General features: G+C 73.1%; 104 protein-coding genes, 4 tRNA genes, 2 pseudogenes and 1 riboswitch (1 of these 111 running past the window's edge). Of the genes and pseudogenes, 64 read left to right on the plus strand and 46 right to left on the minus strand.

The window, feature by feature from the left end; genetic code table 11:
* The first annotated feature begins 57 nt into the window (after positions 1-57).
* From dnaN to KBX06_RS13160, 4 genes are read left to right on the plus strand one after another with little or no spacing between them, the layout of a single operon-like run.
* On the plus strand, positions 58-1,191 hold the full coding sequence (gene dnaN / locus KBX06_RS13145) for a DNA polymerase III subunit beta (protein WP_210834787.1): 1,134 nt from the start codon (positions 58-60) through the stop codon (positions 1,189-1,191).
* A gap of 41 nt (positions 1,192-1,232) precedes the next feature.
* Positions 1,233-2,105, plus strand: coding sequence for a phosphogluconate dehydrogenase (NAD(+)-dependent, decarboxylating) (gene gnd / locus KBX06_RS13150; RefSeq protein WP_210834788.1), 873 nt, complete (start codon positions 1,233-1,235; stop codon positions 2,103-2,105).
* 17 nt (positions 2,106-2,122) lie between these two features.
* Complete coding sequence (gene recF, locus KBX06_RS13155; protein WP_210834789.1) at positions 2,123-3,256, plus strand: DNA replication/repair protein RecF; 1,134 nt, start codon at positions 2,123-2,125, stop codon at positions 3,254-3,256.
* Positions 3,246-3,881 carry a DUF721 domain-containing protein gene (locus KBX06_RS13160; protein ID WP_210834790.1) on the plus strand — a complete coding sequence of 212 codons (636 nt, stop codon included), beginning with the start codon at positions 3,246-3,248 and terminating at the stop codon, positions 3,879-3,881. Before recF ends, KBX06_RS13160 begins: the two co-directional genes overlap by 11 nt.
* A 75-nt stretch (positions 3,882-3,956) precedes the next feature.
* Here KBX06_RS13160 and KBX06_RS13165 read toward each other — a convergent pair whose 3' ends face one another.
* Entirely contained in the window at positions 3,957-4,511 is a 555-nt protein-coding gene (locus tag KBX06_RS13165; RefSeq protein ID WP_210834791.1) for a hypothetical protein, read from the minus strand.
* Positions 4,512-5,019: 508 nt separating this feature from the next.
* Here KBX06_RS13165 and gyrB point away from each other — a divergent pair.
* The 6 genes from gyrB (at position 5,020) to KBX06_RS13195 (ending at position 12,365) form a co-directional block, all read left to right on the plus strand.
* Positions 5,020-6,966: a DNA topoisomerase (ATP-hydrolyzing) subunit B gene (gene gyrB, locus KBX06_RS13170; RefSeq protein ID WP_210834792.1), complete on the plus strand. Its 1,947-nt coding sequence runs from the start codon at positions 5,020-5,022 to the stop codon at positions 6,964-6,966.
* 262 nt (positions 6,967-7,228) lie between these two features.
* Positions 7,229-10,876 (plus strand): intein-containing DNA gyrase subunit A, encoded by a 3,648-nt coding sequence (gene gyrA, locus KBX06_RS13175; protein ID WP_374225632.1) that lies wholly within the window; start codon positions 7,229-7,231, stop codon positions 10,874-10,876.
* A gap of 4 nt (positions 10,877-10,880) precedes the next feature.
* Positions 10,881-11,792 carry a DUF3566 domain-containing protein gene (locus KBX06_RS13180; RefSeq protein ID WP_210834794.1) on the plus strand — a complete coding sequence of 304 codons (912 nt, stop codon included), beginning with the start codon at positions 10,881-10,883 and terminating at the stop codon, positions 11,790-11,792.
* A 211-nt stretch (positions 11,793-12,003) separates the two neighbouring features.
* Positions 12,004-12,077: transfer RNA gene (locus KBX06_RS13185), tRNA-Ile, on the plus strand.
* A 42-nt stretch (positions 12,078-12,119) separates the two neighbouring features.
* Positions 12,120-12,248, plus strand: a complete 129-nt coding sequence (locus KBX06_RS13190) for a DLW-39 family protein (RefSeq protein WP_210834795.1) — start codon at positions 12,120-12,122, stop codon at positions 12,246-12,248.
* Between the two features lie 41 nt (positions 12,249-12,289).
* Positions 12,290-12,365, plus strand: a tRNA-Ala gene (locus KBX06_RS13195).
* A gap of 61 nt (positions 12,366-12,426) precedes the next feature.
* Here the strand turns inward: KBX06_RS13195 and KBX06_RS13200 are convergent.
* The 3 genes from KBX06_RS13200 to KBX06_RS13210 form a co-directional block, all read right to left on the minus strand.
* A complete protein-coding gene (locus KBX06_RS13200) occupies positions 12,427-13,089 on the minus strand; it encodes a GrpB family protein (protein ID WP_210834796.1) in 663 nt (220 codons plus the stop codon).
* Positions 13,090-13,160: 71 nt separating this feature from the next.
* Positions 13,161-13,799: a class I SAM-dependent methyltransferase family protein gene (locus KBX06_RS13205; protein ID WP_210834797.1), complete on the minus strand. Its 639-nt coding sequence runs from the start codon at positions 13,797-13,799 to the stop codon at positions 13,161-13,163.
* Positions 13,796-14,551 carry an HAD family hydrolase gene (locus KBX06_RS13210; protein WP_210834798.1) on the minus strand — a complete coding sequence of 252 codons (756 nt, stop codon included), beginning with the start codon at positions 14,549-14,551 and terminating at the stop codon, positions 13,796-13,798. Before KBX06_RS13210 ends, KBX06_RS13205 begins: the two co-directional genes overlap by 4 nt.
* A 91-nt stretch (positions 14,552-14,642) precedes the next feature.
* On the opposite strand from KBX06_RS13210, the gene KBX06_RS13215 reads away from it, so the two are divergent.
* Together KBX06_RS13215 and KBX06_RS13220 are read left to right on the plus strand one after the other, a co-directional pair.
* A complete protein-coding gene (locus KBX06_RS13215) occupies positions 14,643-15,629 on the plus strand; it encodes an L-threonylcarbamoyladenylate synthase (RefSeq protein WP_210834799.1) in 987 nt (328 codons plus the stop codon).
* A 122-nt stretch (positions 15,630-15,751) separates the two neighbouring features.
* Complete coding sequence (locus KBX06_RS13220; RefSeq protein ID WP_210834800.1) at positions 15,752-16,171, plus strand: CBS domain-containing protein; 420 nt, start codon at positions 15,752-15,754, stop codon at positions 16,169-16,171.
* A 101-nt stretch (positions 16,172-16,272) separates the two neighbouring features.
* On the opposite strand, the gene KBX06_RS13225 is transcribed toward KBX06_RS13220, so the two are convergent.
* Entirely contained in the window at positions 16,273-17,076 is an 804-nt protein-coding gene (locus KBX06_RS13225; RefSeq protein WP_210834801.1) for an MBL fold metallo-hydrolase, read from the minus strand.
* Positions 17,077-17,140: 64 nt separating this feature from the next.
* Positions 17,141-21,604, minus strand: coding sequence for an HAD-IC family P-type ATPase (locus KBX06_RS13230; RefSeq protein ID WP_210834802.1), 4,464 nt, complete (start codon positions 21,602-21,604; stop codon positions 17,141-17,143).
* A gap of 364 nt (positions 21,605-21,968) precedes the next feature.
* On the opposite strand from KBX06_RS13230, the gene KBX06_RS13235 reads away from it, so the two are divergent.
* From KBX06_RS13235 to KBX06_RS13245, 3 genes are all read left to right on the plus strand, one after another.
* On the plus strand, positions 21,969-23,363 hold the full coding sequence (locus KBX06_RS13235; RefSeq protein WP_307854612.1) for an MFS transporter: 1,395 nt from the start codon (positions 21,969-21,971) through the stop codon (positions 23,361-23,363).
* A gap of 202 nt (positions 23,364-23,565) precedes the next feature.
* A complete protein-coding gene (locus tag KBX06_RS13240) occupies positions 23,566-24,351 on the plus strand; it encodes an SDR family oxidoreductase (protein WP_210834803.1) in 786 nt (261 codons plus the stop codon).
* Positions 24,352-24,388: 37 nt separating this feature from the next.
* Positions 24,389-24,583 (plus strand): hypothetical protein, encoded by a 195-nt coding sequence (locus tag KBX06_RS13245; RefSeq protein WP_210834804.1) that lies wholly within the window; start codon positions 24,389-24,391, stop codon positions 24,581-24,583.
* Positions 24,584-24,861: 278 nt separating this feature from the next.
* Here the strand turns inward: KBX06_RS13245 and KBX06_RS13250 are convergent, their stop codons facing one another.
* Positions 24,862-25,062 carry a hypothetical protein gene (locus KBX06_RS13250; RefSeq protein WP_210834805.1) on the minus strand — a complete coding sequence of 67 codons (201 nt, stop codon included), beginning with the start codon at positions 25,060-25,062 and terminating at the stop codon, positions 24,862-24,864.
* Positions 25,063-25,212: 150 nt separating this feature from the next.
* Here KBX06_RS13250 and KBX06_RS13255 point away from each other — a divergent pair, with 150 nt between their 5' ends.
* Positions 25,213-25,761, plus strand: a complete 549-nt coding sequence (locus KBX06_RS13255; RefSeq protein ID WP_210834926.1) for a YbaK/EbsC family protein — start codon at positions 25,213-25,215, stop codon at positions 25,759-25,761.
* Positions 25,762-25,957: 196 nt separating this feature from the next.
* Here the strand turns inward: KBX06_RS13255 and KBX06_RS13260 are convergent, their stop codons facing one another.
* The 6 genes from KBX06_RS13260 to KBX06_RS13285 all read right to left on the minus strand — a co-directional run bounded on the left by KBX06_RS13260 (position 25,958) and on the right by KBX06_RS13285 (position 30,364).
* Positions 25,958-26,593, minus strand: coding sequence for a DsbA family protein (locus tag KBX06_RS13260; RefSeq protein WP_210834806.1), 636 nt, complete (start codon positions 26,591-26,593; stop codon positions 25,958-25,960).
* A 20-nt stretch (positions 26,594-26,613) separates the two neighbouring features.
* Positions 26,614-27,042, minus strand: a complete 429-nt coding sequence (locus KBX06_RS13265) for a SufE family protein (RefSeq protein WP_210834807.1) — start codon at positions 27,040-27,042, stop codon at positions 26,614-26,616.
* A 74-nt stretch (positions 27,043-27,116) separates the two neighbouring features.
* The gene (locus KBX06_RS13270; protein WP_210834808.1) at positions 27,117-27,542 is read right to left on the minus strand and encodes a CBS domain-containing protein; all 426 of its coding nucleotides are present in this window, start codon (positions 27,540-27,542) and stop codon (positions 27,117-27,119) included.
* Between the two features lie 56 nt (positions 27,543-27,598).
* Positions 27,599-29,368 carry a proline--tRNA ligase gene (locus tag KBX06_RS13275; protein WP_210834809.1) on the minus strand — a complete coding sequence of 590 codons (1,770 nt, stop codon included), beginning with the start codon at positions 29,366-29,368 and terminating at the stop codon, positions 27,599-27,601.
* Positions 29,369-29,495: 127 nt separating this feature from the next.
* A complete protein-coding gene (locus tag KBX06_RS13280) occupies positions 29,496-29,996 on the minus strand; it encodes a roadblock/LC7 domain-containing protein (RefSeq protein WP_210834810.1) in 501 nt (166 codons plus the stop codon).
* Positions 29,993-30,364, minus strand: a complete 372-nt coding sequence (locus KBX06_RS13285) for a hypothetical protein (protein WP_210834811.1) — start codon at positions 30,362-30,364, stop codon at positions 29,993-29,995. Before KBX06_RS13285 ends, KBX06_RS13280 begins: the two co-directional genes overlap by 4 nt.
* A 418-nt stretch (positions 30,365-30,782) precedes the next feature.
* Between KBX06_RS13285 and KBX06_RS13290 the strand changes: the two genes are divergently transcribed.
* From KBX06_RS13290 to KBX06_RS13300, 3 genes are all read left to right on the plus strand, one after another.
* A complete protein-coding gene (locus KBX06_RS13290) occupies positions 30,783-31,550 on the plus strand; it encodes an SGNH/GDSL hydrolase family protein (protein ID WP_210834812.1) in 768 nt (255 codons plus the stop codon).
* A 3-nt stretch (positions 31,551-31,553) separates the two neighbouring features.
* A complete protein-coding gene (locus KBX06_RS13295; protein ID WP_210834813.1) occupies positions 31,554-32,000 on the plus strand; it encodes a hypothetical protein in 447 nt (148 codons plus the stop codon).
* Positions 32,001-32,065: 65 nt separating this feature from the next.
* Entirely contained in the window at positions 32,066-32,968 is a 903-nt protein-coding gene (locus KBX06_RS13300; RefSeq protein WP_210834814.1) for a sulfurtransferase, read from the plus strand.
* An 81-nt stretch (positions 32,969-33,049) separates the two neighbouring features.
* Here the strand turns inward: KBX06_RS13300 and KBX06_RS13305 are convergent, their stop codons facing one another.
* Positions 33,050-34,231 carry a hypothetical protein gene (locus KBX06_RS13305; RefSeq protein ID WP_210834815.1) on the minus strand — a complete coding sequence of 394 codons (1,182 nt, stop codon included), beginning with the start codon at positions 34,229-34,231 and terminating at the stop codon, positions 33,050-33,052.
* Positions 34,228-34,773 carry a SigE family RNA polymerase sigma factor gene (locus KBX06_RS13310; protein ID WP_210834816.1) on the minus strand — a complete coding sequence of 182 codons (546 nt, stop codon included), beginning with the start codon at positions 34,771-34,773 and terminating at the stop codon, positions 34,228-34,230. Before KBX06_RS13310 ends, KBX06_RS13305 begins: the two co-directional genes overlap by 4 nt.
* Before the next feature lie 147 nt (positions 34,774-34,920).
* Between KBX06_RS13310 and KBX06_RS13315 the strand changes: the two genes are divergently transcribed.
* The 4 genes from KBX06_RS13315 to KBX06_RS13330 all read left to right on the plus strand — a co-directional run bounded on the left by KBX06_RS13315 (position 34,921) and on the right by KBX06_RS13330 (position 37,938).
* Entirely contained in the window at positions 34,921-35,139 is a 219-nt protein-coding gene (locus KBX06_RS13315; protein ID WP_210834817.1) for a hypothetical protein, read from the plus strand.
* Between the two features lie 48 nt (positions 35,140-35,187).
* Positions 35,188-35,826: a VanZ family protein gene (locus tag KBX06_RS13320; protein ID WP_210834818.1), complete on the plus strand. Its 639-nt coding sequence runs from the start codon at positions 35,188-35,190 to the stop codon at positions 35,824-35,826.
* Between the two features lie 42 nt (positions 35,827-35,868).
* Positions 35,869-36,492 (plus strand): TetR/AcrR family transcriptional regulator, encoded by a 624-nt coding sequence (locus KBX06_RS13325; protein WP_210834819.1) that lies wholly within the window; start codon positions 35,869-35,871, stop codon positions 36,490-36,492.
* A 78-nt stretch (positions 36,493-36,570) separates the two neighbouring features.
* Positions 36,571-37,938 (plus strand): acetyl/propionyl/methylcrotonyl-CoA carboxylase subunit alpha, encoded by a 1,368-nt coding sequence (locus KBX06_RS13330; RefSeq protein ID WP_210834820.1) that lies wholly within the window; start codon positions 36,571-36,573, stop codon positions 37,936-37,938.
* A gap of 22 nt (positions 37,939-37,960) precedes the next feature.
* Here the strand turns inward: KBX06_RS13330 and KBX06_RS13335 are convergent, their stop codons facing one another.
* Complete coding sequence (locus KBX06_RS13335; protein ID WP_210834821.1) at positions 37,961-38,812, minus strand: hypothetical protein; 852 nt, start codon at positions 38,810-38,812, stop codon at positions 37,961-37,963.
* Between the two features lie 1,012 nt (positions 38,813-39,824).
* Between KBX06_RS13335 and KBX06_RS13340 the strand changes: the two genes are divergently transcribed.
* From KBX06_RS13340 to KBX06_RS13355, 5 genes and pseudogenes are all read left to right on the plus strand, one after another.
* A complete protein-coding gene (locus tag KBX06_RS13340; protein ID WP_374225626.1) occupies positions 39,825-40,745 on the plus strand; it encodes a hydroxymethylglutaryl-CoA lyase in 921 nt (306 codons plus the stop codon).
* Positions 40,746-40,985: 240 nt separating this feature from the next.
* The gene (locus tag KBX06_RS13345; protein WP_210834822.1) at positions 40,986-42,518 is read left to right on the plus strand and encodes an acyl-CoA carboxylase subunit beta; all 1,533 of its coding nucleotides are present in this window, start codon (positions 40,986-40,988) and stop codon (positions 42,516-42,518) included.
* A gap of 100 nt (positions 42,519-42,618) precedes the next feature.
* Positions 42,619-43,773: an acyl-CoA dehydrogenase family protein gene (locus KBX06_RS13350; protein WP_210834823.1), complete on the plus strand. Its 1,155-nt coding sequence runs from the start codon at positions 42,619-42,621 to the stop codon at positions 43,771-43,773.
* Between the two features lie 159 nt (positions 43,774-43,932).
* A pseudogene (locus KBX06_RS28690) lies at positions 43,933-44,179 on the plus strand (multiprotein-bridging factor 1 family protein); the annotation flags it as partial.
* A gap of 86 nt (positions 44,180-44,265) precedes the next feature.
* A pseudogene (locus KBX06_RS13355) lies at positions 44,266-46,542 on the plus strand (XRE family transcriptional regulator); the annotation flags it as partial.
* A gap of 263 nt (positions 46,543-46,805) precedes the next feature.
* Here KBX06_RS13355 and KBX06_RS13360 read toward each other — a convergent pair.
* Positions 46,806-47,315, minus strand: coding sequence for a MarR family winged helix-turn-helix transcriptional regulator (locus KBX06_RS13360; protein WP_210834825.1), 510 nt, complete (start codon positions 47,313-47,315; stop codon positions 46,806-46,808).
* A gap of 103 nt (positions 47,316-47,418) precedes the next feature.
* Here KBX06_RS13360 and KBX06_RS13365 point away from each other — a divergent pair, with 103 nt between their 5' ends.
* Entirely contained in the window at positions 47,419-48,000 is a 582-nt protein-coding gene (locus KBX06_RS13365) for a YceI family protein (RefSeq protein ID WP_210834826.1), read from the plus strand.
* A 328-nt stretch (positions 48,001-48,328) separates the two neighbouring features.
* Entirely contained in the window at positions 48,329-49,807 is a 1,479-nt protein-coding gene (locus KBX06_RS13370) for a glutamate--cysteine ligase (RefSeq protein ID WP_210834827.1), read from the plus strand.
* Positions 49,808-49,975: 168 nt separating this feature from the next.
* Here the strand turns inward: KBX06_RS13370 and KBX06_RS13375 are convergent, their stop codons facing one another.
* On the minus strand, positions 49,976-51,367 hold the full coding sequence (locus KBX06_RS13375; RefSeq protein ID WP_247685804.1) for a hypothetical protein: 1,392 nt from the start codon (positions 51,365-51,367) through the stop codon (positions 49,976-49,978).
* Between the two features lie 124 nt (positions 51,368-51,491).
* Between KBX06_RS13375 and KBX06_RS13380 the strand changes: the two genes are divergently transcribed.
* Together KBX06_RS13380 and KBX06_RS13385 are read left to right on the plus strand one after the other, a co-directional pair.
* Positions 51,492-52,181: a PASTA domain-containing protein gene (locus KBX06_RS13380; protein WP_210834828.1), complete on the plus strand. Its 690-nt coding sequence runs from the start codon at positions 51,492-51,494 to the stop codon at positions 52,179-52,181.
* A gap of 160 nt (positions 52,182-52,341) precedes the next feature.
* Positions 52,342-53,028, plus strand: coding sequence for a PASTA domain-containing protein (locus tag KBX06_RS13385; RefSeq protein WP_210834829.1), 687 nt, complete (start codon positions 52,342-52,344; stop codon positions 53,026-53,028).
* A 51-nt stretch (positions 53,029-53,079) separates the two neighbouring features.
* Here KBX06_RS13385 and KBX06_RS13390 read toward each other — a convergent pair whose 3' ends face one another.
* A complete protein-coding gene (locus KBX06_RS13390) occupies positions 53,080-53,553 on the minus strand; it encodes a hypothetical protein (RefSeq protein WP_210834830.1) in 474 nt (157 codons plus the stop codon).
* A 99-nt stretch (positions 53,554-53,652) separates the two neighbouring features.
* Positions 53,653-53,940 (minus strand): hypothetical protein, encoded by a 288-nt coding sequence (locus KBX06_RS13395; RefSeq protein WP_089002741.1) that lies wholly within the window; start codon positions 53,938-53,940, stop codon positions 53,653-53,655.
* A 686-nt stretch (positions 53,941-54,626) separates the two neighbouring features.
* Between KBX06_RS13395 and KBX06_RS13400 the strand changes: the two genes are divergently transcribed.
* From KBX06_RS13400 to KBX06_RS13410, 3 genes are all read left to right on the plus strand, one after another.
* On the plus strand, positions 54,627-55,508 hold the full coding sequence (locus KBX06_RS13400; protein WP_210834831.1) for a helix-turn-helix transcriptional regulator: 882 nt from the start codon (positions 54,627-54,629) through the stop codon (positions 55,506-55,508).
* Positions 55,478-55,711 carry a DUF397 domain-containing protein gene (locus tag KBX06_RS13405; protein WP_210834832.1) on the plus strand — a complete coding sequence of 78 codons (234 nt, stop codon included), beginning with the start codon at positions 55,478-55,480 and terminating at the stop codon, positions 55,709-55,711. The genes KBX06_RS13400 and KBX06_RS13405 overlap by 31 nt, the downstream gene beginning before the upstream one ends.
* A gap of 189 nt (positions 55,712-55,900) precedes the next feature.
* Positions 55,901-56,308, plus strand: a complete 408-nt coding sequence (locus KBX06_RS13410) for a hypothetical protein (protein WP_210834833.1) — start codon at positions 55,901-55,903, stop codon at positions 56,306-56,308.
* Here the strand turns inward: KBX06_RS13410 and KBX06_RS13415 are convergent.
* A complete protein-coding gene (locus tag KBX06_RS13415) occupies positions 56,276-56,875 on the minus strand; it encodes a hypothetical protein (protein WP_210834834.1) in 600 nt (199 codons plus the stop codon). The genes KBX06_RS13410 and KBX06_RS13415 overlap by 33 nt on opposite strands.
* Positions 56,876-57,092: 217 nt before the next feature.
* Here KBX06_RS13415 and KBX06_RS13420 point away from each other — a divergent pair, with 217 nt between their 5' ends.
* Complete coding sequence (locus KBX06_RS13420; protein ID WP_210834835.1) at positions 57,093-58,955, plus strand: S8 family serine peptidase; 1,863 nt, start codon at positions 57,093-57,095, stop codon at positions 58,953-58,955.
* A gap of 73 nt (positions 58,956-59,028) precedes the next feature.
* Here the strand turns inward: KBX06_RS13420 and KBX06_RS13425 are convergent, their stop codons facing one another.
* From KBX06_RS13425 to KBX06_RS13435, 3 genes are all read right to left on the minus strand, one after another.
* Complete coding sequence (locus KBX06_RS13425; RefSeq protein ID WP_210834836.1) at positions 59,029-59,835, minus strand: WecB/TagA/CpsF family glycosyltransferase; 807 nt, start codon at positions 59,833-59,835, stop codon at positions 59,029-59,031.
* A complete protein-coding gene (locus KBX06_RS13430; protein ID WP_210834837.1) occupies positions 59,832-60,947 on the minus strand; it encodes an NAD-dependent epimerase/dehydratase family protein in 1,116 nt (371 codons plus the stop codon). The genes KBX06_RS13425 and KBX06_RS13430 overlap by 4 nt, the downstream gene beginning before the upstream one ends.
* Positions 60,948-61,013: 66 nt before the next feature.
* Positions 61,014-61,099, minus strand: a tRNA-Leu gene (locus KBX06_RS13435).
* Positions 61,100-61,325: 226 nt separating this feature from the next.
* On the opposite strand from KBX06_RS13435, the gene KBX06_RS13440 reads away from it, so the two are divergent.
* The 8 genes from KBX06_RS13440 (at position 61,326) to KBX06_RS13475 (ending at position 71,123) form a co-directional block, all read left to right on the plus strand.
* Entirely contained in the window at positions 61,326-62,114 is a 789-nt protein-coding gene (locus KBX06_RS13440) for a DUF3662 and FHA domain-containing protein (protein WP_088996759.1), read from the plus strand.
* Positions 62,115-62,120: 6 nt separating this feature from the next.
* Positions 62,121-62,606, plus strand: coding sequence for an FHA domain-containing protein (locus tag KBX06_RS13445; protein WP_210834838.1), 486 nt, complete (start codon positions 62,121-62,123; stop codon positions 62,604-62,606).
* Positions 62,603-64,045, plus strand: a complete 1,443-nt coding sequence (locus KBX06_RS13450) for a PP2C family serine/threonine-protein phosphatase (RefSeq protein WP_210834839.1) — start codon at positions 62,603-62,605, stop codon at positions 64,043-64,045. Before KBX06_RS13445 ends, KBX06_RS13450 begins: the two co-directional genes overlap by 4 nt.
* A 25-nt stretch (positions 64,046-64,070) precedes the next feature.
* On the plus strand, positions 64,071-65,561 hold the full coding sequence (locus tag KBX06_RS13455) for an FtsW/RodA/SpoVE family cell cycle protein (protein ID WP_210834840.1): 1,491 nt from the start codon (positions 64,071-64,073) through the stop codon (positions 65,559-65,561).
* Positions 65,558-67,063 (plus strand): penicillin-binding protein 2, encoded by a 1,506-nt coding sequence (locus tag KBX06_RS13460; protein ID WP_210834841.1) that lies wholly within the window; start codon positions 65,558-65,560, stop codon positions 67,061-67,063. Before KBX06_RS13455 ends, KBX06_RS13460 begins: the two co-directional genes overlap by 4 nt.
* A 1-nt stretch (position 67,064) precedes the next feature.
* A complete protein-coding gene (locus tag KBX06_RS13465; protein WP_210834842.1) occupies positions 67,065-68,477 on the plus strand; it encodes a serine/threonine-protein kinase in 1,413 nt (470 codons plus the stop codon).
* Complete coding sequence (gene pknB, locus KBX06_RS13470; RefSeq protein ID WP_210834843.1) at positions 68,474-70,291, plus strand: Stk1 family PASTA domain-containing Ser/Thr kinase; 1,818 nt, start codon at positions 68,474-68,476, stop codon at positions 70,289-70,291. The genes KBX06_RS13465 and pknB overlap by 4 nt, the downstream gene beginning before the upstream one ends.
* Before the next feature lie 214 nt (positions 70,292-70,505).
* Positions 70,506-71,123, plus strand: coding sequence for an ElyC/SanA/YdcF family protein (locus KBX06_RS13475; RefSeq protein ID WP_307854613.1), 618 nt, complete (start codon positions 70,506-70,508; stop codon positions 71,121-71,123).
* Positions 71,124-71,308: 185 nt separating this feature from the next.
* Here the strand turns inward: KBX06_RS13475 and KBX06_RS13480 are convergent, their stop codons facing one another.
* The 4 genes from KBX06_RS13480 to KBX06_RS13495 form a co-directional block, all read right to left on the minus strand.
* The gene (locus KBX06_RS13480; protein ID WP_210834845.1) at positions 71,309-71,959 is read right to left on the minus strand and encodes an aminodeoxychorismate/anthranilate synthase component II; all 651 of its coding nucleotides are present in this window, start codon (positions 71,957-71,959) and stop codon (positions 71,309-71,311) included.
* Positions 71,960-71,966: 7 nt separating this feature from the next.
* A complete protein-coding gene (locus tag KBX06_RS13485; RefSeq protein WP_210834846.1) occupies positions 71,967-72,254 on the minus strand; it encodes a hypothetical protein in 288 nt (95 codons plus the stop codon).
* Positions 72,255-72,256: 2 nt separating this feature from the next.
* Positions 72,257-73,252 (minus strand): class E sortase, encoded by a 996-nt coding sequence (locus KBX06_RS13490; RefSeq protein ID WP_307854614.1) that lies wholly within the window; start codon positions 73,250-73,252, stop codon positions 72,257-72,259.
* Positions 73,253-74,322: 1,070 nt separating this feature from the next.
* Positions 74,323-75,129, minus strand: coding sequence for a DUF881 domain-containing protein (locus tag KBX06_RS13495; protein WP_210834847.1), 807 nt, complete (start codon positions 75,127-75,129; stop codon positions 74,323-74,325).
* A 247-nt stretch (positions 75,130-75,376) separates the two neighbouring features.
* On the opposite strand from KBX06_RS13495, the gene KBX06_RS13500 reads away from it, so the two are divergent.
* Together KBX06_RS13500 and KBX06_RS13505 are read left to right on the plus strand one after the other, a co-directional pair.
* The gene (locus KBX06_RS13500; protein ID WP_210834848.1) at positions 75,377-75,643 is read left to right on the plus strand and encodes a cell division protein CrgA; all 267 of its coding nucleotides are present in this window, start codon (positions 75,377-75,379) and stop codon (positions 75,641-75,643) included.
* 355 nt (positions 75,644-75,998) lie between these two features.
* Positions 75,999-78,224: a (Fe-S)-binding protein gene (locus KBX06_RS13505; RefSeq protein ID WP_210834849.1), complete on the plus strand. Its 2,226-nt coding sequence runs from the start codon at positions 75,999-76,001 to the stop codon at positions 78,222-78,224.
* A 61-nt stretch (positions 78,225-78,285) separates the two neighbouring features.
* Here KBX06_RS13505 and KBX06_RS13510 read toward each other — a convergent pair whose 3' ends face one another.
* On the minus strand, positions 78,286-78,849 hold the full coding sequence (locus tag KBX06_RS13510; protein ID WP_247685806.1) for a GPP34 family phosphoprotein: 564 nt from the start codon (positions 78,847-78,849) through the stop codon (positions 78,286-78,288).
* A gap of 147 nt (positions 78,850-78,996) precedes the next feature.
* Between KBX06_RS13510 and KBX06_RS13515 the strand changes: the two genes are divergently transcribed.
* Positions 78,997-80,010, plus strand: coding sequence for an NlpC/P60 family protein (locus KBX06_RS13515; RefSeq protein ID WP_307854615.1), 1,014 nt, complete (start codon positions 78,997-78,999; stop codon positions 80,008-80,010).
* 66 nt (positions 80,011-80,076) lie between these two features.
* Here the strand turns inward: KBX06_RS13515 and KBX06_RS13520 are convergent, their stop codons facing one another.
* A complete protein-coding gene (locus tag KBX06_RS13520) occupies positions 80,077-82,101 on the minus strand; it encodes an N-acetylmuramoyl-L-alanine amidase (RefSeq protein ID WP_210834851.1) in 2,025 nt (674 codons plus the stop codon).
* A gap of 238 nt (positions 82,102-82,339) precedes the next feature.
* Positions 82,340-82,475, plus strand: a riboswitch (cyclic di-AMP (ydaO/yuaA leader).
* A gap of 12 nt (positions 82,476-82,487) precedes the next feature.
* On the opposite strand from KBX06_RS13520, the gene KBX06_RS13525 reads away from it, so the two are divergent.
* A complete protein-coding gene (locus tag KBX06_RS13525; protein ID WP_210834852.1) occupies positions 82,488-83,528 on the plus strand; it encodes a C40 family peptidase in 1,041 nt (346 codons plus the stop codon).
* Between the two features lie 87 nt (positions 83,529-83,615).
* Here the strand turns inward: KBX06_RS13525 and dcd are convergent, their stop codons facing one another.
* Positions 83,616-84,194, minus strand: coding sequence for a dCTP deaminase (gene dcd, locus KBX06_RS13530; protein WP_210834853.1), 579 nt, complete (start codon positions 84,192-84,194; stop codon positions 83,616-83,618).
* Between the two features lie 78 nt (positions 84,195-84,272).
* Between dcd and KBX06_RS13535 the strand changes: the two genes are divergently transcribed.
* The gene (locus KBX06_RS13535; protein WP_210834854.1) at positions 84,273-84,824 is read left to right on the plus strand and encodes a pyridoxamine 5'-phosphate oxidase family protein; all 552 of its coding nucleotides are present in this window, start codon (positions 84,273-84,275) and stop codon (positions 84,822-84,824) included.
* Positions 84,825-84,968: 144 nt separating this feature from the next.
* Here KBX06_RS13535 and KBX06_RS13540 read toward each other — a convergent pair whose 3' ends face one another.
* A complete protein-coding gene (locus KBX06_RS13540) occupies positions 84,969-85,955 on the minus strand; it encodes a zinc metalloprotease (RefSeq protein WP_210834855.1) in 987 nt (328 codons plus the stop codon).
* A 317-nt stretch (positions 85,956-86,272) separates the two neighbouring features.
* Here KBX06_RS13540 and KBX06_RS13545 point away from each other — a divergent pair.
* Together KBX06_RS13545 and KBX06_RS13550 are read left to right on the plus strand one after the other, a co-directional pair.
* A tRNA-Gly gene (locus KBX06_RS13545) sits at positions 86,273-86,346 on the plus strand.
* Positions 86,347-86,636: 290 nt separating this feature from the next.
* Positions 86,637-86,957 carry a hypothetical protein gene (locus KBX06_RS13550; RefSeq protein ID WP_210834856.1) on the plus strand — a complete coding sequence of 107 codons (321 nt, stop codon included), beginning with the start codon at positions 86,637-86,639 and terminating at the stop codon, positions 86,955-86,957.
* Between the two features lie 137 nt (positions 86,958-87,094).
* Here the strand turns inward: KBX06_RS13550 and KBX06_RS13555 are convergent, their stop codons facing one another.
* Positions 87,095-87,832 (minus strand): VOC family protein, encoded by a 738-nt coding sequence (locus tag KBX06_RS13555; RefSeq protein WP_210834857.1) that lies wholly within the window; start codon positions 87,830-87,832, stop codon positions 87,095-87,097.
* Positions 87,833-87,955: 123 nt separating this feature from the next.
* Between KBX06_RS13555 and KBX06_RS13560 the strand changes: the two genes are divergently transcribed.
* Together KBX06_RS13560 and KBX06_RS13565 are read left to right on the plus strand one after the other, a co-directional pair.
* Positions 87,956-88,168, plus strand: coding sequence for a hypothetical protein (locus KBX06_RS13560; protein ID WP_210834858.1), 213 nt, complete (start codon positions 87,956-87,958; stop codon positions 88,166-88,168).
* Positions 88,169-88,388: 220 nt separating this feature from the next.
* On the plus strand, positions 88,389-89,168 hold the full coding sequence (locus tag KBX06_RS13565) for a DUF4253 domain-containing protein (RefSeq protein ID WP_210834859.1): 780 nt from the start codon (positions 88,389-88,391) through the stop codon (positions 89,166-89,168).
* A gap of 92 nt (positions 89,169-89,260) precedes the next feature.
* Here KBX06_RS13565 and KBX06_RS13570 read toward each other — a convergent pair whose 3' ends face one another.
* Entirely contained in the window at positions 89,261-90,358 is a 1,098-nt protein-coding gene (locus tag KBX06_RS13570) for a hypothetical protein (RefSeq protein ID WP_210834860.1), read from the minus strand.
* 127 nt (positions 90,359-90,485) lie between these two features.
* Positions 90,486-90,806: a PadR family transcriptional regulator gene (locus KBX06_RS13575; RefSeq protein ID WP_210834930.1), complete on the minus strand. Its 321-nt coding sequence runs from the start codon at positions 90,804-90,806 to the stop codon at positions 90,486-90,488.
* Between the two features lie 96 nt (positions 90,807-90,902).
* On the opposite strand from KBX06_RS13575, the gene KBX06_RS13580 reads away from it, so the two are divergent.
* Positions 90,903-91,784, plus strand: coding sequence for an LLM class flavin-dependent oxidoreductase (locus KBX06_RS13580; RefSeq protein WP_210834861.1), 882 nt, complete (start codon positions 90,903-90,905; stop codon positions 91,782-91,784).
* 112 nt (positions 91,785-91,896) lie between these two features.
* Here the strand turns inward: KBX06_RS13580 and KBX06_RS13585 are convergent, their stop codons facing one another.
* Positions 91,897-92,328 carry an ASCH domain-containing protein gene (locus KBX06_RS13585; protein ID WP_210834862.1) on the minus strand — a complete coding sequence of 144 codons (432 nt, stop codon included), beginning with the start codon at positions 92,326-92,328 and terminating at the stop codon, positions 91,897-91,899.
* 104 nt (positions 92,329-92,432) lie between these two features.
* Here KBX06_RS13585 and KBX06_RS13590 point away from each other — a divergent pair, with 104 nt between their 5' ends.
* On the plus strand, positions 92,433-92,969 hold the full coding sequence (locus KBX06_RS13590; protein WP_210834863.1) for an alpha/beta hydrolase: 537 nt from the start codon (positions 92,433-92,435) through the stop codon (positions 92,967-92,969).
* On the opposite strand, the gene KBX06_RS13595 is transcribed toward KBX06_RS13590, so the two are convergent.
* Both KBX06_RS13595 and KBX06_RS13600 read right to left on the minus strand, forming a co-directional pair.
* Positions 92,962-93,390: a hypothetical protein gene (locus KBX06_RS13595; protein ID WP_210834864.1), complete on the minus strand. Its 429-nt coding sequence runs from the start codon at positions 93,388-93,390 to the stop codon at positions 92,962-92,964. The two genes, KBX06_RS13590 and KBX06_RS13595, sit on opposite strands and share 8 nt — an antisense overlap.
* Positions 93,391-93,423: 33 nt before the next feature.
* A complete protein-coding gene (locus tag KBX06_RS13600; protein ID WP_210834865.1) occupies positions 93,424-93,975 on the minus strand; it encodes a phosphoribosyltransferase family protein in 552 nt (183 codons plus the stop codon).
* A 237-nt stretch (positions 93,976-94,212) separates the two neighbouring features.
* Between KBX06_RS13600 and KBX06_RS13605 the strand changes: the two genes are divergently transcribed.
* The 4 genes from KBX06_RS13605 (at position 94,213) to KBX06_RS13620 (ending at position 99,138) form a co-directional block, all read left to right on the plus strand.
* Positions 94,213-94,905, plus strand: coding sequence for a septal ring lytic transglycosylase RlpA family protein (locus KBX06_RS13605; RefSeq protein WP_210834866.1), 693 nt, complete (start codon positions 94,213-94,215; stop codon positions 94,903-94,905).
* A gap of 100 nt (positions 94,906-95,005) precedes the next feature.
* Positions 95,006-96,133: a PP2C family protein-serine/threonine phosphatase gene (locus KBX06_RS13610; RefSeq protein ID WP_210834867.1), complete on the plus strand. Its 1,128-nt coding sequence runs from the start codon at positions 95,006-95,008 to the stop codon at positions 96,131-96,133.
* Positions 96,134-96,283: 150 nt separating this feature from the next.
* Positions 96,284-98,140, plus strand: coding sequence for an acyl-CoA dehydrogenase (locus KBX06_RS13615; RefSeq protein ID WP_210834931.1), 1,857 nt, complete (start codon positions 96,284-96,286; stop codon positions 98,138-98,140).
* 728 nt (positions 98,141-98,868) lie between these two features.
* Complete coding sequence (locus KBX06_RS13620) at positions 98,869-99,138, plus strand: DUF6458 family protein (protein WP_013730795.1); 270 nt, start codon at positions 98,869-98,871, stop codon at positions 99,136-99,138.
* A 66-nt stretch (positions 99,139-99,204) separates the two neighbouring features.
* Here the strand turns inward: KBX06_RS13620 and KBX06_RS13625 are convergent, their stop codons facing one another.
* The gene (locus tag KBX06_RS13625) at positions 99,205-99,741 is read right to left on the minus strand and encodes a histidine phosphatase family protein (protein WP_210834868.1); all 537 of its coding nucleotides are present in this window, start codon (positions 99,739-99,741) and stop codon (positions 99,205-99,207) included.
* Between the two features lie 115 nt (positions 99,742-99,856).
* Between KBX06_RS13625 and KBX06_RS13630 the strand changes: the two genes are divergently transcribed.
* Positions 99,857-100,141, plus strand: a complete 285-nt coding sequence (locus KBX06_RS13630) for a DUF6458 family protein (RefSeq protein WP_210834869.1) — start codon at positions 99,857-99,859, stop codon at positions 100,139-100,141.
* Positions 100,142-100,198: 57 nt separating this feature from the next.
* Here KBX06_RS13630 and KBX06_RS13635 read toward each other — a convergent pair whose 3' ends face one another.
* A complete protein-coding gene (locus tag KBX06_RS13635) occupies positions 100,199-100,876 on the minus strand; it encodes a hemolysin III family protein (protein WP_210834870.1) in 678 nt (225 codons plus the stop codon).
* Positions 100,877-100,983: 107 nt separating this feature from the next.
* Between KBX06_RS13635 and KBX06_RS13640 the strand changes: the two genes are divergently transcribed.
* The 3 genes from KBX06_RS13640 to KBX06_RS13650 are packed head-to-tail and all read left to right on the plus strand — an operon-like array spanning position 100,984 to position 103,317.
* Positions 100,984-101,730, plus strand: a complete 747-nt coding sequence (locus KBX06_RS13640; RefSeq protein ID WP_210834871.1) for an allophanate hydrolase subunit 1 — start codon at positions 100,984-100,986, stop codon at positions 101,728-101,730.
* Positions 101,727-102,584 carry a biotin-dependent carboxyltransferase family protein gene (locus KBX06_RS13645; RefSeq protein WP_210834872.1) on the plus strand — a complete coding sequence of 286 codons (858 nt, stop codon included), beginning with the start codon at positions 101,727-101,729 and terminating at the stop codon, positions 102,582-102,584. The genes KBX06_RS13640 and KBX06_RS13645 overlap by 4 nt, the downstream gene beginning before the upstream one ends.
* On the plus strand, positions 102,568-103,317 hold the full coding sequence (locus KBX06_RS13650) for a LamB/YcsF family protein (RefSeq protein WP_210834873.1): 750 nt from the start codon (positions 102,568-102,570) through the stop codon (positions 103,315-103,317). Before KBX06_RS13645 ends, KBX06_RS13650 begins: the two co-directional genes overlap by 17 nt.
* Before the next feature lie 70 nt (positions 103,318-103,387).
* On the opposite strand, the gene KBX06_RS13655 is transcribed toward KBX06_RS13650, so the two are convergent.
* The 3 genes from KBX06_RS13655 to KBX06_RS13665 form a co-directional block, all read right to left on the minus strand.
* Positions 103,388-105,229, minus strand: coding sequence for an NHL domain-containing thioredoxin family protein (locus KBX06_RS13655; protein ID WP_210834874.1), 1,842 nt, complete (start codon positions 105,227-105,229; stop codon positions 103,388-103,390).
* A 72-nt stretch (positions 105,230-105,301) separates the two neighbouring features.
* Positions 105,302-105,547, minus strand: a complete 246-nt coding sequence (locus KBX06_RS13660; protein ID WP_210834875.1) for a flavin reductase — start codon at positions 105,545-105,547, stop codon at positions 105,302-105,304.
* Entirely contained in the window at positions 105,547-105,861 is a 315-nt protein-coding gene (locus tag KBX06_RS13665) for a hypothetical protein (protein WP_210834876.1), read from the minus strand. Before KBX06_RS13665 ends, KBX06_RS13660 begins: the two co-directional genes overlap by 1 nt.
* A 444-nt stretch (positions 105,862-106,305) precedes the next feature.
* On the opposite strand from KBX06_RS13665, the gene KBX06_RS13670 reads away from it, so the two are divergent.
* Positions 106,306-106,968 carry an XRE family transcriptional regulator gene (locus tag KBX06_RS13670; RefSeq protein WP_307854616.1) on the plus strand — a complete coding sequence of 221 codons (663 nt, stop codon included), beginning with the start codon at positions 106,306-106,308 and terminating at the stop codon, positions 106,966-106,968.
* Positions 106,969-107,058: 90 nt separating this feature from the next.
* Here KBX06_RS13670 and KBX06_RS13675 read toward each other — a convergent pair whose 3' ends face one another.
* The 3 genes from KBX06_RS13675 to KBX06_RS13685 all read right to left on the minus strand — a co-directional run.
* Entirely contained in the window at positions 107,059-109,620 is a 2,562-nt protein-coding gene (locus KBX06_RS13675; protein ID WP_210834877.1) for a hypothetical protein, read from the minus strand.
* Between the two features lie 342 nt (positions 109,621-109,962).
* The gene (locus KBX06_RS13680; RefSeq protein WP_165947779.1) at positions 109,963-110,100 is read right to left on the minus strand and encodes a hypothetical protein; all 138 of its coding nucleotides are present in this window, start codon (positions 110,098-110,100) and stop codon (positions 109,963-109,965) included.
* A gap of 304 nt (positions 110,101-110,404) precedes the next feature.
* A protein-coding gene (locus KBX06_RS13685; protein ID WP_210834933.1) for a dihydrolipoamide acetyltransferase family protein crosses the window boundary here: on the minus strand, positions 110,405-111,515 show its 3' portion. 347 nt of this gene lie beyond the right edge of the window; the window shows 1,111 of its 1,458 coding nt (coding positions 348-1,458); its start codon lies beyond the right edge, outside the window; its stop codon occupies positions 110,405-110,407.

Consider the following 111,515-nt stretch of genomic DNA (forward strand, 5'->3'; position numbering starts at 1 on the left):
TCGGTAGGCAGCGGTCGGCATGAGAGAGTTGTCGCTGACGTCGACGCGGAGGCATTGATGAAGTTCCGAGTGGAGCGCGACGCGCTCGCCGAGGCCGTGGCCTGGACCGCGAAGAGCCTGCCCAGCCGGCCGTCCGTACCGGTGCTCGCCGGCGTGATGCTGCGCGTCACCGACGGCAACCTGCAGGTCTCGGGCTTCGACTACGAGGTCTCCAGCCAGGTCACCGTCGAGGTGCAGGGGGACGCCGACGGCGCCGCCCTGGTCTCCGGCCGGCTGCTGGCCGAGATCACCAAGGCGCTGCCCGCCAAGCCGGTGGACATCGCCGCCGTCGGCGCCCACCTCGAACTGGTCTGCGGCAGCGCCCGGTTCACCCTGCCCACCATGCCCGTCGAGGACTACCCGGCCCTGCCGGAGATGCCGGAGAGCGCCGGCACCATCGACGCCGCCGCCTTCGCCTCGGCGGTCGCCCAGGTCGCCGTGGCCGCCGGCCGCGACGAGACGCTGCCGATGATGACCGGCGTACGCATCGAGCTCTCCGGCGGCACGCTGGCCATGCTCGCCACCGACCGCTACCGGCTGGCCCTGCGCGAGATGGAGTGGCACCCGGACGACCCCGAGGTGAGCATCAACGCCCTCGTACCGGCCCGGACCCTGCACGACACCGCCAAGGCACTCGGCCCGATCGGTGGCCAGGTCACCATGGCGCTCTCCCAGGGCGCGGCCGGCGAGGGGATGATCGGCTTCGCCGGCGGCACCCGGCGCACCACCAGCCGGCTGCTCGACGGGGCCAACTACCCGCCGGTGCGCTCGCTCTTCCCGGCCAGCCACAACGCCGACGCGCGGGTGGCTGTCAGCACCCTCATCGAGGTCGTCAAGCGCGTCGCCCTGGTGGCCGAGCGGACCACCCCGGTGCTGCTCAGCTTCAGCGCCGACGGCCTGGTGGTCGAGGCCGGCGGCACCGAGGAGGCGCGGGCCAGCGAGGCCATGGAGGCCACCTTCACGGGCGACGCGCTGACCATCGGCTTCAACCCCCAGTACCTGATCGACGGCCTGACCAACCTGGGGGCCCAGTTCGCCGTGCTCTCGTTCGTCGACGCCTTCAAGCCCGCGGTGATTTCGCCCGCCGGCGAGGATGGCGAGGTCATCCCCGGGTACCGGTACCTCATCATGCCGATCCGCGTCTCCCGCTGATCGCACCCCGAGAAGACCCCGACGCACGGAGGTAGGAACACATGCAGCTCGGCCTGGTAGGGCTCGGCCGGATGGGCGGCAACATGCGCGAGCGGTTGCGCGCCGCCGGGCACGAGGTGGTCGGCTTCGACCACAACGCGGAGCTGAGCGATGTCGCGACCCTGGCGGAGCTGGCGGCGAAGCTGGAGTCCCCGCGGGCGGTCTGGGTCATGGTTCCCGCCGGCGTCACCGACGCGACCATCGACGAGCTTGCCGACGTCCTCGGCGAGGGCGACATCATCATCGACGGCGGCAACTCCCGCTTCAGCGACGACGCCCCCCGCGCGGAGCGGCTGAACGAGCGCGGCATCGGCTACCTCGACGCCGGCGTCTCCGGCGGCGTCTGGGGCCGGCAGAACGGCTACGCGCTGATGGTCGGCGGCGCCCAGGAGCACGTCGACCGGCTGATGCCGATCTTCGAGTCGCTGAAGCCGGAGGGCGAGTTCGGCTTCGTGCACGCCGGGCCGGTCGGCGCCGGGCACTACGCCAAGATGGTGCACAACGGCATCGAGTACGGCCTCATGCACGCCTACGCCGAGGGCTACGAGCTGCTGGCCAAGTCCGAGCTGGTCACCAACGTGCCGGGGGTGTTCAAGTCCTGGCGCGAGGGCACCGTGGTCCGCTCCTGGCTGCTGGACCTGCTGGACCGGGCCCTCGACGAGGACCCGGAGCTGGCCGAGCTGAGCGGCTACACGGAGGACACGGGCGAGGGCCGCTGGACGGTCGACGAGGCCGTCCGGCTGGCCGTGCCGCTGAACGTGATCACCGCCTCGCTCTTCGCCCGCTTCGCCTCCCGTCAGGACGACTCGCCGGCCATGAAGGCCGTCGCCGCGCTGCGCCAGCAGTTCGGCGGGCACGCCGTCCGCAAGCGCTGACCGGAATCCGCGCGCCTGTGTACGTCCGCCGGCTCGAACTGGTCGACTTCCGCTCGTACGAGCGGGTCGGCGTGGACCTGGAGCCGGGGGCGAACGTCCTGACCGGCGCCAACGGCGTCGGCAAGACGAACCTGGTCGAGGCGCTGGGCTACGTGGCGACCCTGGATTCGCACCGGGTCGCCACGGACGCCCCCCTCGTCCGGATGGGCGCCTCCTCGGCGGTGATCCGCTGCGCGGTCGTGCACGAGGGCCGCGAGCTGCTGGTCGAGCTGGAGATCGTTCCGGGCAAGGCCAACCGGGCCCGGCTGGGACGGTCGCCGGCCCGCCGGGCCCGGGACGTACTCGGCGCGCTGCGGCTGGTGCTGTTCGCCCCGGAGGACCTGGAACTCGTCCGGGGCGACCCGGCCGAGCGCCGCCGCTACCTCGACGACCTGCTGGTCAGCCGCCAGCCCCGCTACGCCGGGGTGCGGGCCGACTACGAGCGCGTGGTCAAGCAGCGCAACGCCCTGCTGCGCACCGCGTACCTGGCCCGCAAGACGGGCGGGTCGCGGGGCGGGGACCTGTCGACCCTGGCGGTGTGGGACACCCACCTGGCCCGGCACGGCGCCGAACTGCTCGCCGGCCGGCTGGAGCTGGTCGCCGCGCTGGGCCCGCACGTGACGAAGGCGTACGACGCGGTGGCGGCGGGACGAGGGGCCGCCGGGATCGCGTACCGGCCGTCGGTGGAGCTGGTCGAGCCCACCACCGACCGGGAGGCGTTGGCGGCCGCGCTCACCGCCGCGCTCGTCGAGTCCCGGACCGCCGAGGTGGAGCGGGGCACCACCCTGGTCGGCCCGCACCGCGACGAGCTGGCGCTGACCCTGGGACCGCTGCCCGCCAAGGGCTACGCGAGCCACGGCGAGTCCTGGTCGTACGCCCTGGCCCTGCGGCTGGCCGGCTACGACCTGCTGCGCTCCGACGGTATCGAGCCGGTGCTGGTGCTCGACGACGTCTTCGCCGAGCTGGACGCCGGTCGCCGGGAGCGGCTGGCGGAACTGGTCGGCGGGGCGAGCCAGCTGCTGGTGACGTGCGCGGTGGACGAGGACGTGCCGGCGTCCCTGCGCGGCACCCGCTACACGGTGGGCGAGGGGACGGTGCGGCGTGCCGGATGAGCAGCTTCCGCCGGCCCGGCTCGGCCCGGGCCGGGCCGGCGGAAGAACCGGCGGGGACTCCGGCGACGCGGCCGGCGGTGGCCCGAAGGAAGGCGGCGACGCGGCTGCCGGGGCGAGTGGCCCGGAGCTGGCGCGGGCCGTACTGGATGCCGCGCGGGCCCGCCGTGAGTCGGCGGCCCGCACGCGTCGGCGCACCCCCGGCGGGGGCGGCGGTGACGGCGAGGGCGGCCAGCGGCGCCTGCGCGGCTACTCCGGCCCGGGGCCGGACCCGCGCGATCCGCAGCCGCTCGGCGCGGTGCTCAACCGGCTCGTGAAGGCACGCGGCTGGCAGCAGCCGGCGGCCGAGGCGACGGTGTTCGGCGCCTGGGAGCGGGTGGTCGGCCCGGAGGTGGCCCAGCACAGCCGGCCGGTGAAGCTGGAGGACGGCGAGCTGACCGTGGAGGCCCGCTCGACCGCGTGGGCCACCCAGTTGCGGCTGCTGGCCGGCTCGCTGATCAAGCAGATCGCCAGCGAGGTCGGTCACAACGTGGTGCGCAAGCTGCACATCCACGGCCCCGCCGCGCCGTCCTGGTCGAAGGGCCCGCGCCGGGTCCGTGGCCGCGGCCCCCGGGACACCTACGGCTGACGTCCCCGCGCCTGGCCTCCGGTGACCCGGTCATGGACGCCGCCAACCGCCGGGCGGGCCCGCCGCCGCGAGGGCTCAGGCGTCGGCGTAGACGGCGAAGCCGCGGTCGGCGCAGCGTCGGTAGAAGGCGGCGAGCACGGCCAGCTCGGCGCAGGTGAAGTTCCACTGCGGCGGCTCGCCGCTCTCGTCGCGCAGCGCGTCCAGGCGGCTGTCGAGCCAACGCAGCTGCTGCTCGGCCAGCCGCCCGTCGGCGAGCAGCGAGCGCAGCACCTGGCTCACCGAGTCGAAGGTGACGGCCTCACCGTGCGTGCGGTGGCCCGTCACGAACCGCTCGATGCCGCCCGCCACCCAGGAACAGCCGTCGGGGTCGATCACCGGATCCTCGTCCTCGGCCGCCGCGTCCGTGGCGTAGAGCACACCCTCCAGGCCGAGCAGCAGGTCGACCAGCTCGGTGTAGGCGGTCGCCCGCACCGTGCCGGTCTTGGCGATCAGCTCGGCGAGCGCCGCGGTGGGCGCGGAGATGCGGGGCATGTCGACGATGTCGCCGAAGTCGACGAACTCGGCCGGCGCGACCGGGTCGTAGAAGCGGCCGGTCCGCGGCCAATGCACCGCGACGTTGTCCAGCCCCATCTGGCGTCACCTCTTCGAGAGCACGGGTAGTTCGTATCGGCTCGATCGTCCGGTTCCGGCGGGAAAAGATCAAGGCCGGGCCGGCGGCGTCGTGGCGGCGGCGTTTCCGGCCGTCCGACCGGCACCGATCGTCAGGCGGCGGCGCCCCCGAACGCCCCCTGGCGTGTAGGGGGAGTCGCAGGCGGCGCGGTTCGGGCGGCTACGTCGGTCTCAGCCGCCCCGCAGGGGGTGCCGAGTGGTGGTTCTGTCGTCCGCGCACAGTAAGATTGACCCCGAGACGAAGACCCGGTGCGGAGCGACGAGACACGGGCCCGGAGCGGGGCCCGCGATCATTGTCCATGTCGGGTCGAGCCGATCGCGATCCGCGGGCAACCGCGGCGACCGGCGCGTTCGACCCGTACCCCGGAATTGTCCCCGGTGCCGGTCCGCGCGTCGACGTCGCGTCCTGTCCGCCGAACCCGCGCCCGACGCTCCGCCAGGTGCGGACGGCGCGAGAAAGTGGCCGAGGGTGGCAGCGCAGGACAAGCAGGAGTACGGCGCCGGGTCGATCACCGTTCTCGAAGGGCTGGAGGCGGTCCGGAAGCGCCCCGGTATGTACATCGGGTCGACCGGTGAGCGCGGTCTGCACCACCTGGTGTGGGAGGTCGTCGACAACGCGGTGGACGAGGCGCTGGCCGGCCACTGCGACACCATCGACGTGGTGCTGCTCGCCGACGGCGGGGTCCGGGTCACCGACAACGGCCGGGGCTTCCCGGTCGACCTGCACCCGAAGCTGAAGAAGCCGGGTGTCGAGGTGGCGCTGACCGTGCTGCACGCGGGCGGCAAGTTCGACGGCAAGGCGTACGCGGTCTCCGGCGGTCTGCACGGCGTCGGCGTCTCCGTCGTGAACGCCCTCTCCACGAAGATGGCGGTGGAGATCCACAAGTCCGGGTTCGTCTGGCGGCAGCAGTACCACAACTCCAAGCCGACCCCGCTGGAGAAGGGCGAGTCGACCGACCGGACCGGCTCCGCGGTCGCCTTCTGGCCCGACCCCGACGTGTTCGAGACGGTCGACTTCGACTTCCAGACGATCTACCGGCGGATCCAGGAGATGGCCTTCCTCAACCGGGGCCTCACCATCCACCTGCTCGACGAGCGGGTCCCGGAGGAGGAGGACGGCCGGCAGCGCGAGGTCACCTTCTGCTACAAGGGCGGCATCGCCGACTTCGTCCGGCACCTCAACGCCTCCAAGAACCCGATCCACAAGACCGTGGTCGAGTTCGGCGCCGAGGAGGAGGGCATGTCGGTCGAGATCGCCATGCAGTGGAACGAGTCGTACGGCGAGTCGGTCTACACCTTCGCCAACACGATCAACACGCACGAGGGCGGCACCCACGAGGAGGGCTTCCGGGCCGCGCTGACCAGCGTCGTCAACCGCTACGGCGCCGACAAGAAGCTGCTCAAGGGCGACGAGAAGCTCTCCGGCGAGGACATCCGCGAGGGCCTGGCCGCGATCATCTCGGTCAAGCTGGCCAACCCGCAGTTCGAGGGCCAGACCAAGACCAAGCTGGGCAACACCCCGGTCAAGAGCTTCGTGCAGCGGGTCTGCAACGAGTGGCTGGTCGACTGGTTCGACCGCAACCCGGCCGAAGCGAAGATCATCATCCAGAAGGCGTCCCAGGCCGCCCGGGCCCGGATCGCCGCGCAGCAGGCGCGCAAGCTGGCCCGGCGCAAGTCCCTGCTGGAGTCCGGCTCGATGCCGGGCAAGCTGGCCGACTGCCAGTCCACCGACCCGCGCGAGTCCGAGGTCTTCATCGTCGAGGGCGACTCGGCCGGCGGCTCGGCCAAGCAGGGGCGCGACCCGCGGACCCAGGCGATCCTGCCGATCCGGGGCAAGATCCTCAACGTGGAGAAGGCCCGGATCGACCGGGTGCTGAAGAACAACGAGGTCCAGGCGCTGATCACCGCGCTGGGCACCGGCATCCACGACGACTTCGACATGGAGAAGCTGCGCTACCACAAGGTGGTGCTGATGGCCGACGCCGACGTCGACGGCCAGCACATCCAGACGCTGCTGCTCACGCTGCTCTTCCGCTTCATGCGCCCGCTGGTCGAGATGGGGCACGTCTACCTGGCCGCCCCGCCGCTCTACAAGATCAAGTGGAACAGGAAGGGCGACGACGCGCAGTACGCGTACTCGGACCGCGAGCGTGACGGCCTGATCGCGCTGCGGCAGCAGACGAAGCCGAACGCGAAGCCGGACGACATCCAGCGGTTCAAGGGCCTCGGCGAGATGAACTACCCCGAACTGTGGGAGACCACGATGAACCCGGCGACGCGTACCCTGCGTCAGGTCACGCTCGACGACGCGGCCACGGCCGACGAGTTGTTCAGCGTGCTGATGGGTGAGGACGTCGAGGCACGCCGCTCGTTCATCCAGCGCAACGCCAAGGACGTCCGGTTCCTGGACATCTGACGGGTCCCGGCGGGGTGGCCGGCCATCCACCGGCCGGCCCGCCGATCCACAGAGTTATCCACAGCGCGGCCGGTATCCACAGCCGTTATCCACAGCACGAAAACGACTCTGAGTCTGATAAGGGTTAACAGTGACCGATATCCCCGAGTCCACACCCAACGAGCCCGAGCTCCCCGAGACCATCGCCGCCGTCGTCGCGCACGACCGCATCGAACCGGTCGGGCTCGAGGTGGAGATGCAGCGCTCCTACCTCGACTACGCGATGAGCGTCATCGTCGGGCGGGCGCTGCCGGACGTCCGGGACGGGCTCAAGCCGGTCCACCGCAAGATCCTCTACGCCATGTTCGACTCCGGCTACCGGCCGGACCGGGGCTACGTGAAGTGCTCCCGCGTGGTCGGCGACGTGATGGGTCAGTTCCACCCGCACGGCGACTCGGCGATCTACGACGCGCTGGTCCGGATGGCGCAGCCCTGGTCGCTGCGCTACCCGCTGGTCGACGGTAACGGCAACTTCGGCTCGCCCGGAAACGATCCGGCTGCGGCTATGAGATATTGTCTGACCGGAGATGTCCGGATTCGTGTCGCCAGCGGTACTGTGCGAATCGGCGCCATCGTGCCCGGCGCGGCGCCGAGCAGCGAGACGGACATCGATCTCAAGGTCCGCGACCGCAACGGCGACCTGGTCCGCGCCTCGAAGTTCTTCCACTCCGGTGAGCACCCGACGCTGAAGCTGCGCACCCGCGAGGGGTACGAGCTGACCGGCACCCACAACCACCCGGTGCTCTGCCTGGTGGACGTGGCTGGCGTGCCGACCCTGCTGTGGAAGCTGCTGGCCGAGATCTCCCCGGGCGACCGGGCGGTGCTCCAGCGCACGGTGCCCGACGAGATCGGCTACCCGATGCTGGAGCACGTCGAGGCGGCCGTCCTCGCCGGTGCCTTCGTCAGCGAAGGCTGGGTCTCGGAGGGGCGGGCGGGCTTCAACAACGTCGACCGCGAGTTCTTCGTCCGGGTCCTCGCGGCCTACGACCTGGCCGTGGGGGGCCAGCGGTACGTCAGCCAGCGCACCATCGCCTCCGGCAGCCTGCTGCACGAGCTCGACGTCCAGAACCTCTCCGCCCTTCGGAAGAGCCTCCTTGGCGAGCTGGTCGGCGCGCGCAGCGCCGCCAAGTTCGTGCCCGAGTTCGTCTGGCAGGGGCCGGCGGCGGTCAAGCGGGCCTTCCTCCAGGCGCTCTTCGAGGGCGACGGCTCCTCGTCGCTGCTGCCGCGCAACACCATCCAGATCTCGTACTCGACCCGGAGCGAGCGGCTGGCCCGCGAGGTCCAGCAGCTGCTGCTGGAGTTCGGCGTCGTCAGCCGGCAGTGCCAGTACGACAATGGCGAGATCAAGGTCGTGGTGACCAACCGTCGCGACGCACGCATCTTCGCCGCCCAGGTCGGCTTCCTCGGCCGTAAACAGGCCAAGCTGGAGTCCGAGCTGGCGTCGGTCCCGGCGACCAGCACGGCGCTCTCCGGCGACCACGTGCCGCTGGTGGGTGACTTCATCCGGGAGCACGGCGCGACGCGCTGGACGGAGCAGGACTGGCTGCGCCGGCACAACGTCGACCGGATCGAGCGCTGGGAGCGGGACCGGGACGAGATCGCCGCGCGGATCACCGAGACCGAGGTGCTCGACGTGGTCGAGCCGCTGGTCGACGGCCGCTTCTACTACGCCGAGGTCGCCGACGTCGTCGACGCGGGCGTCCAGCCGGTCTACAGCATCCGGGTGGACACCGACGACCACTCGTTCGTCTCCGACGGATTCGTCAGCCACAACACCGAGTGCAAGCTCGACCCGCTGGCCATGGAGATGCTGCGGGACATCGACGAGGACACCGTCGATCTCCAGGACAACTACGACGGCCGGGCCAAGGAGCCCACTATCCTGCCGTCGCGGATTCCGAACCTGCTGGTCAACGGCTCCGAGGGCATCGCGGTCGGCATGGCCACCAAGATCCCGCCGCACAACCTGCGCGAGATCGGCGCGGCGGTGCAGTGGTGCCTGGAGCACCCGGAGGAGGACGAGGCCACCACCCTCGACGCGCTGCTGCAGATCGTCAAGGGGCCCGACTTCCCCACCCACGGCCTGATCGTGGGCACGCAGGCGATCCAGGACGCGTACCGCACCGGGCGTGGGTCGATCCGGATGCGGGCCGTGGTGGAGGTCGAGGAGGACAAGCGGGGTCGTCCCTGCCTGGTCGTCAGCGAGCTGCCCTACCAGGTCAACCCGGACAACCTGGCCGAGCGGATCGCCGAGCTGATCAAGGAGGGCAAGCTCGCCGGCATCGCCGACATCCGCGACGAGTCCTCCGGGCGTACGGGCATGCGGATCGTGCTCGTGCTCAAGCGCGACGCGGTCGCCAAGGTGGTGCTGAACAACCTCTACAAGCACACCCAGCTCCAGGAGACCTTCGGCGCCAACATGCTGGCGCTGGTCGACGGGGTGCCGCGCACGCTGAACCTGGCCCAGTTCATCCGCTACTACGTCGAGCACCAGATCGACGTGATCCGCCGGCGGACGGCGTTCCGGCTGCGCAAGGCGGAGGAGCGGGCGCACATCCTGCGCGGTCTGTCCAAGGCGCTGGACGCCCTGGACGAGGTGATCGCCCTGATCCGGCGCTCTCCCACGGTCGAGGACGCCCGGCAGGGTCTGATCCGGCTGCTGGAGATCGACGAGATCCAGGCGACCGCCATCCTCGACATGCAGCTGCGCCGGCTCGCCGCGCTGGAGCGGCAGCGGATCCTCGACGACCTGACCAAGCTGGAAGTGGAGATCGCCGACCTCAAGGACATCCTCGCCAAGCCCGAGCGGCAGCGCAGGATCGTGTCGGAGGAACTGGGCGAGATCGTCGCCAAGTGGGGCGACGAACGGCGCACCAAGATCGTGCCGTTCGAGGGCGAGGTCTCCATGGAGGACCTCATCGCCCGCGAGGACGTGGTGGTCACGATCACCCGTACGGGCTACGCGAAGCGGACCAAGGTCGACCTCTACCGGTCCCAGCGGCGCGGCGGCAAGGGAGTGAGCGGGGCGACGCTGCGGCAGGACGACATCGTCAGCCACTTCTTCGTATGCTCGACGCACGACTGGATGCTCTTCTTCACCAACAAGGGGCGCGTCTACCGGGCGAAGGCATACGAGCTGCCCGAGGCCAGTAGGGTGGCCAAGGGCCAGCACGTGGCCAACCTGCTCGCGTTCCAGCCCGACGAGCAGATCGCGCAGATCATCGAGATTCCGAACTACCAGGTGGCCCCCTACCTGGTACTTGCCACGAAGAACGGCCTGGTGAAGAAGACTCGGCTCGAGGAGTTCGACTCCCCCCGGTCCGGCGGCATCATCGCGATCAACCTGCGCGACGAGGACGAGCTGGTCGGGGCGGCGCTGGTTGCGCCGGAGGAGGATCTGCTGCTGGTTTCGAAGAACGCGCAGGCGATCCGGTTCAACGCCAGCGACGAGGCGCTGCGCCCGATGGGGCGGGCCACCTCGGGCGTGATCGGCATGCGCTTCAGCGAGGAGGACGTCCTGCTGGCCATGGAGGTCGTCCGCGAAGGGCTGGACGTCCTGGTGGCCACGAACGGGGGATACGCGAAACGCACCCCGATCGAGGAATACCCCGTGCAGGGCCGGGGAGGTAAGGGCGTGCTGACTGCGAAGATCACCGAGCGGCGCGGTGGTCTGGTCGGTGCGGTGGTGATCGACCCGGACGACGAGCTGTTCGCGATCACCAGCAACGGTGGTGTCATCCGGACTCCGGTGAAGCCTGTACGCCGTACGCGTGACCGGAACACAATGGGGGTCAAGCTGATGGACCTTCCGGATGGCGTGACTATCGTGGCGATTGCTCGCAATGCCGACGAGCCTGACGAACAGGACTAGTTGAATGACGGAGACACAGGCGAAGTCGGGGAACACGGGGACCTCGGCCACCCCGGTCGACGAGGAGGCCGCGAAGAGCGGCACACCAGCGACCGGCCGCGCGGCCGTGGGTCGGGCGACCGTCCCCGCCGACGCGCCTGCCCCGAAATTCACCCGGGCTCCCGGAATGACACCGCCTCCGGACAAGCCCTCGGAGGACGGCGACGCCGGGGACCGGACGGAAGCGGTGGGGGTCGACAAGCCGGCCTCGGCCACCAAGCCGGCCGCCGCCCCCGCACCGACGACGACGCAGCCGCTGAAGGTCGGTGCGGCCCAGTCGAGCGGCAGCACCGGGACATTGCCGCGGATCACGGGCGCCACCGGCACCCAGCCCCGCGTCACGGGCACCGCGAAGCCCCAGTCGGACGGCGGCCCGACCGGTGCCGGCCGCCCCGCCAACGGGGGCGGTCTGCCGCCGGGGATCAGCGGCGCCGCAGCCGTCGGGGCGGCACGCGTGGGTGACGCGGTACGCGCCGCGCGTACGTCGGTCAGCTCGGCCGCGTCGCGCGGGCCGCGCCGGGCCCGGCTGAACCTGAAGCGGATCGACCCCTGGTCCGTCATGAAGTTCGCGTTCGCGGTTTCGGTGGTGCTCTTCATCGTCGTGGTGGTGGCCACCTCGGTGCTCTACCTGGCCCTCGACGCGATGGGCGTGTTCACCAGCGTCAACGACAGCCTGACCGATCTGGTCAGCGCGGGCGGCGGCCAGAGCACCAGCGGCTTCCAGATCACCGCCAAGGGCGTGATCCTCAGCTCGGCGCTGATCGGCCTGGTCAACGTCGTGCTGTTCACGGCGCTCGCCACGCTCGGGGCGTTCGTCTACAACGTCTGCGCGGACCTGGTCGGCGGCATCGAGCTGACCCTCGCCGAGCGCGACTGAACCACCCTTGGAAGCCGGGGCACCGCCGAGCGCGGAGCCCCGGCTTCCGGGCATTCCGAGGCCCGTCATCGAGCGGCACGGACGGCGTAATCGGCTGGGCCGAGCGGGAGGCCTCCGGTAGGTTCGGAGGCGACGGCAACGCCCGAACGACGCGACGGCCCCCGATTTGGGGCCGGACGGACGGATGGGTTAACCTTGCTCGTCGCCACGCGGGGCTATAGCTCAGTCGGTTAGAGCGCAGAGCTGATAACTCTGAGGTCGCTGGTTCGATTCCAGCTAGCCCCACCGCACATCGTCCGACGGCAGTCGAGCGCGAGGGTAGGCATCATGTTCAAGAAGCTTCTGATCCTGGCCGGTGTCGTCGGTGTGGCAGCCGTGGTGGCCAGGAAGGTCAAGGCTTCCAACGACGAGCGCGCCCTGTGGCACGAGGCGACCACCGCGCCCGACCTGCGCTGACCTCGCCGGCACTAGCCGGCACCGGCGGCGTTGTCCGCCCCGGGGCCCTAGCTCAACTGGCAGAGCACTGCCTTTGCAAGGCAGGGGTTAGGGGTTCGAGTCCCCTGGGCTCCACCAACATCGCCTCTGACCAGGCGATTCCTCATCGCAAGATCAACGGGCACAAGCCGGGCGCAGGCTAGTTATGATCTTGCGGCCGGATGGACGCCTTGTCGGCACGTGCCGCTGCTGAGCTCAGGACCGAGCCAATGACGCCGCTGGGCCGGTCTCGCTTCGACAGGACGCCGTGCCAGCCTGTAGCCCAGACCCGGGCCGCCTCGGTCAGCTTGCCGATGAGCTCCGTCTTGCCCTCGGTGTACGCCTCACGGTCGTCTGGGAAGCGGCTGGCCAACTCTCGCTTGAGGGCCTCGTAGTCGGCACGGGCGTCAGGATGGGCTCGTAGGTAGTCCCGGAACGCCAGGACGTTCAGGTAGCGCGGTGAGCCGGTCGGCACCAGGTGCACGTGGTGGGTGCGATGGCCGGGGCGTGGCTTGCAGAACCAGTGCATGACCTCGGCGCGGTAGGGCCTGTAGCAGTAGCTCAGAGGCTTCAGCAGCTCGATGCAGGGACGCGACAGCTCAAGGTCTGCCACGCCGACCATGATGTCGATGACTGGTTTGGCGGCGAGGCCGGGCACTGCGGTGCTGCCCACATGGTGGATGCCGCCAGTGATCCAGGGACCGATGGTCTGACCGATCACGGCGGCCTCGGTGGCGAACCGCTCGGGCCATGCCGTGTCGTAGGGCTCAACGTGAACGGGGGCGTTGACCTCGTGCGATTCACTGCCATAGTTGTCCGGCACACCAGCATCCTGCCGGAGAAGTTGTGGCGTCGCAGCCCTCGGTGGCCTGACGCTGCCAGCAGCGTCTCCGGTCAGCGCAGGAACGTGAAGAGCGTTCCCTTGGCGTCCAGGGGTCGCGGTGTGCCTGCGAACCGGTGGACGCCGACGGAGAACCGTACGTCGTCCGGAGCGTGGAACGCCTCCTCCACGAAGCCGGCGTCGCGAAGCCATCTCCGCACGGCCGGCGTCAGGTCCGGTGTGCGCCGCGCCCGGGTCCAGATCACGGTGGCACCCGCTGCGCAGAACTGAGGCAGGGCGGCGACCGTTCGCTCCACGTCGGCGTCCGAGATGTTGCCGAAGACTCCGACCATGAGCACCAGATCCGCCGGAACCGCACCGGCATAGGAGTAGGACCGGCCCGCGTCCGCCTGCCTGATCACGAGGTGGGAGAGCCCGGACCGGTCGGCGGCGGCCCGCGCGGCGGCCACGTTGCCGGCGTCGTACTCGAGCAGGGTCACGCGCAGGCGTCGGGCGTCGGACCGTGCGGCCAGGACGCCGATGAGGTCGTGGCCCTGCCCCGCGCAGGCGCTGACCACCGTCAGCCGTTCCTCGGCGCGCTCGTCGAGCCACGAGGCGATGTGCTGCTGCACCAGCCGCAGTCGACGTGACAGCGGGGACCTCGCGTCGGCGTAGGGCTCGTGCCACGCCTGCCAGTCGGTCCGGACGGTCACGGGCGGGCGTGCTCCCGCAGCAGCGCGAGGAGCCCGTGGCCGTCCTCGATCCGCGCGTCCGGCTCGACGCCTGCCAGCGCCGGCTCCCGGTCAGTGCGGGGCGACCGCATGAGGATCGCGGCGCCCGCGCCGGCACGACGGGAGCACACGATGTCACGGTGCACGGTGTCGCCGACGAACCAGCAGTCGCCGATCGGTACCGCGACGGCACGGGCCGCCAGCAGCGCCAGTTCCGGGTTCGGCTTCCGGGGCCCGGCCTCGTCGCTGTAGAACTCGGCCCGGAACAGTCCGGAGAGCTCCGCGGCGGCGAGGAAGTCCCGGTGGGCGGCGCCGCAGAGCGTGTTGCTGACGACCGCCATCGGCAGGCCGGCGTCGGCGGCGTGGCGCAGGGCCTCGGGGATGCCGGGACGTACCGCCCATTCCTGGCGCCAGGTCCAGGCGTACGCCAGGGGGGTCGCCTCCCGCTCGACGGCGTCGCGGGCCTCCCGCGGCCAGGACCGGGTCACGAAGTCGGCCCACACCTGGCCGTGTGGCAGCTCGACGGGGTCGCCCGTCCTGCCGATGTCGTCGCGCCACAGGGCGTAGGCCCGGGCGCCCTCGCCGAGGTCCCGGGCGATCTGCTCGTCCGGCACCGCGCCGTCGACGAGCTCGGCGAGTCGTCGCACCAGCCCGGGGGCGGCCGGCGGTTGGGGCGGCGCGTCGACCAGGACGCCGCCGAAGTCCAGCAGGAGAGCCCGAGGGGTACGAAGCATGCCGCCATCCTCGCGCACCGGGGCCCGGATGGGGAGGCGAGCAGTGGCGGTCGGCGGCAGGGCCCCGCCCCCGGCACGTTAGCGTCGGTGCGTGACCACCGGATCCCCACGCGTGCTACCGGCCGACAGCGGCATCGCCGAGGCGGCCTCCGTCCTGCGTACCGGCGGGTTGGTGGCCTTTCCCACCGAGACCGTCTACGGGCTGGGCGCGAACGCGCTGGACGCCCGGGCCGCCGCCCGGATCTTCGAGGCGAAGGCGCGGCCCAGCTTCGACCCGCTGATCACGCACCTCGCCGACGCCGCCGAGCTGGAGAAGCTGGTCGGGGCGGTACCGGCGGCGGTGGCGGCGCTGGCTGAGCGCTTCTGGCCCGGCCCGCTCACGTTGATCGTCGACCGGCCGGCGGCGATCCCGCCGATCGTCACGTCCGGGCTGGCGACGATGGCGGTGCGGGTGCCGGACAACGCGTACGCGCTGGCGCTGGTCGGCGAGGCCGGGGTGCCGGTGGCGGCGCCGAGCGCGAACCGGTTCGGCCAGCTCAGCCCGACGCGGGCCGAGCACGTGGTGCGGGGCCTGGGTGGCGCCGTGGACGTGGTGCTCGACGGCGGGCCGACGCGGTGCGGCATCGAGTCGACCATCGTGGACGCCCGGGGCGGGCGGCCGGTGGTGCTGCGCCTCGGCGCGCTGCCCGTTGAGGCGCTGGAGGAGGTCGCCGGCCCGGTGACCGTACGCCCGGGCAGCTCCGGGCAGCCCGTGGCGCCCGGCACGCTGGCGGCGCACTACGCCCCGCGTACGCCGCTGCGGCTGGCGTCGGGCGGCGAGCCGCCGGCGGCCGACGGGGTCCGGCGCGGCTTCCTGGCCTTCCGGGACCGGCCGGCGGGCGACTGGGCGGCGGTGGAGGTGCTCTCCGCCGCCGGTGACCTGACCGAGGCCGCCGCGCGGCTGTTCGACGCGCTGCACGAGCTGGACGCGACCGGGGTCGGTGAGATCCTGGTCGAGCCGGTTCCGGAGGTGGGCGTCGGCCGCGCGGTCAACGACCGGTTGCGCCGCGCCGCCGCCACCTGGCACCCGGCGGGGTGAGGCGGGCGCTGGACACCGCTCCTGCCGACCACCGTGCGCCGGCGGTTCCTTCCGGGTGCATGGGCCGGGAGGACGGGGGTAGGAGATACGGCAACGATCCCCTGGAAGTGAGGTGTCAGCCAATGCCGACCGCACGTGAGATCATGACGAACGACGTGACCTGCATCCGTGAGCAGGACGACCTCAGGACGGCTGCGAAGCAGATGGCCCAGCTGGGCGTCGGCTCGCTGCCGATCTGCGGGAACGACAACCGGCTCAAGGGCATGCTGACCGACCGCGACATCGTGGTGAAGGTCCTCGCCGAGGGTCGCGACCCGGGCCGGGTCACCGCCGGTGAGCTCGCCCAGGGCGAGGCGGTGACGATCGGTGCCGACGACGACGCGGCGGAGGTCCTGCGGACCATGAGCCAGCACCAGGTGCGCCGGCTGCCGGTGATCGACGGGCACGACCTCGTCGGCATCGTGGCGGTCGCCGACGTGGCCCGTTCCCTGCCGGAGCGCCCGGTGGGCGACCTCATCGAGGCCATCTCCGAGCGCGCCTGACCGAGGATCGCGACCGATCGTCGCCCTCCGGCCCCGGCCGGGAGGCGGCGATCGGCGTACGTGGGTCCGCCCGCCTGCGGCGGACGGGGCGGGCCGGCGGCTCAGCCCGGTGGGGTCAGTGGGACGGTCTCGCCGCGGGCGATGGTGCGGACGCTTCCGGCGAGGCCCCGCCGCCGGACCTCCGCCACGAAGTGGCCCAGCGGTGAGCGGAACACCGGATAGTCGTCGTAGTGGATCGGCACGGTGAGCTTCGGCCGGACCAGCTCGACGAGGTCGGTGCCCTGCCGCGCGTCCATGGTCAGCAGGAGGCCGGCGATCCGGGTGCCGCCGAGGTGGATCAGCATCGCGTCGATGCCCGGGTACCGCTCGGGGATGGCGGCCAGCATCGGCCGGTTCAGCGTGTCGCCGGTGACGTAGAGCCGGAACCGGCGGCTACCGTCGCGTTCCAGGTCGATCATCGTGCCCATCACGTCGGGCAGCAGCAGGTCCAGCGCGCCCGGCCCGTGCCTGCCCGGCATCGAGGTCAGCCGCAGCGTCTCGCCGTCCCGGCGCAGCTCCCGGGAGGTCCAGGTGGGCAGCCCTTCGGCGGCCTGGAAACCCCAGCGGCGCAGCTTCCGCTCGGCAGCGGGGGTGGTGACGACCGGCAGTTCGCGGTCGAGTTCGCGGCGGGCCACGCGGTCGAAGTGGTCGCCGTGCAGGTGGGAGAGGACGACCGCATCCAGCGAGGGCAGTTGGGCGATCCGCAACGCCGGGTCGGTGCGCCGGCGGGACCAGAGCCCCTTGCCCAGGTACGCGCGCTGGCCCCGGTGCAGGAAGTTCGGGTCGGTGAGCAGGGTGAACCCGCCGATCCGTAGCACCGTGGTGGCGGTGCCGACGAACGTGACCTCCGCCTGCGTCGTGGACATGCGCACCTCCACCGGTGGCTCTACCCGTGATCGGCGCGGCCATGCCGGTCCGCGAGGGCCACGGTCACGCCGGCCCGTCGGCCGGCGACCGCCCGGGGGAGTCGGACGGGTCCGCCGGCCCGGACTCGGGCCGGGGCAGGCGCTCCACCAGGCGGGTGAGTGCGCCGTTCGCGAGGGTGGCGCCGAGTGCGGAGCCCGTCGCGATGCTCCAGCCGACCGGACCGAGCGGCGTGCAGCCGAAGAAGTGGCTGACCCCCGGTGTCTGGACCACCACCACCAGCACCCCGAGCGACGCGGCGGTGGAGGCCAGTACGGCCGGACTGGTGCCGCCGGCGAGCACCGTCTGTCCGAGCTGCGTGCCGACCAGCGAGACCAGCGCGACGGTGCCCGCCCGCCGACGTCGCCCCGTGTAGCGGGCCAACGTCCAGCCGGCGGTGGCGCCCAGCGTCGTGGCGGCGGCGCGCAGCCCGATCTCCCGGGTCATCGTCTCGCCCAGCGAGGTGTCGGGGCCCTCCCGGAGCAGGCCGTCGGCGTGGTCCGCCGCGGGTGGGCGTACCGCGATCGCCAACGCCGGTGCCAGGTCGGTGAGCAGGTTCACCAGGAGCAGTTGCCGGCCGGTGAGGGCCGAGTGGCCGGTCGCGGCGGCGGTCAGCACACTGAACGCGATCTCGCCGAGGTTCCCGCCGACGAGGATGCTGAGCGCGTGGCGTACCGAGGACCACATCGCCCGGCCCTCGACGAGGGTGGCGATGATGGTCTCCAGCCGGTCGTCGGTGACCACCAGGTCGGCCGCCGCCCGGGCGGCCGGGGTGCCCCGCTGACCGAGCGCGATGCCCACGTCGGCCAGTCGGATCGCCGCGGCGTCGTTGGCGCCGTCGCCGGTCATCGCCACCGTACGCCCGCACGTCTGCAAAGCCTGGATGATCCGTACCTTGTGCGCCGGGGTGCACCGGGCGACCACGTCCGTGGCGGCGAGTCGCGCGGCGAGGGCCTCGTCGTCGAGCTGGTCGAGTTCCGTCGCGGTGACGACCCGCTGCTCCTCGTGGGCGCTGATGGTCGCCGCGATCGCCGCGGCGGTCGCCGGATGGTCGCCGGTGATCATGATGGTGTGCACGCCGGCCTGGCGGATGCGGCGCACGGCGGGGGCGGCGCTCTCGCGTACCCCGTCGGCGAGGGCCAGTAGGCCGACGAAGGTCAGGTCGTGCACCTGCCCGTCCGTGACGCCGGGCGAGGAGACCCGGCACTCGGCCACGGCGAGGATCCGGTGCCCCGCCGCCGCCCGGTCGGCGAGCATGGCGTGCAGGCCGTCGCGCCCCTCGTCGTCGAGCGGCTCGTCGCCTCCTTCCGGCGTACGCCGGGCCGAGCACCGGGGCAGCACCGACTCCGGGGCCCCCTTCACGCTGAGCAGCAGCCGGTCCCCGGCCCGGCCGACGGTGGCGTGGTAGCCGCGGGACGGCTCGAACGGCAGCCCGTCGACCGGCTCCCAGCCCTGGGCGCCGGTCTGCTCGGTCACCCCGGCGGTTTGGGCGCCGGCGCGGACCGCGCGGTCGGTCTGCTGGGCCAGGTCGTGGGGTTCGTCGGCGCCCGGGGTGGCGCGCAGCGCGGTCGCGAGGGTGAGCCGCAGGGCGTCGTCGAGCCGGTCGACCGGTGCGTACCGGCCGTCGTCGCCGACCCCGGCGAGCATCAGCTGCCCCTCGGTGAGGGTGCCGGTCTTGTCGAAGCAGAGCACGTCCACCCGCCCGAGCGCCTCGATGGTGCGCGGGTTGCGGACCAGCGCGCCGTGCTCCGCCAGCCGTCGCGCGGCGGCCAACTGCGCGGCGCTGACCAGGAAGGGCAGCCCTTCCGGCACGGATGCGACGGCCAGGTTCGCGGCGGTAGCGGCGGTCTGGGCCAGGGGTACGCCCCGCAGCAGCCCCGCGCCGGCGACCGCCACCGCCGAGCCGGCTGCCAGCGGGATCGCCGCCCGGGTCAGCCGGCCCAGCCGCGCCTCCACGCCGCTCGACGGCGGGGCCTGCCGCGCCATCGCCAGGCTCCGTCCCGCCTCGGTGTCCGCGCCGGTCGCGACCACCACCGCCGTCCCGTGGCCGGCCGCGACGCTGGTGCCCTCGTAGAGCATCGACCGCCGGTCGGCGACGGCGGCGGCGACCACCGGCTGTTCGGTCTTGCCGACCGGCAGCGACTCGCCGGTGAGCGAGGACTCGTCCATCTCCAGCCCGGCCGACCCCAGCACCCGGCAGTCGGCCGGGACGGCGTCCCCCGATTCGAGGAGGACGACGTCGCCGGGCACCAGCTCCTCGGCCGGCAGCGTCCGCTCCGCGCCGTCGCGGCGTACCCGGGCGGTCACCGCCGAGCGGGACAGCAGCTCGGCCAGCGAACGCTCGGTGTTGTGCTGGTGCACCGCCCCGAGCAGGGCCGACCCGCCGACCACGCCGCCGACCAGGGCGGCGTCGACGGGTGAGCCGAAGGTGGCCGAGAGCACCGCCCCGGCGGCCAGCACCGGGGTGAGCGGGTTGGTCAGCTCGTCGACGAAGGCGCGGAGCAGCCCCGTCGGCCCGGAGGCCCGCACGGTCCGGTCGCCCCGGCGGCGTTCGGCCTCTGCGGTGGTGAGCCCGTCGGGGTCGGTGTCGAGCTGGTCGAGCACGGTCGAGGACGGCATCAGGTGCCAGGCTTTGACGGCCGGTGCCGGGCCGTCCGGTCGGTCGGGCAGCCGGTGCGCCCGCAGGACGCCGTGCGCGAAGGCCAGCGCCGCCGCGCCGTTCACGGCGGCGAGGGCACGGTTGGGCAGCCGCGCGGGCGCGGCGGTGAACGCCCCCAGTGCACCGAGGCCGGTGCCGGCCACGGCCAGGCCGATGTTCTGCCGGGTCATCCGGTGGGCCACCCCGGTCGCCTCGATCAGCAGCGCCGCCACCCGCAGGTCGGCGCCGGCCAGCAGGTGCGCGCCCCAGGGCGGCGGCTCCTCGGGGCCGGAGAGCCCCAGGCCGCAGTCGGCGACGCCGAGCGCGGCGCGGTCGCCGGAGACCACCATCACCACGGCGCCGTCGCGTTGCAGCGCCCGCACCGACTCGACCAGCCGGTCGCGGCCCGGCAGGTGGGCGTCGGCGAAGCCGTACCGCTGCTCGTCGTCGCCGGCCACGACCAGCCGCAGGCCGGCCTGGCGGGCGGCGGCCGGCAGGGCGTCGACGCCCGGCGCCGGCTCCGGCTCGACCCGCAGCACGGCGGCGAGGGTGTCGCCGTCGGCCAGGCCGAGCAGGGTGCCGCCCGCGTCGCGCAGCCGCCGGCTGTCGGCGGTGTCGCCCGGGTTCTCGACGTCCAGCGTGTCCAACGGCCCGAGCCGCCAGCCGTCGGCGTGCCGCGGCTGCCGGGGGGCGGCGGGGTCGAAGAGGGCGAACGCGCGCCCCGCAACCTGCCCGGTGTCCGCCCCGCCCAGCGGCGCCAGGTCCGCCAGCACGCCCCGGTCGGAGCCGAGCACGGCGGCGTCCAGTACCAGGGTGTCGATGCGGTCCAGTTCGCGCAGCACGCTGCGGTCCATCGCGATGACCCCGCGCCGGGCGAGGATCCGGCCGAGCTGCGCGGCGTACCCCTCGCGTCCGCTGCCAGGAGCCTTGGGCAGCGTGGAGAGGCCCAGCGCGGCGGCCCGCTTCGGGCCCACGACGGGCGTCGCGGCGGCTGCGGCGGCGGCGCCCGCGGCGAGGCTGCGGGACACGTACTTCTCGACGGGGCCGTCCGGCTTCGGCCGGGGGCGCTCCACCTTCGGCGCCCGGGCCACGGCCCGTTCCGGGTCGCCGGTCAGTCGGGGTTCGGCCTGCGTCCACGCGCGGAGCTGGGCCCGCGCCTCGCCCCACTGGACCACCCGCTGCGCGCCGTCGAGCACGAGCCCGGTCCAGCCGCCCGTCAGGCCCTGCACCACCGCTTCGGCGAGCGGGAAGAGCAGTTCGGCCCGGGGGTCGGCGCGCAGCCCCCGGTTCGCCAGCGCGTGCAGCCTCGGGTGCAGGTCGACCGCGCCGAGCAGCCCGGCGACCTCCCCGGGCACCGGTGTGAACGGCAGGATCCGGGTGGCGGCGGAGAGGCTCAGGCCCAGGGCGTCGGAGGCCAACGCGCCGAGGGTGCGCGGCGTGCGCGGTCCCTCCTCGGGCGGGTGCGGCGGTGGGATCTCCGGGTCCGGCTCGTGTGGGCAGGCGCGTTCGGTGCGGGCGACGGTCGCGATGAGGTCCCGCAGGGCCGGCTCCGGCGTACCGACGGCGACGACCACCCGGCCGGACGGGGCGTTGACCCGGGCCCACCGTACGCCGGGCATCCGCTCCAACGCTGCCTCGACCTGACGCGCGAGGACGTCGCCGCCGTCCTGGCAGACCCCGAGCACCTCGATGTGGTGCCGGCCGGGGCGGGACCAGACCCGGCGTCGGCCCAGCCCGGCCACCCGCACCAGGCGGGCCGCCAGGGCACCGACGTTCCGGGACGCCTCGCCGACGATCGACGGCACCGGGACCGGCGGAAGGAGCCGGCCGGCGGCGCGGCCCAGGGAGATCATCGAGGCGTACGACCGGACAGGCGCCGGTCAGGCACCTCGCGACCGCTGCTCCCGCCGTACGCCATCTCGCCTCCCACGCCTGCGCTCCGGCGGCCTGGCTTCCCGGCGGGTCGTGCGTTATGCCCTCGGAGCAGCGGAAGTTCCTTCCGCACGGCGGGCGGGGCCCGGCGGCCGTGCGCGCATCGAGCTTCCGCCGGTCTCGGGGGCCGGAGAGAGAGCCGGATCACCCTTGACCTCAATCCGGGTTGAGGTCAGAGGCTGATCACGTGCTGATCGAACTGCTCCGCTGCGAGGCGGGTACGCCGGACCCGCGGCCCAGCCTCGGCCACCGACCGCCGCGGCTGCCGCACCCGGCGGGCCGGAGGTGACCGACACTGCGGCGCCCGCGGCCCCGGCCGCCGGTGAGGCCGGGCTCTTCGCACCCCGGCTGCGGGCGATGACGGTGGGCAGCGTCGCGCTGATCTCGCTGCTCGCCTTCGAGGCGCTGGCGGTGGGCACCGCCATGCCGACCGTCGCCCGCAGCCTCGACGGGCTGGCCCTCTACGGGATCGCCTTCGGGGGGCCGTTCGCCGCCGGCGTGCTCGCCATGGTGGCCTCCGGCATCTGGTGCGACTCCCGGGGGCCCCGGGCGCCGATGTGGCACGGGCTCGTCTGGTTCGTGCTGGGGCTGCTGCTCGCCGGCGGCGCCACCAGCATGGGCGTCCTGGTGGCCGGCCGGATCGTGCAGGGCTTCGGCTCCGGTCTGCTCTCGGTGGCGCTGTACGTGATCGTCGGGCAGGCGTACCCGGAGGCGTCGCACCGGCGGATCTTCGCGGCGTTCGCCGCCGCGTGGGTCGTACCGTCGCTGGTCGGGCCGGCGCTGGCCGGCCTGATCGTGGAACACCTCGGTTGGCGCTGGGTCTTCCTGGCGGTGCCGGTGGTGGCGGTGCCGGCGGTGCTGCTGATCCACCCCGGCCTGCGGTCGATCGGCGCGACCACGGTGACCGGGCTGCCGTCCGGCGCACTGGCCCGGATCGGCTGGGCCTGCGGGGCGGGGGTGAGCGCCGCACTGTTGCACATCGGGGGGCAGCAGCGCGGCGCCGCCGCCGTCGGGTTGGCGGCCCTGGCGCTGGTCGGGCTGCTGGTCTGCGCGCCCCGGCTGCTGCCGGCCGGGTTCCTGCGCGCCGGCCGGGGCCTGCCCACGGTGATCGGGCTGCGCGGTCTCGCCTCGGCGGCGTTCGTCGGCGCGGAGGTGGTCATCCCGCTGATGCTCTCCCGGGAGCGCGGGCTGTCGCCGACCGCCGCCGGCCTGGTCCTGACCACCGGCGCGCTCGCCTGGTCGGCGGGTTCCTGGTTGCAGGGGCGGATGCCCGCCCCGCGCTCCCGGGCCACCCTGCCCAGGGCGGGTCTGACGTGCATCGCGGCCGGTACGGCCGTGGTCACGCTCGCCGTCGCGCCGGCGGTGCCGGTCTGGGTCGGCGTGCTCGGCTGGGCCGGCGCGGGCCTCGGCATGGGGCTGCTCTACCCCTCGCTGTCGGTGCTCACGCTGGAGCTGTCCGCCCCCGGCGAGCAGGGCCGTAACAGCTCCTCGCTGCAACTGGGCGACTCGCTCTTCGCGGCGACCGTGCTGGCGCTCACCGGCGCCGTGCTCGCCGCCGGGGAGGCCCCGGGTCCGGCCAGCTACGCCGGCACGCTCGCGGTGGCCTCCGGGCTGGCCCTGCTGGGTGTCGTGCTCGCCGGTCGGGTGGTGCCCGGCCCGCCCGGGGTCCGCGTCGGCTGACCGCTCCGGTCGTTGGGACGGCTGGCGGCGATGGGCCGATGCGGGCCCCGGTGGTGGCGGGCGGGGTCACGGCGGGCTTGCTGGTCACCCGGGCCGACCTGCCCCGGTGAGCCGCCGCACAGTCGGTCACACGCGCGGGCCGGGTGCCGTCTGCACCACTGTCGCGTGTCGGGCGCGACGGCAGGAGCGAGGGAGGTGGACCATGCGGGTGCTGGTCACCGGGGCGGGCGGTCGGCTCGGACGGGTGGTGCTGCCCCGGTTGCGCGCCGAGGGCTGGGAGGTCCGGGCGACGAGCCGGCGGGCGCGTACCGATCCGTCGGTGCGGTGGGCGGTGGTCGACCTGGCCACCGGGGAGGGGGTGGTCGAGGCGGTGTCCGGTGTGGACGCCGTCCTGCACCTGGCCTCGTCGCCCAACCGGGGGCGGCAGACCCACCGGGTCGACGTGCTCGGCACGCGCCGGCTGGTCGTGGCCGCCGGCCAGGCGGGCGTACGGCACCTGGTCCACGTCTCGATCGTGGGGGTGGACCGGGTGCCGATCCCCTACTACCGGCACAAGCTCGCCGCGGAGCAGGTCGTGGCGGCCGGGACGGTGCCGTGGACCGTGCTGCGGGCGACCCAGTTCCCGGAGTTCCTCGACGGGATGCTGCGCGGAGCGAGTCGGCTCGGTCCGGTGCTCGGCGACCCGGCGGTGCTCGCCCAGCCGGTCGATCCCGGCGAGGTCGCGGACCGCCTGGTCCGACGGCTCACCGCCGGCCCGCTGCGAGGCGTCGAGGAGTACGGCGGCCCGGAGGTGCTCCGCTTCGACGAGGCGGCCCGCGCGTGGACGGCCGCCCGGCGCTCCCGCCGTCCGCTGCTGCCGGTGCGGATACCCGGCCGGCTCGGCCGTGCCCTGCGCTCGGGTGGCCTGGTCACCGGGGCGGCCCCGACGGGCACCCGGACCTGGGCCGACCATCTCGCCGACACGTACGGGGGAACCGGCGCAAGATGAACGGCTCCCGCGTTCACGTCCGACCTACCGTGACGCCATGTTCGCCATGGTCACCACCGTCGTCCTGTACGTCGCCGGATTCGTCTTCCTCTACGGCGTGATCCGGCTCGCCGTCCGTCACGCCCTGGAGGAGATGGAGGTGCGTCGGGTCAAGGCCGAGCGGGCGGAGGAACTGGCCGCCGTACGGGATCGCGCCCTGTTGCGCGAGAAGGGCTTCCTCACGGGCAACTGACCCGACGCCACCCCGGCCCGGCCCTGGCTGCCTCCCCCCGGCGGTGCTCTTCCTGTCGGTGCCCGGCGGGTCCGTCTCCGGCGGGTCCGTCTCCGGCTGGTCCGTCTCCGGCTGGTCCGTCTCCGGCTGGTCCGTCTCCGGCCGGTCCGTCTCCGGCCGGTCCGTCTCCGGCCGGTCCGTCTCCGGCCGGTCCGTCCCCGGCCGGTCCGTCTCCGGCCGGTCCGTCCCCGGCCGGCCCGTCCCGGGTGGTCCGGGACGGGGGCCGGTGTTCCTGGTGGCTAGAAGTCGGCGGCCACGGCCAGGTTGAACTTGTCGATGGCGGCCTTCTTCTCCGGCGGGAGCGCCTCGACGTCGATCCGGTCGGTCTCGGCCCTCCCGTCGTGGGTGTCGACACCCTTGAGGAGATGGTCGACGATGGAGTTCGCCTCTTCGGTGGTGAAGCCGGCGTCGGTCAGGATGTCCAGCGGAAGATCACTCATGTCGGCGGCGGTACCCGGCAGCCCCGGCTCTCACACCCCGCCGAGCCGCGTCTCGGGATCGATAGGGGTGACCCCCTGCCGGCGACGTTTCCGGCCGTCGGCGGTGTGGTGGAACCCTGGGCGTGGCCGGGTGCGAGGATCGCAGGCGTGATGGGGACGCTGAAGACCGAACCTGCCCGCAGCCGGCTCGACCTGCTGGCGCCGCCGGTCGCCGCCGCCGTCGGGCAGTGGCCCGCCGAGGCGCCGGTGGACGTGGACGACGTGCTGGTGGCGCCGATCGACGCGGAACTCGCCGACACCGCCGCCTTCTGCGCCGCGTACGAGGTGGGGCTGGACGAGTCGGCCAACTGCGTCGTGGTGGCCGGCAAGCGTGAGGGGGCGGTGCGCTACGCCGCCTGTGTCGTGCTCGCCACCACCCGCGTCGACGTCAACGGGGTGGCCCGGCGCGTGCTCGACGTGCGGAAGGCGAGCTTCGCGCCGATGGCCGAGGCGGTGGAGTTGACCGGCATGGAGTACGGCGGCATCACTCCGATCGGGCTGCCGGAGCAGTGGCCGATCCTCGTCGACGCGCGGGTGATCGCCGCCCCGCACGTGATCATCGGGTCGGGCGTACGGCACAGCAAGATTGCGCTGCCCGGGCCGGCGCTCGGCGCCCTGCCCGGCGTGCGTGTCGTGGAAGGGCTGGCCAGATCGGCCTAAGTAGTCACAGACGTCGATATCGTTGCACGTGAAACATCGCGCACGTCGATGTCCCGGGTCGGCGGCCGGTCGCGCCGATCCGCAGGGTGGCTCAGTCGGCTTCGGCCTTGCGACGCTTTGGCTCAGGCAGGGCGGCTTGCGGCGCCTTGGCTGGGGCAGGGCGACTTGCGACGCTATGGCTGGGGCAGGGCGGGTTTCAGTCGGCCGCTGCCTCGCGACGCTCCACCTCGGCCATGGCGGCGAGCAGCGTATCGGGCTCCTGGGCGCCGGTGACCGCGTACCTGCCGGCCAGCACGAAGGTGGGCACGCTGGTCACCCCGATCTGCCGGGCGGTGGCCAGCTCGTCGGAGAGTTCCGCCGTCCGCTCGCCCGAGTCGAGGAAGCGGCGGGCCTCGGCCGCGTCCAGGCCCACCTCGGCGGCGAGCCCGGCGAGCGCGTCGCGGGAGCCCACGTCGACACCGTCGGTGAAGTGGGCGCGGTAGAGCGCGTCGACCATCTCGGCGGCGCGTCCCCGCTCGGTGGCCCAGTCGACCAGGCGGTGCGCGTCGAAGGTGTTCGCCGCGACGGCGCGGTCGAAGTCGAGCTTCAGGCCGACCTGGGTCGCCACCTCCGTCACCTGACCGAACATCTGCCGGACCCGGTCCGGCCCGCCGAACTTCGCGGCCATCGCCTCGACCAGCGGACGGGGCTCCGCCACCGGCGACGGATCGAGCTGGAACGGCCGGTAGCGGACGGTCACCTCGCCGTCGTACGACTCCAGGGCCTGCTCCAGCCGACGCTTGCCGATGTAGCACCAGGGGCACACGACGTCGGCGTAGATCTCGATCTCCATGTCGGGTGACAACCCTCCGTCTAGTGCGTCTGTTCCCGGACCTGCCGCTTGAGCCGGGCCAGGATGGCCGTGCCGCCGCGCACCCGCAGCGGGCTGATCGCCTGGGCCAGCCCCATCCGCTGGTAGAGGTCGTCGGGCACGGCGAGCACCTCGTCCGCGCTCGCCCCGGCCAGCCCCTCGGCGAGGATACCGGCGAACGCGCGCGTGGTCGGCGCCTCCGGCGGGCAGTCGAAGAGGGTCTCCACCGTCTTCTGCGGAGTCACCCGGGCGCGCAGGAAGAACGCCGTCTGACACTCCGGCACCTGCTCCATGCCCTCCCGGTCGGCGGAGCCGGCGGGCAGCGGCGGGATGACGTCGGCGTACTCCAGCAGCATCTCCAGCACCACGTCGCGGGGCGCGGCGGCGAACTCGTCGACGATCTCGGAAAGTCTGGCCGGCATGGATGACATGCCCCGAGGCTACCGCCGTAAGGAAGGGACCCTTCCTATACCGCAGGCGTTAGGAAGGGGCCCTTCCTTACACCTCAGACGGTCGGTGCCTGCTCGCTGATGTCGCTCAGCGCCGAGTGGGGATCGAGCTGCATCGCGAGGTCGCCGAGGGAGACGATGCCGACCAGCTTGCGCTCGCTGTCGCAGACCAGCACGCGCCGGATGCCCCGCTCCCGCATGAGGGCGGCGGCCTCGGCCGCGGTCGAGTGCTGCTCGATCATCACCACCTCGCGCGTGACGATCGAGCCGATCGTGGTGGTGGCCGGGTCGCTGCGTTCGGCCACCGCCCGGACGACGATGTCCCGGTCGGTGAGCATGCCGGCGAGGGTGGCGCCGTCGGTCACCACCACGTCGCCGATGTCCGCCTCCTTCATCACCCTGGCCGCCTCGTCCAGGGTGGTCTCGTCGGGCAGGTAGATGACCTGCTTCGTCATCACGTCGCTGACCCGGTAACCGGTCATGAGAGCCTCCAGAACGCCTTCGGTCGATCGGACTGCGGTACCCCGTGACACATTCGCTACACCACGACCCCGCGCTCCCGGTGTACCCGTTCGACGAGTCGGTCAGCCACCCCGTCGACCGTCAGTTCGACGCGCTCGCCCGACGCCCGGTCGCGCAGTTCCACGTACCCCTCGGCGAGACGCCGGCCGACCACGACGGCGCGCGGGACGCCGATCAGCTCGGCGTCGGTGAACTTCACCCCGGCCGAGACGTGCGTCCGGTCGTCCACGAGCACCCGTAGGCCGGCGGCGGCGAGGCGCCCGCCGAGCTCCAACGCCGCGTCGAGCTGCGGGCCCTTCCCGGCGGCCACCAGGTGTACGTCGCAGGGCGCGACCGCCTCCGGCCAGATGAGCCCCCGCTCGTCGTGGTGCTGTTCGGCGATCGCGGCGACCGCGCGGGACACCCCGATCCCGTAGCAGCCCATGGTGGGCCGGACGGGCTTGCCGGCGGGGCCGAGCACGTCGACGGCGAAGGCGTCGGTGTAGCGACGACCGAGCTGGAAGATGTGCCCGATCTCGATGCCCCGCCGCATGGTCAGCTCGCCGGTGCCGCACGCCGGGCACGGATCACCGGGGCGCACCTGGGCAGCCTCGATCGTGCCGTCCGGGACGAAGTCCCGGCCGCAGACCACCCCCGTCGCGTGCCGGCCCGGCTCGTTCGCGCCGGTCAGCCACGCGCTGCCCGGCACCACCCGCGGGTCGACCAGGTAGCGGATGCCGAGCTTCGCCATGACCTGCGGGCCGATGTAGCCGCGGATCAGCCCGGGGTGGGCGTCCCAGCCGTCGAAGACGTCCACGGTGGCCGGAGCGACCGCCGCGCCGAGCCGCTTCAGGTCGACCTCCCGGTCGCCGGGCAGCCCCACCACCAGCAGTTCGGCCTCCTCCGCGCCGGGGCGGCGCAGGGCGAGCACCACGTTCTTCAGGGTGTCGGCGGCGGTCCAGTCGTCCCGCCCGCCCAGGCGCCGGGCATTGGCCAGCGCGACCAGGCTGGCGATGGTCGGAGTATCGGGGGTGTCGTGCACCTGCGTCGCCGGCTGGGCGTCCGGGTCGCCGGCCGGCGGGGCGGGCGTGGTCACCGCCTCGGTGTTGGCCGCGTGGTCGCAGGCGGTGCAGCCGACGAAGGTGTCCTCGCCGACGGGCGTCGCCGCCAGGAACTCCTCCGACGCCGAACCGCCCATCGCCCCTGACGTCGCGTGCACGATCGTGTGCTCCAGCCCGAGCCGGTCGAAGATCCGCCGGTACGCGCCCCGGTGCCGCTCGTACGCGGCCTGCAGGCCCGCCTCGTCGAGGTCGAACGAGTAGGCGTCCTTCATCAGGAACTCGCGCCCGCGCAGCAGGCCGGCGCGGGGCCGCGCCTCGTCGCGGAACTTCGTCTGCACCTGGAAGAGCGTCACCGGGAAGTCCCGGTACGAGGTGAACAGATCCTTGACCAGCAGCGCGGCCAGTTCCTCGTGGGTGGGTGCGAGCAGGTGCTCCGCGCCGCGCCGGTCGGCGAGGGTGAAGATGTCGTCGCCGTACTCCGCCCACCGGCCGCTGGCCCGGTAGGGCTCGGCGGGCAGCAGCGCGGGGAAGTGCACCTCCTGGTCGCCGATCGCCGCCATCTCCTGCCGGACCACGTCGGTGACCCGGTCCAGCACCAGCTTGCCCAGCGGCAGCCAGGTGTAGCCGCCCGGTGCGGCGCGACGGATGTAGCCGGCGCGCAGCAGTAGCCGGTGGCTCGGCACCTCCGCGTCCGCCGGGTCCTCGCGCAGGGTCCGGAGCAGCAGGGTCGACATGCGCAGCAGCATTGGCGCAGCGTACGGCGGGCACCGGCGGCCGGCGATCCGATTTGTTCCGGCGTGTGGAACTACTCGCCGTCCGCGGTCATCCTCCCGCGGTGGCGGACCCTGCCCACTGCCGGGGCAGGGCCCGTCCTCAGGACCCGTGGCCGGCGGGCGTGACCTGATTCAGCAGTCCGGCGAGCCGCCCCGCCACCGCCGGAGCGTGCAGGTGCAGCCGGGCCACGTTGATGCTGTCCTCGCCGACCACCGCGAGCAGCGCCTGCGAGCTGACCGCGTAGACGCTCAGGTAGCCGCCGGCGTTGCGGACGGTGGACTGCTGGAAGTCGCCCTGCCCGAGCCGGAGCCCGACCTGCCGGCCCAGCCCGAACGTGGTGGCGGCGAGTGCTGCCAGGTCGTTCGGGTCGACGTCGGTCTGCAGGTTGTGCGTGATGAGCAGGCCGTCCACGCCGCCGAGGACGCAGCCGTGCACCCCGGGGATCTGTAGGCGCAGCTCCGACAGTTCCTGCCCGATCGCCGGGTACGGCAGCGAGGTGTTCCCGGCCAGCGACGGGGGCAACGGCCGGGGCGGCGGCAGGGTGCCCGTGCGTGCGGTGCGGCGGGGAAGGGGAGTCTCGGTGTCGTCGATCCCGCTCACAGCTCCAGGCTCTCCTCGATGCTGCGCAGCTGGTGGCGTGCCATCGCCAGGTTGGCACGGCTCTTGCTCACCATCAGATAGAGGAAGAGCCCCTTGCCGGTGCGGCTGGTCACGGGGCGGATCAGGTGGTACTGGGTGCCGAGCGTGATGAGGATGTCCTCGATCTCGTCGTTCAGGTTGAGCATCTCGATGGTGCGCAGCTTGGCGCGGACGACATCGGTGTTGCCGGCGGCGGCGACCGTCAGGTCGATCTCCCCGGTTCCGCCGGCCACGCCCAGCGTCATCCCGCTGTTGTAGTCGACGAGTGCGGCGCCGATCGCGCCGTCGATGCTCATCGCGCTCTTCAGTGCCAGGTCGAGGTTCGGCACGGTGTTTCTCCCAGAACTTACGGGCGGCGTCGCCGTCTGCGGTGCAGCGGGTGATCCGGCGGTTACAAGCGGTGTGACCTTGTAAAAGGGCTTGGACGAGGCTCGCACACCGCAGGCCGCGGCGCACCTGCTGGCGTCGCCATCCACCTGACCGGACCGTGCCGGCCGGCCGGCAGTCCCGTAAATGGAACGCTCCGACGGATGGCCGAAAGCAGCCATCGAGCTCACTCGGCCCGAGGCGGGCGGGGACCAGGCGTCCCGCCGCGCCGCTGTCCACGATGACCTCCGCCACGTTTGCCCGACGACCACCCCGTCGCCGGCCCTGCTGGTGGAGACTGTCCCGCGTCGGGAAGGGACACTCTCCACGGCCAACGACGACGAGGCGTCCCTCCCTGCCGCACGTCGGAGGGATGAACAGGTGCGCTGGCGCAGTTACGTGGCGGTCGGGGACAGCTTCACCGAGGGCATGGACGACGCGTACCCGGACGGCAGCTACCGGGGCTGGGCCGACCTGGTGGCGACCCGGCTGGCCGCCGAGACCGGCCCCGACTTCCGCTACGCGAACCTGGCCATCCGGGGCCGGCTCTTCCCCGGCGTGGTGGCCGAGCAGGTGCCCGCCGCGCTCGCCATGAGGCCCGACCTGATCAGCTTCGCCGCCGGCGGCAACGACGTGCTCCGTCGCGCCTTCGACCCGGAGGCCCTGGTCACCCGCTTCGACGACGTCGTGCGGCGGCTGCGCTCCGGCGGCGCCGACGTGGTTCTCTTCCGGTTCGCCGACGTGATGGCCCGGCTGCCCGGTCAACGGCTCGTCGCGCCCCGGGTGCAACTGCTCAACCGGGCCGTCGGCGAGACCGCGGAGCGGCACGGCGCGATCCTGGTCGACCTGTACGCCGACGACGCGTACCTGAACCCGATGCTCTGGAGCACCGACCGGCTGCACCTGTCGGAGGCCGGGCACCGGCGGGTCGCCGCGCAGGTGCTCAACGCGCTCGGCGTCGGCTGCGACGAGGAGTGGCTGATGGTGCCGCCGCACCCGGCGCCGACGCCCTGGCTGGCCGCCCGCGCCGCCGACCTGCGCTGGGCGGGGCGGCACCTGGCGCCGTGGATCAAGCGCCGCCTCACCGGCCGCTCCTCCGGCGACACGGTCACCGCCAAGCGCCCGTCGCTCGACCCGATCGCCGACTGAGTCGTGCTCACCCTGCACGCCGCGCCGCTGCTGCGGACCGCACCCGACGCCGCACCCGTCGCCGGGGCCGCCGTCGCGGTCCGGGCCGACCGGATCGTCGCGGTCGGACCGCTGGCCGAGCTGACCGAGGCGTACGCCGAAGCCCGGGTCCGCCGCTGGCCGGGCACGCTCGGGCCGGGGCTGCTGCACGACGGTCCGCTGCCGGTCGCCGACACTCCCCGCGAGCGGGTGCACGCGCTGCTGCGCCTCGGGGTGACCGCCGTGCTCGCCGGCCACCTGACCGATCCGGCGCTGCGAGGCGCCGTGGAGCGCAGCGACCTGCTGGTGCTGCCCGCCGCCGCACCGCCGACGCTGGCTCCCGGCGGTCGCGCCGATCTGGCCGTCCTCGACGCCGACGGGGCCTGCCTGGTGACCGTGGTGGCCGGCCGGATCGCCCACCGCCGCGCCTGACCGTCGGGCGACGCCGCTTGCCGATCACCGACCGTGAGCCGGGGATGCGGCGTACCTTGGGGACCATGTCTGTGCCGAGCGATCCCGATCCCCGACTCCAGTCGTACGCGGACCCGCAGCGGTTGGTCACCACCGGATGGTTGGCCGAGCACCTGGGCGACGAGGGCCTCGTCGTGGTCGAGTGCGACGAGGACGTGCTGCTCTACGACACCGGCCACATCCCGGGCGCCGTCAAGGTGGACTGGCACACCGAACTCAACGACCAGGTGACCCGCGACTACCTCGATGCCAAGCGCTTCGCCGAGCTGTGCGCCGCGAAGGGCATCGGCCGGGGCGACACCGTCGTCTTCTACGGCGACAACTTCAACTGGTGGGCCGCGTACGCCCTGTGGGTGTTCAGCCTCTTCGGCCACCCGGACGTGCGGCTGCTGGACGGCGGTCGGCAGAAGTGGATCGCCGAGGGGCGCGAGCTGACCCGCGACAAGCCGGCCCGGCCGCAGGCCGACTACCCGGTGCCGCAGCGCAACGACGCGCCGGTCCGGGCGTACCGGGAGCAGGTCATGGCGCACGTGGCGGCGGGCCGCCCGCTGGTCGACGTCCGGTCGCCGGGCGAGTACACCGGCGAGATGCTGCACATGCCGGACTACCCGCAGGAGGGCGCGCTGCGCGGCGGGCACATCCCGGGGGCGGTCAGCAAGCCGTGGAAGTCCGCCGCCAACGACGACGGCACCTTCAAGCCGGCCGACGAACTGCGCGCGATCTACGCCGACCAGCTCGGGCTCAGCCCGGACGACGACATCGTGGCCTACTGCCGCATCGGCGAGCGGTCGAGCCACACCTGGTTCGTGCTGCGGCACCTGCTCGGCTACCCGCAGGTGCGCAACTACGACGGCTCGTGGACCGAGTGGGGCAACCTGGTCAGGGCTCCCGTCGTCAAGGGCGACCAGCCCGGCGGCCTGGCGGGCTGACGCGTCGGCCGGTCCCCGCGCGACCGCCGCGGTCGCGCGGTGACCGGCCCCTGCGGTGGTACGCCGGCAGGGCCGGCGCGCTCAGCCGGTGGCGAGGGAGATTTCGCCGTACAGGTCCTTGACCACGCCGGTGATCTCGCCGGTATCCGGCCGCCAGCGCAGCAGCCCGCCCGGGTCGTAGCGGAGCAGCACCGTCTTGTCGGGGTCCCAGCCGAGCACCTCGCAGCAGCTCTTCCACCGGCCCCAGCCCACGTCGAGCAGGTGGGTCACCACGCCGGTACGCGCGTCCAGCACCGCGACCCCCTCCATTCCGCTCGAGTTGCCGATGGTGGCCCAGCCGGCCCGCGCGAGCAGGTGGCCGTTGAGCCAGCCGCGTCCGTAGAACTCGTCGACCCGGTGGCCCGGGGGCAGCGCGCGGAAGTCGACGGGTTGGCTGTCCCGGTGCGTCCCGTCGCCGCCCCAGCGGACCCGCGTCAGGCTCGGCGGCGTGCCGCCCGACTCCAGCAGGAGATCCGGCTGACCAGTGGGGTCGGGCGCGGCCACGTTCCAGGGCGACACCGGGATCTTCCGGGCGGCGCCCGTGCCCCGGTCCAGCTCGTACGTGGTGTCGTCGTCGCCGACGAGCAGCCGGTCGCCGGACCAGAGGACGTGCTCCAGGTAGCCCTTGAGTGGATGGCGGCGTACGGCGGCGGTGGTCAGGTCGACCACGATCACCTCGTCGGTCTGGGCGAAGGCGGCGGTCCGCCCGTCCGGGGAGAGGCTCCCGGTCTTCAGCGGCGCCGCCTCGTTGCCTCCGGCGTCGCGGGTCGGGGCGGGGGCGACCACGTCGAGGTCGCGTACGACGCCGTCGTCGCCGAGCACCCGGATCCGCCCCGCGACGCCGGTCTGCGGGTCGACCGGCTGGTGCAGCGCCAGCGCCCGGCGGACCGGTCGGGCCGAGAGCGTCGCGCCGACCGGGTCGCCGAGGCGGCCCAGCGGGTGCCCCGGATAGGCCAGCTCGGCCGGGAGCGTCCGGACGGGCACGGGATACGGCGTCGGGCTCCGGCCCGGTGTCGCGGTGGTGGCCGGCGGCGGCGGGTCGGCGGGGCGCAGGACCAGTGCCGTACCGCCGGTGAGCAGGGCGACCGCGAGCGCGGTGGCGCCGGCGGCGCGGCGGGCGCGACGCACCCGGCGGGCCCGTTCCCAGCCGGTCGTCGCCGGGTGTGCCGGCCGGACGTCCTCGGCGGCGACGGTGAGCAGCCGGTGCAGTTCCTCTTCCCTCACGGGTTCACCTCCATTCCGCTGACCAGACCCCCGTCGGGACGTCCCTCGTCGTGGCGAAGCTCCGGTGCCACCTCGCGGAGCCGGCGCAGCGCCGCGTGGCACTGGCTCTTGACGGTGCCGACGGTGACGCCGAGCGCCTCGGCGGTGGCCGCCTCGGTGAGGTCCTCGAAGTAGCGCAGCACCAGCACGGCGCGCTGCCGGGGCGGCAGTTGACCGAGGGCGTCGCGCAGTGCGAGCCGCAGCGTTCCGTCGCCCTCGGTCGTGGCCTGCTCCGGCGGGTACGCGCTCAGCCACTCGCGGCGGCGCCGTCGCCACCAGGAGACGGCGTCGCGGTAGAGGATGGCCCGCACGTACGCGGCCGGGTCGCCGTGGCGCACGGCGGGCCAGCGCAGGGCGAGCTTGAGCAGGGCCTCCTGGAGCAGGTCCTCGGCCTGGTGCCGGTTGCCGCAGACCAGGTAGGCCGCGCGCAGCAGCCGGTGCTGGTGGCACTCGACGAAGGTGACGTAGCCGTCCCGCCCGTCGTCGGTCGTCGGCGGTCCCATCCGCCCTCCCTCCGGCCGGCCGTCGCGCGTTCCGCGTCAACAGTCAGACGCACGGGGCCCGGAAAAGGTTGGGCGGCCGTTCGCCGCAGTGCCGGACGGCGTCGGCGCGACCGACGACTACCCGCCGGGTGGTCGGGTCCCGCGCTGATGGGCCGCGGCTGTTGCGGCGTCCGGTCAGGCGTCGGGCGTGCCGCGCAGGTAACGCTGGACGGTCGGGGCGACCCAGGCGACCAGTTCGGCCGGGTCCGCGTCGACCACCCGGCCCGCAACCTGATGTTCCGGCTGCTCGACGCCGTGCCGCCGGCCCGGCACCGGGTCGCGATGCGCCTCTCCGGGCTCGACCGGCGCGACGGGACGCGCGCCTAGGCTGCCCGGTGGAACAGGCGCGACGAGGTGCGCGGCTAGGCTGCCCCGGTGGGCCAGGTGTGGCGTGACTGGGGTGGGGTGCTGCTCGCCGCAGCCGCCGGGCTGCCCCTGCTGGTGCTGCTCACCGCCGTGTTGGCGCGTCACCGGCGCGACGCCGCGACGCCCGGGGAGTCGTGGCGGCGCAGCGTCGCCGAGGTGGGCGCGGTGGCGGGCACCCTGCCGTGGGTGTGGATGATCCTCACCCCCCGGCCCGCGCCCCGGCAGGTCGACGCGGTGCCGCTGCGCGACCTGGTGGACCTGCTGACCGGGCCGCCGACGACCGCCGTGGTCCAGGTCGTCGGCAACCTGCTGGTCTTCGCCGCGCTGGGCTTCTTCGCCCCGGTACGCCTGGCCGCACTCGCCGGCGTCGGCCGGCTGTTCCTGCTCGGGGCGGCTGGTTCCGTGCTGGTCGAGTCGCTCCAGTACGCGCTCGACCTCGGCCGGGTCTCCTCGGCCGACGACGTGCTGCTCAACGCTACGGGCGCCGCCCTGGCCGGCCTGCTGTCGCGGCGCTGGTGGGCGCAGCCGGCGCGGCCGGTCGGAGGTGCGGTCACGCCGGCGACCGTCGGGGCTCGGCCGGACCGAGGATCGAGGGGCCAGGCCTCGGTGTCACCGGCAGGCGCCGGGCGTGAGCCAACCGACGGGTAGCGGAGGCTCCACGCCGGGCCGGTCGAGGTCTACGCTTGCCCGGTGACGGTGGAGCAGCAGGCACGGGGCAGGGCGAACGGTGCCGCGGGGGCGGGCCGGCGCCGGTCCCGCAAGGACGAGATCCTGGAGATCGCGGTCGGCCTCTTCGCCTCCCGGGGCTATCACGGCGTCTCGATGGACGACATCGGCGCGGCCGCCGGGGTGACCGGCCCGGCGCTCTACCATCACTTCGCCGGCAAGGAGGCCATGCTGGTCGCCGCGCTGATCCCGGTCAGCGAGGAGCTGCTGGCCGGCGGCCAGCAGCGGTCCGCCGGGCACCCCGACGACCCGCGCGGCGCGCTGGAGTCGCTGATCGACTTCCACGTCGACTTCGCGCTGGCCAACCCGGCGGTGATCGCCCTGCACCTGCACGAGCTGGACCGTCTCCCCGACGAGCCGCGCCGCCGGATCCGGCGGCTCCAGCGGCTCTACGTCGAGCAGTGGGTGACGGTGCTGACCGCGCTGCACCCGGGCATGCCCGACGGCGAGGCGCGGGTGCTGGCCCACGCCGCGTTCGGCCTGATGAACTCGACGCCGTTCCTGGGCGGCGAGGTGGACCGGCGCCGCCGGGCCGAGCTGCTGCGCGCCGCCACCCTGGCCGCCCTCCTGGCCCATCCCGGGTCCTGACCCCGGCCCCAACTCGTCGGTAACCTCCCGGCCGTGGTTCTCTAGCACCGTCCCGACCCCTGGACGCTGGGAGGAAACATGATCGAGTCGCTGCTGGTCGCCAACCGGGGCGAGATCGCCCGCCGGATCATCCGGACCGCCAGGCGGCTCGGCATCCGCGCGATCGCGGTGCACTCGGAGGCCGACGCCGGCCTGCCGTTCGTGACGGAGGCCGACGAGGCGGTGTGCGTGGGACCGGCCAACCCGGCCCAGAGCTACCGCAACGTCGAGGCCATCCTCGCCGCCGCCAAGTCGACCGGTGCGCAGGCCGTCCACCCCGGCTACGGCTTCCTGTCCGAGAACGCGGAGTTCGCCCGTACCGTCGAGGCGAGCGGGCTGATCTGGATCGGGCCCGGCGCGGACGCGATCACCGCGATGGGCGACAAGATCAACGCTCGGAACCTGATGGCGGCGGCCGGCGTGCCGGTCGCGCCCGGCACCACCGACCCGGCGGCCGACCTCGACGCGGCGGTCGCGGCGGCGGCGGAGATCGGCTACCCGGTGATGGTCAAGGCCGCGGCCGGTGGCGGCGGCATGGGCATGGGCGTGGCGACCGACGAGGCCGCGTTGCGCAGCGAGTACGACAAGGTGCGCTCCTTCGCCGAGCGCATGTTCGGCGACGGCTCGGTGCTCATCGAGCGGTACTTCCCCCGGGTGCGCCACGTCGAGGTGCAGATCCTCGGCCTGGCCGACGGCCGGGTGGTCGCCCTCGGCGAGCGGGAGTGCTCGGTGCAGCGGCGCAACCAGAAGCTGGTTGAGGAGTCGCCGTCGCCCGCGGTCTCCCCGGAGCTGCGCGAGCGCATCCTCGCCGCCGCCGTGCGCGCCGGCGAGGCGGTCGGCTACCGCAACGCGGGCACGGTCGAGTGCCTGCTCGTCCCGCGTGAGCGGGACTCCGAGGGCGACGGCCCCGGCTCGGAGGAGTTCTACTTCCTGGAGATGAACACGCGGCTCCAGGTGGAGCACCCGGTGACCGAGCTGGTCTACGGCGTCGACCTGGTCGAGGAGCAGCTGCGGGTGGCCGCCGGCCTGGCGCCGACCTTCGACCCGGACGCGCTCGCCCCGCGCGGGCACGCCATCGAGCTGCGGGTCAACGCCGAGGACCCGAAGCGCTTCCTGCCCGGCCCCGGTGTGATCAAGACCTGGGTGGAGCCGACCGGTGAGGGCGTACGGGTGGACTCGGGCTACGTCGAGGGCAACACCGTCACTCCGTTCTACGACAGCCTGATGGCCAAGCTGATCGTCAACGGCGCGACCCGGGCCGAGGCGATCGAGCGGGCGCGGGCGGCGGTGGCCGCCTTCGAACTCAGCGGCCCGAAGAACAACCTGCCCTTCTTCGCCGAACTCCTGGAGAACCAGGAGTTCCTCTCCGGCGACTACGACACCGGCATCGTCTCCCGCATGCGCTGACCGCCCCGGCGGGCCTGGTGGGTCAGGAGGTGTGTGTCGGGACGCCGACGCCACCTCCTGGTCGACCTTGCAGGAGACCGCCCTGCGCGCGCGGGAGCGGGTCGTGCCGGCACCCCGGGATCCAGTTGGTGGCGGGCGTGAACCACGTCTGATCGAGCCGGGGCGTCGGCGGGTTGGCGGTGAAGCGACCCGGGTTGCGACCCCCGTGCGATGCCGTGGCCGGGGTCGAGGGATCGCGTTGCCTGGGCACGTCCTGCGGGCGGGGCACGGCGGCGGGCGGCCGGTGCGGCGCGCGCCCCGGGCCGGCCAGCCGACCGGCCGCGTGGCGGGCGGCGCGTAGCCGGGCATTCTCGGCCCGGCTGTCGGCGAGCTGCTGCTTCAGCGAGGCAATTTCCTGCTGCTCCCGGCGGGCCGTCCTACCGGCGTCGGCTCCCGGGTCGACGTGCGGGCCGGCCGGCTCGCGGCCCTCCGACGGCGGCTTCTCCTTCCGGGCCTCCTCGTACAGCCGGCCGAGGTGGTCCAGCAGCGCTGGGCGCTCGCCCGGCGCGACCGTGAACTCCACGACCTGGACCACGGTGGGCCAGGGCGGGCCCTTCGTCTCGGCGGTGAAGTGTCGGGAGAGCTTCTTGCGCAGGGTGTTGCGGTGCCGTCCGGGCCGTTCCCGGCAGATCAGCTCGGCCAGCCTGCTCCACGTGTCGACCGGCCCGATCTCGGGGCAGCCCTCGACGACGTCGCGCACGGCCAGCCCGTACGCGGCGACCGCCGCCGAGCCGTACCGGGCCTCGTAGTCGGCGGCCAGTCGCGCCCGAGGGACGAGCCGGTGCCGCTGATGCTGTTTCCCCGTCGGGTGCGACGGAGAGTGGTGTGAGGTCATGTCGGTCCTTCCAAGAGCTACATGACTCGGAACCGTATTTGTACCCCCTCTGATCAACGGGGGGCTCGCTTTTCCTGTCTCCATGGTCAGTTTTGGCCGGGTGGTTGTCCTGGTTGGACGTTGCGAGCCCGGTCGGCTGTCGCCGGCCCTTTTCCTTGCCGACGAACGGGCCGCCGTCGCTGGCGTCAACGGTCCACTTTGGCCGGCCGTCGCCGGTGGCTACCCGGCCAGAAGGGCGCGCGTCCGGCCGTGCCGCGTCGTTGTTCCCTTCGCGCGTCCGGTGCGGCGTCGAACCGGTTGTTCGGCGCTTATCGGGATGCGCATTTCGGCCGGTGGAAATTCCATCGCTGCATCTTGCATCTCGGACGGATGAAAATGACAAGAGGAAGACAGATCGACGGCTCCGGGCGTCCCGTCGTACGGAGGCCAGTGGCCCGGTGGCTCCGGTCCGTGTCGCTGGGCGCGGAGGGGGCAGTGGCCATGGCCGTGCTCCTGGGCCGAGAGGACGCCGTCGCGTTCGCCGGCGCCCTCTCGGCGACGCTTCGGGTGGCTGCGGAGCTCTTGGAAGGACCGTCGCAGCACTGATCCCGAAGGCGGGTGGCGAGGGGCGGGCCGAAACCGGCTCCTCGCCGCTCCGACCCATCGTGGCGGGCCGGGGCGTGCCAACCGTAGCGACCCGGGGGCGGGATCGATCGGTGCGACGGGGCGTTCTGGACGTCCGGTCCCCCGGTTCCGACGAACGTGGCCCCCGGCGGCGGACCGAACGGGCCACCCCGGCGACCGGGCGCCGCACAGCAGGTCCGGCCGGCGCGGCCGGAGAACTGTTAGGCGTACCACGTGGGGCGGGTCGGCGGCGGAAGCGGCGCGCGCGAGGGCCGGCCTGGCGTCGGCTCCCGGGGGTCTGGTTGTCTGGAGGGACCACCGGCCGTCCGGCGTCGCCCGCCGGCCGCCCGCACGAGGGCGGCGGCGCGACGGCCCTCCGGCGGCCCGACGTCACAGTGAGGTGACCCCTATGGCGGAAATGCCGAACTCCGTGTCGATCCGGGAGGTCGGGCCGCGCGACGGGCTCCAGAACGAGGAGCCGATCCCGACCGAGGCCAAGGTGCGGCTGCTCGACGCCCTCTCCGGCACCGGGGTGCAGCGGATCGAGGCCGTCTCGTTCGTGCACCCCAAGGCGATCCCGCAGATGGCCGACGCCGACCAGGTGTGGCAGCGGGCCGCGAAGGCCGACGGGGTGCGCTACTCGGCGCTGGTGCCGAACACCCGGGGCGCGCAGCGGGCGCTGGCCGCCGGCTTCACCGAGATCGAGGTGGTGGTCTCGGCCAGCGACACGCACAACCGGCGCAACGTCAACCGGTCCACCGACGAGTCGCTGGACGACATCGCCGAGCTGATCGACCTGCTGCACGGCGCCGGCGCGCAGGCCGAGGTGATCGTGGCGACCAGCTTCGGCTGCCCGTACGAGGGGGACACCGACCCGGCCCGGGTGGCCGCCATCGTGGACCGGGTGGTCCGCGACGGCGCCGACCGGGTGGCCTTCGGCGACACCACCGGCATGGGTACGCCCCGGCGGGTCCGTGAGCTGCTGACGGCGGTACGCGACCGCAACGCGCACGTGCCCGTGCTGCTGCACTTCCACAACACCCGGGGCACCGCGCTGGCCAACATGCTGACCGCCCTGGAGCTGGGGGTGACCGAGTTCGACGCCAGCGTCGGCGGCCTCGGCGGCTGCCCGTACGCGCCCGGGGCCAGCGGCAACCTGGCCACCGAGGAGACGGTGCACATGCTGCACGACATGGGCGTCGACACCGGCATCGACCTGGACGCCCTGATCGAGGTGGCCGAGCTGGCCGAGGAGCTGGTCGGCAAGCGGCTCCCCTCCGGCGTCCTGCGCGCCGGTCCACGCACCCGACTGACCCCCCTCCCCACCTGACCCCGGCCCCCTTCCCTTTGGTGGTGATCAAGAGGTTCGGGTCGAACCCGCATTGTTGTGACGCAAACCTCTTGATCACCACGGCTCGGGCGTGGCTCGGGCGCGGCGCGGGGGTGCGGAGGGGCGCGGGGGTAAGGCGGGTGTGGGTCGCCGGAGGGGAGGAGCATGCGCTAGCCTAACGATCGTTCAGGTCAGTCGGTCCGCCACGAGGTGACCGGCTCAGGTGGCGAGGGAGTCGGCGTGACGCTCGACGGTGAGGCACTGGAGCAGCTGCGCAAGCGCGCCCGGGCCGGCGGTGCGGACAAGTACCACGCGGCGAACGCCGCCAAGGGCAAGCTCTTCGCCCGGGAGCGGGTCGCGCTCCTGGTGGACGAGGGTTCCTTCGTCGAGGACGGCCTCTACGCCAACGCGATGGCCGAAGGGCTCCCCGCCGACGGCGTGGTGACCGGCACGGCCACCATCGACGGCCGTCCGGTCTGCCTGATGGCGAACGACTCCACGGTCAAGGCGGGCAGCTGGGGCGCCCGTACCGTCGAGAAGATCATCCGGATCATCGAGCGGGCCTACTCGACCAGCGTGCCGATGGTCTACCTGGTCGACTCGGCCGGCGCGCGGATCACCGACCAGGTCGACCTCTTCCCCGGCCGCCGCGGCGCCGGCAAGATCTTCTGGAACCAGGTCCGCGCCTCCGGCTCCATCCCGCAGGTCTGCGCCCTGTTCGGGCCGAGCGCGGCCGGCGGGGCGTACATCCCGGCGTTCTGCGACGTGGTCGCCATGGTCGACGGCAACGCCAGCATGTACCTCGGCTCCGACCGGATGGTCGAGATGGTCACCGGCGAGAAGACCACGCTGGAGGCGATGGGCGGCGCCAAGGTGCACTGCGCCGAGTCCGGCGTCGGGCACTTCCTCTGCAAGACCGAGGCCGACGCCCTCGACGTGGTGCGGCGCTACCTGTCCTACCTCCCGACGAACTGGACGCAGGCCCCGCCGGCCGTGCCCGCGGTCGAAGCGTCGGAGAAGGCCGACCTGGCCGCGCTGGTGCCGGCGAGCGAGCGGCAGGCGTTCGACATGCGGCGCTACGTCAAGGGCCTGCTCGACGACGGCTCCTTCTTCGAGATCCAGGCGCTCTGGGCCAAGGAGCTGACGATCGGCTTCGGCCGGCTCAACGGCGAGGTCGTCGGCGTGGTCGGCAACAACTCGATGTTCAAGGGCGGCGTGCTCTTCGTCGACTCGGCCGACAAGGCGACGCGCTTCGTGCAGCTCTGCGACGCGTTCAACGTGCCGCTGCTGTTCCTCTCCGACGTGCCCGGGTTCATGGTCGGCAGCGCGGTGGAGAAGCAGGGCATCATCCGGCACGGCGCCAAGATGATCACCGCGATCTCGGAGGCGACCGTACCCAAGATCTGCGTGGTGGTCCGCAAGGCGTACGGCGCCGGCCTCTACGCGATGGCCGGGCCGGGCTTCGAGCCGGACGCCACGATCGCGCTGCCCACCGCCAAGATCGCGGTGATGGGCGCCGAGGCGGCGGTCAACGCCGTCTACGCGAACAAGATCGCGGCGATCGGGGACGAGTCCGAGCGGGCCGCGTTCGTCGCCGCGAAGCGCGAGGAGTACGAGCGCGACATCGACGTGGTCCGGCTCGCCAGCGAGCTGGTGGTCGACGCGATCGTCGAGCCGCACGAGCTGCGCGCCGAGCTGGTCCGCCGGTTCGCCGCCGCGCGCACCAAGGAGCGGCACTTCTCCCGGCGCCGCCACGGCGTCACCCCGGTCTGATCCCGTCGCCGGCCCACCCGGCCGGCGCGGGCCCGCACGAGCGACCCGTCCGTTCCCGGCGTCACGAGCGCCCGGCCGGCCATCCACAGAGGAGGATTCCATGGACTTCCGGCTCACCGAGGAGCAAGAGGCGCTGCGGGAGAGCGTGCGGGAATTCGCGCGCGAGGTGGTCGCCCCGGTCATCGCGGAGCACTACGAGAAGCACACCTTCCCGTACGAGGTGATCCGGCAGATGGGCAAGATGGGCCTGTTCGGCCTGCCCTTCGGCGAGGAGCACGGCGGCATGGGCGGCGACTACTTCGCGCTCTGCCTCGTGCTGGAGGAGCTGGCCCGGGTCGACTCGAGCGTCGCCATCACCCTGGAGGCGGCGGTCTCGCTGGGCGCGATGCCGATCTACCGCTTCGGCACCGAGGAGCAGAAGGCGCAGTGGCTGCCGAAGCTGCTCAGCGGGGAGGCGCTGGCCGGCTTCGGGCTGACCGAGCCGGGCACCGGCTCGGACGCCGGGGGCACCCAGACCCGCGCGGTGCTCGACGAGTCCACCGGCGAGTGGGTGATCAACGGCTCCAAGGCGTTCATCACCAACTCGGGCACCGACATCACGGCGCTGGTCACCGTCACCGCGGTCACCGGCACGCGGCCGGACGGCTCGAAGGAGCTCTCCACCATCATCGTGCCCTCCGGCACGCCGGGCTTCACGGTCGCGCCGGGCTACTCGAAGGTCGGCTGGAACGCCTCGGACACCCACGAGCTGACCTTCGACGACTGCCGGGTCCCGGCGGCGAACCTGCTCGGCGAGCGCGGCCGGGGCTTCGCCCAGTTCCTGCGCATCCTCGACGAGGGGCGGATCGCCATCGCCGCCCTGTCCGTCGGCCTCGCCCAGGGCTGCGTCGACGAGTCGATCAGGTACGCGAAGGAGCGCCAGGCGTTCGGCCAGCCGATCGGCAACTACCAGGCGATCCAGTTCAAGATCGCCGACATGGAGATGAAGGCGCACACCGCCCGGCTGGCCTACTACGACGCGGCGGCGCGGATGCTCGCCGGCGAGCCGTTCAAGCGGCAGGCCGCCATCGCCAAGCTGCACGCCAGCACCATCGCGGTCGACAACGCCCGCGAGGCCACCCAGATCCACGGCGGCTACGGCTTCATGAACGAGTACCCGGTGGCGCGGTTCTGGCGCGACTCCAAGATCCTGGAGATCGGCGAGGGCACCTCCGAGGTGCAGCGCATGATCATCGCTCGCGACCTGGGCATGTGACGACGCCGGGCCCGGTGGCGGGGGGCAGCGCCTCCCAGGCCACCGGGCCCGATCCGCGTCGCCGTCCCGTCCGGCCCGCTGTCGGATTTCCGCACCACCGCGTCGGCAGGGCGACGCTCGCCTGCTGCCGGTCGTACCCCGTCCGTACCCTTCCTGCCCATGACTCCGGATCATGATCGTTCGCCGCAACCGGGCGGTCCTACCGGGCTGCCGGAGCTGCTGCGCGGGCATCGGCTCGCCGCCGGCCTGACCCAGGCCGAGCTGGCGGGTCGGGCCGGTGTGGGCGTCCGGACCGTCCGCGACCTGGAACGGGGCCGCTCGTCCCGGCCGCAGCGCACCACTGTCGAGCTGCTCGCCGGCGCGCTGGAGCTGGCCGGGGCCGCCCGGTCGGCGTTCCTGGCCGCCGCCCGGGGGGTGGTCCCGGCCGCCGGGCCGGCCACCGTCGGCGGCGCCCCGCCGGCCCGTGTCGACCTCGACCACCACGTCGGTACGCCGACCGCGCTCCCGCCCCCGGTAGCGCTGGTCGGCCGGGACCGCGACCTGGCCGAGCTGGTCGGGTTGTGCACCGACGGGCGCGGACCCCGGCTGGTCAGCCTGGTCGGGCTGGCCGGCGTGGGCAAGACCGCGCTGGCCCTGTCGGTGGCCCACGCGGTCGCCGGCGACCATCCCGGCGGCGCGGCGGGCGTGCTCATCGGCGAGGGCTCCGACGCCGCGGACGTCCTCGCCGCCTCGGTCGCCGTCTTCGGCGTCGCCCGGCTGCCCGAGCTGACCGCCCGCCTCGACGGCCGGCCGGCGCTGCTGCTCGTGGACGCGGCCGAGCGGGCCCCCGACGCGGTCGCCGAGACGGTGCACCGGCTCGCCGGGGCGGTGCCGTCGCTGCGGGTGCTGGTCACCGGCCGGCACCCGGTCGGCCTGCCCGGGGAGCGGGTGTGGCCGGTCGCCCCCCTCGACGTACCGCCGCCGGGCAGCGAGCGGGAGTGCGCGGCGGGGCTGGCCGACTACCCCGCCGTGGCCCTCTTCACCGCCCGGCTCGCCCAGGTGCGCCGGGAGCCGCCGGGTCCCGCCGAGCTGCCCGCCCTCGCCGCTCTGGTACGCCGGCTGGGCGGGCTCCCGCTCGCCATCGAGCTGATGGCGGCCCGGGGCCGGATCCTCGACCTCAACGAACTGCTCGACCGGTACGGCGACCGTGTCCTCGACCTGGCCACCTCGTCGGGGGCGGCCGAGCGGCCGGGCTGGGACCCGGGCCGCCCGGAGAGCCCGCGGGCGGCGGTGGCGGAGACCCTGCGGGACGCGGTGGCCGTGAGCTACCGCCTCCTCGCCCCGGACGAGCGGGCCGCGTTGCGCCGACTCGCCGCGTTCGGCAACCGCTGGTCGGTCGCGCTGGCCGAGGAGATGCTCGCCGACCCCGCCGACACGGACGGGACGGTGGTCGTGGACCCGGTACCGCTGCTCGACCGGCTCGTCGAACTCGGTCTGCTGAGCGTCCGGGGCGCCGGGCCCTTCCGGTTCCGCCTGCTCGACGCCGTACGGGACTTCGCCGCCGAGCAGGCGACCGGCGCCGGCGAGCTGACGGCGATCCGGCGCCGCCACGCGCAGGTCGTCGCCCGGCTGGTGGCGCGGACGGCACCGGAGCTGGTCGGCGCCGACCTGCCGGCGGCGGTGCGTCGCCTGGACGAGGTGACCGGTGACATCAGCTCCGCCCTGGCGCACGCCGCCGTCGACGACCCGCTCACCGCGTTGCGGTTGGCGGCGGCGCTGTCCCGCTGGTGGCGGTTCCGGGGGCGGGACGTCCCCGGCCGGCAGTGGCTGCGGCGCCTGCTGGCGGATCCGCGTACGGCCGACCTCGACCCCGTGCTGCGGGCGTGGGCGTGCCTGGGGGTGGCCCGGCTCGCCGTCGAGCACGGTGCCGGCGCCGAGGAACTGCCGGCGGCACGGGTGGCCCTGGCCGCGTTCCGGGACGCCGGCGACGTCACCGGTGAGCTGGAGGCGCGTACCGTGCTCTGCGCGCTGCTGATCGCCCTCGGCGAGCACGACGAGGCGCGTACGCAGGCCGACGCGGTGCTCGCGCTGGCTGTCCGGCACGGCCGGGTCCGGGACATGACGGTGGCGCAGAACAACCTGGCCTGGCACGACATCCGGGTCGCCGACCTGGCGGCCGCCCGGCGCCGGCTGGCCACGGTCGACCGGCTCGCCGCACAGTGCGGGGAGCAGCGGCTGCGCGTCCTCGCCCGGGCCAACCTCGCCGAGGTGTCCCGCCTGGAGGGCCGGTACGCCGACGCCGTCGACCAGGGCCGGCGGGTGGTGGCGGCGCTGGCGGAACTCGGCGACCCCGGCCACCGCCGCAGGGTGCTCGGCACGGTGGGGCTGGCGCTGGCCCGTGCCGGCCGCTCCGCCGAGGCGGCTGCGGTGCTGGCCGACCTGCGCCCGCCCGCGCCGCGCCTCGGTGAGACCTGGCCGCCGGTGCGTCTGCGGGGCGCGACGACGCCGGGGACCCGCCCGGAGGACGGGATCTGTGCGCTGATCGAGGGGAACCTGGCCCTGCTCAGAGGCGATCGTGAGCTGGCGGCGGAGTGGTTCGCCGCCGCGGCGGAAGCGGGCGCCGACGGCCAGGACCGGCGGGACGTGGTGGAGGCGCTGGTGGGGCTGGCCGCCAGCTCGGGCGATCCCGGAGTGCTGGACCGCCTCGACCGGGTCTGCCGACAGAGTGGTGTGCGGCTGTTGCCACAGGAGGAGGAGCTGCTACGCGTGTCCGCGAGCCGGAGCGGGTAGCGCGGGGAAGCCGGGCCACGGCGGTGGTGGCCGGGACGACGGAGGGCGCGGCCCGCCAGAGCGAACCGGGGGTGACGCGGACGACGAAGCCCCTCTTGCTACCCCTCGCTCGTCGCCCGCGCCAACACCCCCCGGTGCGTCCCCACCGCCCGAACACTAGCCACCGTCCACAAGCGACTCCGCCCGGTTTGCTCGTCTATCGTCCCGTGGGCACGGCAGTTCTGCCGCTCTTTCTGCCGGTGTCGCTCCGCGCCGGGGACGGGTCAGGACGGGTCGACGGTCTCGTCCCAGTCCGCGGCCGATCCGGTGCTTCCGGCGGTGGCGCCGGGGTGCACCGCGTCCCGGACCCGGCGCAGCCCGTCGAGCAGGGCGTCCAGCGCCTCCGGGTCGAGCTGGCCGGTGAACCACTGCTCGATGATCCGCAGGTGCCCGGGCAGGGTCTCGTCGAGCCGTTGCAGGCCGGAGGCCGTGACCACGGCGAACGAACTGCGCCGGTCGGAGGGGCACGCGCGGCGGGTGAGCAGCCCGTCGCGTTCCATCCGGTCCACCACGCGGGTGACGCCGCTGGTCGACAGCGAGGTCTGCGCGGCCAGGTCGGTCATCCGTAGCTGCCTGCCGGGTGAGCGGGCGAGTCTGGTCAGCACCTCGAACTCGACCGGTGAGAGGCCGTGCTCCTCGTACTGGGCGGCGAACCGGGCCGAGAGCCCGGCGTGCGCCTCGACGAGCAGGCCGACGGCGGTGATCCGGGGGTCGTCGAACACGTTCTGGTCCACGCGACCATCGTATCAGTACTTGACATGAGGAATATTGCTATGCCTATAGTTGCTACGGCAGTCATTGAACTGCTAAACAACTTTCCCCGTGGAGGGCAGCTTCATGACCAGCAGCACCGCACCGGTCACCCGCGACTGGGAGGGTCTGACCATCCCGACCGCCGGCACCTACCTGCTGGACGCGGCGCACAAGCGCGTGGGCTTCGTCGCCCGGCACATGATGGTCAGCAAGGTGCGCGGCGAGTTCGCCGACGCGAGCGCCACCATCACCGTCGCCGAGGACCCGCTGCGGTCCGCGGTCGACGCCACCATCCAGGCGGCCACCATCAACACCAACCAGGCCGACCGGGACGCGCACCTGCGCAGCCCCGAGTTCCTCGACGTCGAGAACTTCCCGACCCTGGAGTTCCGCAGCACGGGGGTGAAGTCCCGCGACGGCAACCAGTTCGTCCTCACCGGCGACCTGACCATCAGGGGCGTCACCCGCCCGGTCGACCTGGAGGTCGAGTTCGAGGGCGTCGGCCGCAGCCCGTTCGGGCAGGACATCTTCGGCTTCTCCGCCGCCGCCGAGATCGACCGCGAGGACTTCGGCCTGACCTGGAACGTCGCCCTGGAGACCGGGGGCGTGCTGGTCGGCAGGAAGATCAAGATCGAGATCGAGGGCGAGGCCGTCCGGCAGGCCTGATCCACCGCACCGCTTGTCGGGCCCGCGCCGCACCGCTTGTCGGGCCCGCGCCGCACCACGGCGCGGGCCCGATGCGTGTACGCGGCCCGCAGGCGCCGGCCAGGTGTAATTTGTCACGACTTATTCGCGGTCCGGTCGGGTGCGGACGGCGCCGGGTGGGTACAGATGCCGCCGGGAGCGCGTCCGCCGACCGGAGCACGGTCGTCCCGGCCGTGGGATCGCCGGGACCTCCTCTGGTCCCGGCGATGCCGACACTCCTAACGTGGAGGGTTCACCACGCGCTTACCGGGCCGGCACGGCCCGACTGCGCCTCGCGCCGGGAGGAAACATGGGCAGGGACGTCGAGCAGGGCGCCTTCTCCCGGGAGGACCGGGTCCGCTACCGACAGAAGGTCCGGCGGTGCCTGGACGTCTTCGCCCTGATGCTGGACGACTTCGGCTTCGACGCCGACCGGCCGATGACCGGGCTGGAGATCGAGCTGAACCTGGTCGACTCGGCAGCCGAGCCGGCGATGCGCAACGACCAGATCCTCGCCGACATCGCCGATCCGCTCTTCCAGACCGAGCTGGGCCAGTTCAACCTTGAGCTCAACGCGCCGCCCAGGCTGATCGAGGGCAACGGGTTCGCCGACTACGAGCAGGACCTGCGCGGCAGCCTCTCGCGCGCCGACGAGCGGGCCGCCAAGTCCGACGCGAAGATCGTCCTGGTCGGCATCCTGCCCACCCTCACCGAGCGCCACCTGGTCGAGGACAACCTCTCCACCAACGAGCGGTACCGGGTGCTCAACGACCAGATCGTCGGCGCCCGGGGCGAGGACATCGAACTCGACATCCGGGGCGTCGAACGCCTCCAGACCCACACCGACTCGATCGCCCCCGAGGCCGCCTGCACCAGCCTCCAGTTCCACCTCCAGGTCGCCCCGGACAGCTTCGCCGACTACTGGAACGCCTCCCAGGCCATCGCCGGGGTGCAGGTGGCCGTCGGGGCCAACTCGCCGTTCCTCTACGGGCGGCAGCTCTGGGCAGAGACCCGCATCGCCCTGTTCGAGCAGGCCACCGACACCCGGCCGGACGAGCTGAAGGCCCAGGGCGTACGCCCCCGGGTCTGGTTCGGTGAACGCTGGATCACCTCGATCTTCGACCTCTTCGAGGAGAACGTCCGCTACTTCCCGCCGCTGCTGCCGATCTGCGAGGAGGAGGACCCGGTCGAGGTCCTGCACGGCGGCGGCGTACCGGAGCTGGGCGAGCTGCGCCTGCACAACGGCACCGTCTACCGCTGGAACCGGCCGGTCTACGACATCATGAACGGCCGTCCACACCTGCGGGTGGAGAACCGGGTGCTGCCGGCCGGCCCGACCGTGGTCGACATGCTGGCCAACGCCGCCTTCTACTTCGGGTTGGCGCGAGGGCTGGCGGAGGCGGAACGACCCATCTGGAGCCAGCTCACCTTCAGCTCCGCCGAGGAGAACTTCCACGCCGCCGCCCGGCGCGGCATGGACGCCGTCCTGCACTGGCCCCGCCTCGGCGAGGTGCCGGTGACCAAGCTGGTCCTGGACGTCCTGCTGCCCACGGCCACCGAGGGGCTCGACCGGTTCGGGGTGGCCCCGGCCGAACGCGACCGGCTGCTCGGCATCATCGAGCAGCGCTGCCGTACGGGCCGCAACGGCGCGGTCTGGCAGACCGAGGCGGTCTGGGCGGCCGAGCGGCACCGGGGCATGGACCGGGACGCCGCCCTGCACCACATGGTGCAGCGCTACGCCGAGCTGCAACGCGGCAACGAACCCGTGCACACCTGGCCCGTCGACTGACCCGGGCGCGGGCCCAACCGGAGCCGTCGCGCCCCGTACCGCACCGGCCCCGCACGCTCCGGCCGCCCTCGTCCCGCCCGGGTGTCTGCGTGGCGGCGAAGGCCGGCACGTGCCGGCCGCCCTCGTCCCGCCCGGGTGTCCGCGTGGCGGAGACGGCCCGGCCGGCGTTCAGCGTGTGCGGCGGCCGGAGCGGGGTCGGCGGCCGGTGGCCTGCGGTTCCGCCGGATCGTCGGCGGCCGGGACGGACGGTTCCCCGGTCGTTGCCGGCGCGGGCGTGTCGCCCCCTGCGGGCGCGTCGTGCCCGGCGCTCGCGGTCGCCCGCTCCCCGGCCGGTGCGCCGGACGTGGCGGCGGGCCTCGGGACGGCGGGAACCGGCGCCGGCTCCCGTTCGGCGGGGGAATCCGTGCCGGTCGCGACGGCGTCCCGGTCCGGCGCGGTGCCGCCCGACGGCGGGGCGAGGGCGTCGGTGCCGCCCGGCGTCGCCGAGGTGTCGGCGTCGCCCGGCGTCGCGAGCGTGCCGCTGTCGCCCGGCGTGGCCTGGGCGTCGGTGCCGTCGGTCGGAGGGATCTGCCCCGGCGTTGGAGCGCCCGGGTGGTCGGCGGGGTCGCCGGTGCGTTGGCGGGGTATCCGCACCGGTCCCCGGGCGGCGGCCCGTCGGGCGGCCCGCTGGCTGAGGACGGTGACCAGGACGGCACCGCCGACCCCGATGATCACCGCGTACGGCGCGATCAGGTGCGCCGACACCTGCTCCGGGCTGATCGCGGTCAGCCGCGGCACCGCCAGGAAGTACGCGGTCGCGACGAGCAGCGGCCCCGCCGCGCCCGAGGCGGTCGCCCCGACCCGGCGGTCGGGATCCCGGGCGTCCCGGCGGGCGGCGAGGGCACCGATCACCAGTGCGGAGCCGAGGGACAACAGCGCCCCGGGCCAGTAGAAGTAGTCGCGGATCCAGTACCGCCCGTCGTCCGGGCCGAGTTGCCAGATCCCGAGCTGCGCGCTGGTCAGGCCGCGCCCGGCCAGCACGCCGTCCACGACGGCGATCACGGCGAGCAGCCAGAGCCAGCCGACCGTGGCGATCACGTTGGTCGCGGCGGCCCGTGAGCGCAGCGCCCAGACCGCCGTCAGCACCCCGACCAGCACACCGACGGCCGCGTAGACCGCCGCGACGTTCCGGGGCGAGCCGGTGTCCGCCACCGCCACCGCCTCCCGGGCCGGTACGGCCACCAGCAGCACGGTGATCAGCGCGCCCCCGCCGGCGGCCACGGCGAGCGCGACGGAGCCGAGGGCGCCGCCGCCCGCTCCGCCCGAAGCCGTGCCGGCGTCCGGCACCGGGGCGCGGTCGCGCAGCCGCTGGGCGCACACCGCGCCGAAGACCGTCGAGGTGGCCGCGATCCAGGTGGCCCAGATCAGACCCGCCACCCAGGCGGTCGCGCCGGCGGTCGCGTCCGCCGGCGCCCAGTTGATGATGCCCAGCCCGTAGCCGAAGCCCAGTTGGGCCGCGCCCGCGCCGGCAGCGACGCCGACCGCGGTCGCGATCGATCCTCCCCAGCCCCGTCTGGCCATGCGGGGGAGCGTAGCGTCCCGTGGTCGGCGCGGCGAGTCGTGGCGGTCCTTCCCGGGTGACCGCGCTGACGCCGGCGCCGGCGGAAGCGGGTACGGTCGCCGGTGATCGAGGCGGGGTGGGCGGATGACGGACGGGGACACGGGAGCACGGGACGACGCCGGAGCGGACCGGTCGACGGTGTTGCTCAGGGGTGGGTTGGCCGTCGTGCTGCTCGCCGCCGTCGGCGCGACCGGCGGCTGGCTGCTGGCCGGGGAGGATGAACCACCGACCACACCACCGGCAGCGGCGGAGCGCCTGCCCTCCACCGGCACCCCCGGCGTCGCCCGGTCGACGCCGGGCCGGTCGACGCCGGCGGCCCCCCGGACCACCGCGCCGAGCCGCTCCGCCGGACTGACGGTCCCGGCGGTCGTCGGCGAGGACTTCACGGACGCCCGCGACGAGCTGCGCGAGAAGCGGCTGGGCTGGCGGCTCGTCTTCGGTCGGGGTACGGGGAGGACCGTGGAGCGCACCTCCCCGGCGGTCGGTACGGAGGTGCGGCCCGGGCGCACCGTGACGCTCTACGTGAGCGGTCCGGCGCCGGCCGCCACCGTGCCGGACGTGGTGGGCGAGGACTGCGACGACGCGGCGGACGAACTCGTCGACGAGGGCTTCTACCCGCAGTACCGCACGGGCAGGACCGGCACGGTCAGCCGGCAGGATCCGGCCGGCGACGGTGCGGGCCGGTGGAACGACCAGGTGTCGATCTGGTGCGGCGACGCGCCGGAGGACGACGGGTCGCCCTCCGGCGACACCGTGACGGCTCCGGCACGCTGATCCCGGCCGATGGCCCTCGGGACCGTTAGGTTGGCGGTCAGGGGCCCGCGACGCCCGCCCGGGCCGGGAGAGGACGTGCGATGAGCGAGCGTCAGCGAGCGGATCATCGGCACAGCGCGTTGGTGCCTCAGATCGGCACACAGCGGAGCGGAGCGCCGGCATGAGCGACGACCGCCCGGAACCGCCCGCCGGGGAACCCGACGACCGGACCCGCCCGCTGCCCCTGGACGGCACCGCCCCGCTGGACCGTACGGCCGCACTGCCGCCGGAGCGGTCCGGGCCGGCGGCATGGTCCGGTCGGGCGGAGGTGCGCCCCTCCGGGCCGACCGACCAACCGGAGCCCGAGTGGTACGCCGAGGACCAGGGCGCGCGGCGATGGTGGCTGCCGATCCTGTGGGGCGTCGTCGTGCTGCTGCTGGTCGGCGTGCTCGGTGTCGGGCTGTGGCTGGCCCTCCAGTCGACGGACGACGATCCGGCCGGACCCGGGCCGTCGCCGTCGCCGTCGGTGCCCCGCGCGTCGCCGACCACCGCCGCCCCGACCTCGGCCGCCCCCACCAGTGCGTCGCCCTCGGTGTCCCCGACGCCCTCGGCGCCGGCCCGACTGCCGATGCCGCCGGTGGTGAACCTGCCGCTGGAGACGGCCCAGGCGATCCTGGACGACGTCGGCCTGGGCCACCGGGTCGAGTACGAGACGTCCGACCGTCCCGCCGGCACGGTGGTCCGCACCGAGCCGGAGGCGGGGCAACTGGTGCCGGAGGACGAGGAGGTCACGCTGGTGGTGGCCCGCGACGCCGCCTCGCCGACCGGCGGTGTCACGCCGTCGGTCGAACCGACCGCCACCCGGTGAGCCGCTGACCCGGCTGCTGCGGAGGGCGTCGCCGAGGCGGGGGCCGCCCCCTCACCACGTGCGCCGTCTCGTGCCGACCATGCCGAGCCCGGCCAGCGAGATGGCCAGGCCGAAGATGCCGGACCAGAAGAGGGAACGGCGGACGTCGTCCGGTGCGGGGCGGGCGGCCTGCGCCGTGCCGGCCGGGGCGGCGGCGGGAACATCGGTCCCGGCGCCGGCCGGCCCGGGTTCGTCGGCGGCGCCGAGCGCATCCGCTTCGTCCGGCCCGGCCAGCGCGTACGGGGGGTCGAGGGCGTACGGGTCGGCCAAGGCGTCCGGCCCGTAGTCGTCGGGCAGGTCGTCGTCGACCACGGTGATCTCCGGTGCGGGGACCGGGGTGGTCAGCCGCGTGGTGGACGAGAGGACGGGATCACGGACCACGACCACCAGCAGGGTGGCGGCGCCGAGCAGCGCCAGGAGTCCGAAGGCGTAGGCGATACGGGAGCGGTGGTGCCGCCGCGCGGCGGGCTGATAGACCATGGCCATCCCAGGTTCGGGGTCCTGGACGCGCGGGGTGGAACGTGCCGGGGTGGGCGTACCTCATTCTATGGCGACGGCACGCCCCCCGGCTGCCGAACGTGCAGGTCAGCCCACCCTGACGGGGGTACGGGCCACGGGCCGGCGCGGCGCGCGCACGGTGTGCGGGCGCGGCTCGGGAGCCGACCGCAGGTGGCGCAGCCCCTCCCGCTGGACGAAGATCGACCGCCGGCTGACCGCGTCCCCCGATGCGTTCAACTCGTAGCCTTCGAGCCAGATCCAGCCGTCGTAGGTCGGCCAGTCGAGCACCCGGATGACCCGGAACATGATGGGTCTGAGGAACTGGACACTCGCCGCGCGAGTCACGTGCAGTACGTCACCGGAGCGGGGAAGCACATGGACTCCTGGGAAGGGTCGGCCGGCGGGCAAGCCGGCGGTGCGGGTCGGGGGACGTCGATGGCCCGGTGGCGGGGTCGTGCCTCGTGGACCGGATGTCGCGGGCGGTGGTGGTCGGGCCGTATCCGCTGGTGGCGAACCGCCACCCGACCAACACCCGGCTGCTCCGGGTACCGCTCCCGCCGCCGCAGCCAACTGGCGTGCAGCGGCGAGGTCATCAACCCGGGGCAGGCCTGGTTGTCGACTGACGGGTGGTCCCACCGCCGCGCGTCCCGCAGCCCGTGGGATCACCACGGCGGGGAAGCGAACGAAGACGGTGAGTAACCCGTGCCATACGCACAGACTGCATCAGCGACGTGCTTCATGCAAGTTGCACGTCGACTTTTGCCGATACGTGAGCGGCTCGTGCAAAGCAGCGCTTGAAGCGGTTCACGTCTGCCCGGCACACTGGGGGCCGGTTTCGCCCGTCGCGGCCGGCCGATGACCGGCACCACCCCACGCCGCGAACGACGCCCGCCGTACGACGGTCGCGCCCCTGGCGGGTGCCGACGGTGGCGCACGGCGAGGCGGAGGTGGACCGGTGAGGCCTGACAGCCGGTGGTCCCGAACAGCGGGGCCGGTGATCCCGTGACCGCGAGGAGTGGGCCGGATCGGCGAGCCCCGCGGTCGCGGACCGAGGTGGCCCGGTGAGCGAGCGGCGCAGCCCCACCATCCGACGCCGTCGCCTCGGCGCCGAACTGCGTCGGCAGCGGGAGGCGGCCAGGATCACCATCGAGGCGGTCGCCGAGCAGCTGGAGTGCTCGGCGTCGAAGGTCTCGCGGATCGAGACCGGCCACACCACGGCGACCCCCCGCGACGTGCGGGACATGCTGCGGATCTACGGCGTGGTGGGCGCCGAGAGCGACGAGCTGGTGCAGATCGCCCGGGAGGCGCGGCAGAAGGGCTGGTGGCACCCCTACAGCACGGTGCTGGTCGGCGCGTACGTCGGGCTGGAGGCGGCGGCCAGCTCGATCCGGGCGTACGAGCAGCAGGTGGTGCCCGGGTTGCTGGAGACGGAGGAGTACGCGGGCGCGATGATCCGCGCCGCCCGGCCCGACTTCACGCCCGAGCAGGTGCAACAACGGGTGCGTGTCCGTCTGGGCCGTCAGTCGTTGTTGACCCAGGATGATCCGGTCGATCTGTGGGTGGTGCTCGATGAGGCGGTGGTGAGCCGTCCGGTGGGCGGGGACGAGGTAATGCGCGACCAGCTCAGACGCCTGGTCGAGGTGGCGGAACTGCCGAACGTGACGCTCCAGATCCTGCCGTTCGCGGTGGGGGCGCACGCCGGCATGGACGGCACCTTCACGATCCTCAGCTTCCCTGAGCCCGGTGATCCGGATGTCGTGTACGCGGAGAATGCCACGGGTGGGCTCTTCCTGGAGAAGAGTGACGAACTGCAGAAGTACAGCTTCATCTTCGATCACATCCGAGCGGCGGCCATTCGTCCGGAGGAGTCCATCGCACACATCGCGAAACTGGCAGAGGAGCCGCTGTGGAAATGGCGACCAATGGGTTCCCCGTGGACCTGACGCAGGCGACGTGGTTCAAGAGCTCGAAGAGCGGGCCGAACTGCGACAACTGCGTCGAGGTGGCGTACGTGACGGGGGCGGTCGGCGTGCGTGACTCGAAGGACAAGACGGGCCCGGCCCTGGTCTTCGCCTCAGGTGACTGGCACGCCTTCGTCGCCGGCACCAGGGGTGGTGCGTTCGGCAGGGGCTTGACGGGACTGTGACGTGACGGTTGCCCCCGCCCGGCGGTAGAGCCGGGCGGGGGCAACGTCGTGCCCGCGTCCGCGGCGGCCACGAAGACGTCCCGCCGTCGGCGTCGCCACATCGGGTCCCGTGTCGTTGTACCCCTCGGTACGGCGCTGGTCGACAACCCGCCGCACGGATCGGCAAACCGAGCGAGGCAGGCGAGACGGATGACGACGATCGGGTCAGACAACCTCACCAACGGGCCGGGCAAGCCGGAACGGTTCGGAGGCAAGTACCGGGGAGCACGCCGGGACACCGTCCTCACCGAGGTGGTGTCGACCGACACCGAGATCGGTGGCCGGGAGGCCCCGGCCGCCCCGCCGGAGCAGGCCGGTCCACCGCTCTCCCTGCCCTCGCTGGATCCCAACCCGCTCACCGAGCCGTCGTTCCCGCCCGGTGCCTGGTCGGTGGAGCCGGCCGAGTCGTTGGTCGACCATCCGCTGCTGCGCGGGCTGCTGATGGAGTTGCCGCCGAAGGGCAGCGTCCCGCCGCCCGGCTGGCTCGACCGGTGGTTCGAGGCGACCCGGGCGATCCTGGAACTGCTATACGTGCAGGGGCCCGGCCGCTCGCGCTGATGCGGGCCGGGCCGGCGCGGCCCGCTCGACGAACCGGTTGTGCCGCAGGGCGTGGCGTACGCCGATGGCGGCGACGCCCAGCACGCCCACGGTGATCGCCGGGCCGGTCACGCCGGGCCCGAACAGCAGGCCCGGTGCGCTCGCCGTGACCACCGCGGGCAGGATCGCCAGGCCGGTGACCTGCACCGGGAGCCCGATCAGCGGGTGTGCGGCGGAGGCCCGCAGGCCGTGCGGCGACGGGGTGTCCGGCGCCGAGGAGAGCGCGACCGCGCCTGCCCGCAGCCGGCGTACCCGGCGCACCGTGCAGGCGGCGACCACGAGCGCGGGGACGGCGGCGAGGGTGAGCCCGGCGGCCGCCCGGTCCGCCGGGGCCGCGCCGGCGCTGGAGAGGCCCGCGACCAGCACGGCGGCCGTCAGCCCCAGGCCGGTCGACGTCAGCGCGAGCACCCACCCGGTACGCCGGCGCAGGGCGCGGGCGTGGTCCAGCCGGGGCAGCCCGTCCGCGAGCCAGCCGGCGACGAGCCAGACGGCGGTCAGCGGCAGCAGCACGGTGAGGTGGATCTCCATGACGGACAGCCTTGCCCGTTCTCGACGACCGTGAATCCGGGCAGGTCCCGGGTTCGTCCCGCAGTCGCCTCCCCTAGGGGCCATCTTCCCGATGTTATGGGGAAGTCGACATGTTTGAATTCACGTGAGCGTCCCCCTACTCTCAGCTTGATCGGCATTCATCGATTCACTCGTCACGAACAGTTGGACGGTCGGTGCCGGTCGGAGGGAGTAGAAGATGGGTCTTCCACGCAGGTCCGTACTCGTCGGGGTGGCCACGCTGGCCATGGTGGCGACCGCCACGCCCGCCATGGCCGCCGAACCGGTGGGCACGATCCGCGCCGCGGGCGGTGCCACCGCAGTGGCCGACAGCTACATCGTCGTCTTCAAGGACAGCTCGGTCGCCAGCAGCAGCGTCGGTGGCACCGCGCAGCGGCTGGTCGGCCGGCACGGCGGCTCCGTCGCCCGCACCTACGGCGCCGCGCTGCGCGGCTTCGAGGTCCGGGTCGGCGCCAGGGCCGCCGCCCGCATCGCGGCGGACCCCGCCGTGGCGTACGTCGAGCAGAACCACACGGTCTCCATCGCCGGCACCCAGACCAACCCGCCCTCCTGGGGCCTGGACCGGATCGACCAGCGCGCCCTGCCGCTGAACAGCTCCTACACGTACCCGAACACGGCGAGCAACGTGCACGCCTACATCATCGACACCGGCATCCGGTTCAGCCACAGCGACTTCGGCGGCCGGGCGGTCTCCGGCTACGACGCCGTCGACGGCGGCTCGGCCGACGACTGCAACGGGCACGGCACGCACGTCGCCGGCACCGTCGGTGGCTCGGCGTACGGGGTCGCCAAGGGCGTCCGGCTGGTCGGCGTACGGGTGCTGAACTGCCAGGGCAGCGGCACGAACGCCGGCGTCATCGGCGGCGTCGACTGGGTGACCGCCAACGCGGTCAAGCCGGCCGTGGCCAACATGAGCCTCGGCGGCGGCGCGAACACCTCGCTCGACACCGCGGTGCGCAACTCGATCAACTCGGGCGTGAGCTACGGCCTGGCGGCCGGCAACGACTCCGGCGGCAACGCCTGCAACACCTCGCCCGCCCGGACCGCCGAGGGCATCACCGTCGGTTCGACGACCAACACCGACGCCCGGTCGTCGTTCTCGAACATCGGCACCTGCCTGGACATCTTCGCGCCCGGCTCGTCGATCACCTCCGCGTGGCACACCAACGACACCTCCACCAACACGATCAGCGGCACCTCGATGGCGACCCCGCACGTCGTGGGCGCGGCGGCCCTGGTGGCCAGCGCCAACCCGGCCTGGACGCCGCAGCAGGTCCGCGACTACCTGGTCAACAACGCGACCAGCAACGTGGTGACCAACCCGGGCACCGGCTCGCCCAACAAGCTGCTGTACGTCGTGAACGGCGACACCCCGCCGACCAACGACTTCTCCGTCTCGGTCTCGCCGACCTCCGGCTCGACCGCGCCGGGTGGCTCGGTGACCACCACGGTCGCCACCGCCACCACCAACGGCTCCGCCCAGTCGGTGAGCCTGTCGGCCAGCGGCCTGCCGTCCGGGGCCACCGCCTCGTTCAGCCCGGCCACCGTCACCTCGGGTGGCTCCTCGACGCTGACCGTCAGCACCTCGGCGAGCACCCCGCCCGGCACCTACCCGGTGACCGTGACGGGCACCGCAACCTCGGGCAGCCGGACCGCGACCTACTCGCTGACGGTCACCGGCACCGGTGGCGGCGGCTGCTCCGGCACCAACGGCACCGACGTCGCGATCCCGGACACGGGCGCCACGGTCAGCAGCTCGATCGTGATCTCCGGCTGCGCCCGCAACGCCTCGTCGGCCTCCACCGTCGCGGTGAACATCGTGCACACCTACCGCGGTGACCTCGTCGTCGACCTGGTCGCCCCGGACGGCTCGTCCTACCGGCTGAAGAACAGCAGCTTCTGGGACGGCACGGACAACATCAACACCACCTACACGGCGAACCTGTCGAGCGAGGCGGCGAACGGCACCTGGCAGCTGCGGGTGCGTGACGTCTACTCGGGCGACACCGGCTACATCAACACCTGGACCCTCACCCTCTAACCCCGTGCAAGGAAGGGCCCCTTCCTATCGCTATAGCGATAGGAAGGGGCCCTTCCTAACATCTGGGCGGCGTCTAGACCGCGAAACTGGTGGGGCGCTCGGTGGCCGGGGCCGGCGGCCTCGCCTTCCACAGCCCCGTCTTCTGCCCTGCGAGCCGGGTCAGGTAGGCCGGGTTGAGGATCACGTAGCGTCGCCAGAGCCGCTTCGGCTCCAGGCCGAGGCGCCAGAACCACTCCAGGCCGGCCCGCTGCATCCACGGCGGGGGCTGACGCAGCAGCCCGGCGTGGTAGTCGAAGGCCGCCCCGACCGCCATCAGCGGCATGTCCAGCAGCGGCCGCATGGCGTACGTGAAGACCTCCTGGCGCGGGCAGCCCAGCCCGACCAGCACGAGCCGGGCCCCACTGGACCTGATCCGGTCGGCGATCTCGACGTCCTCGCCCGGCTGCACCGCCCGGAACTTGGACGGCTCCACCCCGGCGATCTTCAGCGCCGGGAACATCCGTTCCAGCGCCGGGATCAGCCTGGCCAGGGTCTCCTCGGTCGACCCGTAGAGGTAGACCGGCAGCCCCTCGTCGGCGAACCGGGCGAGCACGTGCAGGGTCAGGTTCGGGCCGTAGACCCGGTCGGTCAGCCCCGCGCCGTGCAGCAGGTTGAGCGCCCAGCGCACCGGCTGGCCGTCGGGGGTGACCACGTCGAAGGAGTTCAGCCGGGCGTTGTGCGCCGGGTCGAGCACCCCGGTCATCACGCCGTGCACGGCCAGCGCCGTCAGCGCCAGCGGGCGGCGCTCCTGCGCGGCGGCCACCACCTGCTCGGTCGCCGCGGCGTAGTCGGTGGCGTCGACCAGGACCCCGAGGACGTTCCGCTTGCCCTTGCCGGTCATGCGCCCGGCACCCACTTGTCCACGTTGGCCTCGTAGATCTCCCGCATGATCATGGGCACGTCGTAGACCTGCTTCCACTCGGGGTAGTCGGCCTGGAATGCCTCGTTCGAGCCGATCCACCACTTGTGGTCGCCGATCCGGTTGGCCTCGACGTACTCGGTGATCATCTCCTGGCCGGTGATCTGCTCGGCGAGCGCGAACGCCTCACGGTTGGAGGTGTTCGAGTGTCGCCCGCCGCCGAGGTTGTAGACCGCCGCCGAGCGCGGGTTGCGGAAGAACGCCTCGAACGCGGAGACCACGTCCGAGCTGTGGATGGCGTCGCGGACCTGCTTGCCCTGGTAACCGAAGATCTTGTAGGTGCGGCGCTCCATGTTGGCGCGCATCACGTAGCCGAGGAAGCCGTGCAACTCCGTGGCGGAGTGCGCGGGGCCGGTCAGCGTGCCGCCCCGGAAGCAGGCCGTCCGCATACCGAAGTAGCGGCCGTACTCCTGCACCATGACGTCGGCCGCGACCTTGGAGGCACCGAAGATCGAATGCAGGCAGGCGTCGATGGACATGTCCTCACGGATGCCCTGCTCGTACGGGTGCCCCGGCTCGATCTCCCAGCGGGACTCCAACTCGACCAGCGGCAGGCTGTTCGGCCGGTCGCCGTAGACCTTGTTGGTGGAGCAGTGGACGACCGGCGCCTCGGCGCAGTGCTCGCGCACGTTCTGCAGGACGTTGAGCGTGCCGGCGGCGTTCACGTCGAAGTCGGTGAACGGGTCGCGCACCGCCCAGTCGTGCGACGGCTGGGCGGCGGTGTGGATCACCACGGCGACGTCGGTGCCGTACCGCTTGAACAGCTTGGCCAGCGCGGCCCGGTCCCGGATGTCGATGCTGTGGTGTGAGTACGCGGGCCCCAGCTCGTCGGTCAGCCGGCGGACGTTCCACGCGGTGGACGCCTCCTCGCCGAAGAACTCCTGCCGCATGTCGTTGTCGATGCCGACGACCTCGAGACCGAGGCCGGCGAAGTGCCGGACCGCCTCGGAGCCGATCAGACCGCCCGAGCCGGTCACGAACGCGACACTCACACGCCACTCCTGGTCCGTCGGAGGCAGAAACCATCGGAGCATAGCGTGACGTACGGCACGCCCCGATACGGCGCGAGGGCCCCGCATCGCTGCGGAGCCCTCGCGTATTGGTGGGGAAGGGGGGAGTTGAACCCCCACGCCCTTTCGGGCACACGGACCTGAACCGTGCGCGTCTGCCATTCCGCCACTTCCCCGTGGCTTGACCTCGAACACTGTAGTCTGTGCCGGTCCTGCCGTCTCCAGCGGGCCCCGGACATCCTACGCGGTCCGTGATCGTTGCGTCGATTGGTTACCGTCCGAGGAGCGGTTACCGTTCGTGGCGCACGAAAGAGTAGCACGGCATTATCGGCCCGTCCGAACGGGCCGCCGTCAGACGGCCGAGCGGCGTGTGAGCTGCGCGCGCGCCGGCCGGATACCATCATGTCCTCGGGACCCGAGGAGGAGCCGGTGAGCGTGCTGCAACGCTTCGAGAAGCGTCTGGAAGGCCTGGTCGAGGGGGCCTTCGCCAAGGTCTTCAAAGGGGTGGTCCACCCCGTGGAGATCCTCAACGCCATGCAGCGGGAGGCCGAGGCGCACAAGGCGATCCTGGCCGGTGGGCGCACGTTGGTGCCCAACCGCTACGTGATCGATCTCTCGCCCTACGACCACAGTCGTCTGGCGCCGTACGCCGCCGCGCTGGCCCAGGAGCTGGCCCAGTCGCAGGCGGAGTTCATCGGCGAGCAGGCCTGGACGGTCTACGGCGACGTGATCGTCGAGATCGAACGCGGCGAGGGGCTGGACACCGGGATGTTCCGGGTCACCGCCGAGGTCTACACCGGTGGCGAGGTCGCCCCGGTCTCGGCGCCCGGCTACGACGCGGGCCCGCCCGCCTACCCCGCGTACGACCAGGGCGGCGGCTACGGTCCTCCGCCCGGCCACGGCGGCGGCCGCAACGTGCGGCTGGTCTCCGGCGACGGGCGCACCTACCCGCTCCAGATGGGCTCGACCGTCATCGGCCGTGGCGACCAGGCCAACCTGCGGCTGCCCGACGTCGGGATCTCGCGGCGACACGCCCGGCTGGACTTCGACGGCGGTCAGGTCGTGCTGACCGATCTCGGGTCGACCAACGGCACCATGGTCAACGGCCAGCGGGTCTCCGCCGTCGCCCTCAACCCGGGCGACATGATCCAGCTCGGCACCACGACGCTGACCTTCCGCGTGGACGGCTGACCCGCCTTGCCGGAGCTCGTCATCACCGTCGCCCGGTTCGGGTTCCTCATCCTGCTGTGGATCTTCGTGTTCACGGTGGTCGGCGTGATCCGCCGGGACCTCTTCGCGGGCGCCCGGTCGAGCCGGCTGGTGGCCGCCCCCCGGGCGGTCGGCGCGTCCCTCGGCCAGGCGGCGAAACCGGCGAAGGCGAAGCGGGGCAGGGCGGCGCACCAGCTCGTGGTGACCGCCGGCCAGCTGGCGGGGACCCGGATCACCCTCGGCGAAGCGCAGATCACCATCGGCCGGGCCGAGGATTCCACCCTCGTCATCACCGACGACTACGCCTCGGCACGCCATGCCCGTCTGATGCCGCGCGACGGCCAGTGGTTCGTCGAGGACCTCGGCTCGACTAACGGCACCTACCTGGATCGCGCTAAGGTCACCGGACCAACCCCCGTCCCCCTCGGCGTGCCGATCCGGATCGGCCGCACTTCTCTCGAATTACGGCCATGACTCTGACCCTGCGCTATGCGGCCCACAGCGACCGCGGTCTGATCCGAGACGGTAATCAGGATTCCGTCTACGCCGGACCGCGGCTTCTCGCCGTCGCCGACGGCATGGGCGGCATGGCCGCCGGTGACGTCGCCAGCAACATCGTCATCGGTGCCATGGCGCCGCTCGACGAGGACGTCCCCGGTGACGCCCTCGTCGACGCGCTGCGTTCGGCCGTGGGCACCGCCAACCAGCAGCTCCGCGACACCGTGGACGCCAACCCTCAGCTGGAGGGGATGGGCACCACGCTCACCGCGACCCTCTTCTCCGGCAGCAAGCTGGGCATGGTCCACATCGGTGACTCGCGGGCCTACCTCCTGCGCAACGGCGAGTTCGCGCAGATCACCAAGGACGACACCTACGTCCAGATGCTCGTCGACGAGGGCCGGATCAGCGCCGAGGAGGCGAGCAGCCACCCGCAGCGGTCGCTGCTCACCCGCGCGCTCGACGGCCGCGACATCGACCCGGAATACAGCGTCCGCCAGGTGCTGACCGGCGACCGCTACCTGATCTGCAGCGACGGCCTCTCGGGTGTGGTCAGCGCCGACACCATCGGCGAGACGATGCGCGAGTACGCCGACCCGCAGCAGTGCGTCGAGCGGCTGGTGCAGCTCGCCCTGCGCGGCGGCGGCCCGGACAACATCACCGTGATCATCGCGGACGCCACGGACCAGGACATCGTCGAGGCGAGCCCGATCGTCGGCGGCGCCGCCGCCCGGGACCGGGGCATGGCGACCTCCGCCGACGTCTCCACGCCGGCTGCCCGCGCGTCCGCCCTCTCCGCGCCCCGGCCACCGGCCCCCGAAGAGCCGTCGGCCGGTGCCGACGACGAGCCGGAACGCCCGAGGCGACGGCCGGTGCGGGCCGCCGCGATCTCGGTGGCACTGCTGGTCCTCGTGGGCGGCGCCGTCTTCGGCGGCTGGAGCTACACCCAGCGGCAGTACTACGTCGGCGCGACCGAGAACGGCCAGGTCGCGGTGTTCCGGGGCATCCAGGGCGAGATCGCCGGCATGGACCTGTCGACCGTGCACTCCACCAGCCCGGCCGACCTGGAGGACCTGACGCTGGCCGCCCAGGAGCAGGTCAAGCAGGGCATCCCGGCCAAGAGCAAGCCCGATGCCGAGCGTCGACTGGCCGAGCTGACCAGCGACGACCCGATGAACCCGAACCTCAAGCCGATCTGCCCGCCGAGCCCGAGCCCGAGCCCGAGCGCCGTGGCCGTCACCACCACCCCGACGCCGACCGTCGGGCCGGTGTCGCCCGCCCCGACCGCCGGCGCGAGCGCCCCGGTCAGCGGCCGACCGGGCATGCCGGCCGCGCCGACCACCACGCCCGACGCCCCGCCCTCCGACACCGACTCGCCGGCGCTCGACCCCGCCGCGTGCCGGTCGCCGGAGTAGGCGCGGCTCGATCCGAGGACGTTCCGTGACCGCAGCGGCCCTTCCGGCACCCTCGCCCGCCACCACGGGCGAGCAGCCCGGCGTACGCCTGGCCCGGTCCAGGCGCAACGCCGAGTTGTCGCTGCTGCTGGTCGCCATGGTGCTGGTGGCGGCCTATGGCGCGATGGTCGAGGCGAAGGTGCTCGACACGATCACGGCCGACTTCTGGATGCCGGCCGCCGCGGTCACCGCCGTGTTCCTCGGCCTGCACCTGGTGATCCGGTTCCTGGCGCCCTTCGCCGACCCGGCCCTGCTGCCGGCGGTCGCCCTGCTCAACGGGCTCGGGGTGGGCTTCCTGCGCCGGCTCGACCTGGGCAGCGCGCCACCCGCCGAGCGGGAGGACCTGGCCATCTTCGCCGGCACGGGCGGCCGGCAGCTCGCCTGGACGCTCGCCTCGGTCGTCCTCGCCGCCGGGCTGCTCGCGCTCATGCGGGACCACCGCTCGGTGTCCCGCTACGCATACACCCTCGGGTTGGCCGGCATCGTGCTGGTGATGATCCCGGCGGTGCTGCCCAGCCGCTTCTCCGAGATCAACGGCGCGAAGCTGTGGGTCCGGGTCGGGGGCTTCTCCATCCAGCCCGGCGAGTTCGCCAAGCTGGCCCTGCTGGTCTTCTTCGCCTACTACCTGGTGCGCAAGCGCGAGGTGTTGTCGCTGGCCAGCCGCCGGTTCCTCGGCATCGACTTCCCGCGTGGGCGCGACCTCGGCCCGGTGGTCGTGGTCTGGCTGATCAGCGTCCTGGTCCTCGTCTTCGAGAAGGACCTCGGCACCTCGCTGCTCTACTTCGGCATGTTCGTGGTGACGCTCTACATCGCCACCGAGCGGGTCAGTTGGCTGCTCATCGGTCTGGTGCTCTTCTTCGGCGGCGTCTACCTGGCGTACGTGCTCGGGGAGGTGGTCGGCGGGCCGTTCGCCAACTTCTACCTGCGCGCGCAGATCTGGCTGGACCCGTTCGCCGACCCGTACAACGATGGCTACCAGCTCGTGCAGGGGCTGCTCGCGCTCGGCACGGGCGGCCTGTTCGGCGCGGGCCCGGGCGGCGGCCAGCCGGGCCTGCTGCCCGAGGTGCAGAACGACTTCATCTTCGCCGGCATCGGCGAGGAGATCGGGCTCTTCGGCCTGTCCGCGCTGCTCGTCGTCTACCTGCTGATCGTCGAGCGGGGGCTGCGGGCCGCGCTGGCCGTACGCGACTCGTTCGGCAAGCTGCTGGCCGGCGGCCTGGCCTTCACCCTCGGGCTCCAGGTCTTCGTGATCGTCGGCGGGATCAGCAAGCTCATCCCGCTGACCGGCCAGACCACTCCGTTCCTCTCCGCCGGCGGTTCCTCGTTGATGGCCAACTGGCTGCTCATCGCGGTCCTGCTCCGGATCTCCGACGGCGCCCGACGGCCCGTCACCGGCGGTGGCGGCAAGGCGGCCCGACCGTCCGGCGGTCCACCGGAGCAGCTACACGGTGCCCCCACGGAGGTGATCAGGCCGTGAACGCACCCCTGCGCCGCGTCGGCATCGTCGTCATGGTTCTCTTCGGCCTGCTCTTCGCGAACCTGAACTGGATCCAGGCCTACAAGGCCGACGAGTACCGCACCAGCGACTACAACGGTCGGGTCCAGGTCGCCGAGTACGAGCGCCGGCGCGGCAACATCGAGGCCGGCGGCACCGCCTTCGCGCTCAGCAAGGAGACCGACGGCGAGCTGAAGTTCCAGCGGGCCTACCCGGGCGGGGCCAGGTACGCACACGTGCTCGGCTACAAGCCGGTCAACCTCGCCGAGACCGGCATCGAGAAGTTCGAGAACGACTTCCTGGCCGGCACCAGCGACCAGCTCATCGCCAACCGGGTCAAGGACATGTTCACCGGCGACGAGACCGGTGGCGGCAACGTGCTGCTCACGATCTCCAAGGGCGCCCAGAACACCGCGTTCGAGCAGTTGCGCAACAACCGCCGCAACGCCTCCAAGGGTGCGGCGATCGCCATCGACCCGCGTACCGGGGCGGTGCAGGCGCTGGTCTCCCTGCCCAGCTTCGACCCCAACCCGCTGGTCAGCCACAGCAGCAACGAGGCCACGGCCGCGTTCAACAAGCTGGAGCAGGACCCGGAGGGCCCGCTGAAGAACCGGGCCCTCGGCGAGGTGCTGCCACCGGGCTCCACCTTCAAGATCGTGGTGGCCGCCGCGGCGCTGGAGAACGGCGTCGGTCAGGACACCCGGATCCCGGCCGGAGCGAGCTGGACGCCGCCCACCTCGGGCTCCCCGATCCGCAACGCGGCGCCGTCGATCTGCCCCGAGGACGAGGTCACCCTGATGAACGCGGTGACCGAGTCGTGCAACACGGGCTTCGCGCAGCTCGGTGTCCGGCTCGGCGCGGACAAGATCAAGGAGAAGGCCCGTCAGTTCGGCTTCGAGCAGGAGGACCTCACCGTCGGCCACCTCAACGAGGGCGGCCACCCGGTGGCGGCGAGCCGGGCCGGGGCCATGCAGAACCCGGACGGCAGCACCGACCCGGCCGCGTTGGCGCAGTCCTCGATCGGCCAGAACAACGTGCGGATGACCCCGCTCCAGGGCGCCATGATCGCCGCGTCGGTGGCCAACGGCGGCAGCCAGATGCGACCGTACCTGGTCCGCCAGTGGCTCGGCCCGGACCGCACCACCAGCCACTACACGGCCAAGCCGAAGGAGCTGCGGCAGCCGGTCAGCGGTCAGGTCGCCAGCGATCTGCGGGAGATGATGGTCAGCGTCGTCGAGAACGGCACCGGCCGCAACGCCCGGATCGACGGTTACACCGTCGGCGGCAAGACCGGCACGGCCGACGTTCGTCCCGGCGTTCCGGCCCACTCGTGGTTCGTCGGCTTCGCGATGGACAAGAACGGCAACCCGGTCTCCGCGGTCTGCGTCCTGCTGGAGAACGGCGGCGACGGCGGCAGCGCCGAGGCGGCCCGGATCGCCGGGCAGATCATGCGTGCCGCCATCGCCGACCCGGGAGGCCGCTGACATGCTGAGCCCGGGGGTGCAGCTCGGCAACCGCTACCGCCTGGACGAGCGGATCGCCAGCGGCGGCATGGGTGACGTCTGGCGCGGCACCGACCAGGTGCTCGGCCGTACGGTCGCCGTCAAGAGCCTGCTCCCGGCGCTGCTCGACGACCCCGACTTCGCCGAGCGCTTCCGCGGCGAGGCCCGCACCATGGCCACGATCAACCACCCGGGCGTGGTCGACGTCTACGACTTCGGCAACGACCAGCAGATCGCCTTCCTGGTCATGGAGTACGTCGAGGGCGACGCGCTGTCGGCCACCCTGGCCCGGGTCGGCCGGCTCACCCCGGCCCGCACGATGGCGCTGGTCGCCCAGGCGGCCGACGCGCTGCACGCCGCGCACGTGAAGGGCATCGTGCACCGGGACGTGAAGCCCGGCAACCTGCTGGTCCGGCCCAACGGCACCCTCGTGCTGACCGACTTCGGCATCGCCCGCTCGGAGCTGGTCGCCCAGCTCACGGCGGCCGGCTCGGTGCTCGGCACCGCCTCGTACATCTCCCCGGAGCAGGCCACCGGCGGGGTCGCCACGCCCGCGTCCGACGTCTACGCGCTCGGCGTGGTGGCCTACCAGTGCCTCGCCGGCCGACGCCCCTTCGAAGGCGACAACCCCCTCGAGATCGCCATGCGGCACGTGCGGGAGGCGCCCCGTCCGCTGCCCGCCGACATTCCGCCGCAGGTCCGGGCGGTGGTCGAGCGGGCCCTCGCGAAGGACCCGGGGGCACGCTGGCCGAGCGCCGCCACGCTGGCGGGGGTCGCCCGTCAGCTCAAGGCCCAGCTCTCCCAGCAGGCCCGGGCCGCCGGCCAACCCATCTCCGCCGCCCCGGCGTCGCCGGCCGCGCCGCCCGGCCGCGCCCAGGTGCCGCCGCCGCGTCCGCCGGCGTCGCCCCACCGGCCGCCCGCCACCGCGCAGCCGCCGCGTCCGCCCATGACGGCCCACCGGCCGCCGATGGCGAACCCCCGGCCGGCCGCCGCGCCGCACCGCCCCACGTCGGTCGCGCCCGCCGCGCCGGCTCAGCACCCCCAGATGGCGCCGGCGGGCTACCCCCGAGGCGCGGCGCCCGTGCCGCAGCCCCGGCCGATGCCGTACGCGGGACACCCGGTCCCGCCGCCACACCAGCCGGGCGGGCAGCGGGGCCGGCCCGGGATGGTGTTCCTCGCCATCCTCGTGGCCGTACTGGTCGTCGTCTGCTCCGGCGTGATTTCCTACAACGTGCGGGGGAGCTCGAATTCGGGTGCGGCCACGTCGCGGACGGTGACGTCCGGCGCGCTGTGGTCCGACGGACGCGACGATCCGACCGGAACGTCGTACCGTCGACAGGAACTGCCCCGGTCGGGCGGCGACGAGACGACGAGCGAAGGACGAGAGACGCGATGACAGCGCAGGCCCGCCTGCTCGGTGGCAGGTACCAGGTCGGCGAGCTGCTCGGCTACGGCGGTATGGCCGAGGTGCACCGCGGTCGCGATCTCCGGCTCGGTCGGGACGTCGCGATCAAGATGCTCCGCACCGACCTCGCCCGGGACGCCACCTTCCAGATGCGGTTCCGCCGGGAGGCGCAGAACGCCGCGTCCCTCAACCACCCCGCGATCGTCGCCGTCTACGACACCGGCGAGGAGACCGCGCCCACCGGCGAGACCCTCCCGTTCATCGTGATGGAGTTCGTCAACGGGCGGACCCTCAAGGAGGTGCTGGGCGTCGAGGGGCGGCTGCAGCCGCGCCGGGCGCTGGAGATCTGCGCCGACACGTGCGCGGCCCTGGAGTTCAGCCACCGGCACGGCATCATCCACCGCGACATCAAGCCCGGCAACGTGATGCTCACCCAGACCGGCCAGGTCAAGGTGATGGACTTCGGCATCGCGCGGGCGCTGGCCAGCGGCGCCACCACCATGACCCAGACGAGCGCGGTCATCGGTACGGCGCAGTACCTGTCGCCGGAGCAGGCGCGCGGCGAGGCGGTCGACGCCCGCTCCGACGTCTACGCCGCCGGCTGCGTGCTCTTCGAGCTGGTCTGCGGGCACCCCCCGTTCGTCGGCGACAGCCCGGTCAGCGTGGCCTACCAGCACGTGCGGGAGGCGCCGCCGACCCCGAGCGACATCAACCCGGACGTCAACCCCGCGGTCGACGCCATCGTGCTCAAGGCGCTGTCGAAGAACCCGCTCAACCGCTACCAGAGCGCCGGCGAGATGCGGGCCGACCTGCTCCGCGCAGCCGCCGGCCGTCCGGTGATGGCGACTCCGGTGCTGACGCAGGAGGAGACGACGCAGCTCGCCCCGGCCGCCGCCGGCTACGCGGGAACCCCCGGCGCCCCGCAGACCCGGCAGATGCCGGCCCGGGTCGGCGACCCGCGCCGACGCAAGGCGTCCTCCTGGCTGATCGCGACGTTCGCCGCGGTGGGTGTCCTCGCGGTGATCGCCCTGGCCGCCGCCCTGCTGAGCCAGCGTGGCGGCGACGAGCGGGTCACGGTGCCCACGGTGACCGGCCTGACCCAGCAGGAGGCGTTCGCCCGGATCGAGCAGGCCAACCTGGTGCCCAAGGAGGGCGAGCAGGTCTTCAACGCCACCTGCAAGAAGGGCGAGGTGGTCAACCAGGCCCCGCCCGCCAACTCCCCGCTGGAACCGGACCGGGAGGTCGTCGTCCAGGTCTGCGGTGGCGTGGAGATGAAGGCCATTCCGTCGGACCTTGCCGGCTCCACCTACGAGAGCGCGAAGAACCGGCTTGAGGCGGCCGGCTTCAAGGTGGACAAGAAGGAGAAGGACGACGCCGAGAAGGAGGGCATCGTCCTCTCGGTGTCGCCCGATGAGGGCAAGCAGGTCGCCGTTGACAGCGTGGTCACCCTGACCGTCTCCAAGGGCAACGTCGGCAAGGTGCCCAACGTGGTCGGCGACAGCGAGGACGACGCCAAGGAAGAGCTGGACGAGGCGGGCTACAAGTTCGACGTCAAGCAGGGCCGCGAGGTGCCGCCGGAAGAGGCCGGCCGCGTCACTAAGCAGGACCCGCCGGCCGGGAGCAACCTCGCCAGAGGCAAGACCGTGACGATCGTGGTCACCGTGCCGCAGGCCGAGCCGACGCCCACCGACTCGCCGAGCCCGACGCCCAGCACCACGCCGACCACCCCCGGCGACGGCGGCGACGGTGGCGGCGGGGGTCTCCCGCTGCCGACCACCCCGCCGATCCGGCTGCCCGAGCGCTGACCCGCCCGTGAGCGCGGCGGACCCGACCGGGCGGCGCCCAGCGGATGCCGCCGGTCAGGGCCCTGTGGATGCCGCCGGGCAGCATCGTTCTGTCGCCGCCGGGCGGCGCCCTCCACCTGTCGGCGACTACGACGACGGACGGCCGGCGACCGGCGCGGCGGACCGGACGAACCGGTGGCGGCGTCGCCTCATTCGCGCGACGGCCCTGGGCCTGGTGGCGCTGCTCCTGGCCAGCCTCCCCTGGCTCTGGACGGCGACCGCCGCCCGGGGCCACCTGTACGGCGAGGCCGACGCGCCGGTCGCCGACGTCGTGATCGTCCTGGGTACGGCGGTGGCGGCGGACGGCCGTCAGCCGGGTGACCGGCTCGCCGGCCGCCTGGAGACCGCCGCCGCACTGGTGAAGGGCGGACAGGCCCGCGTGGTCCTCGTGTCGGGCGACGGGGGCGGCACGTCCGGCGACGAGCCGGCGGCGATGACCGCCCACCTGACCGAGCGCCTCGGTGTCGATCCGCGTCGCGTCGTCGCCGACCCGTACGGCCTGGACACCTACGACACCTGCGCCCGGGCACGCGACGTGTACGGCGTCCAGCGCGCCCTGATCGTGACGCAGTCCTACCACCTGTCCCGCGCGGTGACGCTCTGCCGGCACCTCGGCCTCGACGTCGACGGGGTGGCCGCCCGCTGTCCCGGCTGCGGGTCCGCCCTGCTCTTCGGCAAGGCGGTCCGGGACTACCTCGCCAGCGGCAAGGCGGCCTGGGACGCGGTCCGGGACCGGCCGTCCGCGGTCCGCTCGCCCGCCGATCCGACGCTCCAGGACGCGCTCAGGGGCTGACGCCGCCCGGCTGCCGACCCGGTTGAGGGGCATCGTGCCGCCCAGAAGATCAGGTGGCGACGGGCCTGGCCGTGCTCGACCGGCCACACTCGCGCCGAATCCAGCAACGGGCGTCGGGTGGCGATCGTCGGACGAGTCCGCCGCGGGGGCCGGGGACGTAGCTGGGTGAGCGTACGGCGTCAGGCTCAGGCCGTGGCGAAGGCGGCGCGGCGGCGGGCATCCACCTCGGCGGCCAGCGCCGGGGCCCGCTCCAGCGCCTCCGGGTGGCCGCAGGCGGCGAGCCAGTTCGCCAGCATCAGGTGGCCGCCCTCGGTCAGCACCGACTCCGGATGGAACTGGACGCCCTCGATCGGCAGCGTACGGTGCCGCATCGCCATCACCACCCCGGCACCCGTCCAGCCGGTGACCTCCAGCTCCTCGGGCAGCGTCTCGGGCAGTACGGCGAGCGAGTGGTAGCGGGTGGCGGTGAACGGGTCCGGCAGGCCGGCGAGCACCCCGACGCCGTGGTGGCGGACCTCGGAGGTCTTGCCGTGCAGCAGCTCGGGGGCCCGGGTCACGGTGGCGCCGAAGGCCTCGCCGATCGCCTGGTGACCCAGGCAGACGCCGAAGATCGGCAGCTCGCCCGCGTACGTGCGGACGACGTCGAGGCAGATGCCGGCGCGGTCGGGGCTGCCGGGGCCGGGCGAGAGCAGGACGCCGGCCGCGCCGACCCTGCCCACCTCGGCGACCTCGATCTCGTCGTTGCGTCGAACCTCGCAGTCGACGCCGAGCTGGCCGAGGTACTGCACCAGGTTGAAGACGAACGAGTCGTAGTTGTCGATCACCAGGACACGCATCAGGGGCTCACTCGTCCGGGGAGGCAGGCGGGGTGTTGTTCTGTTCGGTGTCGTACGGCAGGTCGTGCTCGTCGCCGGTCGGGGCGTCGTCGCCCTCCCCACCGCCCGGCACCGCGTCACTGCCGGGGTCGCCGGAGTCCTGGGTGACCTGCACGTCGTCGAAGGGCAGCAGGGGCTCGGCCCACGGGAAGACCACGTACCAGAGCAGGGCCACCATCGCGCTGGCGATCAGCAGGCTGCCGACGAGCTTGCCGGGCAGCCCGAAGGGGAGCTTGCGCCAGATCCAGGCGTACACCGTCAGGCCCCCAACTCGGCCGGGCGTCCCGCCGACTTCGGCTGGCTGCGGGCCAGCTCGGCGTGGATGATCAGGCGCTGGTAGTTGTCGAACTTCGGGTTGCAGGTCGTCAGGGTGAGCATCGCCTTGGTCGGCTTCTTCCCGGGCTTGCCCGGTACCGGCGCCACCACCTCGACCTGGGTGGGCTTGACGATGTGGTTGTCGGTCACCTTGTAGATGTGCCAGTCGTTCTTGCCCTCCACCACGATGGCGTCACCGTCGTGCAGCTCGTCGAGTCGCCAGAAGGTGGCGCGGTTGCGGTGCCCGGCGACGGAGAAGTTGCCGACCTTGCCCGGCAGGGCGCTGGACGGGTAGTGGCCCGGCGCGTAGCGGATGTCCTTCTGCGTGACGCCCTCGACGACGACCCAGTTCTTGTCGAGCTTGGGGATGTAGAGCCCGGCGATGGGCTTGCCCTGCACGGGCGGCTTCGGCTTGGTGGAAGTGGACGCGCTCGCCGACGGCGCGACCGTCGGGTCGCCTTCGGGACCCCAGGCCTGTGCCAGTTGCTGGCTGAGGTCGGTCTGGTGGGCGTCGACGATCGCCGACTTGCCCCAGACCTCGTAGCTGGCGAAGAGCAGCACCACCAGGCCGAAGGTGATCAGCAGCTCGCCGCTGATCCGGATGCCGGTACGCAGCCGGGTGCCCAGCGACGGTCGGGTGAGTTCCGAGTAGACGCTCCTGTAGCCCTCTCCGGTCTGCTCCGGGCGGAGCTGGACGACCCGCTCACCCCGGCGCGGCCGAGGCTGCTCGGCGGCGGGACCGTCGGAGCTTTCCGGCTCGTCCGTCCTGGGCGGACGCGGCACCGCGCCCATCAGGGCGGTCGACTCGACGAGCGCGGCCGGGGCGGTCGGCGTACGCCCGGGGACGGCCGGGATCAGGGCGGTGGCCCCGGGATCGACGTCGGAGCCGGGGGCGGCCGGGGAGGTCGGAGTCGACGGGCCGGTGGCCGCCGCGCCCACCTTGGGGATGACGGCGGTCGGCGCGTCGCCGGCCGGCCGGCCTTCCCGGGCGGCGGCTCGATCGACCGGTGGGCGGCGGGAGTGCTGCCCGCTGTCGGCGTCGGTGACGCCCGGCCGTCGGAGGTCGTCGGACGGCGGGGCGGACGGCGGGGCGGGCGGCCGGACCGGGCCGGCGCCGGACGACGGCGGGGCGGACGGCCGGACGGGGCCGGTGCCGGACCACGGCGGTGGCCCGCCGGCGCCGGGCCTGGCGGGTGAGCCGGAACCGGCCGGGCCGGGCGGGCGGAAGTCGGTGGAGTCCGGGCGGTCGAAGCCCGGGGCATCGGAACGACGGGGGTTGCCGGGCCCACGCCGGTCGAAGCCAACAGCTTCGGGGCGGTCGAAGCCGGCGGGCCGGTCGAAGCCTGCGGGCGCCGGGCGGTCGAGGTCGCCGGATCCGCGCCGGTCGAAGTCGGCGGGGCGGGGTCGGCCGGGTTCCGTCGGCTCCTCGCGCCCGAAGCTGGCGGGGCCGGGGTGCCCGAGGTCGTCAGGACCGCGTCGGCCCGAGTGGTGAGGGTCGTGTCGGCTTGAGTCGGCGGGGCCGGGCCGCCCGAAGGTGGCGGGGCCGGTTCGGCCGGCGTCCCTGTGGCCGGGCTGACCGGAGTCCGTGGGGCCGGGCCGGCCGGGTTCGCTGGGCCGGGCGGGGCTCGTGGTGGGGCGGGGCTGGTCGGCGCTCGGGAACCGGCCGGGATTCGCGGGCCGGCCCGGCTCGGGTGTGGAACGGGCGGGGTCGGGCACGGCGTGCGACCACCCGACGGAGGGGCCGACGGGCGGGCGGCCGTCACCGACGGTCGGGTGGGGCCCGTGTGGCGGACGGGGAGCCGGGGAGCGGGGTGGGAGCGTGGGCTCCGGCCAGGCGCCGGCCGGCGCGGGCGGGGCCGGCGCGGGCGGGGCCGGCGCGGGCGGGGCCGGGGCGGGCCGGGCCGGGGCGGGCCCGGACCGGTCGACCTTGGGCAGGATGGCGGTCGGCCCGTCAGCCTGGTCGCGGTGGCGACCGTCGCGGTTCTCGGGCCAGTCGTCCGGTCGGCGAGTCACCGGGGCACCGTCGCCGAGCGCAGCGTGGTCGAGTCCTCGAACGCTGGCACGGTCACCGTGGAGACCGCTTCCTTGTAACCGAGCTTGTAGTCGTCGACCAGGTCCCTGAACAACCGGACTCCCTGAGAGTCGGCGAGGGCCTGCTGAAGGGCAGCGGGATCGCCGATTGCTACGATCTTGAATGGCGGGGAGTACACCCGGCCGTGCAGCAGCAGGGTGTTACCCACGCAGCGTACCGCGCTGGTCGACAGCACGCGGACGTTCATGATGGACATGGCCTCGGCGCCACCCGCCCAGAGCGCGTTCACCACCGCCTGCACGTCCCCCTGGTGGACGACCAGGTCGTCGTTGGTGGCTCCGGCGGGCAGGGCGCCGTCGCTGCGACGGGGCGCGTCGTCGAGTTCCACCGTCACCCCGGGCCCCGCGAGCGCGGTGAAGCCGGCCTCGTCGCGGCTGGCGGCGGCCCGGTCCTGCTGTTCCTTGATCGGGCCGTCGGAGCGGGCCAGGGCGTTGGTGCGACCCTCGACCTCAGCGCGCAGGTCGGCCGCCCGCTGCTCGCTGGCTGCCACCTCCGCGCGCCGGTCCTCGATCAACTGGTTGAGCTGGGGTCGGCGGTCCTCGCGCAGGGCGGTGCCGCCGGCGGTGGTGGCGGTGGTGGTGAAGAGGAGCCCGGCCGCGGCGGCGATCAACGGCACCCCGACCGACCAGCCGGGGCGTCGCTGCCGCGGGCGTCGAGGCAGCAGCCCGGCGACCGCCCGCCGGAGCACCTTCTGCCAGGAGGCCGCGCCGGATGTGTACTCCACCGAGCGTTCCTTCCCTGTCGTCTGGTTCAGCCCGCGCAGGCGCGGGCCGCTGCGGCGGCCCGAACAGTTCCGCCTTTTTCGGTCACTGGGTGCATCTTCTGGCCACCGGGTGCATCGGCCTCGCCCCATTCGTGGATTGAACGGGTCTTCGGGACTACGCTAGCTGTCGAACATTATTGGCCATGGACCGTCGCCCCCGCGCCCGGTTGTCAGGCCGGACGAGGTCGTAACCCCTCTGGAGAGCGCCGTGCCCAAGTCTCAGGTTCGCAAGAAGAAGGTGTACACCCCCCCGACGGACGTCCGTCCGACGACGACCACGGCGGCGACGCGCAAGCCTAGCCCGGTCTGGCTGCCGGTCTCGGCGGTCGCCCTGATCGTCTTCGGCATCGGCTGGCTGGTGGTCTACTACCTCTCCGAGCAGGAGTACCCGGTCATGTCGTGGGGTTACTGGAACCTCGCGGTGGGCTTCGGCGCCATGGTCGCCTCCCTGATCCTGCTCTCCCGCTGGCGCTGAGCACCGGCACCCCGCCGCCGGCCCGGCGGCGGGGCCTCCGGGCGCGGTCGGCCCTGCCGCCGGCGGTGTGGCGCCTTGCCGGTTCCGTGCAGGCCGTGTCACCCCGGCGGAGCCCCTGTCCAGCGGTCGCGGTGCCCGCGCCCTATGGTGTGCGCAGGGCGGCGCGGCCTAAGTGCGAGAAGACTCACGTTACTGCTGGGTAACCCTGCGCGTAGGCTGCACTGCATGACCGAGCGGAGCGAGGTCATCGACCGGTCCGGTCGAGGGTGCGGCAGTTGCGGCTCGCCGATCGCGCCCTGAGCCGGCCCCGGTCGCCGAGCCGCTCGACAGGCAGCAGACCGGGGAGGCCAACTCGATGGGCAGCGTCCAGATCGTCACCACGATCCTCGCGTTCGCCATCACCGCCGTGGCGGTGTGGCTTGCGGTACGCGCGGTCATGAAGATGGTGGCCGTCATCCGGCTGGGTCAGCCGGATCCGACCCGCTTCGGCGACAAGGGCACCCGCACGAAGACCATGCTGGCCGAGACCGCCGGCCACACCCGGATGCTCCGCTGGAGCGTCGTGGGTGCCGCGCACTGGTTCGTGATGGTCGGCTTCGTCGTGCTGTCGCTGCTGGTGCTGGAGGCGTACTTCGAGGTCGTCACCCCCACCGGCGGGTTGCCGCTGGTCGGCAACTGGGCGATCTACGGGCTCGTCACCGAGTGGCTGGCGATCCTCGGCATCGTCAGCATCCTGGTGCTGATCGCGATCCGGCTCCGCAACCGGCCCACCCGGCCGGGCGGGAAGTCCCGGTTCACCGGCTCGACCATGTGGCAGGGCTACTTCGTCGAGGGCGTCATCCTCGCCGTACTGATCATGGGCTTCGTCATCCGCGGCTTCAAGGTCGCCACCGACCACTTCGAGTACCCGGTCTGGGCCGCCCCGCTCAGTCACGCCGTCGGCGGTCTGCTGCCGAACTGGGAGACCGGCGTCAGCGTCGCCGCCCTTGTCAAGATCGTCATTTCGATGACCTGGCTCATCGTGATCGCGCTGAACGTCACCATGGGCGTCGCCTGGCACCGCTTCCTGGCCTTCTTCAACATCTTCTTCAAGCGCGACCCGGGCGCCAACGTCTCCGGCCTCGGCGCGCTGCGTCCCATGACGAGCCAGGGCAAGCCGCTGGACTTCGAGGAGGCCGATCCCGAGTCCGACCAGTTCGGTGTCGCCCAGGTCGAGCAGTTCACCTGGAAGGGCCTGCTGGACTTCAGCACCTGCACCGAGTGTGGCCGCTGCCAGTCGCAGTGCCCGGCCTGGAACACCGCCAAGCCGCTGTCGCCGAAGCTGCTGGTGCTGAGCCTGCGCGACCACGCGTACGCCAAGGCGCCGTACCTGCTGGCCGGCGGCGGCAAGGACCTGACCGGCGAGGAGAAGGCCACCGCCGCCCAGCTCGCCCACGTGGACGTGCTCGCGCTCGCCGAGGCCGAGAGGCCGCTGATCGGCACCGCCGAGGAGGGCGGTGTCATCGACCCGGACGTGCTCTGGTCCTGCACCACCTGTGGCGCCTGTGTCGAGCAGTGCCCGGTCGACATCGAGCACGTCGACCACATCGTCGACATGCGGCGCTACCAGGTGCTCATCGAGTCGAGCTTCCCGTCCGAGGCCGGCGTGATGCTGCGTAACCTGGAGAACAAGGGCAACCCGTGGGGCGCCCCGCAGAACACCCGCGAGGACTGGACCAAGGGCCTGGACTTCGAGGTGCCCCGGGTCGGCGAGGTCGACGACTTCGAGTACCTCTTCTGGGTCGGCTGCGCGGGCGCGTTCGAAGACCGGGCCAAGAAGACCACCCGGGCGGTCGCCACGCTGCTCAACGAGGCGGGCGTGAAGTTCGCGATCCTCGGCGAGGGCGAGACCTGCTCCGGCGACCCGGCCCGCCGCATCGGCAACGAGTTCGTCTTCCAGATGCTCGCCCAGCAGAACGTCGAGACCCTCAACGAGGCGTTCGAGGGCCGGGAGAAGAGCAAGCGGAAGATCGTCGCGACCTGCCCGCACTGCTTCAACACCCTCGGCAACGAGTACGGCCAGCTCGGCGGCGAGTTCGAGGTGGTCCACCACACCCAGCTCCTGGCGCACCTGGTCGCCACCGGCAAGCTGACCCCGGTGCAGCCGGTCGACGGCGGCGTGACCTACCACGACCCCTGCTACCTGGGTCGGCACAACCGGGTCTTCGCCCCGCCGCGCGAGGTGCTCGGGTCCGCCATCTCCGGCGGGGACGGCGCGAGCGGCGACGGCGGCCTCATCGAGATGCCCCGCAACAGCGAGCGCTCCTTCTGCTGCGGTGCCGGCGGCGCCCGGATGTGGATGGAGGAGAAGATCGGCAAGCGGATCAACGTGGACCGGGTCGAGGAGGCCATGGCCACCGGGGCGAGGACGGTCGCCGTCGGCTGCCCGTTCTGCTCGACGATGCTCAACGACGGGGTGAACGGCAAGGAGGCCGGCGAGCAGGTCGAGGTCGTCGACGTGGCCAGTGTGCTGCTCCGGTCGGTCAAGCCCGACCAGGCGCCGGGCGGCACCGACACCGAGCGGTTGTCGGTCGCCGGCTGACGCGTACCCCTGCGACGCCCGACGGCGGCGGCACCCCTCCCGGTGCCGCCGCCGTCGGCGTTCAGGAGGTCGTGGTGGTCACGATGGCGGCCGTGGTCGCCGTGGTGGTGGCGATCAGCACGGCGGCCTGGGTCTCCTTGATGGCCTTCCTCGTGGCGGCGGACGCCCAGTCGCTGGCGGCGATCTCGGCCAGCCGGCGCTTGACGTGCTGCTTCGGCAGCTCCGCGAAGAGCTCGCGGTCCAGGCCCACGGCGCGGGCGAGGCCGATGAGCGCGGCCGTGCGGGCGTCCACCGGGCCGTCCCCGGCCACGGCGGCGACCATCCGCTGCCGGGCCTGCGTCTCCACCGCCGGCTCCGCGCCGGTGGACGACGGGTAGCGGGTACGCGGGAAGACCCACAGCACCTTGTCCGCGTCCCGGCGGAGCACCCCGGCGGTGACCAACCCGTCGAGCACCTGTTCGGGCAGGTCCTTGGCGAGCCGGCTGACCCGAAGGTAGCCGGGCCCGGCGAGCAGGGCGGCCGTCGCGCCGAGAAGGGGGTCGCCACCACCTTCCCGTGCGTGGTCACGCCCGACCCCGCATCGGCCGCCCTCGTTGCGCAGGGGGCCGATACCCTTGGTGTGCAAGCGGTTGCGCAGGCGTGAAGTGGCCCTTGGTCGCCTTGATTCCGCTGCCGGCCTTCCCTAATGTTGGGCACCGGCCGCTGTGGGTCGTCTGTCTCGCCCCTCTTCCCTCGCGCGAGGCGCCAGGCGGCCGGGTTGCAAAAGGAGTCGGTGCCGGTGGCAACCATGCCCCCTCATCGTCACGCACCTCGACGGTCTGCTCGTCCGGATGGCCTGCGCAGGGTCGCCCACCGTCTGCTCACCCTGGTCGCCGCGGCGGCGGTCGGCGCCGGCATGCTCGCCGCGCCCGCCCACGCCGAGCCCTCGGTCGACGAGATCGAGGCCGCAATCGACCAGAAGTGGCGGCAGCTCGAGCCCACCATCGAGCAGTACAACAAGGTGCGGGCGCAGCTGAAGGCCAACCGCAAGAAGTCGGCGGACCTGCAGAAGAAGATCCAGCCGCTGGCGCTGGAGAGCGAGCTGGCGATGGACCGGGTCGGCGCCCTCGCCTCCCGTTACTACATCTCCGGCCCGTCGCAGGACATCGGCGCGCTGCTGGTCAGCGCCAAGCCCGACACGCTGACCGAGCAGCTGACGCTGCTGGACCGGCTGGCCGCCCAGGAGCGCAAGCAGCTCGAGGGCGTGACCAAGGTCCGTGAGAAGTTCGACGCGGAGAAGCAGAAGCTCGACACGCTGATCGTCTCGCAGACGAAGCAGCAGAACGACCTGGCCGTCAAGAAGAAGCAGATCGACTCCGACATCAAGAAGCTCGAGGCGTCGCTGCCGGTCACGACTGTCAAGACGGAGAAGTGCCCGACCATCAACGGCGTGGTCAGCGACGCGGCCCGCACCGCGATCCGCACCGCCTGCGCGCAGGTCGGCGACCCGTACGTCTGGGGGGCCACCGGCCCGAACTCGTTCGACTGCTCCGGTCTCACCCAGTACGCCTACAAGGCGGCGGGGATCCACCTGACGCACTTCACGGGTGCGCAGTGGAACGAGGGCAAGGCGATCCCGCGCTCCGAGGCGCGCCCGGGTGACCTGGTCTTCTTCTTCAGCGACCTGCACCACGTCGGCCTCTACCTCGGCAACGACAAGATGGTGCACGCGCCCCGGGCCGGCAAGCCGGTCAACGTCTCCAGCATCAACACCATGCCGGTCGCCGGGTTCCGCAGGCCCGGCTGATCCCTCGCAGACGCGGACGGAAGAGCCCCCGGTCGGACGACCGGGGGCTCTTCCGTCGCAGGTGGATCAGCGGGGCGCGCCCAGCGGGGAGGGCACCAGGTTCACGTCGTCCAGGTTCACGTACATGATCCGGTGACCGAACTGGATCTGCACGTACCTGTTGTCGCCGCGGACGACCGTCCGGTCACCCGGGGCGGAGCCGTCGAAGGTGACGGCCCGGTAGTACTCGCCGGGGAGCAGGTTGCCGACGGCGTACCGCTGGCCGGCCGAGAGGGTGTACTGCAGCGGTGAGATCGCCTGGTACGGCACACCCTCCGGGTATGCGGCCTGCTCCGGGTAGGCGCGACCGTACACCGGGATGGTGGTCTTGCCGGCCTTCGGGGTGGCGACCAGGCCGACAGACCACTTGGCGGTCCGGGCACCGGCGGGGTTGTGGAACCACGCCTTCTGGCCGAGGTACCAGATCGCGGTCCAGTCGCCCCGCACCTCGGCCAGCGCGTACGTCTGTCCGGCCGAGACCCGGGCGCCGTGGTCGGAGACGTACGTGGTGTTCGGGGTGCCGTCGGGCCGCAGTGCGATGTCGTTGACCAGCGGTGCGTCGTGGCTCGGCGCGTTGTGCAGGAACAGCGCCGAGGAGCCGCGCAGCGGGCAGGGGGCGGTCGCCGGGGGCGGGTTCGGCACGCCCGGGGGCTGCCGGTTGCAGCCGGTGAACGGCGGCTGGTTGGTGGCGAAGTCGGGGTCGATGGTGACGAGCCCGGTGCGGTGCGTGCCGGTCGAGAAGAACGGCGCCTTGAGCAGGTCGAAGTAGTGCGACCAGTTCCAGTACGGACCCGGGTCCCAGTGCATGCCGCGCACGGTCGAGGCGACGGTGCCGGGGACGTTGTCGTGGCCGATGATGTGGTCGCGGTCGAGCGGGATGTCGTACGCCCGCGCCAGGTGGCGGACCAGCTTGGCGGAGGTGCGGTACATCGCCTCGGTGTACCAGGTGCCGTGCCCCGCGAAGCCCTCGTGCTCGAGGCCGATGGACTTGGCGTTCACGTACCAGTTGCCGGCGTGCCAGCCGACGTCCTTGGTCTTGATGTGCTGGGCGATGTGGCCGTCCACCGAGCGCAGCGTGTAGTGCCAGCCCACCCGCCTCGGGTTCTTGACCAGGTCGACGCTGGGACCGAAGTAGCCCTCGGTGTCGTGGATGACGATGTACTCGATCTTCTGCTGGGCGGGCCGGTTCCCCAGGTCGTGGTTGCCGTAGTCGCCCAGGGTGGGGCCGTAGTTCTCGTACGGGGCCGGGATCCACTCGCAGGAGATGTCGCTCGGGCACTCGAGCCCGTCGGGCCGGGCGAGCTTGCGCAGGCGCAGCCGGTCCAGCCAGGAGCGCTCCGGCCGGACCGCGCTGCCGGCCAGCGTGACCCGCTGCCCGTCGTCGGTCACCCGGCTGTCGCCGGTGGCGATGGTGGCGTACACCTCGTTGGCGAAGGCCGCCGCGGCGTCGGCGCTGTCCGCGCCGGAGTACCGGGCCACGGCGCCGTACCAGGTCCCGGGGTCGGTGCCGGCGCCAACCGGGGCGCCGATCTCCTTCTGGTACGCGGCCAGCAGCGCCGCGCCGCCCCGGATGTTCGCCGTGACGTCCGTCCGCAGCGCCTCCTCGCTGGCACCGGTCAGTTCCGCGGCGGCGTCGAGGGTCCGTAGTGCGGCCTCGGCGGGCGGCGGTGCGGCCGGCGGCTCGTGGGCCTCGGCAAGGGACCGGCGGGAGTCGTCGCCGCGCGGGTCCTCGGTGCCCTCGTCGTGGTGGGTGCCACCGGAGAGGGCGGCGACGTGCTCGGCGTCGGTGAGGTGCATCGGTCCGTAGCCGCCGCTGGTGCTCGGCGTGCCGGCGTTGGTGTCCCAGCGGGACTGCAGGTAGGAGACCCCGAGCAGGACGCTCTCCGGCACGCCGTACTCGGCCGCCGCGGCGGCGTACTGCTGCTGCCGGTCGGTCGTCGGCGCTGCTGCGGCGGCGGATCCGGCGGCGGTGAGCGGCGTCGCCGCCAGGGCGGCGGCCACGGCGGCGGCCAGCAGGACGCGTCTGCTCCTCGATGTCGCTGACAGGTGCATCAGACCCCCAGTTCGGGCGGGCAAAGGTGGGGCCACCTTCGCCCCGTCCGCCACCTCTGGTCAATACCTTTCTGTCAGACACTTCAGGAGGAAGAAAATCTTCGTCCTCCGGGTTGCGGATTCGTTTGGCCATGTTGAGTACGGAGTGTCACCGCGGCGAGGGTTGCGGATCGATAACGGTCGTCTCTACTCTGGTCATTCGTCGGCCGGTGACAATCCGTCCAGCCAGGGCGGTGACGGTCCGACACCGCCGAGTCGCTCCCGAGCGAGCCGGGGACCCAGGTACCCCCGGGGTGAATCCGCAGTCCCTGCGGTAGGGCGTCCCTTCCCGCCCGAACCCGTCAGCTAACCCGGTAGGCGGTCCGGAAGAAGGAGTACGGAGCCCGGTGGCACACCATGCCCTGCGGCCACCGTCGGCCCGGTCGGCCCTCGCCGACCCGGCGACGGCTGCGCCGCGCCCACGCTGGTACCGCTGCACCACCGCCCTCGCCGCCCTCGCCGCGATCGCCGTCGTCCTGACCGGCGGCGCCACGGCGGCCCACGCCGAACCGACGGTCGCCGAGATCGAGCGGCAGATCGACGAGGACTGGAACAAGCTCGAACCGGTCATCGAACGGCACAACGCCACCCGACAGGACCTGGTCGCCAGGCGGAAGCAGGCCGACGCGCTCGCCGCGCAGATCGGGCCGCTGGAGCGGCAGGTCGAGCAGGCGATGGAGAAGGTGGGCGCGCTGGCCGTGCGCGCCTACAAGGGTGAGAACGTCTCCGTCGTCAACGCCCTGCTGGGCAGCCGCTCGCCCAGCGAGACGGTCGCGCAGCTCGAACTGCTCGACCGGTTCGCCCAGCACCAGCAGCAGGACGTACGACAGGTCGCCGAGCTGCGCGACCGGCTGGCCGCGAAGAAGGCGCCGCTGGATGGGATGGTCGTCCAGCTCAGCCGCACCGAGGCCCAGCTCGCGGCGAAGAAGAAGCAGATCAACGCCGAGATCGACCGGTTGCAGAAGCTGCGGCTGCGCGTCTACGGCAACGGCGGCGGCGGGCCGCTGCGTCCCGCCCCCTGCCCCGCGAGCTACCCGGGCGGCGCGGCCGGCACCGCCGTGAAGTTCGCCTGTGCCCAGATCGGCAAGCCCTACGTCTGGGGCGCCGAGGGGCCGAGCTCGTACGACTGCTCCGGCCTGATGCTCGCCGCCTGGGCGAAGGCCGGGGTCTCGCTGCCGCACAACGCCGCCCAGCAGCGCCGGGCCACCGCCTCCGTCAGCCGGAGTGCACTGCGCCCGGGTGACCTGGTCTTCTACTACAGCGACCTGCACCACGTCGGCATGTACGTCGGCGGAGGCTGGGTGGTGCACGCCTCCCGCGCCGGGGTGCCGATCAGGATGAAGAAGGTCGACGACGGCCCGATCCACAGCTACGGCCGACCCCGCTGAGACGTTAGGAAGGGCCCCTTCCTAACGTCCTATGTATAGGAAGGGGCCCTTCCTAACGCTCGACGATCGGGTCAGCGGGTCAGCGGGTCAGCGGGTCGGCCAGGTGCGCCAGTGCTGCCAGGAGCGGCTCGGGGTCGGGCCGCGCTGCCCCTGGTAGCGCGAGCCGTAGACGGCCGACCCGTACGGGTGCCGGGCCGGCGACGAGAGCCGGAAGATGCAGAGCTGGCCGATCTTCATGCCCGGCCAGAGGGTGATCGGTAGGTTGGCCACGTTGGACAACTCCAGGGTCACGTGGCCGGAGAAGCCCGGGTCGATGAAGCCCGCCGTGGAGTGGGTGAGCAGGCCGAGGCGGCCCAGGCTCGACTTGCCCTCCAGGCGGCCGGCGAGCTGGTCGCCGAGCGAGATCACCTCCAGCGTCGAGGCGAGCACGAACTCGCCCGGGTGCAGCACGTACGGCTCACCCGCCGGCACCTCGACCATCGACGTGAGGTCGTCCTGCTGCTGTGCGGGGTCGATGTGGGTGTAGAGGTGGTTGTTGAAGACCCGGAAGAGCTTGTCCAGGCGTACGTCGATGCTGGACGGTTGCACCAGCGCCGGCTCGAACGGCTCCAGCGCGAGCGTGCCCGCCTCGATCTCGGAGGCCAGGTCGCGGTCGGAGAGCAGCATCCGCACACCTTAGCGAGCGACCCGCGTGACCTGCGTGTCGGAGTGTGCCTTCGTACAATTGTTCGATAGAATGCCGGCATGGCTTCCTGGTCCGAATTCGCCGCCGACGAGCCCCGCCTCGCCGACGGGATCCGCCTTCTCATGCAGCAGTACGGGCCGGGCTTCGGCTACCTGGCCACCGTCCGCGCCGACGGTGGTCCCCGGGTGCACCCGGTCTCCCCGGTGATCACCGACGAGGGGCTCTTCTGCTTCGTCGTCGACTCGCCCAAGCGGCGCGACCTGGAGCGCGACGGTCGCTACGCGCTGCACTCCTTCCCGCCGGAGGAGAGCGACGACGAAGCCTACGTCGCCGGCCACGCCCGCCCGGTGACCGACGCGGCCCGGGTCGCCCGGCTGGCCCACAGCCACCGGGCCGCACCGCAGGTCGACTGGCGGGTCTTCGAGTTCACCGTCGACGTGGCGATGCTGGCCCGTCGAGAGTCCGGCGTCGCGGGTGGCGCCGGCGAGGTGCACGGCCGGCCCGCCGTCCAGGTGTGGCTCGACCCCGGCGCGGCCGCCGCCGGCACCGCCGTGCTGCCCGAGACGCGGTCGGGGAGCGCTGGCGGACACGCCGCCCGCCCGGCCGCCTGAGCCGCGGTGTGGCGCCCCGGGCCATCCCCCGCCCGGGGCGCCACACCGTGACGACCGTCCCGCTCCCGCTTGCAACCCGGCCGCGCACACGCCGGTGCCGGCCCCGTCGAGCGAGGCCGGCACCGGTGCGGTCGTACGGCGGAACTACGCCGCGCGGTACGCGTTCCAGGCGGTCAGCATGCGGCTGGCCTGCCCGGCGGTGAACTGGTACATGCAGGAGTCGTAGCTGTAGTCCATGAAGTTGGTGATCGGGTCGACGCCCGGCGCGGTGCAGGTGTCCCGGCCGGTCGGGCAGCCGGAGGCCGGCGACGCCTCGGCGGCGGTGTCGCTGACGCTGTCGCCCGAGCCGGAGCAGCCGCCCTGGAAGGTGTGGTAGAGGTTCAGCCAGTGGCCGACCTCGTGGGTGCCCGTGTCGCCCTGGTTGTAGTTGGTGGCGGTGCCGCCCGGCAGCGACTCACTCAGCACGACGACGCCGTCCATGCTGTTGAGCTTCCGGGTCGGGAAGGTCGCCCAGCCGAGCAGACTGTCGCTCAGCTCGCCCAGGTAGAGGTTGAGGGTGTTCTTGCCGCCCGTACGCAGGGAGGTCTTCATCGACCGCTCCGCCGACGAGCCCTGCACGATCGGGTACCAGGACGGGTTCGTCACCCGGTTGATCTTCTGGAGCTGGAAGCTGAACGCGGTGGACGCGCCGCCGGTCGCCCCGCTGAACGACTGGTTCAGCACGCTGATCTGCGAGTTGATCATCGAGTCGGGGATGTTGCCGCCGGCCCGGGTGCTGTTCTCCTGGATCACGTGCACCACCACGGGGATGGTGACGCTGGCCGCCATCGTGGTGGCGCCGGCGCCGGCGCGGAACCGGCCCCGCTCGCGCAGCGCGGCGGCCAGGTCGGCCTCGCGCTCGCGGGTCTCCGCGAGGGTCAGCTCGTTCGGCTCGTGCTTGGCCCCGCCGCCCGGCTTGGTGCGGGCGTCCGAGTGGACGTCGGCCGGCTCGACGCAGACCTCGCCCGGGGCGGCGGAGAAGGCCGAAGCGGCCGGCACGACGCCGACGGCGGCGGTGCTGAGCAGCAGCGCGAGGGTCGTCGACGCGACGCCGGCCGTACGCCGGGTCAGCAGGTTGGGACGGAGTCCCACGGGCCCACCTCTTTCTGGCGGCGCGACAGGGGGTATGTCACGCCGTGGCTGAGAACGTTGGGCAGACGTTACAACTGATCGAAGGATTTGAGAACGCCCATATGTTGCCGCGCTGAAACTTCTTCCTGGCGGCGGCGCGGCTGACGTCTGCTGGTGGGCGGCCGGCGGCCCGACGAGGTCGCCGCGAGGCCCCGGCGAGACCCTGGTGGGTTCACGCCCCTGCGGGGGCCGATCGCTGCCGAGGTCGGGACACCGGGGAGCGGCGGAGGGGTACCTGGGTGCACCGGCGTGACGACTCAGGTACAGTGGTGCCGCCTGCGGGTGTAGTTCAATGGCAGAACATCAGCTTCCCAAGCTGACAGTGCGGGTTCGATTCCCGTCACCCGCTCCAACACGAAGGCCCTGGCCAGGACGACAGTCCCGGTCAGGGCCTTCGACGTCCACTGGACCCATGATCGTGTCTCGGGCCATCCACGGGCCACTACCGGCGCCGGGCCACGTCTCCGGCCGTCCCGTCGCCTGGGTCGCCATCCCGCTTCCGGTCCTTGCCCTTGGCCTTCGGCTTGCCGTGCCCTTTTCCGGCTTGCCTTCCGCGCCGGCTCCGCCGGCTTGCCCTCGGCCTTCCCGGGTCCCCCACACCACATTGGAGTTGACCGCCCCATTGCCGCCTACGCTGTCGAGGTGGATGCGGGCAGGGTGTGGCGGCTGTACCACCGGGGTGAGCTGGTCGGTGAGATCGACGAGCAGACTCGCGACTTCCCGTGGACGTACGGCAGGTTCCGTCCGCGGCCGGGGTTCGAGCCGCTACGTCCGCTCTTCGTCGCCCGGAACGCCGCCCTCGACACGGACGACGACGAGGCCATGATCCGGATCGACGACGACATCCGGGCCGCCCTCATCATGACCTACCCGGACGGCCGCCAGGTGGCCGAGTTTCTCTTGAGCATCGAGGGCGAAGAGGCGGGGTTCCGGTGGCTGGACGAGCCGTTCGAGGACGGGTAGGCCGGGCGATCCACGGGCCACAGCCGGGGTCGATTCAGGCCAACCGAGGCCCTTGGAGACGGCGCCGACCTTGGATGGCCGCCCCACGGGCGGATCTTGTGCGATGCCCCTCTGGAGGCGGCTGACGAGGGGTCGGGTCAGCCGGGGGTGAGGAGGCAGAACTCGTTGCCCTCCGGGTCTGCGAGGATGGTCCACGGGACATCGTCCTGGCCGAGGTCGATGACGGTGGCGCCGAGGGTTCGGATTCTGGCCGCTTCGGCCGCCAGGTCGTCACCCGGGTACGGGCGGATGTCGAGGTGGACGCGGTTCCACCCGGTCTTCACGTCGGGTGTGCGGAGGAACCGCAGGTATGGGCCGACGCCCTTGGCGGAGCGCAGCACAGCGTGGTGGTCGGTCACCTCGTGCAGGGTCCAGTCCGTGGCCTCGCCCCAGAAGCGGGCCATGGCTCGCGGATCCGCGCAGTCGACCACCACCGCGGCGATCGGCCCGGTGTCGCGGTAGAGCGGACGTGGGTCCAGGACGCAGAACTCGTTGCCCTCCGGGTCGGCCATGACCGTCCACGGGGCGTCGCCTTGGCCTACGTCGGCAGGTGTCGCGCCGAGTTCCTTGAGGCGCGTGACCATCTCCGCCTGCTGGGCCGCAGAGGCGGTGGCGAGGTCGACGTGCACGCGGTTCTTGACCGTCTTCGGTTCCGGGGAGACGATGAGGTCGAGGCAGACGGCGACGGGGTCGGGGTAGACAAAGCCCTCGGGTTCGAGGTTGGTCACGCCGGGTCCCTCGCTGGAGACTCCCCAGCCGAGCACCTTCGCCCAGAAGCCGCCGAGCGCCGAGTCGTCCCGAGCCTTCATGTTGATTTGAACGAGCCGGGTTGCCATGCCGGCGATTTTAGGGGCCCGTCGAGATGCGGTGGTGCCCGAACCGGCCTGCGGGCAGTTCCTGGTGATCGCTCTGCGCTGAGTCCGGCGTCTTGCTTCGGCACCACCCCGCGCCAGTCGGTCATGATCGGCAACAAGCTCGGCTACTGCCCTGCCCAATCAAGGCAGATGCTATGGGCAGTCGACGTGATCCTCACCGCGCCGGCCGGCACCGCAGGCATCGAACGCCTCTCCACGCCGGAGGCACGTGCGTTCGCCGACGAGCGGCGTGCCGAATACCTCGACGGCTACCGCGACGTCGTCGGCTTCGGTTGGCTGATCCTGGCGCCGGCCTGACACCCGTACCGCTGCGCGCCGTCGACACCGCGGGGGTCCGACGGCGGCGAGGCCGCCGCGTGCGTGTGACGCCGCCCTGGACCTACGGCCGGTCGGCCAGCGGCGAAGCCGCCGGATCCACCGGGGCCGACCGGCGGGCTCCGCCGGCAGGACGAGCCGCATGGGCTCGAGGCGTCGCAGGAGGGCCGGTCAGGTCGTACGGGCCGCCTACGCTCCCGCCGTGATTCCGAACCTCTCCAAGTCGCTCAGTTCGCTACCGCAGTCGGCGCTGCCGGCCGGCCGCATGGTCGAGCCGGAGGACGGCGGGCCGCCGCCGTACTGGCTGAGCGACGCCCCGCCCGATCCTGGGCTGTGGGCGTGGCTGCGGTCGCGGCATCCGGAGTCCGGGCTCTGGCCGCTGCTGCTGAGCGGGCTGTCGAGCGAGGAGAGCCGCCCGTGGGTCGACGGCGAGGTGTTTCCGGCCGACATGTCGTCGCCGGAGCACCACGACGTCGCGGAACTGCTGGCCGGGTGGTGGGCCGGCTGCACGTCGACCGACGAGGACGGCACGTCTGCCGTCACGGCCCCGTTCGGCCGGAACTGGCCGGGTCTCGCCCCGCCCGGCGTCCAGACGGAGCAGCCCGACGAGCTCGCCGACCAGTGCGCGGACTTCCTCGCCGACGGTCGGACGCGTCTCGGGCTGGTGCCGGCCGTCCGCAGCGCGGACACCCTCGCCGTGGCGGGTTGGTCCGGCCCGACGAACCACACCGGCGACGCCGGGGAGATCTCGGCGGTGCTGCGGAGCTGGGAGGACCGGTTCGGCGTACGGGTGGTCGGCGTCGGCTTCGCCACCCTGCAGCTGAGCGTGGCCGCGCCGCCGACCTCCACCGGGCACGCCCTGGCGGTCGCGGCCGAGCACTTCGCCTTCTGCCCGGACAACGTCTGGCAGGGTGCCGAGACGCTGGCCGCCTATGCCGAGCAGATCCTGGGCGTGCGCTCCTGGTCGTTCTGGTGGGACTGACGCCGGAGGGAGCCGGTGCGGCGTGGCGGATGCCGACCGGTCCGCCGCCGCCCACGCCGGGCGCTGCCCGGTCGGGCGAATTCCTGCGGCGGTCAGCCGACGGCGGCCGTCGGCAGCGGGCTGCGTCGGGGTGCGGCGGCCAGCGCCAGCGTCAGCAGCGCGCTCGCCGCGCCCACCACGAACAGCAGCGAGGCCGCCGGTTGACCCAGCCACTCCCACAGCGGGTGCCACGTCGGGTGCGGCTCGGCGCGGTGGTGCCGGAGCAGGTGGGGGGCGGCCAGCAGGACGGGCGTCCACCAGAGGGCCAGGGTGATCGCGAGCAGGACGCCGACCGCTGCCCGGGCGGGGTGCGCCGCCTCGGTCCGCCGGCTGGCCCAACCGAAGACCAGCCAGCCGAGGGCCGCTCCGAGCAGGCCGCCGGCGACACCGGCCGGCAGCACGGCCGGCGGTGTAGTCCGGCTCAGCGTCAGCGACGGGTCGTCGCCGTCGGGTGACGGCGGGGCGGCGACATGGAGTTGGAGGACCGTGTCGCCGCGTCGGGCGAGCAGGGTGGTGTCGGTGACCGTGACGACCGGGGTGCACGTCTTGTCGGCACAGCCCGGGACGCTGTGCACCGTCGGCGCGTACACCTGCCAGCCGGTCTCGCGCAGGCGCCGCTGCGCCAGCGCGAGCGTCTCGTCGGCGGGCATGCGCGGCGTGCCGGCGGCGCCGGCCACGACGGCGCTCTGTTGGTATTCGCCGCCGTCGCCGAGCAGCAGGTTGTCGAGCGCCCGCACGGTGAGCGGCTGGCTGTAGAAGGTGAAGAGCGCTGGCGCCAGGTCGACGTCGCCGAGTTCGTGACCGGGCAGCACGGCGGCGAAGACGGCGGCGGTCTCGGCCCGGTCGGGCTGCGGAGCCGAGGTCTCCCAGGCGGCCCGGGTGGCGAGGGCGGCGGTGAACAGGCCGCAGATGACGGCGGTGAGGGTGGCCCAGACGCCCACCGTACGGCTGGCCGGTCGTCCCAGCCGGCAGCGCAGGCCGTGCCGGATCAGGTTGGCGGCCTCGCGCGGCGTGGGGCGCGTGCGGCCCGCCGGTGCCGCGTCGAGCAGGACCCCGACGATCTCGTCGGCCCGGGCCCGTCGGTAGGCGCGGGGATGACAGAACAGCAGCCGCCGGTAGCGGCGGGCGAGCCGGTCGCCGGTCGTCGGCATGGCTGTCCTTCCGATCGGTACGCACCGGGCGGGTCGGTGCGACTGTGGCAGATGTCGGTGGTGGCCGGGCGGCAGCGCGTGGTGCCGGCCGGGTCCGGGTGGTGCGGGAGCGGGTGGGCGGAGGCGGTCAGGCGGTGCCGGGGCGCAGTGCGCGTAGCCGGCTCTCGGCGGCGGTGGCGAGCTGGCGCAGCCGGGCGGTCTCGGCGTCCAGGGCTCCGATCCCGTCCGGGGTGAGGCGGTAGTAGCGGCGGAGCCGGCCGTCGACCGTCTCCTCGCGGTCGGGAGCGACGAGCCCCTGCGCGTGCAACCGGTCCAGCGCGGCGTAGAGGGTGCCCGGCAGCAGGGTGACGCGCTGCGCGGACAGGGTGGTGACCTCCCGGATGATGCCGTAGCCGTGGCGTGGACCACCGGCCAGCGCGGTGAGGATCAGGAAGGTCGGCTCACGCATCGCGGTCACGGGCCAGACGATAGTCAGATCATCGATATGTGGTCAAGGTCCCGTGCGGGCGGGCACCCTGGCGGCGCCGGTTCTAGGCTGGCGGCCATGCGGATTGGCATCGTGATCCTTCCCGACCAGCGCTGGTCCGACTCCCGGCGCCGCTGGCGGCAGGCGGACGAGTGGGGCTTCGACCACGCCTGGACGTACGACCACCTGGGCTGGCGGGACCTGGTCGACGGGCCCTGGTTCGACTCGGTGACCACGCTGACCGCCGCCGCGACGGTGACCTCCCGGATCCGGCTCGGCACGCTGGTCGCCTCGCCGAACTTCCGGCACCCGGCGGCGTTCGCGCGGCAGGTCACCGCGCTCGACGACGTCTCCGGCGGCCGGTTGCTGCTCGGCCTCGGCGCGGGCGGCATCGGCTTCGACTCGGCCGTGCTGGGCGGGGAGACGCTGCCGCCCCGCCAGCGGGTCGACCGGTTCGCCGAGTTCACCGAGCTGCTCGACCTCATCCTGCGCGAGGACGGCACGACCTGGCGCGGGAAGTGGTTCACCGCCGTGGACGCCCGGAGCAACCCGGGCTGCGTGCAGACGCCCCGGGTGCCGTTCGTGGTGGCCGCCAACGGGCCCCGGTCGATGCGGCTGGTGGCCCGCTTCGGTCAGGGCTGGGTCACCACCGGCTCCACGGTGGACGACCTGGAGAGCTGGTGGCACGGGGTGGCCGAGGCCGCCGCCCGGATGGACGGGGCGCTCGCCACGGCCGGCCGCGACCCGGGCACCCTGGACCGCTACCTCTCGCTCGACTCCGCGCCGGTCTTCTCGCTGCGCAGCGCCGAGTTCTTCGCCGACCAGGTCGGCCGGGCCGCCGCCCTCGGCTTCACCGACGTGGTCACGCACTGGCCCCGGGCCAGCAGTTGGTACGCCGGCGACGAGGCCGTCCTGGCGGACGTGGCCACCCGCCTGCTGCCCGAGCTGCGTCGCGCCTGAACAGGCCGACGGGCGCGTCGAGCAGCTGCGGGGCGGGGTGTCCCGGTCGGCGCGGCGGATCGCGGCCACCCACGCGCACTGCCCCGTCGTGGTCGGCCGCGACCGGGCGCGCTCAGGTGCCGAGGTCCCCCGTGGCGATCCCGCCATCGCTGGCGGAGACCAGCCGGAACCGGATGCAGACGACCTCGCTGTCGTCGGTGACGGGGGTGCCCACGCCCGCCCAGTAGGCGGCGTGGCCCGCCCGCCACTCCTCGATGGAGCGGTCACCCTCCCCTTCGGAGCGGGCGAAGTCCCACGGCACGTCCGCGAAGCGGACCACCTCGACGCCGGTGACCTCCACGACGCCGACCAGCGCGTCCTCGTCGTCGACGAGGGCCAACCGTTCGCCGGTGTGTTCCAGTTCCTCGCCCTCCTCGGCGTACTCGGTGCTCAGCCCGGCGGTCGCCGTCTTCACCCCGGCGAGCACCAGGGTGTTGAGCCGCGTCCGCAGCTCGCCGGGGGTGCCGAGGGGGAGGGCGCGCAGTCCACCGATCCGAGGCCACATCCTGCCGACGGTACCGTCGGCGCCGGCCGCCCGCCGCCGCATTTCCGCCCCCACCGAGGGTGCGGTGGGCGTTACGGTGGGTGGGACGACGACCGGGAGGCGGCATGACGGACAGGCGCGTGGTGCTCATCCCCGGCAGGGGCTACGACACCCGGTTTCCGCTCTTCGTCTACGTCGGCGAGGCGCTGCGCCGCGCCGGCTACGCACTGCACGCCGTCACCTGGGAGGTGCCGGAGCGGTTGGCCCCCGACCGGGAGGGGCCCGGGGCGGCCGTCGAATGGGTGATCGGGCAGGTCGGCCCGACCCTCGTCGAGCCCACGGGCCTGCTGGTCGGCAAGTCGCTCGGCTCGATGGCCACGCCGCTCGCGGCCGACCGCGGGCTGCCGGCCGTCTGGCTCACCCCGCTGCTGCACGTGCCCGCCGTGGTCGACGGCCTGCGCCGCGCCACCGCGCCCTTCCTGCTGGTGGGCGGCACGGCGGACCCGTCCTGGGACGGCTCGCTCGCCCGCCGGCTCACCCCGCACGTGGTGGAGGTCGAGCAGGCCGACCACGCGCTGATGGTGCCCGGCCCGCTGGCCCGCTCGGCGGAGGCGCTCGGCCGGGTCTGCACGGCCGTCGAGGACTTCGTTCAGATCAGCTGACCGGCATGTCCGGCGACGGCGCACCCGCTCGTCGCCGCTCGCCGTGTGCGCGTCCAGCACCGCGTCGGCCAGCTTCACCACGTGCGCATCGCCGTGCCGCGCCGGCCGCGCGAAGACCTGCGCCGGGGCGCCGGTGGCCACCGGCGGTGGCGCGGCCGGCTGCGTCGGGGCGTACACCGAGGTCACGGCCGCCGTCGCGGACCAGGCCGCGGCGACGCTCGCCGCCTACAGCGGCCGGGTGGGCGTGCGTACGACGCGGACGGCCCAGGTACGCGTCCAGCCAGCGGTGCACCGTCCGGTCGTGGCCGTGGCGGACCAGCGCCTCCACGGCCATCGGCCCGTGGTCGGAGAGCCCGCCCTCGTACTCGGGGCCGGTGCGGTGCAGCCGTTGGTACGCCTCGTCCAGGATCGCCTCACCCATGGGGCGATCTTCGGACCTGAACCGAGGTTCAGGTCAAGTCGTCAGGTCGGCGCCGTCCACGAGCCCCCGGACGCGCAGTTCGGTGGCGACCGCCGGGGCGCAGTCGAGCACGACGGTGGCGGTGCCGACGGGCTCTGCGCCCCGCGCGGCGCAGATCTCGTAGAGCGCGCGTACCTGCGCCCCGGTGGCCACCCAGTCGTCCACCACCAGCACCCGGTCACCCCGGCCGACACCGTGGTCGCGTACGGCCAGGTCGACTTGCCGGCCCCGGAAGTCCGGCGGGCTCTGCGCCCAGGTGAGCGCCCCGGCGGGCAGCCGGCCGTCGCCCGGCTTGTGCGCCGGCACGAAGCCGACCCCGAGCGCCGTCGCGGCGAGCGGACCGAGCAGGTAGCCGGTGACCGCCGGCGAGACGACCACCGTGGGCCGGGCGGCCCGGAACGGCGCCACGAGGGCGGGCCCCAGCCGGGCGAGGACCTCCGGGTCCCGCCACCAGCCGGAGACGTCGCTGACCAGGTGGCTGGCGCCGGGGCCGGGGTCGATCCACCTGACCAGCGCGGCGAGGCGTCCGCTCAGCTCGGATGGCATGCCCCCCATCCTCCGCCACGGCGGCGACCCGGACGGCCCGGCCCCGCCCCGCCCCGCACCGGCTCCGGGGCGTCGAGCCGCAGCCGTACCCGGGGCGCCCGGGCCACCACGGGTCGGATGATCGGCTACACGTATCACCGCAATTACGGCCATACCACTATGATCACGTTGACGTCGGAAGTGCTTCTCTCGTTACGGTCCGACCCGGTTTGTTGAGCAGGCGAAAGGACCGCACCGGTGGCTGGCAGGCACTCCCGTACCCGCATGTTCTCCTCGCCGGCCGGCATCGCGGCCACCGCGGCCGTCGGGGTCGCGCTCGCCGTGGGTGGCACCGTCGGTGCCGTCCAGTTGACCTCGGACGCGGAGACCGTCCGGCCGGTCGCCGTCGACGTCGCGCCCACCGGCCTGCCCACCGGTGCCGCCCCCACGTCGCCGGCCGTACCGCCCAGCGCCAGCACGTCGCCGAGCGTCAGCGCCTCACCGAGCGCGACCGCGAGCCCCAAGGCCGGCCGGTCCACCCAGGCCCCCTCCCGGAGCAAGCCGCGCACCACCGCGCCGAAGCCCACCGCGCCGAAGCCCACCGCGCCGAAGCCCACCGCGCCGAAGCCCACCGCGCCGAAGAAGAGCAGCACCGTCCGCCCGGTCGTCGACAGCGGCTCGTGTGGCGCCTCGTTCTACGCGGAGGGGCAGCTCACCGCCAACGGTGAGAACTTCGACCCGTCCGCGCTGACCGCCGCCCACAAGACCCTGCCGTTCAACACGAAGGTCCGGGTCACCAACCCGGCGAACGGCAGGTCCGTGACGGTGCGCATCAACGATCGTGGCCCCTTCGTCGAGGGGCGCTGCCTGGACCTGTCCCGGGCCGCCTTCGCCGACATCGCCTCGCTCGACGCCGGCCACGTCCAGGTCCGCTACGAGGTGCTCGGCTGAGCGCCCGCCGGGTCACGATCGGCCCGCCGACTCGATCCGGGTGGGCAGAACATCCTCGTTCGACGGGTCAGGTTCATTCACCCGCACACGTCCATCAGGCATGCTGTCCCTCGTACGCACGCGACCCTTCCAGTCGGGCCCCGGCCCACTGAGCCCCGGATCCCGCGCCGGCCTCGGCGCGGCCTTCGTCCTGCTCGCGATCGTCTCGGCCGTGGAGCTGGCCGACGGCCGTGCGGCGAACTACATCGCGCTCATGGTGGCCGCGCCGTTCCTGACCGCGGCGCTGGCGTCGTGGCGGATCGTGCTCGGTGTGGGCCTGACCGCCACCGCCCTGGGCGCCGGATTCGCGTTCGGCGAGGAGACCGTGGCGCTCCCCACCACGGTCGCCGTAGCGGGCATCGCGCTGGGCACCGCGATCGCGGTCGCCACGGCAGCCGTACGGCAGCGTCAGGCCGAGCGGATCGCCGAGCTGTCCCGGCTGGCCTCGGTCGCCCAGCAGGCCGTGCTGCGCCCGCTCGGTCCGCAGGTCGGCTCGCTCTCGGTGGCCGCCCGCTACATCTCCTCGACCGCGACCGCCGAGATCGGCGGTGACCTGTACGAGGCGGTCGACACGCCGTACGGGGTGCGGATGATCATCGGCGACGTGCGGGGCAAGGGCCTCGACGCGGTGCGGCTCGCCAGCATCGTGCTGGGCTCGTACCGGCACGTGGCGTACGAGCGGGCGGACCTGCGGGCCGTCGTGACCGACCTGGACCGGGCGGTTGCCCGGAGCGTGGGCGACGAGGACTTCGTCACCGCCGCGCTGGTCGAGGAGCGGGGCGGCACGCTCACCATCGTCAACTGCGGGCACCCGCCGCCGCTGCTGCTGCGCCGGGGCGCCGTCATCCCGCTCGAACCGCCGGCCCCCGCCCCGCCACTGGGCTTCATGCCGGTGGTCCGCCCGCGGGTCGAGCGGTTGGAGCCCGGCGACCGGCTGCTGCTCTTCACCGACGGGCTCGGCGAGGCGCGCCGGGACGGCGAGTTCTTCCCGACCGCGGACCGGGCCTGGCGGCTGCTCGGCCACGGCACCGTCGGCGATGGGCTCGCCTCGCTGGAGACGGCTCTCGTCGAGTGGGTGCACGGCCGGCTCGACGACGACATCGCCCTGGTCCTGATGGAGTACACGGGCTCGCGCGGCGCCGCGACGGTCGCCGTGCCGAGCTGGGAGGTCGGCGCGGCCGAGAGCTGAGCCGCCCCTGCCGCGCATGTCCGTTCGCAACCCGAACGGGAAGTGTGTAATCGCCGTCACTTCTGAGATCGGCTTGTCGCTGCCTACCCATCGGTAATACAGTCTGGGTTACTGATCGGTAACACCTGTCCGGAAGCGGGGCCAGTGAGCATGACCCACTACAAGAGCAACCTTCGGGACCTCGAGTTCAACCTCTTCGAGGTCTTCGGGGCGGACCAGGCGTTCAGCCAGGAGCCGTACACGGACCTGGATGTCGACACCGCGCGCGACATCCTCGCCGAGGTCGACCGCCTCGCCCGCGAGGATCTGGCCGCCAGCTACACGGACAGCGACCGTAACCCGCCGGTCTTCGACCCGGCCACGCACACCGCGCCGCTGCCGGAGCCGTTCAAGAAGTCGTACCGGACGTTCATGGAATCCGAGTTCTGGCGGCTGGAGCTCCCGACCGAGCTGGACGGCAGCAACGCGCCCCGGGCGCTGGTGTGGTCGCTCGCCGAGCTGATCCTCGGCGCCAACGCCGCCGTGTGGATGTACTCCTCCGGGCCGTCCTTCGCGCACGTGCTGCAGGTCGAGGGCACCGAGCAGCAGAAGCGGTGGGCGAAGCTCTTCGCTGACAAGCAGTGGGGTTCCACGATGGTGCTCACCGAGCCGGACGCCGGCTCGGACGTGGGCGCCGGCCGGGCACGCGCCATCCAGCAGCCCGACGGCTCCTGGCACATCGAGGGCGTGAAGCGCTTCATCACGTCCGCCGAGCACGACCTGAGCGACAACATCATCCACTACGTGCTGGCCCGTCCGGTCGGCGTCGAGGGTGTCGGCGGCCCGGGCACCAAGGGCCTGTCCCTCTTCGTGGTGCCGAAGTACCACTTCGACGAGAACACCGGCGAGCTGGGCGAGCGCAACGGCGTCTTCGCCACCAACGTCGAGCACAAGATGGGCCTGAAGGTCTCCAACACCTGCGAGGTGACCTTCGGCGAGCACGGCCTGCCGGCCAAGGGCTGGCTGCTGGGCGAGAAGCACGAGGGCATCCGGCAGATGTTCATGATCATTGAGAACGCCCGGATGATGGTCGGCACCAAGGCCATCGCCACCCTCTCGACCGGCTACCTGAACGCCCTGGAGTACGCCAAGAACCGGGTGCAGGGCGCCGACCTGACCCAGATGGCGGACAAGACCGCGCCGCGCGTCACGATCACCCACCACCCGGACGTGCGCCGCTCGCTGATGCTGCAGAAGTCGTACGCCGAGGGCCTGCGCGCCCTGGTCTGCTACACCGCCACCTGGCAGGACAAGGTCGCCATCGCCGAGGCGGCGGGCGACGAGAAGGCGACCAAGCTCGCCAAGCGGGTCAACGACCTGCTCCTCCCGCTGGTCAAGGGCGTCGGCTCGGAGCGGGCGTACGAGCTGCTCGGCCACGAGTCGCTGCAGACCTTCGGCGGTTCCGGCTTCCTTCAGGACTACCCCCTGGAGCAGTACGTCCGGGACGCCAAGATCGACACCCTCTACGAGGGCACCACGGCGATCCAGAGCCTCGACCTCATCTTCCGCAAGATCGTCCGGGACAACGGCAAGGCCCTGATGGCGGTTGCCGGCGAGATCCAGGAGTTCATCGCCACCGAGGCCGGCAACGGCCAGCTCAAGGAGGAACGGCAGGCGCTGGGCAAGGCGCTCGCCGAGATCCAGAACATGATCGGCGTGATGACCGGCTGGCTCGGCGAGGCGCAGGGCGGGGACACCCGGGCGCTCTACAAGGTCGGTCTGAGCAGCCGCCGCTTCCTGCTGGCGATCGGCGACCTGGTCGTCGGTTGGCTGCTGCAGAAGCAGGCCGACGTGGCGCTGAAGGCCCTGGCCGGCGAGGTCTCCGCCGCCGACAAGGCGTTCTACACCGGCAAGGTGGCCGCCGCCCGGTTCTTCGCCCGCGAGGTGCTGCCGCGCATCGGCGCCGACCGCCGGATCGTCGAGGGCACCGACCTGGACATCATGGACCTCCCGGAGGAGGCCTTCTGAGGTACGCCGTAGCGCTTCAGGGCGCAGCGGTGGCGCCGGGGAGGACCCGACGCTGATCGGCACGACGGCCGGCGGGCAGCAGTCCGCCGGCCGTCGTCGTTCCTCTGCCGCGTCGGACGCTGGCCCTGCGCCGGAGGCCAGTTTCGGCCCGGCGGCTGCCCCCGGTCGGCGACTGCCCCTGGGCCGGTCGCCGATTCCCGCTGGACGCTGACCCCGGACCTGGCGCTGCCCGCGTCACGGGCTCTCTGCGGCAGCCCAAGGTCCATGCAGCACGCTGGGGACGCCGGAGGGGCCTTACCTAGCGTCACGAGGTCCCTTTCCTCCCACCCTTCCCTCTTCGCGCTTTGCTCTGCAGCCACGGAGGCACCAGTGACGCTGCGTGCCTGGTGCGTCCGCGGCTGCAGAGCAAAGCGTCTGCGGGGTGGTGGCGATGGTGACCGTCGACCGCGTTACTTCGCGAAGTACAAGCACTATGTCCGTTTGGAGGATCGCGGCACCGAACAACCGCCGCTACGTTCCGTTATGGGCGCGCATCTTCACGCTCAGTCACTCTGGGCAGTTGGCCGACGGGTGTCGGGGTGGCCGGCCGGGACATCGCGGGCTGCCGGAACGAAGCTCACCCCGCTATTCGCGGGTGCCATCCGGGTAGTCGGGCGGTGTGGCGGGTAACCGTCGCAAGGCCACGTCAGAGAACGCCCAGAGCCACCGCACGGGGGAGTGCAGCGCACATGGGCATTGGTAGCGGGATCTTCCTGATCGCCATCGGCGCGATCCTGACCTTCGCCATCAGAGCCAACGTCTGGTGGGTCGACCTGCGCGCGGTCGGCTGGGTGTTCATCCTGGCCGGGCTGGGCGTTCTGCTCACCACGCTCTGGTTCTGGCAGGACCGTCGCAAGCGGGCGCGAACCCTGATCGTCGAGGAGAACCGGCTCTCACACCCGACCGCGATGATGCCACCGCCGCCCGATCCGCCGCCGCCGACGGCGCCACCGTCCTGAGCCGCCACCGGCGGCCGTGCGGAGCCGCCGTCTTGAGCCACCCGCCACGCGACGCCGGCGGGTGGCTCAGCCGCGTGTGGTGTGCCGGTCGACGATCGGCGCCCTGTTCGGGCCGAGTTCCGACCAGGCGACCCTCAGCCGGTGCACCGCCAGGTCGCTGGTGCGCATCCCGTCCTGGTCCGCCCGCTCGGGGTCGAGCAGCGCCGAGAGCAGCGAGATGCCCGGGTTGTGCGCGATCAGCAGCACCGTACGGGCGGTCGGATCCACGTCACGGGCCAGCGTGAGCAGGTCCTCCGGCTGGGCCTCGTACGCGTCAGCCGCGTATCGCACGACGGGGGCGGGGCCGGCCGAACCGCCCTCCGGCGGGGATCCGGTCATGCCCATCGCCACGCCGTGCCAGGTCTCCCGGGTGCGTCGGGCGGTCGAGCAGATGACCACGTCCGGCAGCAGCTCGTGCTTGGCCAGCCAGGCGCCGGCCGCGGCCGCGTCGGCCTGACCCCGCGCGGCCAGGGGACGCTGGGCGTCCGGCCCATCGCCGGGTGGCTCGGCCTTGGCGTGCCGGAGCAGCACCAGAGCGCGCCCCTGGGCGCAAGCGTCCGTCATGTCCCCAGCTTGCCCGATTGGCGATCCGAGCGCCTGGGTAAGTCGATGGATGCCGCACCCTCACCGATGGCCGCGGCGGAAGGAAACGCCAGGGGACAGCCGAGGAGGCGACGAGATGGGCTTTGGTGGCAGTATCTTCCTGATCGCGTTGGGTGCGATCTTCGCGTTCGCCGTGGAGGCGGATCTCGGCTGGCTCAACCTGGCCGTGGTCGGCTGGGTGCTGATGCTCGCCGGGGTGGCCGGGCTGCTGCTCACCCTCTACTTCTGGAACTCGCGCCGCCGCACGGTGGCCGCCCCGGTGCGCGGCGAGCGGGTGGTCGCCGAGCAGGTCGTGCCGGTGCAGGACGACCGGGTCGTGGAGGAGTACCGCGAGGTGCGTCGGCCGCGCCGCACCGTCTGAAACACGGAACACGTTCTTTCGGGGGCTCCGCCACGCGGCGGGGCCCCCGTCGTTCCGTCAGGCGAAGAGGGCGAAGTAGATGGCGATGTGGTGGCAGAGCGCCGCCAGGAGCGTGCAGGCGTGGAAGAACTCGTGGTGGCCGAAGACGGTGGGCCAGGGGTTGGGCCGGCGCAGCGCGTAACAGACCGCGCCCACGCTGTAGATCGCGCCGCCCACGCTGAGCAGCACCAGGGCCGTGACGCCACCCCGGTGCAGGATGTCGGGCAGCATCGCGACCGAGACCCAGCCGAGCGCAAGGTAGAGCGGGGCGGAGACCCAGCGTGGGGCGTGCGGCCAGACCAGCTTGAGCGCCACGCCGGCGAGCGCGCCGCCCCACACCAGCGCCAGCATGATCGTGGCCGGCCGGGGCTCCAGCAGCAGTACGCAGAACGGCGTGTAGGTGCCGGCGATGAACACGAAGATCATCGAATGGTCCATCCGCCGCATGATCTGGTAGCCGCGCTCGGTCCACACCCGTCGGTGGTAGAGCGCGCTCGTGCCGAAGAGCCCACACACCGTCACGCTGTAGATGAGGCAACTGACCAGTGGGGCCCAGCCCGGTCGGGCGGCGGCGACCGCGCAGAGCACGACGCCGCAGACGAGGGCGACGAAGAACGCGTACGTGTGCAGCCAGCCGCGCATCCGGGGCTTACCGATGTCGACAGGCTTGAGTCGAAGCGGTGCGGAGGTGGTCACGCCCCTAGGTTACGGCACCGTAAGTTACTTTCAAGTAGTGCGTACGGTCACGTGGCACGGCAGGCGACCGACCCTGGTGCCGTACGCCCGTCGGGAAGTATGACGGGATGCGGATCCGACCCGTCGGGGCCCACGCCCTGCTGATCGACTGTGCCGGCGCCGATCAGGTGGAGGCGTGGCGGGCCGAGCTGTGGCGGCGGCGCGACCGCGGCGAGCTCACCGCCGTCGAGATCGTACCGGCGGCCACCACCGTCCTGCTCGACGGCGTGCCGGACCCGGCCACGACGGCCGCGCGGATCGCCGCATGGCAGCCCGGCCCGGACGCGCCCGGGGCACCCGGTGGGCCGCCTGCCGCCAGCGCGTCGGCACCCGGTGGGCCGCCCGCCGCCAGCGGGCCGGCAGCCGACCCGGCGGTAGCCGGCGGGCCGATCACGGGCGGGTCGCGGGGCGACGCGGGCATCGGGGCAGACGGAGTCGGCCTGGTCGAGGTTCCGGTGACGTACGACGGGGAGGACCTGCCCATCGTCGCCGACCACTGGGGCGTGGCCGTGCCGGCGGTGGTCGACCGGCTGCGGCGTACCCGGTTCCGGGTGGCCTTCTGCGGCTTCGCCCCCGGGTTCGCCTACCTTTCCGGGCTCCCCGCCGAACTCGCGGTGCCCCGGCTGTCCACCCCGCGCCCCCGGGTGCCGGCCGGCGCGGTCGCCCTGGCCGGCCCGTACGCCGGGATCTATCCGGCGGCCTCGCCCGGCGGCTGGCTGCTGGTCGGGCGCACCGGGATGTCCCTCTTCGACGTGCACGCCGACCCACCGGCCCGGCTCACCCCCGGCACCCGGGTACGCCTGGTGGCCGCGTGACCGGGTCGGTCGAGGTGCTCCGCGCGGGGGCGCTGACCACCGTTCAGGACCTGGGGCGGGCCGGTTGGGCACACCTCGGCGTACCCCGGTCGGGCGCGCTCGACCCGGCGGCGCTGCGGCTGGCCAACCGGCTCGTCGGCAACCCGGAGTCCGCAGCCGGCCTGGAGATCACGATGACCGGCTGCGAGCTGCGGTTCCTCCGCGCGACGGCGGTCGCGGTGACCGGTGCCGATGCCGCCGTACGGGTCGGCGACCGCCCCGGTGACGTGGGTCGGCCGCTGGCGGTGCCGGCGGGCGCCGTGCTGCGGATCGGCCCGCCCCGCGAGGGCCTGCGCAGCTGGCTGGCCGTCGGCGGCGGGATCGCCGTCGAGCCGGTACTCGGCAGCCGCGCCACCGACACCCTCTCCGGGCTCGGCCCGCCGCCGCTGCGCGACGGCGACCGGCTGCCCCTGGGCGCACCGACCGGGCCGCCCGCCGGCGTGGACGTCACCGTCCCGTCACCCGCCCCGACCGAGCTGCGGCTGACCCTGCGGCTCGGCCCCCGCGACGACTGGTTCACCGCTGCTGCGCTGGACCGGCTGTTCGGCAGCGCGTACACGGTGAGCCCGGTCAGCAACCGGATCGGCGCGCGACTCACCGGCGCGGCGCTGCCCCGCGCGGTGGCCGGGGAACTGCCCAGCGAGGGCATCGTGCTCGGCGCGGTGCAGGTGCCGGCGGACGGCCAACCGTTGATCTTCCTCGCCGACCATCCGACCACCGGCGGTTACCCCGTCGTCGGGGTGGTGGACGACGTGACCCCGCTCGCGCAGGCCCGCCCAGGGACTACGGTCAGATTTCATGGACCTCAACGCTGACCTCGGCGAGGGATTCGGCATCTGGCGGCTCGGCGACGACGCCGCGCTGCTGGACCTGATCACCTCCGCCAACGTCGCCTGCGGCTTCCACGCCGGCGACGCGTCCACCATGCGCCGGGTCTGCGAGGGCGCCGCCGAGCGCGGGGTGGCCGTCGGGGCGCAGGTCGGCTACCGGGACCTCGCCGGCTTCGGCCGGCGGCACATCGCGTACGCCTTCGCGGAGCTGCGCGACGAGGTCACCTACCAGCTCGGGGCCCTGGAGGCGTTCTGCCGGCTGTTCCGCACCCGGGTCCGCTACCTGAAGCCGCACGGGGCGCTCTACCATGCCGCCGCCTGCGACGAGGTCCAGGCGGCGGCGCTGGTCGCGGCGGTCGGCGACCACGACGACCAGCTGCCGCTGCTCTGCGCGCCCGGCTCGGTCCTCGCCCAGCTCGCCGCCGGCGCCGGGCTGCGGGTGGTCGCCGAGGGCTTCGCCGACCGTGGTTACCTGCCCAACGGCTCGCTGGTGCCGCGTACCGCCCCCGGCGCGCTGGTGACCGACCCGGAGGAGGTGGCCGCCCGGGCGGTGCGGATGGCCACCGAGCGGACCGTGGTCGCGGTCGACGGCAGCGTCGTCCCGTGCCCGGTCGAGTCGATCTGTCTGCACGGCGACACCCCGGGCGCGGTGCGCTGCGCCGAGTTGGTGCGTGCCGCCCTGATCGACGCGGGGGTCACGCTCACTGCGTTCGCGTGAAAGGAAGGGCACCTTCCAATCGCATCTTGTATAGGAAGGGGCCCTTCCTAACCACCGGCGTCGCCTGGCGTCAGGCGTCGTCCAGGCCACGCAGCACCAGCGCGAGCCGGGCGGCGGCACCGTCGACGACCCGGACCGGTACGCCCCAGTCCTGCCGGGTCAGATGGCAGGCCGCGTGCTCGACGTCCGCGTCGCAGGTCGCCGCCTGAGCGGTCACCTGGAGCACGCCCCCCGCCACCGCGCCGTCGATCACCAGCCGGCGGGACAGTTCGGTGCCGGTCCCCGCTCCCTCCGCCAGCAGCTCCGGCGGCGACGCCGACACCACCAGCCGCGTCGACGGGCCGTACGTCTCGTCGAGCTTCTGCCCCGGCGCGGGGGTGAAGATCACGTCCAGGGTCACCTCGCCGGCCGCCACGTCGGTGGGCTTGCGCTCGGTGCGGTGGCGGGGGCCGTCGACGGTGCTCGCGCCGGCGGCCGAGAGCGCGCCGGGCGCCAGCCGGGTCAGCCGGTGCGCGGCGGACTCCACCACCAGCACCTCGCCGGCCGGGGTGAGCACCAGGTCGCTCGGCTCGGCGAGCCCGTCGGCGACCGTCGAGACCCGGTCGCTCTCCGGGTCGAAGCGGCGCACCGCCCCGTTGTACGTGTCGGCTATGAGCACCGAGCCGTCCGGTAGCGCGCACACCCCCAGCGGGTGCTGGAGCAGCGCCTGCGACGCCGGCCCGTCGACGTGCCCGAAGTCGAAGAGCCCCTGCCCGACGGCGGTGCCCATGACGTCGTTCTCGACGTACCGGATCGCGCTGGTCTCGCTGTCGGCGACCCAGAGCCGGGCGCCGTCGGCGGAGACGGACAGCCCGGACGGCTGCGCCATCCACGTCTCGGTCCTTGGGCCGTCGCGCAGGGCCTCGACGGTGGTGCCCGCGTACATGCCGGCGGTGCGCTTCACCGGGTCGAACCACCAGAGCTGGTGGATGCCGGCCATCGCGACGACGACCTTGCCGTCGTACCAGGCCAGGTCCCACGGGGAGGAGAGGTCGACCGAGAGCGCGTCGTGCGAGTGGTCGTCGACCGTGGAACGCCACTGCCGGCCGGTGCCGGCGACGGTCACCACCTCCCCGTCCGCCAGCCGTACGCCGCGCAGCAGGTGGTTGACGGTGTCGGCGACGACGAGGTCGTAGCCGGCGACCTCGGCGGTGTGCGCCGGCAGCAGGCACAGCCCCTGCGGCTCGGAGAAGGTGGCCGCTCCGGCGGGACCGTCGGCCCGGCCCCGGGTGCCCGCCCCGATCCGGCGGACCAGCGTCTCGCCGTCACCGGCCAGCTCCGCCAGCGAGTGCCGGGCCGAGTCCGACACCAGCAGGTTGCCGCTCTCCAGCAGCACCGCCTTGCCCGGGAAGCGCAGCGTGGTCTCCGGTTCGGCCGGCGGGACGTACGGGCCGTCGCCCCGGTGCAGGGTGCCCTTCGCCTCGTGGGTGGCGATCAGGTCGTCGATGAGCCGGGCGAGCCCTTCGGCGTGGCCCTCGCCGGCCATCGTCGCCACCACGTAGCCCTCGGGGTCGATCACCGACAGGGTGGGCCAGGCGCGGGCCGCGTACTGCTGCCACATCTCCAGCTCGGGGTCGTCGAGCACGGGGTGGTGCACGGCGTACCGTTCCACGGCGGCGGCCAGCGCGTCCGGGTCCTTCTCGTGCTCGAACTTCGGGGAGTGCACGCCGATCACGACGAGCACGTCGCCGTACTCCTCCTCCAGCGGGCGCAGCTCGTCGAGCACGTGCAGGCAGTTGATACAGCAGAAGGTCCAAAAATCCGCGATCACGATCTTGCCGCGCAGATCGGACAGCTTCAGCTCTCGCCCGCCGGTGTTCAGCCACTGCCGGCCCCGTAGCTCCGGTGCTCGTACGCGCGGTGTCGTTCCCATGCCTGTCAGCCTGCCATGTGGTGCTGGACCGAGCCGGACACCGTGACCCGGACGACAGGCGGCGAGTCGGGCCTAGCGGGGGCGGGCCCAGCCGGTGAAGCGTGCCGTCAGGTCTGCCGGCGGACTGCCCTGATCCAGCTCGGCCAGTTGCTCGGCTGCCTCCGCGCACAGTTCGCCGAGGTGGATCATCAGCGCGTCGCGGTTCTCGCGGTACTTCGCGAGAAGGAGGAGCTTCGCCGTCGAGCAGGGCCACGCCACCCCACAGGCGCGACAGCGCCAGGTGGGCCGGCTGGGGACGTGGGCGCGGACGTGGGCCATCAGCCCGCCACCACGCGGGAGCGTGGCGTCACCCGGCGGAGAGCGGTGGGCCGCCGCGCCGGGGCCGGCGGGGTGACGAGCCACTCAAGGCCCGCGCGCAGGACGAACAGCTCACGCTTCGCCACGGTGGCGCCCTTCGCGTCGAGCTGGTAACCCTCGAACCACAGCCAGCCGTACGGCGGGTGCCGCTCGGGCAGCTCGCGGATCACGCGGACGCACATCGGGGTCACGAACTGCGGGGACGCGGACCGGGTCAGGTTGAGGACCTCGCCGGCCCGCAGCTTCCGTACGGGAGGCACTGTCCGGGCGGTCATCGAGGGCCCCGGTTGCGCCGGACGGCCCAGCGCGACGCGGGGACGACGTTGCTCACTCGGCCAGGGCCCCGGTACGGCGGGACGAACGGACCGATCGGCCCCGGGACGACCGGGCGGGCCGGCGGTGGGTCGTTCTTCGGCGTGGGTGTCGGCTGTGGCCTCTTCTCGGGCATCGCTCCCCCTCGTTCGGCGGCTGGTGGGAGGGGCCACCCCGGTTGCTCGCCGGGGCAGCCCCGCAGCGCGACCGGCGGGCTCCCTCGCCTCCACCGGCTCACGCCATCCACTGCGGAACGCTTCCAGTCAGTTGCGGACGGTTGAACCGCTGCCGTGAGACCATCGGGGGACGTCTAGGAAAGGTCCCCTGCTGTGCCCAGGAACGACGCCCTACGTGAGGCTCTGGCTGTGGCGGGCCTGACGGCCGCCGATCTCGCTGCGAGGTGTGAGGTGGACGCGAAGACGGTCGAGCGGTGGATCAGCCGCGGTCGCCTTCCTCACCCTCGATCGCGAGTGCGTGTTGCCTCGGTGCTGGGTAAGGATGCAGATGTGCTGTGGCCTGATGTTGTTCGCCGAGCGGTCAAGCTAGGGGCAGACCGCGAGATCGTGGGTGTGTACCCGCGCCGATCCGACCTTCCGCGCTCCCTGTTCGGTGAACTGATCGGGCGGGCCCGCGCGCGACTGTGGTTTGGCGGATACACCAGCTACTTCGTCTGGTTGGAGGTGCCGAACGCGGCTGTCACGCTCGGCACGAAGGTGCGCGAGGGCGCCGACGTTCGTTTTCTGTTGGGCGACCCGGCCAGTTCGGTCACCGCCAGTCGTGAGCGGATCGAAGATACGCCGCTAACCCTTGCCACGCGTATTGCCACGACGCAGGCGGAGATCGCGAAGTCTCCAGAAGATCTGCCGATCCGCATGACCGACCGCCATGTCGCGATGTCGGTCTGGATCTTCGACGATGAGGCGATCGTGGCGACCCATATCGGCGCAGGCCTGGGCCAGGACTCGGTGACCCTGCATCTGCGCCGCCGTAACGGCGGCGGCGCATTCGACCGCTACGTGGAGCATTTCGAGGCTCTGTGGACGGACGCCCAGGTCGCCGACCGGGCCTGACCGACCAGACTCCCGCAAGCGCCCGTCCCCCATCCGCAACGACGACGGCGGGGCCACAATCTTCCGTGGCCCCGCCGTCGTCGTTGTCGGCTACTGGCCTGCCGGCTTGAGGCAGAGGAACCGGTTGGTCCCGCCGCCCTTGAGCTCCACGTGCGGCTGGGTCGGGTCGGCGCACTTGTCCTTCGTCTCCACCTTGGAGACCACGGTGAAGGCGCCCGCCTCACCGCACTGCGCCGCCGCCGCGCTCTCGCCCGACTTCTTGACGCAACTGCCGACCGCCGGGTCGAACGCCGGAGCCGGGTCGTCGCCGCCGACCTTGCCGAGCAGCATGAGCAGGCCCAGGGGCACCGCCAGGATGAGCACCGCCGCGACGAGTACCGCGGCGAGGACCCGGCCGTTGCGGATCTTGGGCGTGGGTGCCTCGGTCTTCGGCTCCGCTATCGGCTTGAACGAGTCGAAGCGGTTCTGCTCCTGCTCCGGGCCGCTCTGGTCCCAGGGGCCGGGCTGCTGCGGGGGCGGCGGGAACGCGGGCGGGAACGCGCCGCCCGGCGCGGGTTCGGCCGTCGGGGCGGTCCCGTAGCCGGGTGCCGCGCCGCCGGCTGCTGGCGCACCGAAGGGGTCGGCGGGTCGGTCCGCGCTGTCGTGCGGCCGGACTCCGTTCACCGGCCGGTCGCTGGCCGGCGCGTCGACGAAGGACGGCACGCCCGGCGGGAAGGCCGAGGGCGCGGCCGGCGAGGCGGGCGCCATCGGGGCGACCGCGCCGAAGACGGCCGTCCCGCTCGGCGCCCGGTCCCGGTCGTCGAAGCGAGCCTCCGGACTCTGGTCGAAGCGGGTCTCGGGCCCCTGGCCGAACCGGTCGTCCTGGCCCTGGTCGAACCGGGAGTCGGGGCCCTGGCCGAAGCGGGCCTCGGGGCCCTGGCCGAAGCGGTCGTCCCGGCCCTGGTCGAACCGGGCCTCGGGGCCCTGGCCGAACCGGTCGTCCTGCCCTTGGTCGAAGCGCGGCTCCTGATCGAAGCGCGGATCCGGCCCCTGCCCGTAGTGGGGCGCCGGCGAGTGGTCGGGCCGGTGTCCGATCGGGGCGTCCTGCTCCGGCTCGTCCGCCGGCTCGGGGCGGGCCGGCCGGCCGTACACCCGGGGCTGCGGCGCGGGCGAACCGGCCGGTCGCAGGCCCTGGTCGGTCGGCGGCATGACCCGGCTGGCCAGCGGCACCGAGGCGCTCGCCGACACGCTGCCGGCGGCCGGATCGGCAGCCTCCGGCGAGGGTACGGCTGCCCGCCCGCCCGACTCGGGCGAGGTGCGCGGTGCGGGGACCACCGGACCGGCGGGCGACTGCGGCTCGTCGTGTCGGGAGCCGGCCCGGGCCCAGGCCGGCTGCTCCTGCTCGTACGCGGGCCGGGCGTCGTCCCGGCCGGGCTGCTCGGGGGCGAACTGGGCCGGCGGGCCGTAGTCGGTCGGCGGGGCGGCGGCCAGGCTGGCGCCGGGCACCCGCTGCTCCTGCGGCGGCAGCGGCACGGCGTTTGCCGGCGAGATGCCGGGCCCCGGTGCGGGCTGGTAGCTCGGCGGCTCCTCGGCCCGCTCCGGATCCCAGCCGTTACCGGCCCGGGCCGGGGCGGGCTCGCCCGCCTCCGCGCGACCCCATGCCTCGTCCGCCGACCAGGGCTCGACGTCCGTCACGGCCGGGCGCTCGGTGCCCCGCTGCGGCAGGTTCGCCGAGGCGGAATCCCACGGCTTCGGCTCGCCGTCGCCGGGCACCGGGAGGGAGGCGCGGCCGGGCGGGGTGGAGGTGGGCACTGCGGCGGCCCAGCCGTTGGCGTCCCGGTCGTCGGGCTGCGGGGGGACGGAGGCGGCACCCCGTGCCGAGCGCTCGTCGCGGGCCGGCCACTCGTCGCCCGGGGACTGGTCGTCGCGGGAGGGGGCCCAGTTCCCGCCCGGACGCTGCTCCGCACCGGCGTCCCAGCCGGTCTGCTCGCCCTGCTGCTGCCCGGGGCCGTTCCAGCCGCCGTCGGAGGGGTTGGGCTCGTTCTGCTGCCCGGTGCCGTTCCGGCCGTCGGGGCGGTCGGGGGTGTCCTGCTGTTGTGCGGCGTTCCAGCCGTTGGCGGGGTCCTGAGGGGACTCGGCGTTCCAGCCGCCGGAGCGGGAGGGGTCGTCCTGGGTGGGCCAGGGCTGCGGGGTGGGTGGGGCCTGGGGGACCCGGGCGGCGCCTCGGGCGGCGGGCTCGGGCTGGGCCCAGCCGGGGGGCGCCTGCTCGGCCGGCGCCCAGGACGCGGGCTGCTCCGGGGCGGCGTGCGGCTGTTGTGGCTGCGGCGGCGGCGCGGCGGCGGCCCAGGCCGGGCCGGACTGCTCCTGCGCGCCAGGCCACGCCGGCTGCGGCGAACCGCCGGCCGGCCCCCATTGGCCGGGCTGGGCCGGGTCGGTCTGCTGTGGCGCCTGGGTGGCCCACGTGGGCGCCTGCTGCTGCTCACCCTGCGGGCCCCAGGTGGGTGGGTTCGGTCGGCCCGACGGGGGCGGGGGCGCCCAGCCCAGATCGGGGGCGCCGGCGCCGTATCCGTTGTCCTGCTGTGCCGGGCGGTCGCCGTACGGCGCCGGTCCGCCGGCGCCCGGCGACACCTCGTCCGGCTGCTGGCCGGGGTGGTGCGTGCCCTCGGACGTCATGCGTGCGCCTCCTCCATCACCTGTCGGCCGCCGCTGCCGATCGGTCCTGTCGGCAGGGTGGCCGGCGTCGCCGGTGTACCGGCCGTGCCGGCTCCCCGCACCGTATCGGGTGACCGCCCGAGGGCGTCCGGGGAGCACGACCGTCACTCCCCGTGGCCGGACGATGTCGAGCGGCTTCTATCGACTCGACTGTTCCGGGTCGGCGGGTGACGACCGAAGCCCACCGTACCGGGCGCTGGGGCGAGGTGGAATCCCGGTGTCAACCGCTGCGAAACGCCGATGACCCGCCCGGGCGGACCGGGCGGGTCATCGATCTGGAGGAGGCGAGAGAGGTTCGGGGCGTCAGCTCATGTGACGCTGGGCGATGGCGAGGATCTCTTCGCGGACCGCGGGCGAGTTGGCGGAGCGCAGCGCGTGCTCGATGGCACGGGCGCGGCGGTTGGCGTCGCGGCGGTTACGGATTCGCTCGATCATGCTCACGGGTCTCTCCTCCTGGCTATTCGGTTGTCAGCCCCTTGACGTCTTCCATTGAACCCGACGGCGAGCGCAAATTCCAACGAATCTTAGGTGAGCTGGGACACCAGCCGAACAATCGAAGGTGTGGAGGCTCTGAGGCCGACGTTCCGTCTGTCTGCTGGAGGCGGCTGGGACGTCGGGCGGCAACCTGTCCGTTCCCCCACGGACAGCCACGGCGTGTCCGGCGGGAACCCGCTCCCCGACGGAAACGGCCGGTGTGCCCGGGCGTCAACCCGTGCACACCGGCCGTGGCTGGTGTCGAGACCGGTCAGGTCCAGGCGAGCAGCGCCGCCTCCGGATCGGCCAGGAACTCCCCGATGTCGCGCAGGAACTTCGAGCCGAGCTCACCGTCGATGATCCGGTGGTCGAAGGAGAGGCCCAGCGTCGTGACCTGACGCGGCTTCACCTTGCCCTTGTGCACCCAGGGCATCTCACGCACCGCGCCGAAGGCCAGGATCGCCGACTCGCCCGGGGGCAGGATCGGCGTACCGGTGTCCACTCCGAACACGCCGACGTTGGTGATCGTCAGCGTGCCGCCCGACATGTCGGCCGGCGAGGTCTTCCCGGTCTTGGCCGTCTGCACCAGGTCGGTCATCGCGTCCGCCAGCTCGCGCAGCGAGAGCCGGCCGGCGTCCTTGATGTTCGGCACGATCAGCCCGCGCTCGGTGGCCGCCGCGATGCCCAGGTTGACGTAGTCCTTGACGACGATCTCGTCGCCGGCCCAGGTCGAGTTGACCATCGGGTGACGCTTGACCGCCAGCAGCACCGCCTTGGCCACCAGCAGCAGCGGCGAGACCCGCACGTCGCGCCACTCCCGCCGGCTGCGGAGCCGGTCCAGGGCCTTCATCGCCCGGGTCACGTCGACCGTGAGGAACTCCGTGACGTGCGGCGCGGTGAACGCCGAGCGGGACATGTTCTCGGCGGTGAGCTTGCGTACCCCCTTGACGGGGATGCGCTGCTCGCGGTCCGCGCCGAAGCTCGCGACGGCCGTGGCCGGAGCCGACACCGCGAGCGGCTCGGCGGCCGTCGTGGCCGCGCTCGCCGCACGCTGTACGTCATCACGGGTGATCGAGCCCAGCGGTCCCGACCCGCTCAACGTGGCGAGGTCGACGCCGAGGTCCTTGGCGAGCTTGCGTACGGGCGGCTTCGCCAGCACCGGCCCGCCGGCCGGGCCGTGACCGTTCGACGGCCCGGTGGCCACCGGGGCGGGTGACGCCGGCGCGACGGGTGCCACCGGGGCCGCCGCCTGCGCCGGCACCGGGGTGTCACCCTTGCGGGGGCGGCGCTTGGCCGCCGTGGTGCGCGGGCCGTAGCCCACCAGCACGGCGGTACGCCCACCCGGGGCGGGACCGCCGATCAGGCCCGGCTCGACCGCGCCC

Source organism: Micromonospora sp. C31 (assembly GCF_018070575.1).
In the GTDB taxonomy this organism is placed as follows: domain Bacteria; phylum Actinomycetota; class Actinomycetes; order Mycobacteriales; family Micromonosporaceae; genus Micromonospora.

What these genes read in the sequence shown, in the direction of transcription:
- KBX06_RS13225 (WP_210834801.1), bottom strand. Translation starts at nt 17,076, where the DNA reads ATGTCCACGACGCAGGCGGAGGTCACGTTCGTCGGCACCGCCACCACG.
- KBX06_RS13265 (WP_210834807.1), bottom strand. Translation starts at nt 27,042, where the DNA reads ATGTCATCCATGCCGGCCAGACTTTCCGAGATCGTCGACGAGTTCGCC.
- KBX06_RS13580 (WP_210834861.1), top strand. Translation starts at nt 90,903, where the DNA reads ATGCGGATTGGCATCGTGATCCTTCCCGACCAGCGCTGGTCCGACTCC.
- KBX06_RS13380 (WP_210834828.1), top strand. Translation starts at nt 51,492, where the DNA reads ATGACGGACGGGGACACGGGAGCACGGGACGACGCCGGAGCGGACCGG.
- KBX06_RS13415 (WP_210834834.1), bottom strand. Translation starts at nt 56,875, where the DNA reads ATGGAGATCCACCTCACCGTGCTGCTGCCGCTGACCGCCGTCTGGCTC.
- KBX06_RS13590 (WP_210834863.1), top strand. Translation starts at nt 92,433, where the DNA reads ATGACGGACAGGCGCGTGGTGCTCATCCCCGGCAGGGGCTACGACACC.
- KBX06_RS13640 (WP_210834871.1), top strand. Translation starts at nt 100,984, where the DNA reads ATGCGGATCCGACCCGTCGGGGCCCACGCCCTGCTGATCGACTGTGCC.
- KBX06_RS13245 (WP_210834804.1), top strand. Translation starts at nt 24,389, where the DNA reads ATGTTCGCCATGGTCACCACCGTCGTCCTGTACGTCGCCGGATTCGTC.
- KBX06_RS13365 (WP_210834826.1), top strand. Translation starts at nt 47,419, where the DNA reads ATGACCAGCAGCACCGCACCGGTCACCCGCGACTGGGAGGGTCTGACC.
- dnaN (WP_210834787.1), top strand. Translation starts at nt 58, where the DNA reads ATGAAGTTCCGAGTGGAGCGCGACGCGCTCGCCGAGGCCGTGGCCTGG.
- KBX06_RS13535 (WP_210834854.1), top strand. Translation starts at nt 84,273, where the DNA reads ATGGCTTCCTGGTCCGAATTCGCCGCCGACGAGCCCCGCCTCGCCGAC.
- KBX06_RS13230 (WP_210834802.1), bottom strand. Translation starts at nt 21,604, where the DNA reads ATGATCTCCCTGGGCCGCGCCGCCGGCCGGCTCCTTCCGCCGGTCCCG.
- KBX06_RS13330 (WP_210834820.1), top strand. Translation starts at nt 36,571, where the DNA reads ATGATCGAGTCGCTGCTGGTCGCCAACCGGGGCGAGATCGCCCGCCGG.
- KBX06_RS13275 (WP_210834809.1), bottom strand. Translation starts at nt 29,368, where the DNA reads ATGCTGCTGCGCATGTCGACCCTGCTGCTCCGGACCCTGCGCGAGGAC.
- KBX06_RS13390 (WP_210834830.1), bottom strand. Translation starts at nt 53,553, where the DNA reads ATGGCCATGGTCTATCAGCCCGCCGCGCGGCGGCACCACCGCTCCCGT.
- gyrA (WP_374225632.1), top strand. Translation starts at nt 7,229, where the DNA reads ATGAGCGTCATCGTCGGGCGGGCGCTGCCGGACGTCCGGGACGGGCTC.
- KBX06_RS13340 (WP_374225626.1), top strand. Translation starts at nt 39,825, where the DNA reads ATGGCGGAAATGCCGAACTCCGTGTCGATCCGGGAGGTCGGGCCGCGC.
- KBX06_RS13370 (WP_210834827.1), top strand. Translation starts at nt 48,329, where the DNA reads ATGGGCAGGGACGTCGAGCAGGGCGCCTTCTCCCGGGAGGACCGGGTC.
- KBX06_RS13260 (WP_210834806.1), bottom strand. Translation starts at nt 26,593, where the DNA reads ATGGAGATCGAGATCTACGCCGACGTCGTGTGCCCCTGGTGCTACATC.
- KBX06_RS13405 (WP_210834832.1), top strand. Translation starts at nt 55,478, where the DNA reads ATGGCGACCAATGGGTTCCCCGTGGACCTGACGCAGGCGACGTGGTTC.
- KBX06_RS13450 (WP_210834839.1), top strand. Translation starts at nt 62,603, where the DNA reads ATGACTCTGACCCTGCGCTATGCGGCCCACAGCGACCGCGGTCTGATC.
- KBX06_RS13610 (WP_210834867.1), top strand. Translation starts at nt 95,006, where the DNA reads ATGCTGTCCCTCGTACGCACGCGACCCTTCCAGTCGGGCCCCGGCCCA.
- KBX06_RS13250 (WP_210834805.1), bottom strand. Translation starts at nt 25,062, where the DNA reads ATGAGTGATCTTCCGCTGGACATCCTGACCGACGCCGGCTTCACCACC.
- KBX06_RS13630 (WP_210834869.1), top strand. Translation starts at nt 99,857, where the DNA reads ATGGGCTTTGGTGGCAGTATCTTCCTGATCGCGTTGGGTGCGATCTTC.
- KBX06_RS13165 (WP_210834791.1), bottom strand. Translation starts at nt 4,511, where the DNA reads ATGGGGCTGGACAACGTCGCGGTGCATTGGCCGCGGACCGGCCGCTTC.
- KBX06_RS13430 (WP_210834837.1), bottom strand. Translation starts at nt 60,947, where the DNA reads ATGCTCCGATGGTTTCTGCCTCCGACGGACCAGGAGTGGCGTGTGAGT.
- KBX06_RS13600 (WP_210834865.1), bottom strand. Translation starts at nt 93,975, where the DNA reads ATGCCATCCGAGCTGAGCGGACGCCTCGCCGCGCTGGTCAGGTGGATC.
- KBX06_RS13210 (WP_210834798.1), bottom strand. Translation starts at nt 14,551, where the DNA reads ATGCTTCGTACCCCTCGGGCTCTCCTGCTGGACTTCGGCGGCGTCCTG.
- KBX06_RS13665 (WP_210834876.1), bottom strand. Translation starts at nt 105,861, where the DNA reads ATGACCGCCCGGACAGTGCCTCCCGTACGGAAGCTGCGGGCCGGCGAG.
- gnd (WP_210834788.1), top strand. Translation starts at nt 1,233, where the DNA reads ATGCAGCTCGGCCTGGTAGGGCTCGGCCGGATGGGCGGCAACATGCGC.
- KBX06_RS13180 (WP_210834794.1), top strand. Translation starts at nt 10,881, where the DNA reads ATGACGGAGACACAGGCGAAGTCGGGGAACACGGGGACCTCGGCCACC.
- KBX06_RS13650 (WP_210834873.1), top strand. Translation starts at nt 102,568, where the DNA reads ATGGACCTCAACGCTGACCTCGGCGAGGGATTCGGCATCTGGCGGCTC.
- KBX06_RS13385 (WP_210834829.1), top strand. Translation starts at nt 52,342, where the DNA reads ATGAGCGACGACCGCCCGGAACCGCCCGCCGGGGAACCCGACGACCGG.
- KBX06_RS13425 (WP_210834836.1), bottom strand. Translation starts at nt 59,835, where the DNA reads ATGACCGGCAAGGGCAAGCGGAACGTCCTCGGGGTCCTGGTCGACGCC.
- KBX06_RS13410 (WP_210834833.1), top strand. Translation starts at nt 55,901, where the DNA reads ATGACGACGATCGGGTCAGACAACCTCACCAACGGGCCGGGCAAGCCG.
- KBX06_RS13350 (WP_210834823.1), top strand. Translation starts at nt 42,619, where the DNA reads ATGGACTTCCGGCTCACCGAGGAGCAAGAGGCGCTGCGGGAGAGCGTG.
- KBX06_RS13190 (WP_210834795.1), top strand. Translation starts at nt 12,120, where the DNA reads ATGTTCAAGAAGCTTCTGATCCTGGCCGGTGTCGTCGGTGTGGCAGCC.
- KBX06_RS13465 (WP_210834842.1), top strand. Translation starts at nt 67,065, where the DNA reads ATGCTGAGCCCGGGGGTGCAGCTCGGCAACCGCTACCGCCTGGACGAG.
- KBX06_RS13480 (WP_210834845.1), bottom strand. Translation starts at nt 71,959, where the DNA reads ATGCGTGTCCTGGTGATCGACAACTACGACTCGTTCGTCTTCAACCTG.
- KBX06_RS13375 (WP_247685804.1), bottom strand. Translation starts at nt 51,367, where the DNA reads ATGGCCAGACGGGGCTGGGGAGGATCGATCGCGACCGCGGTCGGCGTC.
- KBX06_RS13660 (WP_210834875.1), bottom strand. Translation starts at nt 105,547, where the DNA reads ATGGCCCACGTCCGCGCCCACGTCCCCAGCCGGCCCACCTGGCGCTGT.
- KBX06_RS13620 (WP_013730795.1), top strand. Translation starts at nt 98,869, where the DNA reads ATGGGCATTGGTAGCGGGATCTTCCTGATCGCCATCGGCGCGATCCTG.
- pknB (WP_210834843.1), top strand. Translation starts at nt 68,474, where the DNA reads ATGACAGCGCAGGCCCGCCTGCTCGGTGGCAGGTACCAGGTCGGCGAG.
- KBX06_RS13655 (WP_210834874.1), bottom strand. Translation starts at nt 105,229, where the DNA reads ATGGGAACGACACCGCGCGTACGAGCACCGGAGCTACGGGGCCGGCAG.
- KBX06_RS13595 (WP_210834864.1), bottom strand. Translation starts at nt 93,390, where the DNA reads ATGGGTGAGGCGATCCTGGACGAGGCGTACCAACGGCTGCACCGCACC.
- KBX06_RS13560 (WP_210834858.1), top strand. Translation starts at nt 87,956, where the DNA reads ATGATCGGCAACAAGCTCGGCTACTGCCCTGCCCAATCAAGGCAGATG.
- KBX06_RS13270 (WP_210834808.1), bottom strand. Translation starts at nt 27,542, where the DNA reads ATGACCGGTTACCGGGTCAGCGACGTGATGACGAAGCAGGTCATCTAC.
- KBX06_RS13555 (WP_210834857.1), bottom strand. Translation starts at nt 87,832, where the DNA reads ATGGCAACCCGGCTCGTTCAAATCAACATGAAGGCTCGGGACGACTCG.
- KBX06_RS13440 (WP_088996759.1), top strand. Translation starts at nt 61,326, where the DNA reads ATGTCCTCGGGACCCGAGGAGGAGCCGGTGAGCGTGCTGCAACGCTTC.
- KBX06_RS13335 (WP_210834821.1), bottom strand. Translation starts at nt 38,812, where the DNA reads ATGACCTCACACCACTCTCCGTCGCACCCGACGGGGAAACAGCATCAG.
- KBX06_RS13615 (WP_210834931.1), top strand. Translation starts at nt 96,284, where the DNA reads ATGACCCACTACAAGAGCAACCTTCGGGACCTCGAGTTCAACCTCTTC.
- KBX06_RS13675 (WP_210834877.1), bottom strand. Translation starts at nt 109,620, where the DNA reads ATGACGTCCGAGGGCACGCACCACCCCGGCCAGCAGCCGGACGAGGTG.
- KBX06_RS13625 (WP_210834868.1), bottom strand. Translation starts at nt 99,741, where the DNA reads ATGACGGACGCTTGCGCCCAGGGGCGCGCTCTGGTGCTGCTCCGGCAC.
- KBX06_RS13300 (WP_210834814.1), top strand. Translation starts at nt 32,066, where the DNA reads ATGTCTGTGCCGAGCGATCCCGATCCCCGACTCCAGTCGTACGCGGAC.
- KBX06_RS13520 (WP_210834851.1), bottom strand. Translation starts at nt 82,101, where the DNA reads ATGCACCTGTCAGCGACATCGAGGAGCAGACGCGTCCTGCTGGCCGCC.
- dcd (WP_210834853.1), bottom strand. Translation starts at nt 84,194, where the DNA reads ATGCTGCTCTCCGACCGCGACCTGGCCTCCGAGATCGAGGCGGGCACG.
- KBX06_RS13505 (WP_210834849.1), top strand. Translation starts at nt 75,999, where the DNA reads ATGGGCAGCGTCCAGATCGTCACCACGATCCTCGCGTTCGCCATCACC.
- KBX06_RS13420 (WP_210834835.1), top strand. Translation starts at nt 57,093, where the DNA reads ATGGGTCTTCCACGCAGGTCCGTACTCGTCGGGGTGGCCACGCTGGCC.
- KBX06_RS13570 (WP_210834860.1), bottom strand. Translation starts at nt 90,358, where the DNA reads ATGCCGACGACCGGCGACCGGCTCGCCCGCCGCTACCGGCGGCTGCTG.
- KBX06_RS13220 (WP_210834800.1), top strand. Translation starts at nt 15,752, where the DNA reads ATGCCGACCGCACGTGAGATCATGACGAACGACGTGACCTGCATCCGT.
- KBX06_RS13315 (WP_210834817.1), top strand. Translation starts at nt 34,921, where the DNA reads ATGGGCCGCGGCTGTTGCGGCGTCCGGTCAGGCGTCGGGCGTGCCGCG.
- KBX06_RS13310 (WP_210834816.1), bottom strand. Translation starts at nt 34,773, where the DNA reads ATGGGACCGCCGACGACCGACGACGGGCGGGACGGCTACGTCACCTTC.
- KBX06_RS13575 (WP_210834930.1), bottom strand. Translation starts at nt 90,806, where the DNA reads ATGCGTGAGCCGACCTTCCTGATCCTCACCGCGCTGGCCGGTGGTCCA.
- KBX06_RS13585 (WP_210834862.1), bottom strand. Translation starts at nt 92,328, where the DNA reads ATGTGGCCTCGGATCGGTGGACTGCGCGCCCTCCCCCTCGGCACCCCC.
- KBX06_RS13240 (WP_210834803.1), top strand. Translation starts at nt 23,566, where the DNA reads ATGCGGGTGCTGGTCACCGGGGCGGGCGGTCGGCTCGGACGGGTGGTG.
- KBX06_RS13255 (WP_210834926.1), top strand. Translation starts at nt 25,213, where the DNA reads ATGGGGACGCTGAAGACCGAACCTGCCCGCAGCCGGCTCGACCTGCTG.